The organism is Paenibacillus sp. GXUN7292, assembly GCF_050864975.1.
GTDB lineage: Bacteria > Bacillota > Bacilli > Paenibacillales > Paenibacillaceae > Pristimantibacillus.
On sequence record NZ_JBOZWO010000020.1, the window covers coordinates 1 to 107,400 of the forward strand.

Consider the following 107,400-nt stretch of genomic DNA (forward strand, 5'->3'; position numbering starts at 1 on the left):
AGGAAAACGGGGTTTTCCAAATGATGTTGTATTGCTATCTATTCATCCGAGGATGAATAGGGCATTTCACTCGTTGTTCAGTTTTCAAAGAACAAATTTTGTTGAAACGTACCATCTCTTATGTAAGTATGAGGTGCTCGTTTCAGCGTGTGCACCGCGTTGTCTCAGCGGCGACTTTTATAATATATCACAGGCTTTTAAGTAAATGCAACCCTTTTTTAAAAACTTTTTTTATAGGCGTGACTCCAAGCCTTGATAGAGTTGAATTTCTGCTATTTACCCATCCGTTTTTTTGTATATATAGACATCTGCTATCGGTCTCCAACTATATATTGCGTTTGTCTCTATTCAGATCCATTTAACAAGAAGAAACGCTTTCCTTGTCCTCAACTTAAGGAAGCAGCGTTTCCCAGTAGAAATTGTAAGGAACATTTAACGATAATTTCGTGAATTGATTGCGTAGCGTGACAATTCTTTTGGAGAAGCAATACGTGCATACATTCTAAAAATGATTTTATATCTTCTCGATATGGCCTGCTTAATATCTCCATCCAGCCTCGAATCATTCAGATCACTCAACATCTCATCCAGCTCTTTGCGGAGCACATAATCCAGTTCTTTACATTCTCTGTCATTAAATAATATTCCGAGCATAACCGTAAAGGGCCTCCTTTGAGAACATCACATTGGCTTCTACTATGTAACAAAAAAGCAGCGTCTAGATTTCTGCGTAGACACCGCTTTACTGTTATGCTCAAATATTGGAAAAAATATTACATCTAATTTTATTTTCCTAAAATCCATCCCGTTACTGTACTTTCGATCACAGCAGCAACTGCCAAGGCTACAATTAATAGCACCGTAACAGGCACTGAGCGTATTAAAAAGTATTCCAAGCTTTTTACGTTTGCTGCCGCTTTTGACCTGGCAAATAGCCCGCTTCCAAACAGCTTCAGCATAATGACACCAAACCGAATGCCATACGCACTTGCAATAATGATTGCTGGTATTTCAATCCATCCATGCGGCAAAATTCCTTTTATCATCAATTCAACAGTTTGCATGGCTCCGTACTTTTCCGCATTTAATTGCATCATATACCCCAATACCATTCCATTAACAACAAGAAATACAATAGGCAAAATCCCGAGCAGCGCCCCAAAATACATAATTAATACTGCTTTTATAGCATTATTGAAAAAAATAACGAGCAACATCGTCAATGTCGGATTAGTTGAGTTTTCAATTCCTCTGACAAGTTGATCCAGGCCTTCCAGCTGGCCATCTAAAAACTGCCGAAATGCCGGATTTATGCCTCCAATAATTATTCCTGCCAAAAAGATAATAGTGCCTAGCCCAATATAGCGGGACATTTGCCTAAAATGATCCCGAATTGCAGTCCATTTGAACATAAATATCTCCTTATCTTCGCAAATATTATGGACAAGATGAATATCTCGATTGTACGAGCATAGATTGTAGTACAAGCAAAAAATCGTACAGTGCCATTGTAACATCAGCAGCCCTTGCTGCTGCAATGGTATTCGACGAATATTAGCTTTAAAAGAGAGGAGAGCCTGTCCCCATGAATATGTTTTATGTATTGAATGGACGCAAGCTGAAAAAGTATTTCTTCATCATGATCGCCCTAGTCTTCTCTGTCGGTGTTATTTACGCGGAAAGGGACAATATTACTGTTTTTGCCCCCGACCAGCAAACTTCTGCTATTTATAGTGTGCCAACAGAGAAAAATGTAATTGCTTTAACCTTTGATATTAGCTGGGGAGACAAGAAGCTTGAACCCATCCTGCAGGTGCTGAAAGAAAAAAACGTGACACAAGCAACTTTCTTTGTATCTTCATTGTGGGCACAATCACAGCCAGAGCTAGTGAAAAAAATTCAAGAGGCGGGCTTTGAAATCGGCAGCAATGGCCACAAGCATGATTTCTACAGTAAGTTAAACGAAGAGGATATACGCAAGCAAATTATTACTGCGGATACGATATTATCTAAATTGACAGGCGAAAAGCCAACCTTGCTTCGCTTGCCTAATGGCGATTTCGACAAGCGTGTCCTTCAAATTGCCGATGAGCTGCAGTACAGAGTTATACAATGGGGTACCGATTCGATGGACTGGATGAATATTGGGACTGAAAAAATAGTAAACCGCGTCCTCGATAAAGCACATCCAGGCGACATTGTGCTCTTGCATGCAAGCGATACCGTTAAGCAAACGCATTTGGCGCTTCCCATTATTATTGATCAATTGCGTGAAAAAGGATACGAGTTTGCCTCCGTATCCGGTCTGTTATCGCAGACTGAAGTACAAGGCAAACCCGTACAAGATAAAACCACTTATATTTATTCTGAACTAAGCGCATCAGATAATGAATCTAATTCAGCATCTTAATACTTATCATACTTATTGCTTAGCCGGTTTTGCAGCTGCTGCTGCAGGACTGGCTTCTTCCTTTTTTAGCAAGCGGTGCATCATCATATTTTGATAAGCGTTGCACAAAAATAAAGGACTAAGCATAAATACAATCGCAGCAACATTCGTTTTCCCCTGCAATGCTGGCCAAGCTTCAACAAATGTTACCGTAAACATTAAAAACATAGTTGGAATAAATGCGGACCGATTCGTTTGTTTGACTTTAATCCATGCGCCAAGCAAGGAGATCACGAATAAGATTAACGGAAGCGTCCAAAAGAACCAGTTATTAGTCCGATCCTCGTACAAAACATATCCTAGTCCAAAAACGGCAAACAAAGTTGTATAGCCTTGCAGCGTATTCCATAGGTATTTTTTACGCAGTACGCTTAGTGCTATATAGTTCAAGGTCAAATAAGCAAAAAAGCCCATTTGGCTAAAGGCGCCAATCATTAGACCTGAGATCGCCATCATTAAAGCATTGAAGCCCGTAACTTCAATCCCAAGAAAACCAAACTCCTGATCCGTTAGCAGCATGATCGAGCCTACTATTACACAGACAACTGCGCCTACAGCCATCGTGCTCCAAAATAAAAAGAACCATTTTTTTAACGTCACGCCAATAATCCCCCTAGAGGTTTTGCCTTTATTTTACCACGATCACAACAAAAAGCTAACTGTATTCCATGATAATACGGTGAACAATGAGCATAATATGAATACTATTCAAGTTGTACTAAACAAGGCTGTACTAACGAAAGGAGTAAAATGATGCGCGTTCGCTGGATGCTTTTATTAATTTTAACGATATTCACGATGCTAGTGGCAGGCTGTGGATCAGAACCATCCAACAATTCTCAGCAAACAAGCTACAAGGATATGAAATCAATGGTCATCGACATTTTAAAAACAGAAGATGCGCAAAAGGCGTTACAGCAATCCTCTGAGCAGATGTCCGGATATTCCGCCCACTCCTCTAAGCTGCTTTCTATTCAAGACCAAGAAGAGGTTAGATTAGCGGTTAAAGATGTTATCAGTTCTCCGGATTATGACAAAGTGATTAAAAAGTTAATGACTGATACCCGTTTTGCAGGTGAGTTTGCCAAAGCGGTCAATAAGGAAAACAAGGATATTCATAAAGAGCTTATTAAGGACCCACAATATCAGGCGGAAATGATCAAAACCTTAAAAACGCCAGAAATGGATAAGCTTATTTTGGAAGTTCTCAAGAGCACGCAATATCGGAAAGAATTAATGTCTATTATGCAGGATGCCATGCAAAATCCAATCTTCAGATTGGAGCTGCTTGATTTGATGAAGACAGCCGTGAAGGAAGAGCTGCAGGTCAAGCCTGATGAAAAGGTGAAAAAGCAGCAAGAGGGGCAACAGGGTCAAGGTGGCCAAGGCCAAGGTGAGGGTGAAGGCGAAGACTCGAATATGGAGCAATCCGAAGATCAGCAATAGTGCTGAGGTATTTTGAAAAATAGAAACCCCTCCGCACCTGCATCAGGTGATGGAGGGGTTTCTATTTTCAGCTATTCGCATTTATTAATAACTGCTTGGGCAAGCTCTTTGTATAATTGACCTGTTTCTGTTTCTTCCTTATATACAGAAGGAGAAAAATCCGGCTCAGCTGGATGGTTTTCTGGCGCCCCTAGCGGTATTTGCGCGAGCAAATCGCAATTCAACGTTTCTGCTAAGCGTCCGCCGCCGCCTCTTCCGAAGACGTACTCTTTTTCCCCTGTGGAAGGCGACAAGTAATAAGACATGTTTTCAACTACACCGATAATCTCATGTTCGGTTTTGATTGCCATCGCGCCAGCCCGTGCAGCGACAAATGCTGCTGTAGCATGCGGTGTAGTCACGATAATTTCTTTGCTATGTGGTATAATTTGGTGTACATCCAAGGCGATATCACCTGTGCCTGGAGGCAGATCGAGCAGTAAATAATCCAGCTCTCCCCACGCAATTTCTTGGAAGAAATTGCGCAGCATTTTTCCGAGCATCGGACCGCGCCATACGATCGGACTATTATCTTCTACGAAAAAGCCCATGGACATCACTTTGACGCCAAATTTCTCAATTGGGATAACCTTTTCATTAATAACTTCCGGTCGCTCTTCAATCCCCATCATATCCGGTACGCTGAAGCCATAAATATCTGCATCGATAATACCTACCCGCTTGCCTTCACGAGCCAGCGCTGCAGCCAAATTAACGGTAACTGTCGATTTGCCTACGCCGCCCTTCCCGCTTGCAATTGCGATAAAGATTGTTTTGCTGCCCTCATCAAGTAAGGTGCTGTCCAAGCCTGCGCCATGTCCTTCAATCGTTCCTGCGCCCTGCTTTTTATTTTGACCGCCTGCCGCTGCATTTTGACCTGCTGCGATGGAGCCGCTTGCCTGCTCCTCTGACTCACCGCCGCGAAAGCGGCAGTGTACTGCTTCTACACCTAGCGGTGCAAGCGCTTTGTGAAGCGCGGCTTCAATTGCTGCTTGGGCTTGCTCGCCTGCTCCTACTACTGTGACGGAAACCTGCTGCTCACGTACCATCACATCACGAAAACTGACTTGATCCTTGCTATATTGTGCCATCACAAGCTCAATGGCTTCTACTGCCTGCTCACGCGTCAACATAAACTCTGTCCCACCCTTTGATTATTTCCTGTATGATTGTCTCTATTATATCATAGGTCAATACGAATCAAGCAATTACGGTTTCGCCGATGTTTGAATCGTTTCTCCTGAGCTGAAGCGAAGAATACCTTTGTAGATGGATGCCGCAACCATCCGCTGATACTCTGAATCTGCCAGTCTGGACGCTTCACCAGGATTTGATAAGAAGCCTACCTCAACTAACGCAACAGGAGTTTTCTCTAATGCTTTCAATAAATAAACCTCCGTTACTTCACCGGCCATTCTCGTCGTATTTTGCAGGTTATCACGCAATTCATTTTGTATTAGCGTAGCTAGCGTCCGGCTTTCAGCTATACTATTAGGATGATAAAAAGTTTGGGCGCCTGACCATTTCGAAGAAGGAATGCTGTTCATATGAATACTAATAACAGCGGCCGGCTGTTGTTCTTCAATTAATGCTACCCTCTTTTTTAAATCCTCCGTCTTTCGCTTGCTATAGGATCGTTGTCCTTCACTGGCCAGATCATAATCTCCCTCTCTCGTCATAATGACAAGTGCTCCTGATTGCTGCAAATAATCACGCAGCTGCAGGGCGATCGCTAAATTCAAATCTTTTTCAATCAACCCTTGCTTGCTTATTGCCCCGCCATCTACACCGCCATGGCCAGCATCAATAACAATTGTTTTTCCCGATAATGGCAATGTCCAATACGTCCATGAGCTTGCAGGCGCCATTCTTTGCGTAAGCAAAATAGTTACAAGTGTAATGACGACCGCAGCAAGCGTAACACGGACAGCACCTTTATAAGACATCCATACAACAAAGTGCCGGCTAATTCGGCGCATCGACCTACCACCTCATCCTACATATCAGTAATGCAATAAGCTCGTCTAAGCTATTGTCCTTATTATTTATATGGGACGAGGCATTTATTTATGTTTGTTCCTTATAATATCTGCGGGTTGTCTTTCGGCAGCTCTATTTAACCAGTGACGATGCGACCTCAATATGCTTGTTATAATCTTTCTTTAGTGCAACTGCTGCTGAAGAAATTAGCAGGGTTACCGCTACAATGCCTAAGAGAGAGACAATGTTACTTCTAATACTTGCATCGCCGCCGCCAAAAATAATCGTATAATAACCATCTGCACCATATGTAGCTGGCAATATAGAAGCTAATTTTATATACCCTTCAGAAAGCGCTGCTTTCGGCACAAGTACCCCTGATGTTACAAGCTGCAGGGAAAGAGCTAATATATTGAACAGCATCCCTAAATTTCCGAATAATAAAACAAAGATTTGCGCTAATGATAAAAACGCCCAGAACATGATGGATTGAAATAAGTAAATAGAAAAAGTGTTTACTTCGCTAGTGATATTAAAGATCGACATAAGCCCTATTGTTAGTATAGGGAGTATAAAAGCTACCCCGATATTTATAATCTGCCTGCTGGCAAATAGCCCCCATTTTGAAACGGACCCTTTAACTAATTGTAAGGCATCCTGATGCTGCATTATCATGACCATAGCTCCGACAAATGAAGAAATAATAATCATAAATGGCACAAAATTAGCCGCAAACCCTTCCGCATTGTTAACCTTTTTAATATCTGCTCCAATAGGCTTATCCTTCATATGTTCAACCAACATTTTCACAGAACTTCCAATAGAATCTGCCAGTTCCTTCGGGATAGCAGCATTACTTATCTGCTGGCCAAATACACTCGTCGCTTCTGATTTCTGAAAAGCAAACAATTGCTGATTAATCTGTTCATTGAGATGAAATGCCGTATTTTCCATCATCGTTTTTGTCAGTGATGAATTGGATTGATTAACCCAGTAGACAATACTTGCCTCTGCACCTGACTGCATGCTATTTGAAAGTGAATCAGGGATTTGGATAATCATTTCGATTTTACGATCGTTCATATCCGTCTGAGCAAGCTTCAGGGAGCTGTAGGTTTCAATTTGGAAAGGCAGACTTTCGTTTATTCTTTGAGCGATGTCCTGCCCAATCCCAGCATCCTCGTTCAGCAAGCCAACCTTTAAATGATTGAATCTGTCGCTTACCCCATCATAAGCTGTCATCCAGACCGTAAAGAAAATGAGTTGAAAGGCAATAGCTGCTGCTATGCCAATATAAGTTGCTCTAATTTTAAATAATGCTTTTAAACCTTTCACCATACGATCTCCTCCTAAAGAAAGTAAGTACATACTTGCATGTTGTTTGAAAAATAATTCTAGGGGGTTAATGCCCTAGAAAAAATAGATACATTCGTTTTCAATATTTGTTCGGTTGAAAGCTGCGTAACTTTGGCACCTAATCGGGCTCGTGACAGGAAATGACCAAAGTTGAAGTGAATGAGAGCCATAGCGACCGCTTCTACATCTGTATCGATCAGCTTTCCTTTACGGCTCATCTCCAATAAATAATTCATCAGCTCTTGCTTAATCTCCAAGGGAATGTTAGCAATTTCCTCATCAATCTCCGGAAAAGCCCCTGCCTCTTTGAAGCCAATTAATACAAAGTCTTTAATCGACATCATATAAGCTTGATATTCAAGGAAAAAATGATACAAGTCTTTCTCCAAATCCCAATAAACCTTCTCTTGAACGACTTTCCGCAGCACGGGTCCATATGAAAATTTCTGTATGATCGCTCGCAATAAGCCTCTTTTATTGCCAAAGTGACGAAAAAGCGTAACTTCATTAACCCCTGCCTGCTCAGCAATAGCTTTTGTTGTCGCTGCTGTGTAGCCCTTTAAGCTAACTAATTCAATGGCTGCCTCAATAATTCGATCAGCGGTAGATTGCATAATGATCTGACCCTTTCAAACAATGCAAGTGAATACTTGCATTGTAGTATAATTAGCCCCCATAGTCAACAGTTGTATTGTTTGAATAGCCGCTACGCATAAAATTAAAGCCCTTGGCCAATAATGGCCAAGGGCTGAAACTTTTTGAAATACAAGAAATATTAACGCTTCGAGAACTGTGGAGCACGACGAGCAGCTTTAAGACCGTATTTCTTACGTTCTTTCATACGCTGATCGCGAGTCAAGAAGCCCGCACGCTTCAAAGCTGGACGGAATTCTGGGTCAGCTTTAAGCAAAGCACGGGAAATACCGTGACGGATTGCTCCTGCTTGTCCGGACATACCGCCGCCATTAGCAATAACAAGAACATCGTACTTGGACAATGTATCTGTTAGGTTAAGCGGCTGCTTAACGATTAATTTCAAAGTTTCCAATCCGAAATATTCGTTCAAATCGCGTTTATTAACAATGATTCGTCCTTCACCCGGCACAAGACGTACGCGTGCTACAGAGTGTTTACGACGACCGGTTCCATAGTATTGCACTTGAGCCATGAACCTTGTCCTCCTCTTTATTAACCGCGAAGTTCGTAAACTTCTGGGTTTTGTGCTTGATGTGGATGCTCCGCACCTGCGTATACTTTAAGTTTAAGCTTCATTTTCTCGCCAAGACGGTTTTTAGGCAGCATGCCATGAACAGCTAGCTCGATAACACGTTCAGGTTTTTTACTGATCATTTCATGAGCTGGAGTAGCTTTCAATCCGCCTGAGTAGCCAGAGTGACGATAGTACATTTTGTCAGCCAATTTGTTGCCAGTAAGAACAATTTTTTCAGCATTGATTACTACTACAAAGTCGCCAGTATCCACATGCGGTGTGAATTGTGGCTTGTGCTTGCCGCGAATAAGGCTAGCAACCTCTGTAGCCAAACGACCTAGCGTTTTACCAGTTGCGTCTACAACGAACCATTTACGCTCAACTTCGTTTGTCTTTGCCATATAAGTGGTACGCATGGATGATCCTCCTTCATTCTCTTACCTTAATCATTTTATAGCAGCATTTTAAAAAAGAATCCGTACGTCCTCTTATGAGGCACATCCGATCTTTAACGTGCTCATTACTATTAGATCGATTGGTAAATGACTTACCTTCGAAATATATTTGCAATTACATAGTTGAATGGCCATTCTTAGTCGGGGCTGTGGGAGAGCCACTAAGAAAGCACAACTAATATTCTACTACATGGGCGTATCAAGTGCAAGCTATTCCGTGCATTTTTCGCTTATAAATTCGTCATTATTTTTAGCGATTGCATACTTTCGTCTCATATCTAACTCAAACGTTCAAAAGCGATTTGTTACTATAAATAAAGTCTGAAAATATTTACAAATTTTCCGTTTCATAATATATGCTTATTATAAGGCATCTATGCCACTGGACCTTAGTCGTAGATTCAACTACATCAATAGACGGTTAACTTAAACTGAATAGTACTGCTACAATAAGGTAACGATTACGAAAAGGAGTTTTTTTATGCGACGTTCATCATTGCTCGGATTACTGCTTATTATTATTGGCGTATTCTTTTTATTTACATTAACCAGCTCATCATTTTCTTGGGATTCGTTATGGTCCAAGATTTCAAAGGATATTAATTATGAAAGACAGTTTGCGGTTGAAAAAATTGAAGAGCTTGATATTGAAACAAGCAGCACAAATATTGAGTTTGTGCAAAGCAAGGATAACCAAGGGCGCGCTCTGCTAACAGGCAAAGTGGCCGGACTGTTTGGCAAAAAGGTGGAGCTGAATGTAGATGAGCAGCAAAATAAGCTAGTTATCCGCAGTAAACATAACAGTATTGGCATAGGCTATTTCAGCGCCAAGCTTGTTATCGAGCTGCCTGAAAAAGTATGGAACAAAGTTACTGTAAACAGCACAAGCGGCAATATTAAGCTAAACCACTTACAAGCGGCTGAGAGTCAAATTAAATTAAACTCTGGCAATCTTACCGTAGATCAGCTGATCTCTCAAAAGGCGGATCTGGATGCAACAAGCGGAAATCTTAAGGTAACAAATAGCCGTATCGCCTCCTTGTCCCTAAAGACAAATAGCGGTGGTATAACAGCAAACGTCATGGACGCGTCACAAATACAGTTCAAATCTACAAGCGGCAACGTAACTATTAACGGGGAAACTATTGTGGTAGACGGGAAAGTTACGTCGGGAAACGTAAAGTTGACTGCTGATGAAATTATCGGCGACTCCAAGCTGCAAGTCACAAGCGGCAACATCACCGTAAATTTAAAGAAAGCTCCTGTTGACCTGGCGATTAATTACGAAGGAAGCTCTGGAACTGGCAGAATTAAGCAGGACGGCTTTAAATATACGTATGAAGGCAAGCATAACAATTCCTTCAAAGGTGCGTTTGGCGAAGGAAGCATTGCTCTAAATGTAAAAACATCTTCTGGCAACTTCACTCTGCAGTAAACTAGCTAGCTTCTATATAACTTTTTACAAAGACAGTAATGAACTTTTAAGGGTTGCCACAAACGCTATTTGTGCAAAAATGACAGCTTGAATTTTCTAACGGTTGCTATCGTGCTTAATATCTTAAAAACCGCTGATTTCTTAGCAAAATGGTGCAATAGCGTACATGACAACCGTTAAAATATTAATTAGGTTAAAAACATCGAAATAGCCTTGATGACAACCGTTATGGCAATTTTGGCAGTCGATTATTGTTATACATTGAAAAAGACCGACTCTTCCTATGAAGTGTCGGTCTTGCTTATATTTCTATATCATATTGCACATCGACCAATACTAATCCTTGGGCTAACGCAGTTGGACCGGCTTTGGAGCGGTCCTTCGCCTCTAATATCCGCTTCATATCAATTGGCGCTATTTTGCCTTGTCCGACCCAAAGCAAAGTCCCCATAATAGCTCGCACCATGTTATACGTAAAACCATTGCCGGTAATCACCATATGCCAGAAAACGCCTTCTCGCTCCAAAGAAGCGTCATAAACGGTTCTAACATGATGAGCCTTCGTTGACCTTGTTGATGTATAAGACGTGTAATCATGCTCGCCAACAATATAGGTCAATGCTTCCTTCATCGCGTCAAAATTCAATTTGACAGGGTGATGAAGCCTGTACTGCCTGCCGAGCACAGCAGGGAATTTACCTGTATCAAGTGTATAACGATACGTTTTGCGTATAGCGGAGTGCCGGGCGTGAAATCGGTCCGGCGCTTCTGCTGCCGAGAGCACAACGATATCATCAGGCAAAATCGTATTCAGTGCAATAGCAAAGCGGTCAATCGGAATTTTTGAAGCTGTCTGAAAATGAAATACTTGTCCTTCCGCATGCACGCCCGCATCCGTCCGTCCCGAACCATGAATAACAACCGGTTCATGAACAAGCTTGGCTAGCGCTTTCTCAATTTCATCCTGCACGGTTCTGCCATAAGGCTGTGACTGGAATCCATTGAAATTCGTTCCATCATAGCTCACTCGTACTGCGATGTTGCGCAAGAGATTCCAGCCTCCTCTTTGTTATCATTGCAATACAATACACCCATAAATTCAAAAAAAGGTGGCCGCTAAGGTCCACCCTTTTTTAAAAAGAAGAAACTACACTGCCTACCTATTAGAGTCGACAGGGCTTCTTCGAAAATTGTTACTTAAAACAGGAATGATCGCTTATCCGCGATCAACCAGTTCCAAATACACCATAGGCGCAGCATCACCGCGGCGAGGTCCCAGCTTAAGGATACGCGTGTATCCGCCAGCACGCTCAGCGTAACGCTCAGCCAGTTCGGAGAACAGCTTTTGAATTGCATCCTTTTCGCCGTCTACAGTTTCGCGACGAACGAAAGCAGCAACTTGACGACGTGCATGCAAATCACCTTTTTTAGCTTTAGTGATCAGCTTTTCAGCGATAGAACGAACTTCTTTCGCCTTTGCTTCAGTCGTTTGAATGCGCTCATATAGGAACAAGTCTGTGACAAGGTCACGGAACAATGCTTTACGTGCACTGGAGTCACGTCCTAATTTTTGATATGCCATTTGTTTTCCCCTCCCTTGCTCGTTTGTCTAAACAATGCTGAGTCCTACTCTTCCGTACGTAGACCAAGTCCAAGCTCTTCAAGCTTCTCTTGAACTTCCTCGAGTGATTTGCGACCAAGGTTACGCACCTTCATCATATCCTCTTCGGATTTCGTAATTAGCTCTTGAACTGTATTGATACCCGCACGCTTCAAGCAGTTGTATGAACGTACAGAAAGATCCAGCTCCTCGATTGTCATCTCCAGAACTTTTTCTTTCTTATCTTCTTCTTTTTCGACCATAATCTCAGCGTCTTTGGCCTCATCCGTCAATCCTACAAACAAATCCAAATGCTCTGTTAGAATTTTTGCGCCAAGGCTTACCGCCTCTTCTGGACGAATACTGCCGTCAGTCCAAACTTCAAGCGTCAGCTTGTCATAGTTTGTAACTTGACCTACGCGAGTATTTTCCACGCTGTAGTTCACACGAGTAATCGGCGTGTAGATCGAATCAACTGGAATTACGCCAATCGGTTGATCATCACTCTTGTTCCGGTCCGCCTGTACGTATCCGCGTCCCCGATTAGCAAAAATTCGCATATGGAGTCGTGCGCCGGAGGCCAAGGTTGCAATGTGAAGATCAGGGCTTAAAATCTCGACATCGCTGTCCGCTCGAATGTCTCCCGCTGTTATGTTTCCTTCACCGTCAGCATCGATCTCCAACACTTTCTCTTCGTCAGAGTGGATTTTGAGCGATAGGCGCTTCAGGTTTAGAATGATTTCCGTTACGTCTTCAATCACTCCAGGAATCGTAGAAAACTCGTGAAGCACTCCGTCAATTTGAACCGATGTTACTGCAGCACCCGGCAACGACGACAGCAAAATTCGGCGTAGCGAATTGCCAAGTGTTGTTCCGTATCCGCGTTCCAACGGCTCGACTACGAAGCGCCCATAAGTTCCTTCATCATTTAATTCTACGGTTTCGATTTTCGGCTTTTCGATCTCAATCACTAATAGTACCCTCCTTCAAACGTCACTCCGTGTTACCTTGTCGATCTTGTGTTAAACCTAGTAGTATGCCAAACCTTCACAACCATTATTCACAAGTTGCGGTTATTTGATACCACCGCGGATTAAGCTACTATACGCGACGACGTTTCGGTGGGCGGCATCCGTTATGCGGAACTGGTGTTACATCCTTAATGAGGTTAACTTCCAATCCAGCTGCTTGAAGCGAGCGAATTGCTGCTTCGCGGCCAGCGCCTGGGCCTTTAACCATGACTTCAACCGTTCTCATGCCATGTTCCATCGCTGCTTTTGCTGCAGTTTCAGCAGCCATTTGAGCTGCAAAAGGTGTGCTCTTACGCGAACCTTTGAATCCAAGGTTACCAGAGCTTGCCCATGAAATTGCGTTGCCATGCGGATCTGTAATTGTAACAATTGTATTGTTAAACGTTGAGCGGATATGCGCAACGCCAGAGTCAATATTCTTCCGATCACGACGTTTCGTGCGAACGACTTTTTTACCTTTAGCCATTGTCCATTATCCTCCCTTCTTATTTCTTCTTGTTAGCTACAGTACGACGAGGTCCTTTACGCGTACGCGCATTCGTTTTCGTGCGTTGACCGCGAACAGGCAATCCACGACGATGACGAAGACCACGGTAGCAGCCGATCTCAGTTAGACGTTTAATGTTAAGTGAAATTTCACGACGTAGGTCGCCTTCCACTTTAACTGTTTTATCGATTGTTTCACGAAGACGAGCCAATTCATCCTCAGTCAAATCGCGAACACGAGTGTTAGCATTAACATCTGATTCAGCAAGAATTTTTTGAGAAGTTTTCTTACCGATACCAAAGATGTACGTCAGGGCGATTTCTATGCGTTTGTCACGCGGAATATCTACACCAGCTATACGTGCCATGGACTATTTCCCTCCTTTTATCCTTGTTTTTGTTTGTGTTTCGGATTTTCACAAATGACCATAACATTGCCTTTGCGACGAATAACTTTGCATTTTTCGCAAATCGGCTTAACCGAAGGTCTAACCTTCATTGTGATTACCTCCCGAATCTCTCGTCGGCAGGCCTATGACAGCCTACTTCCGATAAGTGATGCGCCCTCTTGTTAAATCATAAGGCGATAACTGTATAACCACTTTGTCTCCTGTCAGAATACGAATAAAATGCATTCTAAGCTTACCGGAAACATGTGCGAGAATCTGATGTCCGTTCTCCAGCTCCACCTTGAACATGGCATTCGGCAACGGTTCTACTACCGTACCTTCGACCTCAATGACGTCTTCCTTAGCCACCGTCATTCTCCTTTCGCATGCGCGTACTTCTGAATCACATAACGTAACTTGGCATTGGTCACCCTGCCTGTTTCTAGCAAGCTGCTTGTTACCTCTTGACTAATGGCAGGCTGTAACTCAAGATGCAGAACGTTCTTTTTCTTCGCTTGATCAAATCTACGCTTTTTACCATCGACAATCAGCACAAACCTCTCATCGACAATCTTTATAATAACAGCATAGCTGTCTTCATCTTTGCCGCGAAGCACTTTGACAAATTGACCAACCTGCGGCTGTACATCCGTAGCCATAACTATGGCTGCTGCGGCAGCATGGTCAAAATTTCAAAGCCGTCCTCCGTAACGGCGACTGTATGCTCAAAGTGAGCACACCAGGAACCGTCCTGTGTTACGACTGTCCAATTGTCCTCAAGCGTTCTGACATATCGTTCACCGATATTAACCATTGGCTCGATGGCAAGCACCATTCCCGGCTTTAGACGAGGGCCTCGATCTGGAATGCCGTAGTTCGGTATTTGCGGCTCTTCATGCAGATCCGCGCCGATTCCGTGCCCCACGTATTCGCGAACAATCGAAAATCCTGCATCTTCTACGACCTTTTGAATGGCATGTGAAATTGTATAAAGTCTAACGTCAGGCTTGATGAGCGCAAGCCCCGCATATAGCGATTGCTCCGTCACATCCAGCAGTCTTTGAACCTCATCGGATACTGCTCCAACCGCATAGGTCCAAGCTGAATCTCCGTGATAGCCTTCAAACTGTGCTCCGATATCGAGACTAACAATATCACCTTCGTTTAACTTGCGCGAACTTGGGAAGCCATGTACCAGCTCGTCATTGACTGAAGCACAAACGCTGGAAGGAAAACCATTGTAACCTTTGAAGGATGGAACAGCCTTCTGACTCCGGATGAAGTCTTCGGCAATTTTATCAAGCTCGGCTGTAGTAATACCAGGCCTAACATTTTGTTTCATAAGCTGGTGCGTCGCAGCTACGATGCGGCCAGCTTCCCTCATATATGTCAGCTCCGACTGGGATTTGCATATAATCATTACAATGTACCTTTCAAGCAAGAGATAATATCGCTAGATACAACGTTAATATCTTTCTCGCCGTCGACTTCTCGCAATAAACCTTTACCTCTGTAATAGTCAAGAAGCGGCGCAGTTTTGGATGTATATTCATCCAATCTAGTGCCTACCTTCGCTTCTGTATCATCTGAACGCTGATACAGCTCTCCGCCATCCTTGTCGCAAACTCCTTCAAGCTTTGGAGGATTGAACATTACATGATAGGTTGCTCCGCAAGTTTTGCAGAGGCGTCTGCCCGTCAAGCGAGCAAGAAGCAATCCGCGGTCAACTTTTAAATTTACTACATGATCAATGCTGCGACCCAGCTCAGCCAGCATGCCGTCAAGTGCTTCAGCTTGCTGCAGCGTGCGTGGAAAGCCGTCGAGCAAAAATCCTTTTTCGCAGTCGCTTTGTGCCAAACGTTCCTTTACGATTCCATTCGTAATCTCATCAGGAACGAGAAGGCCTTGATCGACATACTCTTTCGCTTTAAGCCCAAGAGGAGTGCCTTCCTTCATCGCCAAGCGAAATGCATCGCCTGTTGATAGATGAGGAATACCAAACTCTTGTACAATTCTCTCCGCTTGTGTACCTTTACCGGCTCCCGGAGGACCCATAAATAAAATATTCATTATCATGTTCCTCGCTTTAAACACAATAGGCTCATTCGGGCACCGCACCAACACCGAAGCGGCAGCCCGATCAGAACCTATTGTTATTTATTGATAAACCCTTTGTAATGGCGTTTGATCAACTGGCTCTCGATCTGTTTCATCGTATCAAGCGCAACGCCGACAACGATTAACAGTGAGGTACCGCCCAGCTGCACTGAGCGCGGTAATCCGGCAAGTGATCCGAAGAACACCGGTAGAACAGAGATTGCCGCTAGGAAAATCGCACCCGTTAACGTAATACGCGACATAACGCGAGTTAAGTAAGAAGATGTCGGTTTGCCAGGACGAATGCCAGGAATATATCCACCATTCTTTTTCATCTGATCTGCCATTTGCACAGGATTAATTTGCACGAAAGTATAGAAGAAGGTAAATCCGATAATGAGCAATACGTACAAGACCATACCAAGCGGCTTGTCATAGCTCATATTATCAATAATCCACTTCGCCCAATTATGGGTGCTCCAGAAGTTAGCGATCGTAATTGGGAATGTAATCAATGAAACTGCGAAGATAACAGGAATAACACCTGCGCCGTTCACTTTCATCGGAATGTGAGTGGATTGACCACCGTACATTTTACGTCCAACTACACGCTTAGCATACTGAACCGGGATTTTACGAATACCTTGCTGAATGAAGATAACACCTACAATAATCGCGATAATCGCAATTAGAACAAGCGCCATCTTGCCAATGTTAAGGAATAATTTATCTGTATCGACAAATTGATCTTCAACGATCGTACGAATGTGACCTGGAATACCAGCTACAATCGCAGCAAAAATTAGAATTGAAATACCGTTTCCGATACCTCTTTCTGTAATTTGCTCCCCTAACCACATTAAGAATGCAGTACCAGCAGTCAAGATAATAGCGATAATCAGGTAATCAACGAAAGTTGCATCAACAATCATTTCTTGCTGATATAAACGGTTAAAGCCGATCGCAGTTGCAAAGCCTTGTACAAGACCTAGAATAACTGTACCGTAACGCGTAATTTGCGCTAGTTTGCGTTTCCCGTTTTCGCCTTCCTTCTGCCATTCAGCAAACTTAGGAATTACATCCATCGACAATAGCTGTACGATAATGGATGCTGTGATGTACGGTGTAATTCCAATCGCGAAAATCGAGAATTGGAACAATGCACCGCCTGAGAAGGTGTTTAACAAGCCAAATATATCGTTGCCGAGCTCATTGGCTTGCTTAAATACTTCTTTGTTTACGTCTGGTACCGGTATGAACGCACCGATACGATAGATGAATAAAATAAACAGTGTGAACAGGATCCGTGTACGTAGATCCGTAACCTTCCAAATATTGGATACGGTTGTAAACAATTAGATCACCTCGGTTTTACCGCCGGCAGCCTGGATTTTCTCTACCGCAGATTGAGAGAACTTTTTAGCTTTAACAGTAAGCGCTACATTAATTTCGCCATTGCCCAAAATTTTAATTCCGGCAAGTGGATTTTTCACAATCCCTTGTTCAAGAAGAACTTCTGGTGTGACTTCAGTACCTGCTGCAAAGCTGTTAAGATCTTCAATGTTGACAATCGCGTATTCGGTACGGAATGGATTATTGAAACCGCGCTTAGGCAGACGACGGTACAATGGGTTTTGGCCGCCCTCAAATCCAGGACGAACGCCGCCGCCGGAGCGTGCATTTTGACCTTTGTGGCCTTTACCCGCTGTTTTGCCGTTGCCAGATCCGATACCGCGACCTTTACGCTTAGCTACTTGGGTAGAACCAGCTGCTGGTGCTAACTCATGCAATTTCATCGTTCGTGCACCTCCTTATTTATTTCGTGTAAATCGGTCTATTATTGTACTTCTTCAACTTTTACCATATGGCTGACATGATTAATCATGCCGCGAATAGCCGGGCTGTCGTTTTTAACGACCGATTGATGCAGCTTACGAAGGCCGAGCGATTCAACCGTTGCACGTTGTTTCTCGTTGCGACCAATCAAACTGCGAACGAGGGTGATTTGCAATTTTGCCATCGTTATTCCCTCCTTAACCTAACAGCTCTTCGACAGTTTTTCCACGAAGTTTAGCAACATCTTCCGCACGTTTAAGACGGGATAAACCTTCTAGAGTTGCATTTACCATATTCATGGAGTTCGAAGAACCGAGCGATTTAGTCAAGATGTCGCCTACACCAGCTAGCTCAAGAACCGCACGAACCGGTCCGCCAGCGATAACTCCAGTACCTTCATTCGCAGGTTTTAGAAGAACTTCGCCTGCGCCAAAGCGACCAATTACAAGGTGAGGAATCGATGTTCCTACTAGTGGTACATGGATCAAGTTTTTCTTAGCATCGTCAATGCCTTTGCGAATCGCATCAGGCACTTCGCTTGCTTTACCGATCCCTGCGCCAACGTAGCCTTTGCCGTCGCCGACTACTACAAGCGCGCTAAAGCTGAAGCGACGACCGCCTTTAACAACTTTCGCAACGCGATTGATATGCACAACTTTTTCAGTCAGTTCTAACGTATTAGGATCTACACGCAAGTCATTTAACCTCCTTATTGGATGATTAGAATTGCAGGCCTGCTTCGCGTGCTGCTGTAGCAAGCGCCTGAATTCTTCCATGATACAAGTAACCGCCACGATCGAATACGACCTCAGTTACACCTTTAGCTTGAGCGCGCTTAGCGATCAATTCGCCAACTTTAGCAGCTGCTTCAACGTTACCGCCGTTGCCTACTCCGCTTAGCTCTTTATCCTTAGTCGATGCAGAAGCTAGTGTAATACCAGCAACATCATCAATTAATTGTGCATACATGTGCTTGGAGGAACGGAATACAGACAGACGTGGACGAGCCGCTGTACCGCTAATTTTTTTACGAACACGCAGGTGTCTTTTCAGACGAGCCTTGTTTTTATCGCCTTTCGTAATCATGCTTGGTTCCCTCCTTTCTTTCTGCCTTAAGATGCTATTTCAAGCAAACCGTAAGTTTGCTTATTTTTTCTTACCAGCTTTACCTTCTTTACGGATGATGCGCTCACCTTCGTATTTGATACCTTTACCTTTGTAAGGCTCAGGCTCACGTACGGAACGGATTTGAGCAGCCATAGCGCCAACGCGCTCTTTATCAATACCGCGAACAGTAATCTTAGTGTTGGAAGGAACTTCAAACTCAATACCGTTCTCTGGAGTGATTTCAACTGGATGTGAGTATCCAACGTTAAGAACCACTTTATCACCGGACTTGCTTGCACGGTAACCAACGCCTACTAGCTCAAGATTTCTGGAGAAACCTTCTGTAACACCGCCAACCATGTTAGCGATCAAGCTGCGAGTTGTACCATGCAAAGAGCGATGCAATTTATTTTCAGACGGACGTTCTACCACGATTTCGCTGCCTTCAACTTTGATAATAATATCTTTGTGGAATTCACGAGTAAGCGTGCCTTTCGGTCCCTTTACTGTAAGTACCGAGTTATCCAGGTTGACAGTTACGCCACCAGGAACTGCGATCGGTTTACGACCAATACGAGACATTGTTACACCTCCAGTCTTTCTAACTTGTTTCTTACCAAACGTAGCAAACTACTTCGCCGCCGGATTTAACTTGACGTGCTTCTTTGTCAGTCATAACTCCTTTGGAAGTCGAAATAATTGCGATTCCGAGTCCGCCTAGTACACGAGGTACTTCAGCAGCTTGAGTATACACGCGCAGACCTGGTTTGGAGATACGCTTCAAACCTGTAATTACGCGCTCTTGGTTCGGGCCGTATTTCAAGAAAATACGAATAATCCCTTGTTTGTTGTCCTCGATATATTCAGCATCGCGGATAAAGCCCTCGCGCTTCAAAATTTCAGCAATTTGCTTCTTGATTTTAGAAGCGGGCATTTCCACGGTTTCGTGACGAACTGTATTCGCATTGCGAATGCGTGTCAACATATCTGCAATCGGATCAGACATAACCATTGTGTTAACCTCCTTCCCGAACTAGGTCGATTACCAGCTTGCTTTTTTAACGCCAGGAATCTGGCCCTTATATGCTAATTCGCGGAAACAAATCCGGCAAATTTTAAACTTTTGCAAAACAGAGTGAGGACGTCCGCAACGCTCACAACGCGTATAAGCGCGTACTTTGAATTTCGGTGTGCGTTGTTGCTTCACTTTCATCGAAGTTTTTGCCACTGGGTATTACACCTCCTACAAGTGGATTACTTCGCAAACGGCATGCCCAATTGGGTCAGCAATTCACGAGATTCTTCGTCTGTTTGTGCCGTCGTGACGATGACGATGTCCATACCGCGCACTTTATCAACTTTATCATATTCAATCTCAGGGAAGATCAATTGCTCTTTCATACCAAGCGTGTAGTTACCACGGCCATCAAACGCTTTTGTTGATACACCATGGAAGTCACGAACGCGTGGAAGCGAAATGTTGAACAATTTATCTAGGAAGTGGTACATGCGCTCGCCGCGCAATGTCACTTTAACCCCGATCGGCATGTTTTCACGAAGCTTAAAGCCTGCAATGGACTTCTTAGCACGAGTAACAACCGGCTTTTGACCAGAAATGATGCGCAGCTCTTCAACAGCAGCATCTAGTATTTTGGAGTTGGAAACAGCTTCACCAACACCCATATTGATTACTACTTTCTCAACCTTCGGTACTTGCATAACCGATGTATAATTGAACTTCTGCATTAGAGCAGGAGTAATTTCATTAAGAAAGCGACCTTTCAGTCTTGTTGTCATTGTTTTGGACCTCCTTTCCTACCAGAACGATTAGTCAATCACTTCGCCGGAACGCTTAGCGATTCGAACTTTTTTGCCGTTTTCAAGCACTTTATATCCGATTCGTGTTACTTTTCCGCTCTTCGGATCGATGTGCATAACGTTAGAAACGTGAATTGGCGCTTCTTGCTCAATGATACCGCCTTGTGGATTAACTTGAGAAGGGCGAGTATGCTTCTTCACCATGTTAACACCTTCAACGAGCACGCGGTTTTCACGTGGATACGCTGCGATTACGCGGCCCTTCTTACCTTTATCCTTACCGGTAATGATGATAACCGTGTCATCTTTTTTAACGTGCAATTTGTTATTGTACGATTCTTTAATTTTCTTTAGCCTTGGCATGAGTTACACCTCCTGCACGCTTGTGCTTTCAAGCTTATATAGAGTTTCTTAGATTACTTCTGGTGCAAGCGAAATGATTTTCATGAAATCTTTATCGCGAAGCTCACGAGCAACAGGTCCAAAAATACGTGTACCGCGTGGGCTCTTATCTTCTTTAACAACTACTGCTGCGTTCTCATCAAAAGAGATGTATGAACCGTCTTTACGACGAACAGTGCGCTTCGTACGAACGATAACCGCTTTAACTACGTCACCTTTTTTGACAACGCCGCCTGGTGTTGCTTGTTTGACGGAGCAAACGATCAAATCGCCAATAGCTGCTGTACGACGTCCAGTACCGCCTAGTACACGAATACACATAAGCTCTCTAGCACCAGAGTTGTCTGCAACTTTCAATCGCGAAAATGGTTGGATCATTTTAGCGTCCTCCTTTCGGAAAAAGTGCTCCTATGTTGCATAGGTATATTTTATAGAACAACCGCAGATTCTACAATTTCAACAAGTCTAAAGCGCTTGTCTTTGGAAAGTGGACGAGTTTCCATGATTTTCACAGTATCGCCAATTTTCGCTTGATTGTTCTCGTCGTGAGCCTTGTACTTTTTCGTATAACGAATACGCTTATGGTACAAATTGTGCTCCTTGTAGGTTTCTACAGCTACAACGATTGTTTTATCCATTTTGTCGCTTACAACTTTGCCGATTTGAACTTTACGGGCATTGCGTTCGCTCATGTTCTTCCTCCTTCCTTTTTCCGTGAACATACTATAGGATTAAGGCCTTTAATTAGCCGCTTATTCCGAGTTCTCTTTCACGCAAAACGGTTTTAGCACGAGCTATTTCCTTACGCACGTCACGAATCCGAGTTGGATTGTCGAGCTGCCCTGTTGCCAATTGGAAACGAAGGTTGAAAAGCTCCTCTTTAAAACCAGCAATTTTTTGTTCAATCTCAACAGAGGTCAGGTTGCGAATATCACTAGCTTTCATTTGCTTCACCACCCACTTCTTCGCGTTTCACGAACTTCGTTTTAACCGGTAGTTTGTGAGCCGCAAGACGCAGTGCTTCGCGAGCTACTTCTTCCGGTACACCCGCAAGTTCGAACATGATCTTACCAGGTTTTACAACTGCAACCCATTTTTCAACGTTACCCTTACCACTACCCATACGAACCTCTAGAGGCTTTTGAGTAATCGGCTTGTCTGGGAATATTTTAATCCAAACTTTACCACCACGTTTAATGTAACGAGTCATAGCAATACGAGCCGCTTCAATTTGACGGTTCGTAATCCATGACGGCTCAGTCGCTTGTAGACCGTATTCGCCGAACGCTACTGTTGTGCCGCCTTTAGCGCGACCTTTCATGTGACCGCGTTGTTGTTTGCGGTGTTTGACACGTTTAGGCACCAACATGATTAGTTGCCTCCTTCCTGGGGAGCTTTCTTCTTAGTTGGAAGGACTTCGCCACGATAGATCCATACTTTTACGCCTAGACGGCCGTAAGTAGTATGAGCCTCAGCTGTGCCATAGTCAATATCAGCACGAAGCGTATGAAGCGGAACTGTACCTTCGCTATATCCTTCAGAACGTGCAATTTCCGCACCGCCGAGACGACCGCTAACAGCAGTTTTAATCCCTTTAGCACCTGCGCGCATAGAACGTTGAATCGCTTGTTTCAATGCACGACGGAAAGATACACGACGCTCAAGTTGTTGTGCGATGCTTTCAGCTACTAGAATAGCATCAAGATCAGCTTGTTTAATTTCAGAAATATTGATGTGAACTTTCTTGCCTTTTGTAATCTTGCCTAGTTCTGTACGTAGATTTTCTACTTCAGAACCGCCTTTACCGATAACCATACCTGGCTTCGCCGTTTGAATCGTCACGTTCACGCGATTTGCAGCGCGTTCGATTTCAATGCGGGAAACAGCAGCATCTTTCAGCTTGTTTTTCAGGTATTCACGAATTTTAACATCTTCCAAAAGAAGATCACCGAAATCTTTACCAGCGTACCATTTGGATTCCCAATCACGGATAATCCCGATACGAAGACCGTTAGGGTTTACCTTTTGACCCACGCGTTATCCCTCCTTATTTTTCTGATACCGCCAAGGTAATGTGGCTGGTTCTTTTATTAATCCGGCTTGCGCGACCCATAGCTCGCGGACGGAAACGTTTCATAGTTGGACCTTGGTTTACGAAAGCTTGAGATACAACCAATTTACTTACGTCCATCTGGAAATTATGTTCAGCGTTAGCAATAGCCGAGTTAAGCAACTTCTCCAAAATTGGGGATGCAGCCTTTGGCGTGTGACGCAAAATTGCGATTGCTTCACCAACTTGCTTACCGCGAATCAAATCCGCAACCAGCTGAGCTTTACGAGGAGCAATACGAATAAATTTAGCATGCGCTTTAGCTTCTGACATGTAGGAACCTCCTCTCATTCAAGAAAGTGATAAAGGGCAAATTAACGTCTGCCCGTTTTTTTATCTTCACCGGCATGGCCTTTGTACGTACGAGTTGGTGCAAATTCACCAAGCTTGTGTCCAACCATATCTTCCGTTACATATACCGGCACGTGCTTGCGTCCATCATAAACAGCAAATGTGTGACCGATGAATTGCGGGAAAATGGTCGAGCGACGAGACCAAGTTTTTACAACGACTTTTTTATTTCCTTCGTTCAAATCCTCGACTTTTTTAAGCAGGTAACCGTCGACAAACGGTCCTTTCTTCAAACTGCGACCCATGTGATATCCTCCCTTCACGAAAACGCTGGCGTACTGTGGATAACCACCATCATTACGCGCAAGTTTTCAAGCTTCTATTACTTCGTGCGCTTACGAATGATATATTGGCTTGACGCTTTTTTCTTCTGGCGTGTTTTGTATCCAAGAGTCGGTTTGCCCCATGGAGATACTGGAGACTTGCGTCCAATCGGGGAACGACCTTCACCACCACCATGCGGGTGATCGTTAGGGTTCATAACAGATCCGCGAACAGTTGGACGTTTGCCTAACCAGCGGCTGCGGCCAGCTTTACCAATTTTGATAAGCTCATGGTCGCCGTTACCTACAGAACCGATAGTTGCACGGCAAGTATTAAGAATACGACGAACTTCGCCTGAGCTCAAACGAATGGATACGTAAGCTTCTTCTTTACCAAGAAGCTGAGCTTCTGTACCAGCTGCGCGAACTAGCTGTCCGCCTTTGCCTGGCTTCAATTCGATGTTGTGGATAAGTGTACCCACTGGAATATTAGCTAGTGGCAATGCATTACCAACACGGATGTCTGCATCCGGTCCGGACTCGATTTGATCGCCGACTTTCAAACCTTTAGGTGCGATAATGTAAGCTTTAGCACCGTCAACGTAGTGGATAAGTGCGATGTTGGAAGTACGGTTTGGATCGTATTCGATCGTAGCAACTTTACCAATTACGCCATCCTTAGTACGTTTGAAGTCGATAATACGGTATTTACGTTTATGTCCGCCGCCTTGGTGACGAACAGTAATTTTACCTTGGTTGTTGCGTCCAGCCTTCTTGTTAAGAGGCGCTAGCAACGATTTCTCCGGTGTGCTTGTCGTAATTTCTTCGAAAGTAGATACGGACATATTACGACGTGCAGGAGAGGTCGGTTTATACTTTTTGATAGACACTAGTTTTCCCTCCTTTTCTATACAGACGTTTCAAAGAACTCTAGCTCTTTGCTGTCATCGCTCAATTGAACGATAGCTTTTTTCCAATCAGGTCTGTATCCGCTATGTCTGCCATAACGCTTTAGTTTACCTGCTACACGCATTGTGTTTACGCCGGTTACTTTAACATTGAAAATTTGCTCAATCGCATTTTTGATTTCAGTTTTGTTCGCACGAAGATCAACTTCGAAAACATAACGCTTTGCAGCCATGAAATCACTTGTACGTTCTGTAATAACCGGGCGCTTGATAATATCGCGAGGATTTTTCATTACGCAAGCACCTCCTGTACTTTCTCAACAGCTTCTTTAGTGATAATCAGCTTATCATAAAGCAATACGTCACGAACATTAATGCCGTCAGCTGCTACAAACTTAACGCCAGGGATGTTACGTGCAGATAGTGCAACGTTATCCTCATAGTTAGCTGTAACGATTAGAGCTTTGCGATCTGCTTTAAGATTTGTAAGAATGCCTGCAAATTCCTTTGTCTTTGGAGCTGCCATAGCCAGTTGATCTAGAACGATCAATTCGCCAGCAATCACCTTGGAAGACAATGCGGATCTAATTGCAAGACGACGAACTTTTTTAGGCAATTTGAAGCCGTATGAGCGAGGAGTCGGACCAAATACTGTTCCGCCGCCTACCCATTGTGGTGAGCGAATGCTACCTTGACGAGCACGACCTGTGCCTTTTTGCTTCCAAGGTTTACGGCCGCCGCCGCGAACTTCGGAGCGCACTTTAGTTTTGTGTGTTCCCATACGCTCAGCAGCTTGTTGCAATACTACTGCGCTGTGCATAACATGAGTGTTTGGCTCGATACCAAATACGTTCTCAGCCAATTCGATTTCGCCAACTTGCGAACCACTCACGTTGAATACTGTAACTTTAGGCATTTCTTGTTCCTCCTTTCTTCAAAAGCAATTATTTCTTAACTGTTTCTCTAACTTTCACAAAACCGTTTTTAGGTCCAGGAATGGAGCCTTTTACTAGAATCACGTTACGCTCAGCGTCTACGCGAATAACTTCAAGCTTTTGGATTGTTACTGTTTCGCTACCCATATGACCTGGAAGGCGTTTGCCTTTAGGTACGCGGTTCGCTTGGATAGAACCCATGGAACCTGGTCCGCGGTGGTAACGGGAACCGTGGCTGTTTGGTCCAGTGCTTTGTCCCCAGCGCTTAATAACGCCTGCAAAGCCCTTACCTTTAGAAATACCTGTTACGTCAACGAATTCGCCCTCTGCGAACAAATTAGCCTTCACTTCTTGGCCAACTTCATACTCACCAAGGTTAATACCGCGAATTTCACGAACGTAGCGCTTAGGCGTCGAATTAGCTTTTTTAGCATGACCTGCTTCAGGCTTATTCGATCTGCTTTCTTTCTTATCAGAGAAACCCAATTGAACAGCTTCGTAGCCGTCAGTCTCTTGATCTTTCTTTTGAAGAACTACGCAAGGACCAGCTTCGATAACCGTTACCGGGATTACGTTACCTTCAGAAGTAAAGACTTGAGTCATACCAAGTTTTTTCCCTAAGATACCTTTCATGTTGACACCTCATTTCCTCTCTATCATTCACTTATGTGATATTACAGCTTAATTTCGATATCTACACCGGATGGCAGATCCAAACGCATCAACGCATCTACAGTTTGCGGCGTAGGATTCACAATGTCGATCAAACGCTTATGAGTGCGTTGCTCGAATTGCTCTCTGGAATCCTTGTACTTGTGTACCGCACGTAGAATAGTGATGATTTGCTTTTCCGTTGGCAACGGAATCGGCCCAGATACACCTGCACCCGAACGTTTTGCAGTTTCCACGATTTTTTCTGCGGATTGATCAAGAATTCTGTGATCGTATGCTTTCAAACGAATACGAATCTTTTGCTTTGCCATATAAGTCCCTCCTTCTTTCGCCCAATTTATTATCGGACATACTCCGTGAGAAAAACCCTCCACTGCCCCATGGCAAAGGGGCCGGGTGTGTCGGCAACCTCTCACATCAACGCAACGTCAGACCAACAGTCAATATTATATAGGAGTGGATGGGCAATTGCAACTATTTTTTCATGCTTTTTCAAAAAAGTTTTCATAGTGCAGCTGAGCTATGGAATGGCTTAAGCGCAGCCTCTATTCAACTGGAGTTTTGTGGCATTTGCCCGGCCATTGAGTCGCTAATGAGCTACTGTTAAAATAGCCATTTTTAGCTTAATAGTGGAACATGTGTCACTATAAAGTTACTCGCGCTCTTCCGACACTCCGCCACAAATGCCTCCATTACAATAATTACCACCAAATACAAAAATAAAACTGCAGAGCCGGCTCTACAGTTTCATAAAAACATATCTACTTATATAACTGGAATCCTTGGAGCATAATAACTGCAATTCTAAAATCGCAAACGACTCAGTTATTGCAGCATATGCCACATATTCCAACACACTAATATTAATAGAAGAAACACGTTGCGAAGATAAACTCACTATATCCGGTTTCAGCCCGATATGCTTGCGCAACGTGGTATCTAAGTACATTTTATGCATTTAGATTCTCTTTTTTTGCCGAATAAACGGTTCTAGACGGATTTCATGTATCTATATGATATCCCGATTAACCCAATACAACACGGTCATCGCTCATCTTCTTACCGCTAATCCGCTCAAATTCGCCAAGCAGCTGTTCAACGGTCAAGTGCTTCTTGCGATCCTCATTCACTTCGAGTATAATACGCCCCTTGTCCATCATAATTAGCCTGTTACCAAGACGAATTGCTTGCTCCATGTTATGAGTAACCATAAGCGTGGTTAGCTTCATCTCGCTTACAATGGATTCTGTCAGTTCCGTAATGAGCTCGGCACGTGCCGGATCTAGAGCCGCCGTATGCTCGTCCAACAACAATATTTGAGGTTTTGTAAAAGTGGACATCAAGAGACTTAAAGCCTGTCTCTCGCCGCCTGAGAGCATGCCGACCATAGCATTCAGTCGATTCTCAAGCCCTATGCCAAGACGAGACAAATGCTCTTTGAATAAAGTACGTTTGGCACTTGTTACGCCAAGCGAAAGTCCTTTTATTTTGCCACGCGTATAGGCCATTGCCAAATTTTCTTCTATCGTCATTCTAGGCGCAGTACCGGCCATCGGATCCTGGAATACCCGTCCAATCCATTGACTGCGTTTATGCTCGGATAGTCTGCTAATATCTTTGCCGTTAATCCGTATTTCACCAGCATCCGGCTTCAATACTCCAGAAATCAAATTCATCAAAGTAGATTTCCCTGCACCGTTGCTGCCAATTACAGTTATGAAATCTCCTGGCTTTAAAACCAGATTAGCATTCATAAGAGCAATCTTTTCATCTATCGTACCCGGGTTAAACAATTTAGATACATTATTTATCTCAAGCATTAACGTCCGCCTCCAATCTGCTCACCTGTCGATGAGGACAGTAACTCTGACGTACGTTTTCGTGCTACTGATTTCTGTTTGGATACACTTCTCATATAAGGTATAACTAGAGCGAAAATAACAATGATAGCTGTTATTAGTTTCATGTCAGAAGCATCAAGCCAGTCTACATATACAGCAAGTGCTGTAATCATGCGATAAATAATTGAACCAAGAATAGCTGCAATAGTCGCTTTGAAAATTGATCTACTGCCAAAAATAGCTTCACCAATAATAACAGAAGCCAAACCGATTACGATCATACCGACACCCATGCCGTTATCCGCGTACTTGAGGTAGTGAGAAACAAATGCACCGGAAGCGCCTACCAAAGCATTGGAAAGCGCAACGCCCATAATAATAGTCATATCAGTATTAGCGCCAAAACTACGTATCATTTTGGGGTTATCTCCTGTAGCACGCAAACTTAGGCCAATATTCGTACGGAAAAACAAATCCAACAATAACTTCACTACAATTACGATGACAATCATAACTAGTAATACATTTGAACTCGAAAATAAAGTTTCCGTATCACGGAATGGATAATTTGGCTTACCTAAAATTCTAAGATTAATGGAATACAAAGCAATCATCATAATAATACCCGACAAAAGACCATTAATTTTCCCTTTAGTATGAAGCAAGCCCGTACAGGTGCCTGCGAGAGCACCAGCTGCAAACGCAAAAATAATCGATAACCATGGCGGTGTTCCGGAAACAGTCGCCACCGTAGCTACTGCTGCTCCAGTAGTAAAGCTTCCATCAACCGTTAAGTCAGGAAAGTTTAGAATTCTAAATGTAATAAATACTCCAAGCGCCATTAGCGCATAAACCAAACCGTACTCAACGGCACCGACCATCAACCCATACATAATAAAACTCCCGTCTATAACGATCAATGGGGCGATGCGGCGTGTCCGCTCACCCCATCGTGATCGTTATTAGTAATAGCAAATCTGGAATTAATTATTGAAGAATATTATTTTGATCTTTCACATATTGCTTCATTTTATCTGTCACTTCGATCCCTTGAGCTTCTGCTGCTTTTAAATTAATAATAAAATCTAGCTTTTGAGGAACGGTTACATCCATTTCACCCGGCTTTTTGCCATTTTTCAAAATTTCCACTGCCATTTGGCCGACTTCATAGCCATGATCATAGTATTTGAATCCAACTGCTGCAAATGCACCAGCCTCAACAGAATCACGGTCAGCGGAGAAGAATGGGATTTTATTTTTGTTTGCAACTTCAATAATGGAAGAAACACCACTTACTACTTCGTTGTCTAGTGTGATGTAAATAGCGTCAACTTTTCCTACCAAAGCGTCTGCCGCTTGTTTTACTTCGGCTGACTTAGCAATCGCTTTTTTAGTCATTTTAATGCCATGCTTAGCAAGCTGTTCTTCAGCTATTTTGGCCATTACTACTGCGTTTGGCTCGCCTTCGTTAATAATTACTCCTACTGTCTTAACATTTGGAAACTCAGCAGCGATAAAATCCATCGTTTGAACAATAGCATCTGGATTTGTATCTGCTGCACCTGTTACATTGCCGCCCGGAGCTTGTAATTGCTTAACAACACCTGCTTCAATAGGATCCGTTACCGCCGCAAACAACACGGGTCTGTCTGTTACAGTATTCGCCAAATCCAATGCTGGATTTGTAGCTATCCCTAGAGCCAGATCGCTTTTTCCATTTGCAATCTTTTGCGCGATTGTTTTACTGTTTGATGGCTCGAACTGCGCACTGTTGTAATCGATTTTAATGTTTTTCTTGTCTTCAAGACCCGCATCCTTCAGTGCTGCCTTAAAGCCTTCCAATGTGGCGTCCAAAGATGGATGCTCACCATATTGCGATACAGAAATCGTATAGTCTACTTTACTGCTGCTGCACCCTGCAGAAAATGCCATTACTGCTGCTAAAGCTAGTCCAACCCAAACTCGTTTCTTCAAAATAATACCCCTCTCATTGTCTTGTATAATACTTCTCTCAACTGTCTCTTTTTGTCGTTGATGTGAACAAACCTTTAGGACTATTTTAATTATAAGGGATATCGAGTTTCCGTCAATGCCAAGTTATTTCATCAAAATACTCCAAATTTTAACTAAAAATGTACAGCATACGCCAAAAGTATCATGAGTTTTTCATTTCTTTAATTTCTAGCGTCCAACCTACAGTGAATAAAAGTTAATTATTCTCAAAATAAAAGCAAATGTTATCACATATTTACTAGGAAGCGACTAATTGTCATTAATCGGTAACCTCATTGCAGTATAAGTGAAACAAAGGATCACTGGAGCGATGATTAACTTCTAACGGTTGCCACAAACGCTATTCAGGCTAAAATTACGGATTAATTTTTCTAACGGTTGCTATCGCGCTTAACTATTCATTAAACTACTGAATTCTTCGAAAATCGGTACATTAACGCTCATGGCAACCGTTACATGTTCAAATAACCAAAAATAATCGAAATAGCCTCGCTTGCAACCGTTAGCGGATTTTATCAAGGGAAGATCTTGTCCGAGGTTATCATACTTATAAATAGCTGCTCATCGTCGAATCGGCAGCTGCCTCATATCTCGTTAGCATTTTTCCATACCATCAAATGCCAAATTTTCGTTCATAAGCGGATCCATGAAATAAAAAAGACTCTCACCGAAGTGAGAGTCCCAATATGCTTTGCGGCTATAGCCGCTAGGCATTATTTTTGGATAGAAGCAACTGCCCCAGCGCCTACAGTACGGCCGCCTTCACGGATGGAGAAACGAGTACCTTCTTCAACAGCGATTGGCGAAATAAGCTCAACTGTAACAGTGATGTTATCGCCAGGCATAACCATTTCAGAACCTTCTGGAAGGTTGATGATACCTGTAACGTCAGTTGTACGGAAGTAGAACTGTGGACGGTAGCCTGTGAAGAAAGGCTTATGACGGCCACCCTCTTCTTTAGTCAAAACGTAAATTTGAGCTGTAAAGTTAGTGTGCGGCTTAACAGAACCCGGCTTTGCCAAAACTTGGCCACGCTCGATGTCAGCACGGTCAACACCACGAAGAAGAGCACCGATGTTGTCACCAGCTTGAGCGGAGTCAAGCAATTTGCGGAACATCTCAACGCCTGTAACTACAGACTTACGAGCTTCTTCAGCAAGACCAACGATTTCGATCTCGTCGCCAACTTTAACCACACCGCGCTCTACGCGACCTGTAGCAACTGTACCACGGCCTGTAATTGTGAACACGTCCTCAACTGGCATAAGGAAAGGCTTAGCTGTGTCGCGCTCTGGAGTTGGGATGTAGCTGTCGATTTGCTCGAACAATTCAACAACGCGGTCAGCCCAAGGACCGTTAGGGTCTTGTAGAGCTTCACGAGCGGAACCACGGATGATTGGAGTGTCATCGCCAGGGAACTCATACTCGGAAAGAAGGTCGCGAACTTCCATTTCAACTAGCTCAAGAAGCTCTTCGTCTTCAACCATATCGCATTTGTTCAAGAATACAACGATGTAAGGAACACCAACTTGGCGAGAAAGCAAGATGTGCTCACGAGTTTGTGGCATTGGGCCGTCAGCAGCGGATACAACTAGAATACCGCCGTCCATTTGAGCAGCACCAGTGATCATGTTTTTAACATAGTCGGCGTGACCTGGGCAGTCAACGTGTGCATAGTGACGGTTAGGCGTTTCATACTCAACGTGAGAAGTTGAGATTGTGATACCGCGCTCGCGCTCTTCTGGAGCTTTATCGATTTGGTCGTAGTCCATTGCAGCACCGCCGTAGCGAGTGGAAAGAACTTTAGTGATTGCAGCTGTCAAAGTAGTTTTACCATGGTCAACGTGACCGATTGTACCAATATTAACGTGTGGTTTGTTACGTTCAAATTTAGACTTAGCCATTGAACTTGAACCTCCTCAAATTAAATTCATATTTTTTATGTGTGGGACCGACACCGAGTATGCTAGCAAACCCTAATGCCGGCCAATTGCAAACCAGTTACATGCTGCGCTTCGTTAAAAGCAGTAATTATTCGCCTTTATGCTTAGCGATAATTTCTTCAGCAATTGATTTTGGAACTTCTTCATAATGAGAAAGCTCCATGGAGAACACACCGCGTCCTTGAGTACCAGAACGAAGCGTTGTGGAGTAACCGAACATCTCGGATAGAGGCACTTTGGAACGGATAATTTGTGCACCTGCACGGGAATCCATACCTTCGATACGTCCACGACGAGAGTTAAGCATACCCATAACATCACCCATGTATTCTTCAGGAACCGTTACTTCAACTTTCATAATCGGCTCAAGGATTACAGGGTTACACTTTTCCTTAGCTGCTTTAAGCGCCATGGAACCAGCGATTTTAAACGCCATCTCAGAGGAGTCAACGTCATGGTAAGATCCGTCGTAAACGACAGCCTTAACGTCAACTAGAGGATAGCCGGCAATAACACCGTTTTTCATCGACTCTTCAATACCAGCTTGGATTGGAGCGATGTACTCACGAGGAATTGCACCACCAACAACCTTGTTTTCAAATGCAAAGCCTTGGCCAGGCTCTTGAGGGATGAACTCAACCCAACAATGACCGTATTGACCTTTACCACCGGACTGACGAACGAACTTACCTTCGACTTTAGCAGCAGAACGGAATGTTTCACGGTAAGCAACTTGTGGTTTACCAACATTTGTTTCTACTTTAAACTCACGAAGCATACGATCTACCAATACTTCAAGGTGAAGCTCACCCATACCGGAAATAATCGTTTGGTTAGTTTCCTCATCCGTATGAGCACGGAATGTAGGATCCTCTTCTTGCAATTTGGAAATTGCAATACCAAGACGATCTTGGTCAGCTTTTGTTTTTGGTTCAATGGCAACCGAGATAACTGGATCAGGGAAGTTCATTGACTCAAGGATAATTGGATGTTTCTCATCGCATAGTGTATCGCCAGTCGTTGTATCTTTAAGACCAACTGCAGCAGCGATGTCACCAGAGTAAACGATTGAGATTTCTTCACGGCTGTTCGCATGCATTTGAAGAATACGGCCGATACGCTCACGCTTACCTTTAGTAGCGTTAAGAACGTATGAACCGGAGTTCAAAGTACCGGAATAAACACGGAAGAATGTCAATCTGCCAACATAAGGATCCGTCATAACCTTAAACGCTAGAGACGCGAACGGCTCTTCGTCAGAGGAAGGACGTACACCTTCTTCACCATCTTCAAGAACACCAGTAATAGCTGGTACATCAAGTGGTGAAGGCAAGTAGGCAACTACAGCATCCAGAACTGGCTGAACGCCTTTGTTACGGTAAGATGAGCCGGCAACAACCGGGAAGATTTTAACTTCGCAAACACCTTTGCGAAGTACTGATTTAATTTCTGCGACGGAGATTTCTTCTCCCTCGAGATATTTCATCATTAGTTCTTCATCAAGTTCAGCTACACGCTCAACAAGATCTTGACGAAGCTCTTCTACTTGATCAGCGTACTCAGCAGGAATTGGTCCCTGCTCAGGATCTTTACCAAGATCATCTTTGTAAGTGTAAGCTACACGCTCGATCAAATCGATAACACCGATGAAGTCAGATTCAGCGCCCATCGGCAGTTGAATCGCAACAGCATTAGCTTGCAGACGCTCACGCATGTCTTTAATAACATTCAGATAGTCTGCACCGATAATGTCCATCTTGTTAATGTAAGCGATACGAGGAACACCATAACGGTCAGCTTGACGCCATACAGTCTCAGACTGTGGCTCAACGCCTTCTTTAGCACTGAAAACACCAACGGCCCCGTCCAATACGCGCAGGGAACGTTCAACCTCTACTGTGAAGTCAACGTGTCCCGGGGTGTCGATAATATTAATGCGGTGACCCTTCCATTGAGCGGTCGTAGCGGCAGACGTAATTGTAATACCGCGTTCTTGCTCTTGCTCCATCCAGTCCATTGTAGCAGAACCTTCATGAGTTTCCCCAATTTTGTGAGTACGCCCCGTAAAGAACAAGATCCGTTCAGTTGTTGTGGTTTTACCAGCGTCAATATGCGCCATAATCCCGATGTTACGCGTATTTTTCAAGGAGAACTCTCTTGCCATAATTATGTCTCCTTTCGTTTCTCTTAATCCTACCAGCGGTAGTGAGCAAAAGCTTTGTTAGCTTCAGCCATTTTGTGAGTGTCTTCACGTTTCTTAACGGAAGCACCAGTGTTGTTGGATGCGTCGATAATTTCTGCTGCTAGACGCTCCTCCATTGTTTTCTCCCCGCGGTTACGCGAGTAGTTAACCAACCAACGAAGACCAAGAGCTGTACGACGCTCAGGTTTAACTTCGATAGGTACTTGATAGTTCGCACCGCCGACACGACGAGCTTTAACTTCAAGCACTGGCATAATATTTTTCAAAGCTGCTTCAAAAACTTCCATTGGCTCTTTGCCAGTACGCTCTTGAATTAGCTTGAATGCATCATATAGCAATGTTTGTGCAACGCCTCTTTTACCATCGATCATAATGCGGTTGATCAGACGAGTAACCAATTTACTATTGTAAACCGGATCCGGCAATACATCACGTTTTGTAACAGGACCTTTACGTGGCATGAAAAATCCCCCTTCCTTTTAGAGTAGAATCCCCTTAGCTGTTATACATGAGGGGTTTATTATTTTTTAGCTTTTGGACGTTTAGTTCCATACTTAGAACGAGCTTGGTTGCGGTTATTAACACCTGCAGTGTCAAGAGCACCACGAACGATATGGTAACGAACCCCCGGAAGGTCTTTAACACGTCCACCACGGATTAGAACAACACTGTGTTCCTGCAGGTTGTGACCGATACCCGGAATGTAAGCTGTAACCTCAACACGGTTAGTAAGACGCACACGGGCATACTTACGAAGAGCTGAGTTCGGTTTTTTCGGAGTCATTGTTCCTACACGAGTACAAACACCGCGTTTTTGCGGAGCACTAATGCTTGTAATTTCACGTTTTAGAGCGTTATAACCTCTTTGCAAGGCTGGCGATTTAGTCTTAACTACTTTCGCTTGACGACCTTTGCGAACGAGCTGGTTAATTGTTGGCATAATGCCACCTCCTTCCCCAATTCATGTCTTTATGTGGTAGACATTTAACCCTTATTTAAGCCCACAGAGCCAGGCGGTTCATAAATGAACAAAAGCACACCTTTAGCCTTGTCATTAGGCACACTTCGATATATTAACATCTTGCTGCCATCAATGTCAAGGATGTTCGATCATTTTTTGAATTTTTTTTCATCCATACTGGTTGCATTCTATTTCCCCCGCTATTTTACCACTATTTCTAACCGTTCTGCAAAATTAAAACTTATCTGTAACATAAAAAACGAAAGGCTGCTTCGGAAACAGCGCCTGCAGCAGCTTTGAATGGGATGTCATAGATGAAGCTTCGTCTGCTCCCTGAAAAAGATACGTAATAAATTTCTCCTGGCTAAGCTCAAGCTCGTTATATGCAATATGGGACTGAGCATGCAGCTCTACGCTGACCGTTCCACTGGCAATATTAAGGTATGCGTGCTGCGAACCGCATGTTATACGTAAACAGCAGTTTTTATTTCCATACTCCCCGCTTTGCTGCAGCCTTCTTGTAAAAACTCCCGTCATTTTTTTAAGAAGCGGATATAACCCTATAACCTTCCACATCGCGTATTGAATGAGCTGCTGCTGCGCGCCCCACTCAGTTAGAGCGTTAATCAGCACATGATCGCTAGGCAGCTTCGCATGAATGTCGACTGCATCCGGACGCAGCTGCATTAAAGATTGAAATAATGGCACTGCTGCCTTCTCATCCCCTGCCAAATAGATCAGCTCTTCGATATGAGCTCTGCCTTCCATCGTCTTGCTGATTTGTCCATAAGCTGCTGGCCGGCCATTTTTCAAAGCGATCAAGCAAGTGGACGTTTCCCATCTTGGCCATTGCAATTGATCGCGCCAAAAAGATTCCGGCCTTGCCACTGAATACGATCGATTTCGGTTAAAAGCCGCATACATATCTGACATCGCTTCAATATAATCTGAATGGAATGAAATGATTTCGTATTCTGTTTGCAGCTGTACAGGCGGAACTAACGCGCTTTTTATTGCATAGACAGGCTCAGGAACGACATTCCAGCCTAATTTCTCATAAAATGGTGTAATTACAGCAAATAGCAAGGACAGGTCAAAGCCCTGCTCCGACATCCACTCCGTTTGACGGTTTAAAATCTTTTGACAAAGCCTTCTCCCTCTATATTCAGGAAGAGTAGCGACACTGCCTAATCCTCCAACTTTTATTTCCACATCCTCAATTCGGCAGTGGAATGGGAAAATTTGTACAGTTGAAGCAAGCTGCCCATCGCATTTCGCTATCCAGGTCGTCGAAAATGAATATGTCTGATCATAATCCAGACGCTGCTGAAAAAAGTGCTTGCCGTTAGGAAACACCTTGTCCAATATGTCGTAAACGCCTTCCAGTTCCTCGCGATTTTCAACGCTGCGAACTTCAATTGCATCAGAATTCATGCTTATTCTCCTCATCTTTAATAAATTAAATCTTGCGTTGACTTTATAAGGGGATATAATAATTAAACATAGCACACTTGTGAGCGCTCCCACAATATTGAATAACTAACTTTCGATTTTAGCACCAGCTGCGGTAGCGACTTCCCTGTAAAAATAAGTTATGAACAGCAGGTGATCTTATGTCATTGCGTTTAAAATATTTTTTAGTATGCGTGCTGGTGATTACCGTTCCTTTTATGATCAGCGGATTAATTACGTATAAGCAATATATCAGTTTTGTAGAAAAGGATACCAGAAACTATGTCGTGCAGATTACAGATCAAATTCGTATGAATCTGGACAACTATATCGATGAGCTGGACAAAATTACGTTGACACCTTATTACCAGAATGCGGTTATTGCCACATTGGCCAAACATAATAAGCCTTGGAGCGAAAATGTATATGCTGTCAAGGAAGAGCAGCTTAATATGAACCTCTATCTTTCTTCGCAAAGCAGAAAAAATTTTGTCGGGCTCGTTTTGTTAGCTAATGACGGAAGCCTCTTCAGCGATTCCAACGACATCAGCGCTTCAAAGTGGTCCTTGCTAGATGCCGCAGCTGTTGACACTGTCAATCAAGCCGATGGGAAACTGGTTATTCTGCCGCCACATATCGCTTATTATTATAAACGCCCGGCACATGTCTTTTCTGTTGCCCGTTTAATACGGGAACCAGGGACCAATAAACCGCTGGGCACGATAAAAATTGATTTAAATGAAAATGCATTTTTGGAATTTTTGGAAACTGTTAAATTAGGCAATGGAAGCAAGGTGCAGATTATGGACAAGGAAGGCAGAATGTTTTACCCAGAGCTAAGTGGTGAAATATCACAGCAAAACAATCAGGTCACCCCGTTTGCCGTTGACACGGGAGATTTAATTGAAAAGGCCTTTTCCAGCTATTCTAATCTTTTCATTGTCGGGAGCATTTCTAAAAATGAGCTGCATAAGGATGCCGAGAAGCTGGTGCTCTCCACATTGTATTTATCTATTTTATCATTGGTGGTTGCTTATATTATTGCTGCTTTGTTTTCAAATCAGCTGGTCAAGCCTATTCGCAAGCTGCAAATGTCTATGAAGCGGATTGCGCGAGGCTCTTTTACTGAGCGGGTGGCGGTTTCTGCAACGGATGAAATGGGTCAGCTTGCGGTAGGCTTCAACCTAATGGTCAGTGAGATTGAGCGACTTGTGCATGAAGTTTATGAAACCAGAGTAAAGGAGCGCGAGTCCGAAATTACTGCGCTTCAAAGTCAAATCAATCCACATTTTATGTACAATACGCTTGAACTGATTAATATGATGGCGCTGCAGCAAGGCAGCTTGGAAATTTCAGATGTAACGTCGAGCTTTGGAAAACTGCTGCGATATACGGTAGATAAAGAGCGCATGCCAGTCCGCCTAATTGATGAATTCCGCTTTGTAGAAGCTTATATGCAAATTCAGTCATTCCGATTCGGCGACAGCATCGTGTATTCCATCGATTTGCATCCTGAGCTCGAGCAATGCTGGGTACCCAAACTCATACTCCAGCCTATTATCGAAAATGCAATTCAACACGGCGTCGGCGATAGCGGCGGGCAAATTCGAGTGCGCGCAGAAGTCGAGAACGGCGATCTGATCCTCGCAATCGAGGACAATGGCAAAGGCATGACGCCAGAGGATATAAAAAAGATCTATGCCGGACTTTATGAGGAACACAGCAAAAACAAGCAGGAAACTTCAGCCTTCGGCACACGACGCGGGGGATATGCTCTGTACAATTTATTTCATAGAATACAGCTGCTTTATGGGGAGCCTTATGGATTATACATTGATAGCAAAGTCCAGCAAGGCAGCCTTGTTTATTTAAGATTGCCGCTTAGTTGGGAGCTGCCTAATCAAAGGCGTCATCGAGAGGAGGATCAGGATGTATCGCGTATTGATCGTTGAGGATGAAAAGCAAATACGGGAAGGCCTCCGTCAGTTAATCGAAAATTTAATTGGCGGATTTAAAATTGCCGGTGTCGCCGTTAATGGCAAGGAAGGCCTGGAGCTGGCCAGAGCATTACGGCCCGACATTATTATTACCGATATTCGCATGCCTGTTATGGATGGGCTTGAAATGATTTCAAGCATTCGCGAGCAATTCGCTGACGTTGATATTTACATTTTAAGCGGATATGAGGAATTTGAATATGCAAAGCAAGCGCTGCGCTACCGGGTGACCGATTACTTGCTTAAGCCGATAAGCAGAATTGAGCTTGCGCAAACACTTGAGCGTTATAAAGAAAAAAGACAAGCGCAGCATATCCAGGAGGAAGAACGTACAGCAGGTACAGAAAATAGAGATGGTAAAGCTGGCGCCAGCCGAAGCAGCCGTAAGATCATACGCGAAGTTAAGGAATACGTCCAGCAACATCTTGACCAGAATATTACGCTACAGGAAGTAGCTGAAAAGGTTTATTTGAATGCACAATATTTATCCTATTTATTCAAGTGTGAAACCGGTCAAAATTACGGTGAATTTGTAACAGAAGAAAGAATCGGTAAAGCAAAACTGCTTTTAAAAGATACTAACTTGAAAATTAGGGAAATTTCAGTTATGTGCGGCTATACACATGAAAAATATTTTATGAGTGTGTTTAAACAGCACACAGGTGTAACTCCTTCTCAATATCGAGAATTATAATCCCTCGAAATTTTATACCTTTTATCGATTCTGTTGGATTTTAGCCGGTAAGACATATCTTTTATACTTAATTTGTCCACAGGACACGACTGTTTATAAGGGGGATATAGGTATGAAAAAATGGATAGGAGGCATTCTTGTACTTGTTCTCGCGTTCACGGCTGTACTCGGATGCAGCAATGGCAAGAATGGACAAGACTCTGAGAAGCCTGATCAGTCTACTGGAAAAAAGATTAATCTTACGTTCAGTATTGCCGGCAGTGATGAGCACAAAAAAATGTACGAAGATTTAGCAGCAAAATTTACTACGCTTCATCCTAACGTGACAGTTGAGGTCATGAATGTTGTAAATGAAGATTACGATCGTAAGCTTTCTATTATGATGGCTTCCCGTGAAGCACCGGATTTGGGCTGGGTGTTCGAAAGTACTATTCCAACATTGTTTCAAGCTGGCCAACTCTTGGATGTAACAGAAGCATTAAAAGCGGATAAGGAATATGACTTTAATGATTTTTATCCGGCCACTTTGGAATTGCTGACTAACGAGGGAAAAAACTACGGTGTGCCATTTTCTACTCCGACAACGATGATTTTTTACAACAAAACAATGTTTAAAGAAAAAGGATTGAAAACGCCATCAGAGCTTTATACCGAAGGCAATTGGACACTTGAAGAATATTTAAAAGCAGCTCAAGCGTTGACAGATTCATCAAAAGGAATTTATGGGGCGGATTACTTGCATGCCTGGCAGTACTGGTCTTCTACTTTATTGCCGCTAGTTTGGGCATATGGCGGAGATTTGTTTAACGATGACAAATCAGCGATTGCTATTAATTCTCCTGAATCCGAACAAGCGATTCAATTTTACTATGACATGCTGTTCAAGGATAAGGTGCATCCTAAGCCAGGCGACAGCCAATCTACGTTTGAATCCGGACAGGTTGCCATGTTCAAGGATATGTACAGCTTCGTAACAAAAGCTAGAAAAATTACTGATTTCGAATGGGATGTCGCTCCTTTGCCAGAAGGTCCTAAAGGAAGAGGCACACTTATGGGCTATGCGGGCATTGGTGTTTTTTCCGATACGGAGCATCCAGAAGAAGCCGCACAATTTTTAAAGTTTCTAAGCAGCAAGGACTCCATGAGCGTAACTGCGCAATATTTCGTGCCAGGGCGTAAATCTATTCTTGAATCCGAAATTTTTATGAAACCAGATCAGCAGCCCTCACCAGAAAGTATTCAAATTGCTGTATTGGATCAGATGAAGGATGCCCGCGTCAGCCCATCTCATGTAAAATGGCAGCAAATTAATGTTACCGCTCAATCTATTATTGATAAATTGAACACCCAGCAAGCAACGGTTAAAGATGTGCTTATTGAATTGGAGACTGCACTCAACGCTCTAATTACGCCTTAATAATCACTTACAAACTAAATAAAACAGCGAATTTCACCAAGCCTTGGCTTGGTGAAATTCGCAATGCGAGAGGAGGCCTATATTGAAGCTGTCACGACGCGATATGTGGTATGGTTATGCCTTTGTACTGCCTATGGTTGCAGGATATATAATATTTCTTTTAATTCCTATCATTACTGCAATGGTAATGAGTTTTTCAGATTGGTCGTTTACAAGAGAACTGTCCTGGGTTGGCTGGAGCAATTATGACAAGCTTTTGAATCAAGATGCCATTTTCAAAAAATCTTTATTTAATACTTTATATTTTTCAGTTGGATTAGTGCCGTTAAACATTTTGCTCGCCCTCTCTCTGGCTTTACTGTTAAACAGGAACATTAAAGGAATCGGCTTGTTCAGAACGGCGATTTTCACACCTGTCGTCGTTTCCATCGTGGTATGGGCGATTGTATGGAAATATATTTTTGCTACAGACGGGCTTATTAACAGCATTTTATCTTTATTCGGTATAGATGGTCCTGTATGGCTTTATGATATGCATTTGACTATGCCAGTTGTAATTGTGATTAGTGTACTGAAAAATGTGGGGCTCAATATGGTTATATTTTTGGCAGGGCTGCAGGACGTTCCCCGATTATATTATGAGGCCGCAAGCATTGACGGCGCTTCTAAATGGAAAACACTGCTTCATATTACACTGCCGCAAATTTCTCCATCTATCTTTTTAGCATTGATCATAACCTTAATTGGCTCCTTGCAAGTATTTGGACAAGTCTATGTCATGACTGGCGGGGGTCCTGCAAACAGTACGATGGTATTAGTGTACTACATTTATCAGCAGGCCTTTAATTTATATGAATTTGGTTACGCATCTGCGATTGCGTGTGTACTGTTCGCCATCATCTTGGCCCTTACTATTATACAGTGGTACATGAGGAAAAGGTGGGTGCATTTTGAAAACTAAAGCTAATTTAATGAATAAGCTTTTCGTGTACTTGGTCCTAATCATCGTTTCCGTTTTCATCATGATCCCCTTCTTGTGGATGGTAATCACCTCATTGAAGGATCAGACAAAAGTTTTTATGTTTCCTCCTCAGTGGATTCCTAATCCGATTGTATGGGAAAATTATATCGAGGTTTTTAAACAGCAGCCGTTCCTTCTCTATTTTTGGAACAGCTTATACATTGGAGTAATTGTTACTGCGGGTACCTGTGTTCTTTCCGCACTGGCTGGTTATGCTTTTGCTAAAATATCTTTCCCCTTAAAAAACGGACTGTTTTTGTTGTTGTTAAGCGGACTGATGATTCCGGTAGAAGTAACCATTATCCCTCTATTCACTACGTTCGCAAAGCTGAAGCTGTCTAATTCTCATTTCCCGCTAATCGTTCCCCCTATGCTGGGAGCAGGAGGCGCATTCGGCGTTTTTCTAATGAGGCAGTTCTTTATTACAGTGCCAAAAGAAATCGATGAAGCAGCAAAAATCGATGGCTGCACACCATGGCGCATCTTCCATACGATCATGCTGCCTATGTGCCTGCCGGCAATAGCGACTTTATCCATTTTCACCTTTTTAAACAGCTGGAATGATTTCCTTAGTCCGCTTATTTACGTAAACTCCGATCGGCTGTTTACATTGCCTATTGGTTTATCGATGTTTTCCAATATTAACGGCACTTCATGGCATCTCATTATGGCAGCTTCGGTTGTGTCCGCTTTACCGATTTTAATCGTTTTTTTCCTTGCTCAAAAACGCTTTATAGAAGGTGTATCCCTGACAGGGATTAAGTAAGTGATAGATGGAATGGATCATATTCATATCCGCTGCCTATTAGAACGTTTTTTTATTTTGTGCACAACAAAAACGCCTAACGGCGCCGACTGTACGAACTGAAAATGTAACGAAGACTGATAGCGCTATTTAAGCAAATTTCGTTGATATTAATTTTTAACGCAGATCAGATGCTCTATGTGTGAATAAACACTTGTTTAGAGGACCTTTTAGCCTCAATAAGAACATATAGATTCGTTAAAATTTTCAAAAAAGGCATTTTTCGCGTAATAACACTGCCACGCTTCGTTAGATTTCAGCCCATACAAGAAGAAACGCAGCGCGTCCTTGGCTAAGGATGTGCGATATCTCGGTGAAATATAGGATCAAATATAAGATGAAAACATATACTTTCCTATATTTCAAGAATAGACGGCCTCGCCATCCCTCACAGTTGAAAACTTATATTTCAACAAAAAAGCGGTACACACTAAAGAGTGTGTACCGCTTTATTTGTTTATTATTCTGCTACTGTTACTTCTTCAAGATCAGCTTCCAGCTCTTCAGCTGCTTCCTCTTCAATTCCATTAAAGCGAATGTTGCGATAACGCTGCATACCTGTACCAGCAGGAATCAGCTTACCGATAATAACATTCTCTTTAAGACCAAGCAATTGGTCAACCTTGCCTTTAATTGCTGCATCTGTCAAGACACGAGTCGTCTCCTGGAAGGATGCCGCTGACAAGAAGGAATCTGTTTCAAGAGAAGCCTTCGTAATACCAAGCAGAACCGGTTTAGCTACTGCTGGCTCTTGGTCAGAGAAGATTGCTTCATGGTTTGCTGCTTCATATTCATGAATATCAACAAACGCGCCTGGCAGAAGCGTAGTACCGCCTGCGTCAACAATACGGATTTTGCGGAGCATTTGCTTAATCATGACCTCGATATGCTTGTCATTGATTTCAACCCCTTGGTTCCGGTAAACGCGCTGTACTTCTTGAAGAATATAGTTTTGAACGCCCCGAATGCCTTTAATGCGCAGCATATCCTTCGGATCGATTGAACCATCGGTCAATTCATCCCCTGCTTCGATATGCTGTCCTTCTGTTACACGGATTCGAGAGCCATAAGTTACGGCATATACTTTGGATTCCGCTTCGCCTTGTACCTCGATCTCACGACGGTCTTTCGCTTCACGGATTTCTTTGATTACACCATCAAGCTCGGAAATAATCGCTTGACCCTTCGGATTACGCGCCTCAAACAACTCTTGAATACGCGGCAAACCTTGTGTAATATCGTCGCCCGCTACGCCGCCCGTATGGAACGTACGCATTGTAAGCTGTGTACCCGGCTCGCCGATTGATTGTGCAGCGATAATACCGACTGCTTCACCAATCTCGACATGCTTGCCTGTAGCAAGATTTCGTCCATAGCAAATCTTACATACGCCATGACGCGCACGGCAGCTAAGAACGGAACGGATTTGTAGTTTTTCAACGCCTGCTTGAACGATCTCAGTCGCTTTGTTAGCATCAATCAGCTCATTGCGATTAACGATAACGTCGCCTGAGTTCGGATGGCGAACTGTTTCAAACGCATAGCGTCCTTCAATACGGTCGTAAAGATCTTCAATAACTTCTTTGCCGTCTTGAATTTTGCTAACAGTGAAGCCTTTATCTGTACCGCAATCATCCTCGCGTACAATAACATCCTGGGCAACGTCAACAAGACGTCTTGTGAGATAACCGGAGTCAGCTGTACGCAGCGCTGTATCGGCAAGACCTTTACGAGCACCATGCGTCGAGATAAAGTACTCTAGTACGGTTAGCCCTTCGCGGAAGTTGGATTTGATCGGCAACTCAATAATCCGTCCGGATGGGTTGGCCATCAATCCGCGCATACCGCCGAGCTGTGTAATCTGAGATTTGTTACCGCGCGCTTTGGAGTCAACCATAAGCATGATGTTGTTATAACGATCCATTGATTTCATAAGAACGCTCGTAATTTCTTCTTTACAATCGCCCCAGATTTCGATAATTCGGTCATAACGCTCATCATTGGTAATCAAACCACGACGATACTGATTCATAACTAGAGCAACCTTCTCATCAGAGCTCTTCATAATTTCACTTTTCTCTGGCGGAATAATTACGTCGGCTACGCCGATTGTAATACCAGCCTTAGTAGAATATGTGAATCCAAGCTCTTTGATTCGGTCTAGAAGAATAGCTGTCAAGGTTGTGTCATATATACGGAAGCATTCTCCAATAATCAGGGCCAGGTAATCTTTACCGATAGCCGGCGGAATAGTAGCATCTTCTGTATATTTGCGAAGGTCAGCACCTTTTTCGCTTATGAAATACTTATCCGGTGTGCCTTGCAGCAAGTTTCCTTTTGTAGCCTCATTGATGTATGGGAAGTCTTTCGGGAAACTCTCATTGAAAATAATCTTACCCACTGTTGTAACGAGCAAGGAATTATTCTGTGACTCTGTGAACTGCTTTTTATTAAGAACTCTCGCTGGAATAAACACACGCGCATGCAGGGAAACTGCTCCACGCTGATAAGCGGATACCGCTTCGTTAACAGACGAGAATACAGAACCGCTGCCTAGTGCTTTATTATTATCCATCGTTAGATAGTAGCTTCCTAGCACCATATCCTGTGATGGAGTTACAACCGGCTTGCCATCCTTAGGGTTAAGGATATTGCCGGATGCCAGCATAAGCAAACGAGCTTCTGCTTGAGCTTCCGCAGATAGCGGAACGTGCACAGCCATTTGGTCCCCGTCAAAGTCAGCATTGTAAGCTGTACATACGAGCGGGTGAAGCTTGATTGCACGGCCTTCAACAAGAATTGGTTCAAACGCTTGAATACCAAGTCTGTGAAGCGTTGGCGCGCGATTCAGCAATACCGGATGCTCACGAATAACTTCCTCTAGAACATCCCATACTTCTGGACTTACACGCTCAACTTTGCGCTTAGCGCTCTTAATATTATGAGCAAGCCCTTTATTAACAAGCTCTTTCATAACGAAAGGCTTAAATAGCTCTAGAGCCATTTCTTTCGGCAAGCCGCATTGGTACATCTTCAGGTTTGGTCCTACAACGATAACGGAACGTCCTGAATAGTCAACACGCTTACCCAGCAGGTTTTGACGGAAACGTCCTTGCTTTCCTTTAAGCATATGGCTTAGAGATTTAAGCGGACGGTTACCAGGACCTGTTACCGGACGTCCACGACGTCCATTATCAATCAAGGCGTCTACCGCTTCTTGCAGCATACGCTTCTCGTTTTGCACGATAATATCCGGAGCGCCCAAGTCCAATAGGCGCTTCAAACGGTTATTGCGGTTAATAACGCGGCGGTACAAATCATTAAGGTCAGATGTCGCAAAGCGTCCGCCGTCCAGCTGAACCATTGGGCGAAGCTCCGGCGGAATAACCGGAAGCACATCAAGAATCATCCAGTCCGGCTCATTGCCGGAATTGCGGAATGCTTCAATAACCTCAAGACGCTTGATCGCACGATTACGGCGCTGACCTTGAGCTGTGCGCAGCTCTTCTTTGAGCTGACCAAGCTCCTTTTCAACATCGATGTCCTGAAGCAGTTTTTTGACTGCTTCAGCACCCATGCCAGCCTGGAAGCCGTAGCCATACTTTTCGCGATAGCTGCGGTACTCCTTCTCAGATAGCAATTGCTTTTTCTCAAGCGGTGTGTCGCCTGGATCTGTTACTACATAAGATGCAAAGTATATGATCTCCTCAAGGGAACGAGGAGACATATCAAGCGCCAGACCCATACGGCTTGGGATGCCTTTGAAGTACCAGATGTGAGACACAGGAGCGGCAAGCTCAATATGTCCCATGCGCTCACGGCGCACTTTCGCACGAGTTACTTCGACGCCACAACGGTCACAGACTACACCTTTGTAACGAACGCGTTTGTATTTGCCGCAATGGCACTCCCAATCTTTGGTCGGTCCAAAAATTTTCTCGCAGAAGAGTCCTTCCTTCTCCGGTTTTAACGTCCTATAGTTGATTGTCTCCGGCTTCTTAACTTCTCCGCGGGACCACGAGCGTATCTTGTCAGGCGAAGCCAGACCAATTTTCATATACTCGAAGTTGTTCACGTCCAACAAGGAGCAACCCTCCTTCGTCATGTATGGCTATTATTCAACGCCGACTTCGGCGCCTTCCAGATTAAGGTTGAGCTTATCGCCCGTAGCCTCATCATCTTCATCTATTTCTTTCATTTCGATCTCTTCTTCGTTCTCAGTCAGGATTTTGACATCCATACCTAAGCTTTGAAGCTCCTTGATCAAAACTTTAAAGGATTCAGGTACGCCAGGCTCAGGAACATTCTCGCCCTTAACGATCGATTCATATGTTTTCACGCGTCCAACAACGTCATCGGACTTCACCGTCAAAATCTCTTGCAGGGTATACGCTGCGCCATATGCCTCAAGTGCCCAAACCTCCATCTCACCAAAACGCTGACCGCCGAATTGTGCTTTACCACCAAGCGGCTGCTGCGTAACAAGAGAGTAAGGTCCAGTGGAACGAGCATGGATTTTATCATCAACCATGTGCGCCAGCTTAATCATATACATAACGCCGACTGTAACCTCGCGTTCGAAGCGATCTCCAGTACGACCATCGTAAAGAACAGTTTTACCGTTACGCTGCATGCCTGCTTCTTCCATCGTATCGAACACATCTTCCTCGTTCGCACCGTCGAATACAGGTGTAGCAGCATGAATGCCCAGATACTTACAAGCCATTCCCAAGTGAACCTCAAGCGCCTGACCGATGTTCATACGAGATGGAACACCTAGCGGGTTAAGCACAACTTGAACCGGCGTGCCATCTGGAAGGAACGGCATATCCTCTTCCGGCATAATACGCGCGATAACCCCTTTGTTACCGTGACGTCCAGCCATCTTATCGCCTTCAGAAATTTTACGCTTCTGAGCGATATATGCACGTACCAGTTGATTTACGCCAGGAGGCAGCTCGTCGCCGTTCTCACGCGTAAACACTTTAACATCTACAACGATACCGTCGGTACCATGCGGCACACGCAAGGAAGTATCGCGAACCTCACGAGCTTTTTCGCCGAAGATTGCATGCAGCAAGCGTTCTTCAGCAGTAAGCTCCGTCACGCCCTTAGGCGTTACTTTACCTACTAGAATATCGCCAGCGCTAATCTCGGCACCAATTCGGATAATACCGCGCTCATCCAGATTACGAAGAGCTTCTTCGCCAACGTTAGGAATATCGCGAGTAATTTCCTCTGGACCAAGCTTCGTATCGCGAGCTTCTGATTCATATTCTTCAATATGAATAGAAGTAAATACATCTTCCTTCACGAGACGCTCGCTAAGAAGAATCGCATCCTCGTAGTTGTAGCCTTCCCAAGTCATAAACGCTACGACTACGTTGCGGCCTAGTGCCAATTCGCCTGTTTCAGTCGAAGGACCATCAGCTAGAATGTCGCCCTTCTTAATGATATCGCCCCTGCGCACTAGAGGTCGCTGATTAATGCATGTTCCTTGGTTGGAACGAGTAAACTTATGCAATTTATGCTTAACCAAATCGCCATTAACCGGCTTGCCATCAACCAACTCCACACGGCGCAGCCATATTTCGTTAGCAGATGAACGTTCAATGACGCCATCATATTTAGATACTACGCAAACGCCGGAATCTTTAGCTGCCTTATGTTCCATACCTGTACCTACGAAAGGAGCTTCTGGAACAAGCAGCGGAACAGCCTGACGCTGCATGTTCGATCCCATCAGAGCACGGTTGGAGTCATCGTTCTCCAGGAACGGAATGAGCGCCGTTGCAACTGAAACAACTTGCTTAGGGGATACGTCCATATAATCAACGCGATTACTCGGCATAGTCAAAATATTATCTGCCTGCTTGTTGTAACGTACGATCGTTTGCGATTCTGCGAATTTGTTATCTTCTGTCAGAGGCGCATTCGCTTGCGCAATGATGTAGTTATCCTCTTCGTCGGCAGTCAAATATGAAATTTGTTCTGTTACAACGCCAGTCTTTGGATCAACCCAACGATATGGCGCTTCAATAAATCCGTACTCATTAATTCTTGCATAAGAAGACAAGGAGTTGATCAATCCGATGTTCGGACCCTCCGGTGTTTCAATCGGACACATACGGCCATAGTGAGAGTTATGAACGTCACGAACTTCAAAGCCCGCACGCTCACGAGTCAAACCGCCTGGTCCCAGTGCAGACAAACGACGCTTATGCGTAAGCTCAGCAAGCGGGTTAGTCTGATCCATAAATTGCGAAAGCTGGGAGGATCCGAAGAACTCCTTGATCGACGCAATTACTGGACGTATATTAATAAGCGCTTGAGGCGTAATCGCATTTGCATCTTGAATGGACATGCGCTCGCGCACTACGCGCTCCATACGGGACAAACCGATACGGAACTGATTTTGCAGAAGCTCTCCAACAGAGCGAAGACGACGGTTGCCCAAGTGGTCAATATCGTCTGTGCTGCCTACGCCATGAAGCAGGTTGATAAAGTAATTAATGGAAGCAATAATGTCTGCAGGTGTAATATGTTTAACACTCTTGTCAATTACACCATTAGCAATTATTTTAATTACTTTGCCTTCATCATGCGGTGAGAATACACTGATAGCCTGTAGTGGTATACTATCGGCATCAAGCACTCCATTAGCGACATGATAAGTTTTGAAGCCTACATTGGTTTCAAGCTTATCAAGAATTTCATCCAACAAACGGCGGTCAATCATTTGGCCCGACTCGGCAATAATTTCACCTGTTGTCGGATCAACCAAATTTTCAGCCAGCTGCTGGTTGAATAATCTATTTTTAATATGAAGCTTTTTGTTAATCTTGTAGCGGCCTACATTGGCCAAATCATAACGCTTTGGATCGAAGAAGCGCGCAACCAGTAAGCTCTTTGCGTTTTCAAGCGTCGGCGGCTCGCCCGGACGAAGGCGCTCGTAAATTTCAATCAAAGCTTTTTCCGTTGAATCGGTGTTATCCTTATCAAGGGTATTGCTAATATATTCATCGTGACCAAGCAAATCCAAAATTTCCGCATTCGTGCCAAAACCAAGTGCGCGCAGCAACACCGTTACCGGTATTTTACGCGTACGATCGATACGAACATAGATAATGTCCTTCGCGTCGGTCTCAAGCTCCAGCCACGCTCCGCGGTTTGGAATTACAGTTGCCGTGTACGTTTTCTTTCCGTTCTTATCAACCTTCGTGCTGAAGTACACACTTGGGGAGCGAACCAATTGACTGACAATTACACGTTCGGCTCCGTTAATAATAAACGTGCCTGTCTCGGTCATAAGCGGGAAATCTCCCATGAACACTTCTTGCTCCTTGACCTCGCCAGTCTCCTTGTTATAAAGCCGTACTTTGACTCGCAAAGGAGCTGCATAAGTCACGTCGCGTTCTTTCGACTCGTCAACCGAATATTTCGGTTCGCCTAAGCTATAGTCGATAAACTCAAGCGATAGATTGCCCGTAAAGTCCGAAATCGGAGAAATATCCTGGAACAATTCAATCAAATCATTATCCAGAAACTTCTCATACGATTTTTGTTGGATTTCAATCAGGTTCGGGACTTCCAGCACCTCGTTGATCCGAGCGTAGCTCCGGCGTTTGCGCCGACCATACTGAACAAGTTGTCCTGCCAACTTAACCTCACCCCTCATGTCTGTCTCACAGCATCGATATTTCACTGCGCTACTCTTGACGACTGTTTCTCAGTCGCCTATAGTGATAAATAAAGAAAAGCCCTTATCGAATATCAACTCGAAAAAAGAGCATGTTTCAGCAGCATGCCACTCGTAGCGCGGGTACGATGGTATCCTATCAAGTAATTTTGCCCAAAAAACAAACGTCGTAGTCAATAAAGGCAAATTTTATGCAAATCCGCGCGCCTAAAATTCACACTTGACATTTTAGTGAACTAAAGCGTTATTAGCCCATTTTATGCTGACATTTTATAATTCTACCATATTCAAAAAGTCAAGTCAATATTTTCATGACTTACTTTCAAAAATAATATCCAATCTTCATATATTGATCCAATCAGCCTTTTATTGCTTTGAAAATACGATATCCCTTATCTTTTGTCACTTCTATCACTTCCGCAAATAACTGCTCAAGCTTTTCCTTCGCCGATGGCGCTCCCTGTTTTTTTTGAATAACGATCCACATGCCGCCGCCTTCATTGAGCAACTGCGAACCCTCTTCAAAAATGCGATGCACCGTCGCTTTTCCTGCTCTAATTGGAGGATTTGTTACTATAACATCAAAGTGCTCGTCTTTGACAGATGCAAATAAATCACTTTGAAGAACAGTAACATTAGCAATCCCATTAAGCTTTGCATTTTCAGTCGATAATTGTACTGCTCTTTCATTAATATCTATCATCGTAACATGCCCTTGCGGCGCAAGCTTCGCTGCCGACAAGCCAATAGGCCCGTAGCCGCATCCCACATCTAGCACCTTCGCGGTTTTATCAATTTCTAACGCTTCGATTAAAACACGGCTGCCATAATCAACACCCGTTTTCGAAAAAACGCCAGAATCAGTCATGAACTTCATCTTTTCGCCCCGTAATACCGTTTCATGAACCTGCCTTTGATGCGCCGCCTCCGGCCTTTGGGAATAATAATGACCTGACATTTTAATTACCTCCATTGCAAAATAAAAGACAGAGCGACTTTGCCGTCTTGTCAAATTTTAAACGAAACCCCTTGAAACATAATGGTTCCAAGGGGTCCGTCAGCTCTTCGAATGCCTAGCAATGGAGAGCCATTATAGTTTTAAAGCAAACTTATTTTACTTCTACAGCTGCGCCAGCTTCTTCAAGCTTAGCTTTAACTGCGTCAGCTTCTTCTTGGCTAACTTTTTCTTTGATTGGTTTTGGTGCGCCGTCAACAAGTTCTTTAGCTTCTTTCAAGCCAAGACCAGTGATTTCGCGAACCACTTTGATAACGTTGATTTTGGAAGCGCCAGCGCTGTTAAGAATTACGTCGAATTCTGTTTGTGCAGCAGCTTCAGCAGCGCCGCCGCCAGCTACAACTGCAACTGGAGCTGCAGCAGTTACGCCAAATTCTTCCTCGATTGCTTTAACTAGATCGTTCAATTCAAGAACAGTCATACCTTTAATGGCTTCCAAGATTTGCTCTTTAGACATAATTAGTATACCTCCGATAATGGTTTTATTTTGGTAGTGTGATCGATCACTCGATCCGATTCTATATCTTCATGCAGCAAGCTGCTTCTGAACATAAGAATACTTAAGCTTGTGCTTCTTGCTTTTCTCCAACCGCTTTAACCGCAAGCGCGAAGTTGCGAACTGGAGCTTGCAATACGCTAAGCAACATAGAAAGCAAGCCTTCGCGGGAAGGAAGCTCTGCAAGTGCTTTAATTTGTGTTACATCAACAACTTTACCTTCAACAACGCCGCCTTTAAGTTTCAAAGCTTCGTTTTTCTTTGCAAAGTCATTAAGAATTTTCGCTGGAGCAATAGCATCGTCACCGCTAAATGCGATAGCAGATGGACCTGTCAAAACTTCGTTAAGCTCGGACAAGCCAACGCCTTCAGTAGCACGGCGAACAAGAGAGTTTTTCAATACTTGAAATTCTACTCCTGCTTCGCGCAACTGCTTGCGAAGTTCAGTTACTTGCGAAACATTCAAGCCGCGGTAGTCAGCAACTACAGTAGTTGCGCTTTGCGAAAGCTTTGATGCGATTTCAGCAACCGCCGCTTCTTTTTGTTGAATGATTTTTGCGTTAGCCAAACCGTACACCTCCTGTTTGATTTCAAATACAAGCTCATTACTGATAATGAGTCTGTGCATCCCGTCTTAGGCCGGGCATCCTTTGCCTCGATGCATGAGAATGGCCTTCGCAGACGATGCGAAGGCCATGATTCGTTATCCGATTGCTATTACCAAAGGCAATTAGCTCTTAAACGTATATCATAACACCTCGGTAGGGAATTAAGCCTGATGGCACCTACTGTCTACGGTATGCGTGTTCGAATTTAAGTTCTGAATCTGAGTCTTAGCGGAAGTCCGCTGCATTAACGCGAGCACCAGGGCCCATCGTAGCAGAAACAGAAACGTTTTTCAAGTAAACCCCTTTAGCCGCAGCTGGCTTAGCGCGGTTAAGTGCATCAATCAAGGCTTTCGCGTTGTCAACTAGCTTGTCAGCATCGAACGAAGCTTTGCCGATTGGCGCATGGATTTGACCTGCTTTATCAAGACGGTATTCAATTTTACCGGCTTTAATTTCTTGAACGGCTTTAGCAACATCAAATGTTACTGTGCCAGCCTTAGGGTTAGGCATAAGACCTTTACCACCAAGGATACGTCCAAGCTTACCAACTTCAGCCATCATGTCCGGCGTAGCTACGCAGACATCGAAGTCAAACCAGCCTTGTTGGATTTTGTTGATCATATCTGCATCGCCAACATAGTCAGCACCAGCAGCTTCAGCTTCTTTCACTTTTTCGCCTTTAGCGAATACAAGAACTTTTTTGCTCTTACCAGTTCCGTGCGGAAGAACGACTACGCCGCGAACCGCTTGGTCCTGTTTACGAGGGTCTACGCCAAGACGAACTGCCATTTCAATGGACTCGTCGAATTTAGCAGTAGCAGTTTTTTTAACAAGATCGATAGCTTGAGCTAGCTCATAAGTAGCTTCTCTATCGATTAGCTTAGCAGCTTCAACATACTTTTTACCGCGTTTTGCCATGATATATCCTCCTTAGTGGTTATAACGGATGTCCTCCTGGGGACATTCCTCCCACACAAAGCCTCAGCTTTGCATAGCTTGTTTGAGCACTTATATGCTCAAAATTAGTCGACAATATTGATGCCGATACTTCTTGCTGTACCTTCAATCATACGCATAGCTGACTCAACGTTAGCTGCGTTCAGATCCGGCATTTTAGATTCTGCAATTTCGCGTACTTTCGCACGGTTAACTGTAGCAACCTTCTTCTTGTTTGGCTCGCCTGAACCCTTCTCGATACCTGCTGCTACGCGAAGCAACACTGCTGCTGGCGGAGTTTTAGTTTCGAAAGTGAAGGAACGATCCTCAAATACAGTGATCACAACTGGAATAATCAAACCTGCTTGATCTGCTGTACGAGCGTTAAACTCTTTACAGAACGCCATAATGTTGACGCCCGCTTGACCGAGTGCCGGACCAATCGGAGGAGCCGGATTCGCTTTACCTGCAGGAACTTGCAGTTTAACCAATTTGATGACTTTTTTCGCCATGACTGACACCTCCTTACTCTAATATCGATGCGTCAGCAAAGAACGCAATCTCGGAAACCTCTGCTAAATCTTTTCCACTTGAGTATAGTCAAGCTCAAGAGGGGTTTCCCTGCCAAACATGTTGACATGAACCTTCAATTTCGCCTTATCCAGCAAAATTTCTTCTACTGTTCCGACAAAATCTGTAAAAGGACCTACTTTAACTCGTACAGTCTCTTTCAGTTCGAACTCGATCTTCGGCTTCGGCTCTTCCATGCCCATGTGTTTCAAAATCTGATCCACTTCATCAGGCAATAGCGGAGTCGGCTTTGAGCCAGATCCAGTAGAACCGACAAACCCCGTTACGCCCGGCGTATTGCGAACAACATACCAGGAATCATCCGTCTGAACCATCTCGACAAGAACGTATCCAGGGTAGACTTTGCGCTGAACGGTTTTTTTCTTGCCGTCCTTCTCTACAACCTCGTCCTCCATCGGCACGAGCACGCGGAAGATTTTGTCTTCCATGCCCATCGATTCAACCCGGCGCTCCAAATTGGCTTTCACCTTGTTCTCATACCCGGAGTAAGTATGCACGACGTACCATCTTTTTTCCATCACAAATCCACCTTTGTCCCCTTCTTAAACAATAAGTTCAACCAGAGACGAGATTCCGATGTCAAGAAGCCAGAAATAAATCGTCACAAGAATAACCGTTACAAAAACAACGATTGAATAGCTTGTCAACTCTTTACGATTCGGCCAGCGAACCTTCTTCAGTTCCGCCCAGCTGTCGGCAAAAAAACTAAACATAGAACCGAAACCTTGCTTTAGTTTAGCTAAAAATGCCACGGTCACACCTCCATTTGACTATCTCGTCTCGCGATGAGGAGTCTGCTCGTTACAGAACTTGCAAAACTTCTTCAACTCGATGCGGTCGGGGTGATTGCGTTTGTTCTTGCTGCTTGCATAGTTTCTCTGTTTGCAGTTTGTGCATGCCAACGTGATAATAACCCGCATTGAATTACACCTCCCGAACTGCTCAAAAATACGAATCATGAAGCTTTATATGAAGTTCATTGATTCCTTAGCCAAAACGAAAAAAACCTCGATTCAAGGCCTACCTAAACACTTTATCATATGGCATATTTGATGTCAATGTAAAAGCATCAAGGTTCTGTAAATCCTCGACTCTCTATCTAATAGAGTTAGACAGGTCTTCTTCTCGGAATATAAGCAATTGCTGCTCCTACTCCATCAGTATTGTCGTTTTTTACACATTTAAACGAACAGGCTGTCTTCATGATCCGAACCAGTCAGGTCAAGAAGACAGCCCATTGCAAAACTGATTGAAATTATAATATAAATGATCATTGCGATGCTGCTTGTGACAGCTGACTAATTATACTTTTCCGCCGAAATCTCTTACTTCCAAATAGCGCTCAAGCTTGCGCTTGACCCGCTGCAAAGCATTGTCAATGGACTTTACATGCCTGTCCAAATCAACAGAAATCTCTTGATAGGATCGGCCGTCCAAATAAAGCATGAGTACTTTGCGCTCCAGATCACTTAATATTTCGGACATCTTATCTTCAAGCCCGACAAATTCTTCCTGATTAATGATCAGCTCCTCCGGATCTGAAACCCGGGTGCCGCAAATGACATCAAGCAGCGTACGATCAGAATCTTCATCGTAAATGGGCTTGTCGAGTGATACATAAGAGTTAAGAGGAATATGCTTTTGTCTCGTAGCCGTCTTAATGGCCGTTATAATCTGCCTGGTAATACACAATTCCGCAAAGGCTTTAAAGCTGGCCAGCTTGTCCCCTCTGAAATCGCGTATAGCTTTGTACAAGCCGATCATGCCTTCCTGAACGATATCCTCGCGGTCTGCTCCGATAAGGAAATAGGATCTGGCTTTCGCTCTTACAAAGTTTTTATACTTATTGATTAAGTACTCCAGCGCCAGACTGTCGCCATCACGGACCGCTTCAACAATCTCCTCGTCCGAATTGCTATCATAATCGAGCGTACTCCATTCTCTGAGGTCGATACTCACCAACTATCCCTCCGGCCTGCAAGGCGTACACTGGTAGACTTATACCCTTGAAATATAGAGTCAGTATACATGATGGAACCTTCTACCGTCAACCAATCGGCCGTTAATTTTAGACGATATATTAGAAAAGTTGGCATTTTGTTACAAATGTCACTTTAGTCCTTGTTCCAGCTTAATCAAAATCTATCCTTCGATCTATAAACATTTCCTATTGGTTTACTTGATTTTTCTGTTCCAGCCTGTTACTTTTGCTTGCCTCTTCGCAATTTTTCGAGTTTGCTCCATACGTCCAAGCTGACTATCTCATCAACGGAGTTCCGTTTGCTTGCATGCGTTTCTTCTTTCACCGCAGCTTCAATTTGTTTTCTATTCTGGCCAATGTCTATTAAAAGCTCGCGCGCCGATATGCGCAAAGCGCCCTTGCCGAATGCGACGTGCTGTTCGACGAGATCAGAGGTAGCGACATAAATATTGCGCCTGCGCACAAATAGCTCGGAGCATAACCGTTCAATACATTCGTCGGCCGTCTCTTTCTCCTTCGTATATACAATCGTAAGCTTATGCTGCTTATAGGTAGCTCCGCGGCCCGGAACTTGATGAGCATCGAATACCACATATACATCCATACCGGTATACCCTTGATAATCAGCCAGCATGTCCAGCAGACGATCCCGCGCATCCTCCAAATCATGCTCCTTGAGACGCTCAAGCTCCGGCCATGCCCCGATCATATTATAGCCATCGACAAGCAGAACATCTTCACGCCGCTTCATCACTATTGCGCTCGGCGTTGTCGGACAACTTCATACATCAGTACGCCGGCTGCCACAGAAGCATTTAACGAATTTAATCGGCCAAGCATCGGGAGCTTGACCAGGAAGTCGCACTTCTCTTTAATAAGCCGCCCCATCCCTTTGCTTTCATTGCCGATTACAACCGCAAGCGGCATATCAAATTGTGTAGCATAAACGTCCTGTTTTGCTTCTACGTCTGTACCCGCTATCCAAACGCCGGCTTTCTTCAGTTTATCTATCGTGTTAGCGAGGTTCGTTACTCTCGCAACTGCCACATGTTCAGCAGCGCCAGCCGAAATTTTGAGCACAGTGGCCGTCAAGCTTGCCGAACGGCGCTTCGGAATAATAACGCCATGCACACCGGTACACTCAGCAGTGCGCAGTATAGAACCTAAATTATGCGGATCCTCAATTTCATCCAAAATTAACAGAAACGGCGTTTCTCCGCGCTCGGCAGCTACTTCAAGCAATTGCTCAACCTCTGCATAGGCAAAGGCTGCCGCTTGGGCGACTACCCCTTGATGCGCTACTCCAGGCACCATCGCATCGAGCTTGCGCTTATCGACAAACTGCACGATAACACCATTCTTCTTAGCCTCCGCAACGATAGGCTGCGTCAAACTTTTTTGCCCGCCCTCTGCTATCCATATCTTATTGATTTCTCTACCAGAGCGAAGCGCCTCTAGAACAGGATGCTTGCCTCCAATATAATCTTCCTGGTTGAATTCCTCCGACATATGCAGCCTCCTTTAATTATGACTTATGCTCGTCCTGGAGCATGATTTCAATTAATTCCATGATTCGTTCCGTACGTTCCATATAAAATAAGTAGCCAACCAAACATTCCAAAGCAGTTGCATGCCGATAATCAGCCGGGTCGGCGTTTTTCGGCGGTGCTCCTGACTTGGCATTGCGGCCGCGCCTTACGATATCCTCTTCTTCCTCAGTAAGATGCGGCCGCCATAGCTCAAGCACTTTTCTTTGCGCTTTAGCCGATACCAGCTTCGTCGCCTCTCGATGCAAATGATGCGACTTATTGTTGGGCAGCGAAATTAAATACTGCCTGATCACCATTTCATATACAGCATCCCCAATATAAGCCAGCACAACAGGATTCATAAGTCCCGGCTGTTTTTGAGGCTTATAAAACAACAAATTCAAATTATCCTTCATCGATTCACCGCTATGCTCCATTATTTGCGCCGCCAGCGAATACCCTGCGGCGTATCTTCCAATACAATATTGCGCTCTTGCAGCAAATCGCGAATTTCGTCGGCTCTTGCCCAATTTTTAGTCTTGCGGGCTTCCGTGCGTTCCACAATAAGCTGTTCGATTTCTTGATCAAGCAGTTCCTCTTCCGAAGCGGCAGGCAATAGTCCAAGCACCTGGTCCATCTCCTGGAAGAGGGTGAGCAGCATGCCCAGCCCCGCAGCCGTAATGTCAGCTTTCTTCATGTAAAGATTAGCTTCCGTCACTGCCTCGAACAAAGCGGTAATTGCATCAGGCGTATTGAAATCATCATTCATTTTTTGTTCGAACTGAGCTTTAATTGCTAGCAAGCGCGCGCTTAACTCCTGGTCAGCCGGATGAAGCGCTGAATCGCTCTCGGCAGCAATGCTGGCAAGGCGATGCTGCAAGTTGCTTACACAATTCGCAATTCTCTCAACGCTGTTTTCTGCTTGAGCGATCGTATCATCGCTGAAATTAAGCGGGCTGCGGTAATGGGAGGACAGCATGAAATAACGAATCGCATTCGGCTTGATCCGCTTTACCAGCTCATGGACCGAGATCCCGTTTCCTAACGATTTGGACATTTTTACGTTATCAATATTAATATAACCATTATGCATCCAATAGTTAGCAAGCGGTTTTCCCGTAAGTGATTCTGACTGTGCCACTTCACATTCGTGATGCGGGAACTGCAGATCGCTTCCGCCTCCATGGATATCAAGCGTGTCGCCCAAATACTTGCGAGCCATCGCTGAGCACTCGATATGCCAGCCAGGTCGTCCAGGTCCCCAAGGGCTATCCCAATTCAACTCTCCCGGCTTAGCGCCCTTCCAAAGCACGAAATCCTGCTCCGACTGCTTGCGCTCGTCAACGCCAATGCGAATGCCGAATTGCAGCTCATCCAAATTTTGATGCGACAGCTTCCCATAGGATTCAAAGGTTGACGTTCGGAAATAAACATCGCCTTCACTGGCATAAGCATGCCCCTTGTCCACGAGCTCTTTAATAAATGCAATGATTTCAGGCACATGCTCTGTCACACGGGGATTCAATGTCGCTTTATTCACGCCAAGCGATTTTACATCCTCATAAAAAGCCGCGATAAATTGATCCGCAACCTCCGGTACCGTAATGCCCAGCTGTCCTGCTTTTTGAATTAGCCGATCATCAATATCTGTAAAGTTCGTCACATAGGAAACCTCATACCCTGCATATTCCAAATACCTTCTTACTACATCAAAGAATATAGCAGGACGCGCATTGCCAATATGAATATAGTCATATACAGTCGGGCCGCAAACATACATATTAACCTTCCCCGGATTAATCGGCTTGAACTCTTCTTTCGTTCGAGTCATCGTATTATAAAGCGTGATTGTCATTTTGTGATTCCCCTTTTTCCTTTTGGTGTTGACGCAGCTCGCTGAGCTCTTCCTTCAAACGATCAATGTCCTGCTGCATAGCGCGGAACATTTCTATAACAGGGTCTGGCAGCTGAGTATGGTCCAATCTGTCCTTTACTCTCTCGCCATTACGGCGCACCACACGTCCCGGATTTCCGACGACAGTACAATTTTCCGGCACCTCTCGCAGCACAACAGCATTAGAGCCAATGCTGGAGGAATCTCCTACTTGAAACGAACCAAGCACTTTTGCACCGGAGCCGATAACAACATTATTGCCAATAGTCGGATGTCGTTTTCCTTTTTCTTTTCCTGTACCGCCCAGCGTCACACCTTGATAAATGACGACATTATCACCAATCTCGCATGTTTCGCCTATTACGACACCCATGCCATGGTCGATAAACAGACGATTGCCTATCCTAGCTCCTGGATGAATTTCAATCCCTGTCATAAAACGGCTGAACTGCGAGATCAGACGGGCAAGAGCAAAAAATTTTTTGCGGTATAGAAAATGTGCGATTCGATGCGCCCATATTGCATGCACGCCTGAGTACGTTAAAATAACCTCGAGCCTGCTTCGCGCTGCCGGATCATTCTCAAATACTACATCCACATCAGATTTAAATTGACGAAACATTCTTTTCCCCCCATGACTAAGTGCCGTCTGCGCTTATCATCCGCCCATCATTTGTAACGAATGTGAGAAGGCTCGGCTCATCCCCTTAACGAAATTGACAAGGTCACACACTCACGCACGTTCCGCTATTTTCCGAAAAGCCAGCATTTTTAAATTTTCGCGGACACACATTCCGCTATTTGCCGAAAAGTCGACACTTTTAAAATTTCGCGGACACACATTCCGCTATTTGCCGAAAAGCCGGCATTTTAAAAATTTCGCGGACACACGTTCCGCTATACGGCTCCAAATGGAACTTTTTCTGCGAATTATCGACCAATAACGGAACGTCTGTCACTTTGCTATCTCAAAACTGCAATTTTTAACATAATAGCGGAACGATTGACCGCCTGGGAAGGCCGTCACTTCGTTGTGGATTAGGCAACAAACAAAGAACGGCAGCGCCAGCCAGTTCTGTATGATATTTCATATACAATTGTGTTTTTCGCACCATTTCTGCCTATTCTATATGAATTTTCACATACATTTGGTCGTTCTCAATCAGCCCCAGCCTATTCTGTATGATATTTCATATACAATTGTGCTTTTCGCACCATTCCGGCTTATTCTATATGAAATTTCATATACATTTGGTCGTTCTCAAGCTGCGCCGGCCTTTTCTGTATGATATTTCATATACAATTGTGGTTTTCGCGCCATTTCTGCTTATTCTATATGAAATTTCATATACATTTGGTCGTTCTCAAGCTGCGCCGGCCTTTTCTGTATGATATTTCATATACAATTGTGGTTTTCGCGCCATTTCTGCCTATTCTATATGAAATTTCATATACATTTGTGCTTTTCGCGCCATTCCGGCTTATTCTATATGAATTTTCACATACATTTGGTCGTTCTCAAGCAGCCCCAGCCTATTCTATATGAAATTTCATATACATTTGTGCTTTTCGCGCCATTCCGGCTTATTCTATATGAATTTTCACATACATTTGGTCGTTCTCAAGCTGCGCCGGCCTTTTCTGTATGATATTTCATATACATTTGTGCTTTTCGCACCATTCCGGCTTATTCTATATGAATTTTCACATACATTCGGCCATTATCAGGCAGCGCCAGCCTATTCTGTATGCTATTTCATATACAATTGTGTTTTTCGCACCATTCCCGCTTATTCTATATGAAATTTCACATACATTCGGTCGTTCTCAAGCAACGCCGCTCATTTCTGTAATTCTCAAGCTGCGCCGGCCCAACTATCACTTAAAGAATAGTTCCGCCGCAAAGCAGTGAAGGCTTATACTTTTCTTACTAAAACAAAAACACCCCTGCAGCATCACATGCTGCAGAGGCGTTTTATCGCGGTCCCACTCTGCTTAGATGTTCACATTGCCGAAACTCCCCCAGCAACATAAAACATCACTTTAAAATCCTTAACGCGGATTGACGTTGCCGCCTACCCTGAAAAGCGCTATAAAAAACGCGTTCAGCTCGGGACAAAGCTCCCAGGTGCATTTTCCGTCCAGCTGATGAGACAACTTCCAGCCTCTGTCCGCCCGATAGCTCGGCTATCCGGCGAATCCGGTTGTCCTCTCTGTGCATCCCGCTGTCAACGTACTTCTCCTGTTCGTTGCCGGTCCTATATTTATGCTGCGCAGCAACATAATAGTTAGCCATAGTATAGCGAATCCCTCGCTACATAACAAGTATATGTTTTGTTCCTTTACTTCGCTAATCTTCCATTCAAGCGTTCTGCCACCTTCGCTTTGCCAAGCAGCATAATCGATTGATTCAGGTCTGGACCATGCGTTTGTCCGGTTACCGCAGCGCGGATTGGCATAAACAGCTGCTTGCCCTTAAAGCCCGTTTCCTTCTGAACCGCTTTAATCATATCTTTTATCGCATCGGCATCAAACGCGCCTTCGTCAGCTTCTTCTACTTTCGCCAGAAAAGCTTGCAGAACGGCCGGAACTTGTTCCTCTGCCAATACAGCTGCCGCTTCTTCTTCATCCACAACATTTTCCTGGAAGAAGGTTTGTGTTACATCCGTAATTTCAGCCGCATAGCGCAAGCGATCCTGATAAAGAGCAACAAGCGCATTTACCCATTCCTGCTGCTGCTCATCCAGCTCGCTAGCAATCAGCCCTGCTTTTTGCAAATGCGGTATGCATAGTTCAACAACTCTCTCCAGCTCTGCCTTTTTCAAATACTCACTGTTAATCCAGCTAAGCTTCTGCGTGTCAAATACGGCAGGGCTTTTACTTAGACGTTCCGGCTTGAACACTTCGATCAGCTCTTCTCGAGAGAACATCTCCTGTTCCCCTTCAGGCGACCAGCCGAGCAAAGTAATGAAATTGAACATAGCTTCTGGCAAGTAGCCAAGCTCATCATATTGCTCAATGAATTGAATAATCGATTCATCTCGTTTGCTCAGCTTCTTCCGATTCTCGTTCACAATAAGCGTCATATGCCCGAAAATAGGCGGCTCCCAGCCGAATGCTTCATAGATCATCAGCTGTCTAGGCGTATTGGAAACATGGTCTTCTCCGCGCAGCACATGGCTAATGCGCATTAAATAATCATCCAGCACAACTGCAAAATTGTAAGTCGGAATACCATCCTTCTTCACGATGACGAAATCGCCCATTTCAGCTGTGTCAAAGCTTATCGTACCTTTAACCAAATCATTAAAAGTGTATGTTTTTCCTTCCGGCACACGGAAACGAATGCTTGGAATGCGGCCTTCCGCTTCGAAAGCAGCGTGCTGCTCAGCTGTCAGGTCGCGGTGCTTGCCTGAATAACGGGGAGTCTCGCCACGAGCGAGCTGCTCCTCCCGCTCCGCTTCAAGCTCCTCTTCTGTGCAGTAGCAGCGGTAAGCCTTTCCTTCGTCAATCAACTGCTGCCAATACTTATTATAAATTTCAATTCGCTCAGTTTGACGATACGGTCCATATTCACCGCCTAGATCCACACTTTCATCCCAGTCCATGCCGAGCCATTTCAAATATTGCAATTGATTTTCTTCTCCGCCTGCCACATTGCGCTTTACATCTGTATCTTCTATACGAATAATAAACTTTCCGCCGCGGCTGCGAGCAAATAAATAATTAAATAATGCCGTTCTTGCATTACCAATATGAAGATGTCCTGTTGGCGATGGCGCATAGCGCACTCGAATTTGTTCTGTCATGTTTATTGATCCTCCCTGCGTATTAAGCAAACCGCCGTTTGAGCGGCAATTCCTTCTCCCCGGCCGACAAAACCAAGCTGCTCTGTCGTCGTAGCCTTAACATTCACTTGCGATTCATCCGCCTTAAGCGCTTTGGCAATCACTGCCCTCATCTGAGGTATGTATGGCAGCATCTTAGGCCGCTGCGCCATAATGGTACAGTCGATATTGCCGAGACGATATCCCTTCTGTTCAATTAGAGCCCATACATCTTCAAGCAGCTTTAGGCTGTCAGCATCTTTATAGGCCATGTCCGTATCCGGGAAATGCGTGCCGATATCGCCAAGCCCAACCGCTCCAAGCACCGCGTCTGTTACAGCATGCAGCAGCACATCCGCATCAGAATGTCCGAGAAGCCCTTTTTCATACGGAATCGTCACTCCCCCAATAATACAAGGCCGTCCCTCGACCAGCTGATGAACATCAAAGCCTGTCCCCACTCGAATCATTGCTCATTCTCTCCCTTGTTGCTCCTTAAGCCCGCCATCAGCATATGCGCCATTGGCAAATCCTCCGGAGTTGTAATTTTTATATTTGTATATTCCCCTTCAGCTACATACACCTGCATACCCGAACGCTCAACCAGCATAGCGTCATCTGTGCCGACAAAGCCGTCCGCACGCGCCTGTTCATGCGCCTCAATCAACTGGGCACGACGAAAAGCTTGCGGCGTTTGGATAGCCCACAAGCTTTTACGATCCGGTGTAGCAGTAATTTTACCTGTATGATCTACTTGCTTGATCGTATCTTTTACCGGCACAGCCAGTACGGATGCTCCCTTATGCTCCGCTATCGCACAGCACTTCCTCACAGCTGCCTCGGTTACAAGTGGACGCACGCCATCATGCACCATCACCCACTTGCCATCCAGGCGCAGCAAGCCTTCGTAAACCGAATCCTGACGCTCCGCACCGCCGCATACGACAGCTTTTACTTTATCTAGTTGATAGTCGTTTACCCATTGCTCACAGCGAGCTACATCCAGTCCGCCTACTACAAGAACAATTTCTTGCACGAAGGCCATCTGTTGGAATAGCTCCAGCGTATGAACAAGAATCGGCTTGTCCACCAGCTGCAAATACTGCTTGCTCTCCGGCGTTCCCATACGGCTGCCGCGGCCGGCAGCTACAATTACGACGCCCCACTGTCCTGCTACCTCTACCATGTCTCAACCTGCCTCACGCTGTTTTTGCATCCCCGCTAACAAGCATGCAAAACGATTGCATACAATAGTCTTATTGTACCTCGTTACAGCGCTTTTTCCAACAACTTCGGCTTAGCAAATATCATCCGGCCAGCTGAGGTTTGCAAAACACTTGTTACAAGCACTTCCATCGTCATGCCAATATATTCGCGCCCGCCCTCTACTACGATCATTGTGCCGTCATCCAAATAAGCAACGCCTTGTCCGAATTCCTTGCCATCCTTAATGACCTGCACCACAATTTCTTCACCCGGCAGAACGACCGGCTTCACTGCATTTGCAAGATCATTAATATTAAGGACAGACACGCCCTGCAGCTCACACACTTTATTCAAATTAAAATCATTTGTCACTACTTTTCCTTGCAAAGCTTTCGCCAGCTTTACCAGCTTGCTGTCAACCTCTCCAATTTCCTCGTAGTCGCCCTCGTAGATGAGTACTTTTACTTCTAGCTCTTTTTGAATTTTATTCAAAATATCGAGCCCTCTGCGGCCGCGATTGCGCTTAAGCAAATCTGAGGAATCGGCTATATGCTGCAGCTCCTCAAGCACAAACTGAGGAATAACGAGCGTTCCTTCAATAAATCCAGTCTTGCAAATATCTGCGATTCTGCCATCAATAATGACGCTTGTATCCAAAATTTTATGCTCTTCAAAACCTCGTCCTTCATCCGGTGCTGCAATTGGAATCTTTCGCTCCATAAGATGCTGCAAGCCAGAGCTTAGCTCTTCCTGCTTAGACAGCCCTACACAAAACCCTAAGTATCCAAGAACCAAAGATAGAAAGGCAGGTACAAATTGACCCAGACCTCCTAAATCTGCTACTGCAGGATAAAGCATGACCGATAACAGCAAACCGACTAACAATCCAGCAGATCCGGCAAAAAGCTGCTTCATTGGCAGCGCGGCCGTACGGTCTACCGTAAGCTGCAAGTACGTAATAAGTCGTCCAGCGAGCAGAGTAGCTACTATTAAGCCGCATAGTGCTCCTACGGCTATATTCATGTAATAAGTGCTTGATTGTTGGAATATAGTAAGCGACGCTCCAGACCATGCAGACGAAGGATTAAAAAACTTATAGGCTTCGTTTCCGGTAAAACTTCCAAACAAGATCCCAATTACTTGTATTATTCGTCTAACCATAATGGTTCACCTCCATTACAATTATGTTCCAATTTTAGGATCTTTAATCGTTCGCAAACATATTATTAACAATTTTATAAAATTCACAATTCATATTTTGTAAACGGAGCCAATGAGGTCTATAATGAAATAGAGATTACTTCACAAGAGGTGGGTGAGAGAAGTGGAACCGATCAATACTCCAACGCTCGATCAATTCCAGCAGCAAGTATCGGAATTACTGCTAAGACACCGCAGCTTACTTGATGTGATGTCAAAGTTCGGGCAATCCAATGCAGCGGTTAATCGTGCAGTTACGAAGGCTGTAACAGATTGCGGTTGTATAGAAATCAATGCCAAGAAACAATCTTACACGGAGGAGCTTGACCTTGAGCATGCCAAGAGTTCTATGCAAAGCCATTTATCCGGACAACTATGTGAACATTGCTATGATGTACTGAAAAGTGAAATGGGTCGTAATTTGTTCTACATGACTGCTTTATGCAACTTGCTTAATTTAAAACTGGACGATGTTGTTGCCAATGAGTCCAAAAAATGCTCAACATTAGGTTTTTTCAATTTGACCTAAACAGACGCCTATAGTTGAAGAAAAAACCGCAGGCTCACCATTTAAGTGGTGCCTGCGGTTTTTTCAATACAAGAATAAACGGCTCCGCCGTCAAATAAAAAACGCCTCTTCAGCGTATTAAAGCTGGAAGAGGCGTTGCTTCGTTACAATGTTGTTTAAGCTAAACGTTCCGATTTGGATTCATCGTTGCTCGGATCATTTTCCTCGCGTTTCCGTTTGCGCTTGACGACTCTGCGGTCAACGTTTTTTTTTAATCCATAAAGCGCATAGAGCAGCAGCGGAATAAATAAAATTTGTGACAGCTGATTTTTAAACGTAATACCAAGAATAACTGCAATGATAACAATTAGCGGAACGATCCATACAGCATTTTTGGGAATGCCTACCTTTTTGAAATTAGGATAACGAATTGTACTTACCATCAACAGAGATAAAGCTACCGTAGTAACAGCCAGCACAACTACCGAAATATCATGGCTGAACAAAGCCAGCGTCGCTAATACGCCGCCCGCAGCAGGGATCGGCAAGCCTATAAAATAACCAGAATTGCTTGTAACAACATTAAATCTTGCCAGACGCAAAGCGCCGCAGATCGGAAATAATGCAGTAATGATCCAAGCCGCTGGCTGATATATATCTTGAAACGCAGTCACATACATAATGAATGCTGGTGCTGCTCCAAACGAAACAACATCCGAAAGCGAATCCAGCTCCTTGCCAAATTCACTTTGCGCATTGAGCGCCCGAGCCACACGGCCATCCACACCATCAAGCAGCATCGCTATAATAATCATCATTACAGCCATTGCCGGATTTCCATTAAACACTAGAATGATGGCAACGATCCCCAAGAACAAATTTCCGATTGTAAATAGACTTGGTATCGATTTTGCAATCATGAATTACACCTCTTCTCTCCTAGCAGACCCAATCCATACGTAAAATGATTAGCCCGCATTCAACCAATTGTATGGGATTTAGATTTGCCTGTCAATAAACATCTGTTCTTGAATCCGTCTAAGCCCTTCTTGAATGGAGCGCGCGCGCACCTCTCCAATGCCGTCAACATCGTCAAGCTCCTCAATAGTAGCCATCTGAATTCGAGGAAGATGCTGGAACCGTTCGATGAGATTATTCATAATCATGATCGGCAATCTTGGAATTTTGCTTAGGAGACGATACCCGCGAGAAGCAACCGATTCTTCAAGCATGCTATTGGCGTGTGGATAACCCATTAGTCGAATAATTGGAGTAAAATCAAGCAGCTCATCCCAGCTCAGCTTTTTCAGGCCGGCTCTAAGCTCTCTAATTTTCTCGTCTGAATTATCCTTTGCATAATCCTTAAGCAAATACCAAGCATCTTGTTCCACACCGGTTACTAATTCTTCCATCTGCATGCTAATAAGCCGTCCTTCTGTGCCCAGCTCATTGACATAACGTTTAATTTCCATTTTGATACGAAGCACCATCTCAACACGTTGAATAACATAAGCGACTTCCTGGAGAGTAACCAATTCCTCAAACTCCAGTGCGGACAAGTTGGTAAAAGCTTGATTCAATACCGCTTTGTATTTCTCCAACGTTTGAATCGCCTGATTCGCTTTAGTAAGTATTACGCCGATATCCTTTAAAGAGTAACGTAAATTTCCTAGATATAGCGTAATAATATTTCTTCGCTGTGAAATGGAGACGACCAGCTTGCCTGTTTGCTTGGCTACCCGCTCTGCAGTTCGATGCCTGATCCCTGTTTCTGTAGATGGAATGGTGCTAAGAGGAATAAGCTGGGTATTGGCGTACAATATACGCCTCATATCTTCACTCATAATAATCGCCCCATCCATCTTGGCCAGCTCGTACAGATAATTGGGCGAGAAATCGCAATTAATCGAGAAGCCTCCGTCCACTACCTCCATTACCTCCGGACTATATCCAACAACAATTAGTGCTCCTGTTTTAGCTCGCAGAACATTTTCCAATCCATCTCGAAAAGGGGTCCCTGGCGCGACTAATTGCAATAATTGGTTCATAATTTCTTGATGTGCCGATTCCTTCATGTCACTACCCCCTTTTTATCCCAAAGCAGCTTTCAATGCTTCAGACACCGTGTTTACGCCTATCAGCTCAATGCCGCCCGGCGCTTTCCAGCCCTTCATACTTTTTTCTGGCATAATTACTCTTTTGAAGCCCAGCTTCTCTGCTTCCTTAACGCGCTGTTCCGCTCTTGAAACCGCTCTAACCTCGCCTGTCAGGCCAACTTCTCCGAATATAACATCATATGGCTTAGTAGGCGCGTCTCGAAAGCTGGAGGCCAGACTAACCGCTGCAGCAAGATCGACAGCAGGCTCATCAAGCTTTACGCCTCCGGCAACATTCAAATAGGCATCCTGCGTCTGCAGGAACATGCCGTTGCGCTTCTCAAGTACAGCAATAATTAGCGCCATCCGGTGGTGATCGATGCCAGTGGCCATTCTTCTTGGCGAAGGAAAATGGGTTGTCGCAACAAGCGCCTGCAGCTCAACAAGGACCGGTCTCGTACCCTCCATGCTTGCTACTACAGTGGAGCCGGCTACGCCCAAGGGCCGCTCCGATAAAAACAGCTCTGAAGGGTTGGACACTTCTCTTAGCCCGCTTTCGCCCATCTCGAAAATGCCAATTTCATTAGTCGAGCCAAATCGATTTTTAGAACATAACCCAATGTCTCGTTTATCGTCTATTTTTACAATTTAGACGATTGGACTGAACGAAGCTGCCTAATATTGATAAACAATTAAATGAAGGATATGTTCAAGTGTGGAAAAAACTCCCCCCCACACTATTCATATCGACATTACCCCATACCTATATAATATTGAAACTGCTCAAAAATAATGCTTTTAACCACATAAGAAATCCCCATATCCTAATCCAGAAACTAAGGGAATGTTCGGATGCTAAATCTAAATCTTTACACATCTAATTTAGTATACCTGAAACTTCCTTTCCTTAAAAGAAGTCAAGTGAAACACGATGGTTGAATCATTCATCAAGACATTTTACGAAGATATTATGATGATATCATGACGAAACGCTTAATTCCTCGAATAAAATTTCAAAAAAAGATTTGCAATTGTGGGAAAGAAAATAGTCAAAGATTTCTTTGATTCATCGAGTAATAAAAATGCAGAAGACCTCATGTTACGAGACTTCTGCATTTTGTATTATTAGATAGTGTATGAAAAATGGATTGTAAAATTGGAAAAACCTTGTGACATAATCACAAGGCTTCCTTCAATTATCCATAATTGGCTAGGCGCTACGAGGCGCAATCAATATTCTGTAATTAAATATTACCACCAATCGGCAATGCTGTCAATTGTCCTTGTGATGATGCAACTTGTTCTTCTAATAACCTGATTTTATTAGTAAGTTCACCATTTGACTGAGTTAAATCAGCAATAGTTTGCTCTAAACGTTCTATCCTCTTCTTAACTGGATTGAAATACAGTTCAATCAACTTGTTCGTAATTTCATTAAATTTAGTGTTACCAACTTGACCTAATACATTACCTTGAATTCGTTTTTTTGAGATGACTCTTACTTTATCAAGTTGAATCCCTGATGGATGCATAAACCCATCACTTCTCTCGCCTTTGATAATATATTCACTTGTTTTATTGTATCTTCCTTTGGAGCAAGGCACCACTAAAACTTCATTAAACATATGACCATAAATAATGCATGGATGTTTGTAAGCTGCTTCATATCCATAATTAGTTGCTCCTAAATTAACTAAAACAATATCTCTAATCTTATACTTCCATGGTCTGCTATTATCACCTTTAAATTGTTCCCACTGCTTCCACTCTAACATAACAGAAGCAGTATCATAAGAAGATTGCTGTTCTAGAAAATTAATTACTTTGTTTGTTACAGGCTCAAAATTATCTACAATTTGCTGATTATCTTTTGATACCACTTGTTTGTATCGTTCATCGTTTGCTATTACACTTAACGTTGTATAATCTGGTGTCAATTTTAACCCTCCCTTATGAGTCATATTTCGACACATTGGGAGCATTTACCTGCACCAATTCAGACATAATTCAACATAAACATAGATTTCCGAAAACACTTGCGATTAACTTCCGTCAAACTTTATTAATGATAAATTTAAATAAGGAATTATATATCTGTTAAAGCATTCACTTTATCTGATTAATAATGTATTCTGCATCTCTCCCAACACCACCAATAAGCGCTAAATTACGAGAAGTTTGATATGGTAAGCCCACAAAGAACAAACCATCTACTGGGCTAACTCCATTGGCATGTATCGGTTTACCCTATCCAGAAACTAAGGGAATGTTCGGATGCTAAATCTTTACAATATCCTATTTAGTATACCGTAATTTTATTTCCTTTAACAGAAGTCAAACGATTCACTTCATACTTAATCATTATAATAGAAGTCTGACGCTTATAAGCGTAAAAAAGACCCAAAATTTCAGAGTCTTTTTACAAAATCCATTATTGAAGGAATTCCATCTGGAAAATTACAAAAATGCTTTTATGGGTGAATCCATTAAGCCTAACATCAACAGAAACTACATTAGAAAAGAAAAAACTTGAACTAAAATTTAAATTATCAAAAAAACAGAAGCCCTCATCGCAATGAGGGCTTCTTCATCATGTTCTTTGGAAAAATACTCAGTTCTTTAAGGGTAACTCAGTTCTTTAAAAATAAATTAGGTTTTTTGAAGGTAGACTTGTTCTTTAATACAATTCTATACAATTTTCATTATTTGTCAAGCAAACCTAAGCACTTTTAATTGACTTTATTATATTCATTGTAACACTCGAAAATACGTGTCTGACTAAAATAATTTGCTTCGATACCGATGTTTCCGTTAAATAATGGCAGATGATTGTCCGTGATGATTCCAATAAATTCTCTACTGCTTGGTTGCGTTTGTCCATGTCTATTAGGCAATCTGTATTTATGAATAATAATTTTATTTTGTGATTCCAATTTCTCGAACAACCTCATTAACTCATAATCAAAGACTTTATACCATCCAATATAATTTTCAAGTATTCGCTCAAAGCTCACTAATGGAGGCGTAAGCCCCTTGTCAATAAAGTCTTTTTTAATATGTCCATTAAGGTTGTTATAAATATCAGTAGCCAAATCAGTTGATTGAACTTGAACTTGAAGTATCTCATCAATAGTTGAATGGTCAGTCGGTGTCGCCAGAAGATTACTATTCTGAGTTAATGAAGTAATAAGATGAACAAAACCCTTTTTCTTTTTTATAGATTTAATAAGTGGTGTTAAGTCTTTATCGTCAGAGATAATGACAAATCCATCAATTAAGTTATTCTGAAACACTTCATTCATAGCATCAACCGTAATTTGAATGTCAGCACAGTTCTTTCCGTTATTCGATGTATGTTTTGTTTCAACACCGAATTGATGTAGCTTGGTTTGATGAAAAGAATTCCGCATATCTTTTAAATCAAAATTCGAATACGCAATTGTCTCAATAATTGAATACCCTTTGTCTTCTAAGAATTTTTTTAACTTAGGGAAAAACTCTACCTCAAATATGTTTTTATAATTATTAATGAAGTTGAAATGAACATTTTCATAATCAATGTATACAGAGACATTTTTCTGCATTGCCTGACTCTCCTCCCTTTTTGTCAAATCTATCCTTTCGACAAAAATGGGCGTATTCCTCCAATCATAACTTAGATAATACAAAGTACAGACTTAGTAAGATATATTCATGTACTTAATCTCTTAGCAGAACGAATAAAGCCCCCGTCCAATCTTTGGTAGGGAGCTTCATGTTACTTTGTTATAGCAGTGAGAAATAACCTTGTTCCTTAATAGATGGTACAACCTGACTTAAATCATCTTCATCCAGATGTTTGTTGTTATAATTAAACTTATGATTTTCTGCTGCCATACTTTTGGAATGAAGAATTTCTGAATCAGGAACTATATTATTCCTCATCAGTAATCCATACAAACTTTCAATTAAACGACTTTGATAATCCAACTGTTTTTGTAAATTATAAAGTCTCAAATCAGTCTCTATGGTCAAAATGTCATTATCGAATTCATCACTGGTCTCATAAAGAAAAAATTCAACATGAGTGAAACTATATTTCTCACTTTCTCCCCAATGAATCAATTCTGCAATCATAATTAACGGAGATTCATCAATACCTTTGCGAAGAACAGGAGATAACTTGCTCCTTTGATACATAAACACATGGGAATATTTCTCGAAATCCTTCATTAACCCCCTACATTTAATAATCAATCTGTCATCTTTCGTTTCTTCTTTGTACGCGGTAATTTGAATATCAATTTTCCCAATCGTAAGCTTTTTAGGTTTCTTTATTGTACTAACTGCTAATTTATCACTCATAAATTCATCACCAATTTTCAATATATAAGAGTTCTCATCCATGAGAATGTGTATTCCCTGACATTATATTCGATATATAAGTTAAATCAAATTTCAATAATAGAACGAACAGAGTTAACAAAAAAGAACCCTGACAATTCGCCTGGATTCAACTTAATTATTCTAATCATACACTAACGTATGTTTCGATATACTCAACAGACAGATTCTAGGATTTCATATCTTTCTGTATGATTTCATTTTTATTTGAGCTTATGTTTCGGATACAGATAATGATACGAATATGTACAAACTTGAACCCTTATTGAATCGGTTCCTTTTTTTCTGCAATGCGAATGGCTTCTGTAAAAAGCCTCATAACATGTTCATTTGTATAAGAATAAATATGATACTGCCCCTCTTTCTGATATCGTACAAGACCTTGTAAGCGAAGTCTTTTCAATTGTTGAGAAATAGCTGCCTGACTTATCGGTAATACTTCATTAATTTGTTGTACAGTACACTCGCGTTGGAGAAGCATATACATCAATTTAAATCTGGTTGGGTCACTTAATGCCGAAAAAATTCCTGTAACAAAATCAATCGTTTGTATATCTAAACTTAGAAAGCTATTATCCTCTTCCATGAACTGACCTCCATTCCATTCTTAGTATCACAGAATTCCAGCCTGTCCATCTCTTCCGTAGATTATGCAAAATTTATAGTTATTAATAAGAAAGAACTCCACACCTTTTGGCGTGGAGTCCATAAGAATTTATGTTATTAGCAACATCCAGCTTCACAACAAGTCGTATCTGTTTCTTCACAACAGTTTGGCTCACAGCAATTGTTTTGTGACATTGAAATTCACCTCCTTTCAACATACATGATGAATTACTTACTGCAACAAGAATTTGAATTCGTTGAATGCTCCTCTTTCTTTGGACTACAACAGTTGTTATTTTCATCTGATTTTTGAACAGGAACCTCTTGGATTTTAATTTCACAGCAATCTTTTTTATTGCTTGTGCTAAAAATGGATTTAATGAAATTAGCCATTTGAAAAACCTCCAATATATTTATGTGAATTTGTGTAAAGCCTTAGATAAGATAAAAAATAGTGCCAGACAAACTTGCCATGGTGATGACTGATAAGACAAAAGCAATGACAAGACGTTTTTGGAATATGGAATTCAGTAAAGTGACTTCTGGAAGGCTTGCACCTGTTGAGCTTATGATGAGTGCCATGACTGGACCTAATGCCATTCCCTTTAAAATAAAGATTTGAGCGATTGGTATCATGGTCGACAATCTGATATATAAAGGAATGCCGATGATGGCTGCGATTGGAATTAACCACCACTGATTACCGCCAAGCGTATTTGCTATCCATTCCGTTGGAACTGCTTCGTGAATAATTGCTCCAATTAAAGCGCCTATTAATAAGTAGGGATAGACAGTTTTCATCAAACTCATGGTTTCTTTTAAGGCATATTTAAAGTCCAACTTCTTGTTGTATTCCCCCAAACCTGTAACCACTACATTTTTAACTGCCTTTTCAAATCCCAAAAATTCGAGTGTAAAGCCAATAACGATGGAAAGTATAGATGTAACAACGGTATATATAATAGAAACTTTCCATCCAAGTGTTGCTGTCATTAAAGTAAGTATGGTTGGGTCAAGAACTGGCGAAGCAAATAAAAATATCATGACGTAACCAAACCGCATTTTTCGCTGTAACATCCCAACAACAATAGGAATTGTACTGCAAGAACAAAATGGCGTTATAAATGCAAGTAGGATGGCTACGGTTGAACCTACTATTTTGCTTTTACCAAACATGTACTTTTCTAATTTTTCAAACGGAACTAACCCTTGAAGCAAATTAACCAAAAATGTAATTCCCACAAATAATAATGTTAACTCTAAACCAATGGATACAAAGTCCTTTAAAATATCCAACAACATAATTATCACACCTTATTTATTTGCAATTTGCAAGTATATATTTAAATAATATCCTCTACCTTTAACGTAGAGGAGTACAACATGATTTAGATTTCAACATAGCATCATTCAATAATCCGATGGAACGTATAACGGATTCACGTTCAAAGTCACTTAAATGGGAAAGCACTTCATATAAGTTTTGATTCACCTGAACATCAATACTTAAATTAATGGCTTCGCCTTCTGGTGTTAACGATAAAACTTGAATTCGATTATCATCAGGATGTGGTGTTTTCTTAACAAGCCCTTTCTCTACTAAGGCTTTAACTTGGCGACTGAATGTTGTAATATCAACACCTAATGCATTCGATACATCCTGGATAGACGGATTATTTTGTTGCTTTATTTCAAAAAGAATATGGCTTTGCGTTAATGATATCTCCTGACCACAACAGTTATTATCACAACATTGTTCACTGAGAAATCCAAAACGTCTGGCTAAAATAAGGAACATGGCACGTAAATTGTTTTCCTCCATTGTCTTCACCTCACCTCATGAACGTAGTATAACATATTATTTGCAATTTGCAAATGTTTATGTATAATCAAACCAACACACTTTTACGGAGGTGCTTTTCTTGTTAGATGTTATTATTGTTGGAGCCGGTCCTTACGGCATTTCATTAGCCTCATATGCCATTCAGAATAAATTAGAATATAAACTTATTGGTCATCCCATGGATTTTTGGACAACACAAATGCCACAAAACATGTTTATCCGTACTCCCTATGAGCTGGTGCAGTTTCCACATCCTCAAAATAAATTGACTATACAGCAATTTGCGCAAGAAAAAGGGATAGCTCTTTCTGACCCTTTACCAAGACCCATATTTGTTGACTATGCCCTATGGTACGCTGAGAAATCAGGTGTTGGGTTTACACCAGAGTTAGTAACCTCTATTCATAAGGAGTCTAAACACTTTGTAGTCAAAACCGATAACGGAACAACACATGAAGCTAAGAATGTGGTCATTGCCACTGGCATTCAACAATTTATTTATTTGCCCGAAGTCTTCCAAAACATTTCATCTGAATTGGTCACACATGCGCTTGGGTATTCAGATTTTAACCATTTCAATGGACAACGTGTAGCCGTAATCGGAAGTGGACAAAGTGCGTGGGAGGCTGCTGCTTTACTTTATGAAGCAAACGCCGATGTTGAACTTATCTATCGCAAAGAGAAGCCTATTTACGGAGGAAATAAATATCAAGAAATACTACTTAGAGCGATTGGCAATGTCTTTTATAAATTGCCTCAATTCATGAAAGAAAAGTTATTGGAATTGGGAGCTACTACGGTTCCCATAGCTCGGTTTTTGCGTAGTTATGTTGAAGGAAAGGTAACGCAACATAATGGAGTTAAGGTCGTTGATGTTATTGAATCTGATGGGAAGGTTCTGTTAAGTTTATCGAATGATAGGAATGAATATTTTGACCATGTAATTGTAGCTTCTGGCTTCAAAATGTCTCTTGATAAATTACCATTTTTGCAGGATACCATTAAGTCATCATTAGTGAGGGAAGAGACCCCCTTACCAAAACTCAATACATCATTTGAATCATCTATACCTGGACTGTATTTTGCTGGTCCATTATCATCTCATTCGCATGGTCCTACATTCCGATTCATACTTGGATTAAAGAAAACAGCCAACACCATCATAAGTTCGATTAAGGACAAAAAATAAATCGTTCTTCTTCGTAAAATTTATATTATTTATTTTCATCTCACAAACAGAACCTTTCTCAAAGTTCTGTTTGTGAGAAACTACAAGAGCAAGAATAAAGAAATGAGCGCAACAGTAGCCGTTGTTACTTCAAGCTTTATTTCACCAAAGCAACATTTTAAACTGAACATGTGAACACCCCCTATAACTGAATAACTGCCCAGTTAGTATAAACAAGTTTGATGATTTCGATACAAAGTTACGATTATAATCTACTGAGAATTCCTTTTATTATTTAGATATTTTTAAAGGACTCATTTATATCTAAATTGACATAAATGAGTCCTTTAATGGGTTATGTTTGAAACAACTTTTCAAGTGCCTCACGTTGGGGAGGCTTTATATTTACTTTTGGACGAATGCTTTTTGCAAGCACTTCGGCTTCGCTTATCGTTTGGCTCTTCCCTAGCGTAATTAATGTTCCCACAGCAACTGCACCTGTTCTACCGCTGCCTCCACCACAATGGAATGCCACTTTCTTGCCGCTGTTATACGCATCTACAATATGATTTATGGCTTGCTTAAAAAGTTCGTCTTGTGGACCATCAGCATTATCTCCCAAAGGAACCTGAATCCACTCAACTCTCTCAGATGGGTAAGCACTTTCCGTAGCCTCTCCCCGCAAATCAACAACGACTTCTACACCTTCTTCTTCAACCATTTTTTCAACATCATCTGCTCCACCAAAGAAAATCTTATCTTCGATTAAAGCTTGGTATCTTTTTCCCATAATAGCTCCTTAAATCTTCTTTTTAAATGAAGTGAATTCAATTGTCTGAGGTGCCGTTGGGGGCGCACAACATAATGATAAATCACGTGCCTCACCAGCAGATTCAAATTCTGAATCCTCTTTGGTATAGAAAATCTCCCATGCGTTACCATCTGGGTCGTACACCCAAACCTTGTCTTGAACGGCATAACAACATGTTGTATTCATCTCATCAATGAGTAGTAATCCATTTTGTCGAAGACGCTCCCCCATAGCAAGAACCTCTTCTGTATCGTTCACTTGGAATCCCAAATGATTTAGCACTCCCTTTTTCTCAAATGGTCTTACATTAATGGAGAAATGAAGAGCTGGTTCATCCAATTCAAACTTTGCATAATTGTCTTTAACTTTCGTTGGTTCTGTTCCAAAGAAAGCTTGATAAAATTCCAAGGATTTTTGAAGGTCAGAGCAGTTAATCGCTACATGCATTCTTTTAATCATGTTTATTTACCTTCTTTCACAAATTGCTCAATACGATTCTTAATGGAGTCACGTACTTCACGAAACATTGCCGTAATCTCTTCTTCTGTTCCAGTTGCTTTTGCTGGGTCATCAAAGCCCCAATGCCAACGTTCAGCCTTGTCATTACGTACAACTGGACAGTTATCATTAGCATGACCACACAATGTAATGATGTAATCTGCTTGACTCAAAATCTCAGGGTCAATTACATCAGAAGTATGGTTTGAAATATCAATTCCAACTTCACTCATGGTAGCTACTGCACGTGGATTTAATCCATGCGCTTCTAATCCAGCGCTCTTCACCTCATACTTATCACTGCCCAGAGCTTTCAAGAATCCATCTGCGATTTGACTACGGCATGAGTTTCCTGTGCAAAGAAAATAAACTAATTTTTTGTCATTCATAATGAAACCTCTCCTCTTTACTATGTTATTAAGACACTACGTTTAACCAAATGTACAAACCAATAAGAGTTATAAGCAACGTTGGAATGGTAAGTACAATTCCAATCCGGAAATAATAGCCCCATGTAATCTTCACACCTTTTTGTGAAAGAACATGTAACCACAGAAGCGTAGCTAATGAACCAATTGGTGTAATTTTTGGACCTAAATCACTCCCAATGACATTCGCATAAATGAGCGCTTCTCGAATGATACCTTCTGTTCCAGTTCCTTGAATGGCAAGTGCATTAATCATAACGGTAGGCATATTGTTCATTAATGAAGACAAAACAGCTGCTAAGAATCCCATACCAATCGTTGTGACAAACAAACCTTGTTCAGCGATATATTCGATTGCAGTTCCAAGCATATCTGTCAAACCCACATTCCTCAGACCATAAACCACAACGTACATTCCTATGGAAAAAATAACGACAGACCATGGTGCGCCTTTAATTATTTTTTTGGTTTCAATAACTTTACTTGTACGTGCAAGCAATATAAATACAATCGCTACGACACCTGCAATAATGGACACTGGGATTTTAATAAATCCACTAATCAGATATGCAACCAATAGAATACTTAAAATTACCCAAGAGAGACGGAATAACCTTTTATCTTTTATCGCATCCACTGGCTTTTTAAGCTGAGACACATCATAATTCTTTGGAATATCTTTTCTAAACAATAAGAATAAGACAACCAAGCTTGCGCCTAGTGAGAATAAGCTTGTTACAACCATTCTGCTTGCATACGTGACAAAATCAATCCCAAAGAAATCAGCCGATACAATGTTGACCAAATTACTTACGACCAATGGTAACGAGGTTGAATCTGAAATAAAACCACTAGCCATAATAAAAGGTAATATCATTTTGTCTGGAAATTTCAATGCTCTAACCATAGCTAAAACAATGGGTGTTAAAATTAAAGCTGCACCATCATTAGCAAAAAATGCTGCAACTGCTGCTCCAAGTAAAATGACATACACAAACATTAATCTGCCGTTTCCTTTTGCAATTCGTGCCATGTGTAAGGCAGACCATTCAAAGAAACCAATGTCATCAAGTATCAGTGAAATAAGAATGACAGCTACAAAGGCTAATGTCGCATTCCAAACGATGCCTGTAACTGTTGCTACATCATTTAATGAAACGACTTGAAATATGAGGGCTAGTATAGCTCCTGCTGATGCTGACCAACCGATATTTAATCCTTTCGGTTGCCAAATGACGAAAGTTAAAGTCAATAAAAAGATAAAAATCGCAATGTAAATCATGTCGCCCTCCTAATCACAACAATCCTGTTTACTACATGCCATCTCAACTTTTTCCCTTTGTGAAGGAAGATGTTCAAAAAGTTCATTTAAATACGGTTTGTCATCAATATTTAAAGAGTAATAAACCCATTGACCACGCTTAGACTCCTTTACCATATCGCCAGCTTTAAGCTTACGCATATGTTGACTCACGTTAGGCTGACTGGTTTCCAAAACATCAACAAGCTCACAAACACAAAGCTCTTTTTCCTTTAAAGCCGAAAGTATTGTAAGCCTGGTTTTATCACTAAGCAGTTTTAAGGTATCTGCCAACTTATCCATTTCAATCATAAAGTTCACTCCTTATAAAAGCTTTTAACCTTTTCGGATATTTCAACACACATTTTATCAGTTGCCTTGATATCTGTAAATGATTATATAATTATTCACTTATATATTCTAGTTAAGAAATTGTAAACAAAATAAAAAGCGACCACTACGAGTCGCTTCAATCTTCAAAAGTTTCTTGAAGTATATATATTATTTTATGATTACATAGGTTATTCGAGCATATTTTCAGCGCTGAAAAATGGCTCAGACTCTAAGTTTAATTTAGAGAGCTTCTTATGAAGCATCTTTATCAAATCAACTTGCCTAGTTAAAGCAATCCTTAAATCATATCCACTCATCAACAAAATCGATTTATCTGGATTCTGTTTAATCAAGTCTACAACATGTGATGACCAACCATTTATCGAAAGAAAAATCCCCATAGTCTGCTTGCCTGAACGAGATACTTTCCCATAGAGCGAGTCCAGTTCTCTAATGCCCGAAACTTGACTTGTCCACTTCATCTCCACAATATAATGCCAACCATCGAGTTTAAAGGCTCCATCAATCTGTTCACCGTTGTCATTTCGTCTAAAAGCCTGAACAACAGTGAGTTGTTCAGTTAAATCATAGGTATTAAACAATCTGTTAACGATATCTTCAAGCATAACCCCTCTTAATTGCGGGTTTCCGCATTTTCCTGAAATACTATCATATGCGAGAAGTAGCAACGGTAATTGACTGGCTAGTTCTTGTTCTTTTTGGGAAGCTCTTTCTAACTCAGCTTTTTCCCTAGCCAGTTCCCTTTTCCTTGTTTCCTCTTTCTCCAAAATTTCGAGGACACCAAGAACCTCTCTTGCTTTCTGTACAGTGGCGCGAGCTTCATACTCATTATCTGACAAATGGAACTGATTGAACTCAGTTGCTGTCTTAATGATTGAATGCATGATTTTCTCATAGTTTGGATGAGTTTCAATTTCAGAGATTATTTTCGAAGCAATCTCTCTCTTAGTCAACCATTTTCCAGCATCATTTTTCTGCTTGGTTAGTGATTGAAAGTAGTTTTTGTTAATTCTCGCTGGTTTAAGAATAAGTTCATACATCGTACCTTTTATATGTACAAGTGTTGCAATGATTTCTATAACCAACTTTTTCGTATCGGCTGACTGATACATCATTTCCCAATCACTTCCTACATGTATAATCAAAGAAAGAATTTTTCTAATTATGACTAACAATAGGTGTCGACTATTTCCAATTATACGTCAACTCTACTCTCCTTACAAAGAGCTTTTGTAAATATGATGAAGACACCACGGTAAATGTATTGAATAAATAAAAGAGCATTTAATTCGTAGTTGGATTATTTATGGACATAAATAAAAACGACCCAAACGAGTCGTTTTTCACCTTACTAATTATTGGTATTTAAAGATTGCTCCAATTGGTTCATTGCATTCTCATGCTGCCCCTGGATAAAGTCATACATGTATCCAGTTGAGTAGAATAAAGAGAAGCCACATAATAAAACCAATGCAACCAACATATGATATGGTTTTGTCGTAAACTTAGCAGTGTGACGTATAAAAAATGCTGTCACTTTATTATTATACGCACGATTTAAGTTCACAGATAGCATGTGTATTAGCAAGATGAAGAGTAGAACATTAGGTAGTAGACTTAAAAGGAAACCCATCCCTACAATTCCGAATCTGGCGATAGTCTCTATTCCTGCTGAACTAATAAAATCAGATATACTCAGTGTTGATATAAAAGAAGTGTCTTGTTTAGACATAACAACAAGTTGAACGCAGTCGAACACCAAAATACCCATCAGTTGTAATGTCCATAGCCGATTCAAATTGTCATAGCTGTTGTTTCTATATAATTTAATAGCAACAGTCAAAGTGCCTACGACACCAATAATAATCAGACTGGTCATAAAGTTCATTAAATGCGAATGATACTTTACATACAAGTAAGATAGAACAACTGCAAAGATGAAAATGGCACCAATAATTGAATTATCGTCCTCAGTTGATGATTTCCGTTTTCCCCCACCCCTTTTCCTACCTTCGGTCGGATAGTGAAAAATAACAGTTTGTCTTATGTACTGCACACTTTCTCGAATAGTTGTTTGATTGTTAATCCCATCATTCCGACTCTTTTGAGCAAAAATTAAACCAGAGATTAAGCCAATCAGGATATCCTTTATCATATCTATCCAGTTTTGTTCTAGATAGTTCGCAAACCAACCAGCCATGAAGCCCCTCCTAATTGTTCAAATGAAGAGTGGGTCATGAGGCAACCCACTCCTTTTCTAATCTAGCTCTCTTTACGAACGCCTTTAAATGCTCCACCAGATGTTTTCTGGTCCATAAAACGCCCCGTAGATGCGTCACGCTTTACATAGTTACCATTAGGTGCTTGGAACTGAGAACGCTTAGTAACAGCACCTTTACGATATCCGCTGCCAGTATTTCTAGCCATATTTTCCACCTACCTTGTATTAAAGATTTATTGGAGAAAGGGACTCCCCCGCCACGGAGCTAAAAACTTTTTTTCTAACCTCTATTTATCTGAAGACTTATCTTTTTTCTTTTTATCAAGATAAGCTTGATGCTGTTCTTCGGAGACCTCAAAGCAAATAGCTTCAAGACCCAGTTGGCTTGCATAGACACGTGTACCGTCTTTTCGAGTTATAAATTTACGGCATATCAGCATATTTATCATTCCTTTCGTTACATGATGTGATGGATTGTCGAGACTTGTCCATCGTGGTATCATGAAACTACCGCTAATTTCATGGGCAGGCACGATGATTTCGTAGCTGTCAAATCGTGGGTTCTCGACAGAGCCTACGATTTTTTATTTTATTCATCTTTTCACCGCCTTCGATTTCAATTTATTTTTTGAATACCCTTTTAATTTTAACTCCCTTTGCAGAGAGTTCAATTTTAATTTTGAAGTCTGTTTTGATTATAACTCTCTTTTTCAGAGAGTTCAATATCAAATTTGAAATCCCTTATTTTAAAAACGGAGGTTGCCCTCCGTTAATAAAATAAACTTCGATATATGTACTGTCTACCGCCTTCTTCAAGCTGTACTTCATACCGCTTTAACAAGCGCATTTCATTCAACTTATTAAGCTGAGTGCTGGTCAAATTCAGCTTTTTGTCCAATCTTTCAGCAATATCACGTGCGGTTACTTCTCCAAGTTCATGAGCAATTTCAAGAATTTCTCTTAAAGAATCACCGATATGTCCGATAATTACAATGTCATTGTTCTGCTTACCAACGACAGTCACATTTTCTTCTTTAAGCGTTAAATCAATATTATAGATGTGGTCGTGTTCTTGGTTTAAGTTCATTAATACTAAATACTTATCTTCCGTTTTGTAGTGCTTAATGAATTCTTTAATTGGCTTTGCAATAATCTCGTCAGTCCCAGAACCATTAATACCCTCAACCTGACTCATATCGTAATAAAACACTGTTCCAACTGGTGCCTGGCTCATCTGCTCCATTAAACTTTCCCTAATTGGCATTAATTTAGGTCTGAAAAGTAAATTAACCGTCTCCTGCCCTTCACTCAATAAATTCAAATACATCATTAGTTTTCCACCATTCCATTTGACTTCAAAAACAAAATTGAAATCCCTATATTTGTACTATATCAGTTGTAATGGGTTAAAGTCAAGCGCTCACCACGATATAGTAATACGTTCCGAAAAAATATTTTCCCTTATATAGCGATTTCACTTCATCACTAAAAACTTGATAAGCGTTCTTATGCGTTCGTAAATAGAACTCCGCATTGTCTAGCAATAAAGCTACATTCCTTACATCTGGCAATCCTTTTCCTCTTCCTTTACCACGTGAAGATGCCTTGGTAAAAATAGCTTGCCTTACTACATCGTCATCATTTTCTGACTTAATATGTGGTTTTAAACTCTTAACTATACCGATACCACTATCACAGATAGCTATCCCCATTTTTCCGTTGCTATATGATTGAATACAGTAATAGCAAGAAACCTCTCCTTTGTCCTTGCCATGTTCAACTGAATTTAAACCTAACTCTGTAACAATTCGACTAATATTGGAAATTTGATTAGGTGCAACTTCTTTATTTCGCAAGATATTTTTCAAAGAACTATCAAATACTTCTACATCAGTATCGGAACTACACAAGGTAATTTCATTTAAGAAATCTTTTTTGTTATTACGATATCTGCTGTATAAGAATTCCATGTCCAATTCGTTTTCAAACGTTGAGCGCACATCATCAGGACAATATTTAAAGAAGTTCATTCGTTCTATATAGCCAACGACATTCGTATCCTCAATTTTAGGGACATGTGGTACTATTGTATCTAAATAAAAGTATTTATCTAGAAAGCGTAAAGTAGATACTAATGTTGTGCAACCAAGTGGTGATATATAATTAAGCTGAGATAAGTCAACTGTAATCCTATCACTGGCATTTGATTTTCGGAAAGTTTCAGCACATAAATCTAACCAATTATGAATCTGATGAATCTCTACTAACTTATCAGACACTTTTAGCAATTTTCCTTACCTCCTTATTCAATCATTAAAATCGTTAGTTCTATACAATTATTTTTTTCCAATCGTTTTTCTCAAAATCTTGATAATGAATGATTGAGAAAATGATAGTTAACACAGTATATAATACATGCCCCACATCAATCGTACCCACTACCTTTTCACCATGACCAATATCGTTCCTAATCCCTTCGATTTTTTCTACCTCTGTTATCAGGGCATACATTTGCTTAAACTCATCGGTTTTGCCGTTGATTCCAACCTCTTTTAAAGCATCTCTTAATTTTTCAATAATCCTTCTATTGTCTTTACCAAACTTCTTTATCTTCAATTTTAAGAAGGAACTCACGTCAATCCTATCTTCTGAGCTAATTGAAAACTTTTTTATCTGTTTGTTGTAATTCACAATGTAATACTCGAAAATTTTCTCATTCAACAATTCAATGAATTTATCTAGTGCAGCAAAAATATTGAATAGAGCCATCTTACTATTCGAATATTCCATATTGATACATCCCTCTATGAGATATTCCACCCAAGAAGGAACCGGCTCATCAGTTAGTAGACCAGTAACATAGACATTAATATACTTATCCAAATAATCAAAGGCATTATGGCTAACTGAATAATCTTGAACAAACTTGCCTTTTAGATAAATATCTTTACTTAAATGATTGAACCTATCTAGCTCAACCTCATGATTAATAAAAGGATTAACATCATTCCCATCAGAATCAACAAACTGTAATGATGGAAATGAAACATGGGTTATGATGTTAAATTTTTTTGCTCTTAAAGAGAGGGTGAAAGGAAACTCTACTTTCTCTCTAAAATTATCAGTGTCTAAATAAACATTCGCCTCTTCTACAATCTCTTTACTTACGAGATACGGAATTAGCTGATTTATAACAGCTAATGGTTTTGAATTAAATAACTCGATAACCATCTCTTTATTTGTTTTCCCCTTACTGTCATGCAAATAAGAAATGGTTTCATATAGATTCACAATAAACGCTTTTTGAACTTTCTTAGTGACTAGCATACTCTTATATTGCTTGACAAGATTGCTTCTATTTTCTTCAATCAATTTATTTTTTAGAATGTCATTCATCCGTTAGCTTTCCCTTCTCATTGGGTACTAATAGTCCTGTGTGTATAGTTCAATAGTTCGACATTTATCGGAAAGTTTCCTGCATTTTCCTGACTCAATAAAATCCCAAATTCATTTTTGTTGGCTATTGCCAACAAAAATGTCGGTGTGCTAGAATATGCTCAATTGATTGATTGTAAAAGACTTAATGAAAGGTGGTTCTGATTTGTTTTGTTCTAAATGTGGAATAGGATTAGCGAACGGCTCCAGATTTTGTTCGGGCTGCGGTTCGCCAATTGGCGGTATAGATAGAAATCAACAATTTGAAGTTGTTACGCAAAGTTTCAATGGTGGTATCATGCGAGGAATTCAAGATGAGCATAGGTATCAAATAAATCAGTTTTTAAATAATAAAAATTTTCAGAAGGTGCATTGGAATTTTAGTATAAAGAATGGTAGGGTCTACGCCATCACCTTGACATGCGATAGAACAGATAGGCAACTTCCATATCGTTTTGGAATTAGTTATGAGGAGGCTAAGAGTGGGAAGAATTTTGGGTGGTTATCCAGTATATTTACTGGATGGAATGTCGAAAAAGGACTTCAAGCTTTCCAAGCAGTGAATCCGAATGCTCAAATCAAGGCTACAAGACCAATTCACGACCAAGGTATGAACTATGGTCTTTACATCTTACATACATATAAAATTTAGTATCTAAACTAGATGAGGCTCTTACCCAGTGGTAGGAGTCTCATCTGTTTTCGCTATCAAAATGTGAATTGCTATTTTCAAATTGTTTTAATAACTCTGAGGGCTTTAAATGCAGCGCTCTTGCCAGCATAAGAATTGTCGTTAAGCTAGGATTTTTAATTCCATTTTCAATCTCACTTATGTAGCTTCTATCTATCCGAGTGTAAAGACTAAGTTGCTCTTGTGTTATTTTAAGCTCTTTTCTTCTATCCTTAATCACTATTCCAAAAGCGATTAAATCAGGATTTTTTTCATCTCCCATACAAACAACACCTGTCTCTCTATTAACATTCTTACCTTAATGATAGAGAGAATAAAAACGCATTTCTGTTGGCTATTGCCAACAAAATATCCTTTGTGCTAGAATGTTGGGGAATACTGGAACGAATAGCCGAATGATGAGGAGAGAGTAACTTGAAACGTACTATCTTAATACTTTTTATTATTGGAGCTACTTTAACTGCTTGCTCTGGTAATAATGAGATGCCAAAACCTAGTCCTACTTCTTCACCAGTCATAACCGTAAGTCAGGAACCCATTAAAGAAGTTCCAAGTCCTGAACCAAGCTTAGAACCAAGTCCAACTGTAAATGATGCAGAAAGTGTGTTAAATGCATATATGACATTACTGCTTGAAAAGAAATACGATGAGTTATTACCAATGTTGTATGAAGAAAATATTAAGATGCGATTTGGGGCATCAGCAGAAGATTGGATGAAAGATTTCAAAGAAAATGACTTTAAAAAATCCATAGAACGGACTGAGTTTTTGATTTCATCCATTAATGATTATGATGCAAACCATAAACTCGCAAAATATATTGTTAAAGGTACTTTGGCAGGGTCCAGTGATATTCAATCCGCAGAGGAATTTGTTGGATTGGTATTCGTTAATGGGGAATGGAAAATTGATTTTACTTTAATAGTGAATCATGAAACTTTACATGAAAACGGACTGACCACACAAGACGGTACTATCACGATTAATAAAATAGATAAAGTAAAGACCCTACGTGGATACGATATTTATATTCAGATGACAAACAATGAAGCAGATAAGCAGCTACTAATCAGCCAAAAAGATGTAGCGGTTGGAGAACTAAAAACGGACAAGGGTAGTTCAAAGGCTGAATTAGGACGTTTAGCTATTACCCCTAATGAAAGTGGACTTATTATATTAAACTTTGAAACTGAACCATCAGAAGCTCAATCTCTATTAATTAAAAACCTTCAATTCTTTGATAAAAACAAACTACCTATTGGTGAATTATTTGAATTAGATATTCCCTTAAAATAAACCAAAAACTTCGAGAGCATCCTAGATGCTCTTTTTTCTATTTAGGCTAAATGGTTTGTGTACCTTTTTAAAATACACTGCTAAAATGAAATCATATAAAATTGTATGAAAAAAGGACTGGTAATGTTGAGCCAAATTATACAAACCGCCAGCCAACGAGTTCGTGAGCTGCGTCAATTAAAAGAATTAACTCATGAACAACTCGCTACACTAGCAGGAGTTTCAAGACAATTTCTGAAGAAATTCGAAGATGAACAGACTAATATCAGTATTGAAAAATTAAATGACATTGCAGTTGCACTAGGCATACATATATCAGACCTATTGGTAGAAAACAATCATTTCTCTATTGAGGAGAAACTTATTGAGCAGATAAAAATGTTATCCAGGAATAAAACGAGTCGTGATTTAAAATATGTGATTGCCTTATTAAATGCTATGGAACAAGAAGAAAGCTCCCTACATTAACGTAAGGAGCTTTTCATGGTTTAATCATTTGAATATGTACAATTATGAATAATAGTTACCATGTCCTCCGATAACTGAGCCTAGTGTCAACATAAGCTTACGTCTGATAAAGCTTATTTCAGGCAGCCCAAAATAACGCTCAGAACAAGCTAAAAAGAAATACTCAAACATATTATTCATTTGGATTTCCTTACCGAAAATGTTTAAACACAGTTCCATGGTTTTCTTTGCTACCTGTATAAAACTCTCTGGTGACATATTTCGAATTTCAATTTCATTAGCCAAATCCAAGATAACTTTTGTTTCCATTAAAAATAATGTAGCAAAGCGATAATCCGCATCATGCTTATTCTTGGAGTAAAAGAAATTACACTCCGTAATTTTCTTTTTCAAATCTACATATGTCTTTAAGTTGATTAGTGCAAATGCTTGGCTCTCGTTTCTCAAAATGACTCTTGGGTTTACAGTTGTCTCAAAAGCCGTTGGCAAAAGCTCTGTTTGATTATCCAATACCATGCTAACCACTTTTCTTATATCATCTACCATTTGCTTTGACCCTTGCAATTGGGGATAGAATACAAACATACTACCCTCCCAACGTTGCTGTTTAATAAAATGGTTGACCAATTGAAGGTCATCCACGAATAAATTTTGCTCTTTGCTTGCTGCGTTCATAAAAACATCCTCCCAGTAAATATAAATTCATTTTTTGTATATATATTTACTATAACAATTTTGTTTGAAAATGCGCAGAAAATCAGAAAAGTTTTTTTACTAGAAAGAAGACCTAGAAATCATAGTGATTGTGAATGTGCCAACTTGAATGGCTAACAACATTCAACTCTATGAATCTACTTTGAAATATTTGCAAGTTATGATATGATTGAATTAGAAATTTAAGGAAAGAGGAGGTTTGCCTAATGGTTACAATCGATAAAAAGCATATTGTTGTTCAGGGTGAATCTGCCAAAGAAATGATTCAAGAAATCAAAGCCCCGACCTTCACCGAGCAACAACTTGATTTCTTTCGTCAAGTTAGGAGTATCAGAAATCAGATTGGACATAGATTAACCACAAAACAAAACTAATTGAAAGGATACTCCGTTGCTTATGAGACTTGATGATATAGAATTCACACCCCTGAGAGCGGAACACACTTTCGGGGGTTTTTCATGTGGAAATATAGATATAGATAGATTTCTTAAAAGTGACCAAGCATATGCCGAACAATTCAGAGGACTGTCTTCGACAACACTTATCTTGCATAGAGGGATTGTTATAGGTTTTTATACGGCACGTTGTACGCAAATTGAAATACAGATGGACGAACGCACTGGGCTTGATATGGACTATGATAAGTACGTTCCTGCTGTTGAGATAACGTTTCTTGCTGTTGACACGAATTATCAACGAGAGGGCTTAGGCACTCTTATTCTTTCAAATATTATTGGTGAGTGTATTGAGCTAACCAAATGGGTCGCAGTTAAATATTTATTCTTATGGTCAGTTCCAGAGTCCATCGATTTCTATGAGCGAAATCATTTTGTAGAGACCGATATTGGCGAGACAAGAAATCAAATTGCTATGAGACTATCGATTCCATACTTTCAAACACTTGAAAATTAAAAGAGTAAATCTATCGAATGGTTTAGATAGAGATAGACTTGTCCAAACTTATAGTAATAACTATATAGTTGGATGGTGGTTACTCTATGAAACAGCAAAACAAGATAATCGTTAGGGGTCATTCCGCAAAAGAGATGCAAAATGAAATACGCACCCCAAATATGACAAAAGCTCAATTTGATATGTACAAAAAGGCAATCGAAGTGAATCGACAAGTGAAGAAAAAACATAAATAATAATATATTTACTTTTGGGGGCATCTCTTAGAGAGATTGTTCCCTTTTTCTTTTCCCCAAATCACTCATGATTTGTGTACAATAGAGGAAAAAGAAAGGAGGGAAATATATGGCGAATAGATGGGAAATTATCGATACCGAAATTACATTAAGCAGAAATTGTCCTTGTGGTAAAGGTGGTATGTACCATGTCACGAATACAGTACAAGATGATTATGGGAGAACCAAAAAGGAGAATGATGACCCACGAATGACATGTAAAGAATGTCATGAAAGATATGTTCCAAGCAGTGATGGCTGGATGAAACGTGAAGATAGGCAAATACTTTCAGAGATTGTAAAACAGCACGATAAGAAAAAGACTCAAATTCATCAGACCTTCAAAGATAATTATCTGGAACATATTATTCAATCACTTCGTTCCTTACCCACAAAGAAAGCCTTGTATGAGGTTCTAAGACACATATCTGAGATTCGTACAGCCAATACATTGGAAACGTTTCGTAAGCATTTAAACCAGTATGGCTTTGATTTTGTGATTCGAGGCATTGATGAAGTCAGAAATTTTAAAGCCTTGCTTCATCTGATAGACCATTTTGGAATAGCGCTTGATGAGAATGAAAAAGCCATGATTCAAGAGTGGGAACAAATGGATGCTGAGAGACTGGCATATTTAAAATCACACTACATAAGACCTTCACAATTTGCCTAATAAGAAAGACGAACGTTAGGATTTACATCCATTTCGTTCGTCTCTAAGGGTAGGGTATCTAATTATTTTTATTCTTCATTATCCCATGGAGCTGGCTGATGCTCTTTCTTCGCAGTAGCAGAACCGAAAACAGAATGAATGACTTGGCTTAACGTTTTACATGGAATGATTTTGATGGTTTTGAAAGCTGCTGTTGACTTTAAGGCATTGTTAGCCACATATACTTTTTTGAAGCCCATACGTTCAAGCTCTCTAATGCGCATGTCCAATGTAGGAACTTTTTTCAATTCTCCTGTCAAACCGATATCAGCAATAAATACAGTATCATTGGGAATTCCAATGTTTTTGAAAGAAGATACAATGCTCATAATCGATGCTAAGTTTGATGATTGCTCTTTTAAGCGAATACCACCTGTCGTTTTCACAACCACATTCTTATCATGTAAAAGAATTCCTGCTCTTTGCTCCATAATGCTAATTAACGTATTTACATGGTCTTTCTTTAAACATTCAGCGATTCGGCTTGGATAAGGCATGAATGTTTGTGATACAAGACTTTCTATTTCCAAAATGATAGCTCTCGAACCCTCTTTGATAACAGTCAAAGCACTACCACTTACAATGTCATTTTCCTCTCTTTGCGTCATAAAGAATTCAGAAGGATTATCAACAGGACTTAAACCTGTCTCAGTCATGAGAAAATAGCCTAGCTCCCCTGTACTTGAAAAGCGGTGCTTTGTTGAGAAAAGCTGTTTTAACTCCTCACCCTCTTCACCTTCTAAGACAAGTACCGTATCTACCAAATGTTCCAATGCTCTCAATCCAGCTAATTCATTATCTTTGGTCATCTGACCAACCATAAAAACTGCCCTTGGTCTATTTGAATCTTTTGCGATTTTTAATAATGCATTAGCACATTCCATCGTTTGAGTTGGTGAACCTGGTCTAGACGGATACTCGTCCAATACAAAGGTTTGAATACTATCAATAATGATGAGGTCAGGGTCCACTTGCTCAATACACCCCAACACATTATTCATGCTATTGTCGCTATATACCCAAACATTGTCATGAATGTTCGGCAATATCCGCTCTGCTCTTCGCTTAATTTGTGAATCGCTCTCCTCACCAGAGGCGTACAGAACCTTATAACCCTGTCTAGCCACATCATCACTGATTTGCATCAAGAGTGTAGATTTGCCTGCACCGGGAACGGCTGTGATGATTGTGAGCGAGTCCTTCACAATACCTCCACCCATCACCCGGTTAAACTCGTTATATTTCGTAGGTATTCTATCGCTATTTTGAGAAACGGCATCTGTTAGACGTTTAACAGAAACATTTTTCTTAGTTGTAATCGTCTTTTGAAGATTTGCCCCACCAACGTCTTCCTCTTCAAGGGTGTTCCATTCACGACAGCTGCTACATGAACCTTGCCATTTTGGATGTTCATGACCGCAACTGGTACATCTATATACGGTTTTCTTTTTCATTCAGATTTCCTCTTCTCTAAAACAATTTTAATCATATAAATCTTCGAACTCTTCCATCAATTTCTCTAAATTCTTTCCATTAGAATCATTGATTTGTTTTATATCTTCATTATGGTCGAATTCCTGACCGTTCTCCCTTTCAACAAGATACAATCCTGTTGAGTTCAATGCGCTAATTAACTGTTCCTCTTGCTTGATATCCAATGCTAACTTGTATGATTTATTTTCATTAAAGAGCTTTTCGTTTCTTTCGCTCAATTCTTTATTTTTTAATTTCAACTCATCTAATTTAGTGGAAATTTGCTTTACTTTTAACTCAGCATCCACTGTTCTATCATACAACTTTTTATGCATCTCCTGCATGTTTGTTAGCATGGTGAGTAATCTTTGCGGATTGCCCCCATGAGTTTTCACAAACTCACGAACATTAAGCGTTGAGAAAGAGCTATTATCCGCAACATACTCGATATCTTTTTTTCTCAATTTATTGTTGTATTCATTCACCTTGGCTTTAACTTCTTCATTGCGTCCAAAGTGATAATATTCAATACCACCGATTTCAAGCTCTTCTTGCGCAAACTTCGCCAAAGTGGTAAAGGTTAATTTTCCATTTTCTTTCTTGTCTGACTGAAAATACTTATGAATAATAGCGAGTAATTCTTTCGTTGTAAACAATTTAGGCTTTGCCATACATATGAATCCTCCTTGATGCCAAAATCCTTAGATGAAATATTTGCTCATCATAACTGCATTTTGGTTGGCTATCGTTTTAATGATATTGATTTTTAATCCATAATCCTCATTGAAATTTTTAATTTTGTCATATTGTTTGACCATATCTTTCAAAGCTTCGACTTGTACATTAATCTTCTGTTCGTTATCTCGTACAGACTGGATGATTGATTTTTGTGCCTCGGTTTGGCTAGGGACAAAATATGGACAGTAATCACAGTGATTATCAGCCTGCATACAATCCTCATATTCTTTTTGCTTAGAACGGCAATATCCCCCTGAAATAGGTATATTAGAACTATCATTCTGCCAATTGTCAGAATCAAAAACTTGTCTAAACACCAATTCACTAGTTCTGCTTTTTGCTGTATGAATAATCTTAATATCCTGCTTGGACATTTCTCTTTTCTGCATTTTTCTAGCCATATTGTACGTATAGCATTTTACATATTTATCAAGATGCGAGTAGTAATGATAGGAGCTTTTAATACTTGCATGTCCACTAATCGATTTCATTATGAGCGGTTCAACATCATTTAAAGCCATATTAATAAAAGCGAAGTGTCGTGTATCCATAATATTAACGTACTCTAATTGATAGGGCTTAATAGATTCATCTGTTCCTTTTAAAATAAGTTCATAATTGAATGTTTTCACAAGAATGTCCTGATAAAAGTTTTTCAACAAGGTGTTTAAATTTCCTGGGGTAAAATAATCCAAGAAATCAGATAATTTTATTGCTATTTTGCTAAAATTCTGATGTTTATGATAGGCACGATGGGAAAAAAGAAATCTTCTTCTTTGAGTAACTGTATTAACACCATAATAAAATTGCGGCTGAAAATCGTAATCATCGACTAAATCTCTATACTCTTGAATTAATGTATAAAGGTCCTTATTGATTTCAATTGGATGAATGTAATAATCCTCATCAATTTTATGACGTATAGGTGGACGATTTTGCTGATTCCCTTTTAGTTTTGTTCTCCTTAATTTTAAATAATATCTTCCATCAATAATTTCCAAGCAATCATATGGAATAATGGTTAACTCTGTGGTACGAACAGGAATAATAGTTGAAATCGCCCACCATAACTTTATGGGATAATATTTTTCCTTATCTTCAGAAGAACAAGTGTCCCAAAATTGGTCTAATACATAATCTAATTCAAACATACTTTCAAAGGTAGAAAGGTCTCGCTGATTTAATGCTCCTTGTTTTTCCAAACGATAAACATTATATGTTTCTTTTTGATGATAAAGTAATGTCATGATATCTTCATTATCAAATGACATAAACTCTAAGAATTCAATTAATAAATGCACATATTCAAAGTAGTTGGAATCCTTTGTTATTTTTTTTGATGCCAACACCTTATATTTCGAGGGTTGCAGAAAATTTGTCTGTTCAATACACTTCTTAATTAATAATAAAGCACTATATACCGTAGTCAGCGAAAATTCTTGTATCTTGTAAAGAACATAACCTTTTAAAGCATTGGTCATATCCTCCAACGATAAAGTTAATCCTTCGACTTTACTTCTGTTGTATAGAAGTTCATCGAATTGAAACGAAAGCCGCTTAATCACCTTTTCATTATAAAAGGACCAAATGTTATCATTAAAAAACTCATTCTGAATGAATCCATCTTTCTTTTTATCTTCAAATAATTCAATCAATTCATTTATATCAATAGATTGAAACTCTTTAAATGCTACTACACTAATATCTAAGTCTTTTATTTTTTGTTGTACTATCATATCTAACCTCCACCAAGTTGCAATTGATTTTCTTTTTGTAACTGCTTTATCTCCTCACCTGGCACCTTAACGAACGCTCGAACTCTTTCTTTTCCAAAATAATTAACTGCCTCTTGCAAAACAGGTAAGTATACATAAAACAATGTATAGGTGAATCTTTGTTTGTCAAATTCATGCTCTGCCTGTTTTAATTGGAGCAGCAGTTCTTTAAAACGCTTATTAAATTCGATTAGGAAATACATCTCATTAAGTGCATACTCACAACCAATACAATGTTCTCGAACAGGATAAGCGCATGATGACCGATTGATTGTTTTTAAAAGACACTGAGAATACTCCATCTTGGAGGGATAATCACCAACAGATAGCTTTTTTAGCACTTCTTTAATACCATCTTTATGAGCCACCATAAGCTCTCTCATAACTTCTGTTGCTCTATTTTGATACTGACCAATTCCTCTAACCATAGTATCTATCTGAAAGGATTTAAGCCCAAAGAAATCCTTTATAATGGCTGTCTGCTCTTCCCAACTAAGAAGTGCATAAGGTACAGCTTCATCGTCTCCATCTCTAATGACCTGTGCCAATAAATGTGAAATAAATCCGAAGCTACCACGTTCCGTTAGGGCATGAGTAATGTTTCCAACATCATTATCCTTATTAATACTTTCTAAATAAACCTCAGTCGTTCTTGCAAAACCATTCTTTTTACTTATAGCATGTGAACGAATAAAGGAACTTATATTATATCCATTTCCCCATTTGTTCTCTGAACTAACAATTTGGGCATAGTTCATATAAGTTTTAGTTGCTCTATTATTTAAAAAAGTCTCTTCCCCAAATATATTCTCGTATTCTTCACCAAAAAAAACGACATGAGTATCACGCTTTGTTATTCTTGCGGTCATTAGCGTTGAGGTATTTACATTTCGATAATTTAACTTCTCCATCTTTTTACGGTGGGACTGACAAAGTGCAATCAGTAATCCTATTGTATAGATGTAACTCTCTTCTATAACAATTTTTAAATCAGGAGTTGTCATATTTTTTCTTGTTTTTTTCGGCTTGACTCCAAACGTTTTAATATAACTAATCGTAAAATTTACTATTCGTTGAGCCATTTCTTCTGTGAATTTACCTTGTGATATCAAATCAAAGGTTTCATCTTCATCTAAGCCTAATATATCTTTGAGGCTTGGTTCAGGTAGATTTAAAATATCCTCCTGTCGCCAACCACAAACATAATGCATTGCACAATAGAGCCAAACCATGGCGTTTATTCTGTTTTCTATTGCTTTGGGTAACAATTTCTCATGCTCTGTAAATAATAAATAGGCAAAATCAAGCCATTGATGTAATGTGTACGCTTCATTGGTTTGTTCTTCACTCTCACCATCTAGCTTAAATGATTCTTTATAGGTAGTAGGATATCGCTCTCTACAATAATCAAGAAAAAAACTAAATTCTCGTTTAGCCACCTTTTGAGGGATATTTTTCATTAAAATGATTAGTTCATCCATCGTATAGCTCATAATCTCTTTTGTGAGTGTAGGAATGATTGCTCCATAAACATTAACTAAATTGGTATACACATATTTATGACCATTTGCATCAAGACGCTTTTGAATAAATGAATCAAACGCCTCCAATGTCTTAATCACTTTTACATTGGGTCTTATTTCTTCTACTTCAATATAGAATTGGTCATAGCGGCTTGTTATGTTCGTAAGTTTATTTTTATTTTGAAAATATTCCTCAAACTTTATAAGTTCAGATTTGTACACCCTACTACTTTGGAATAATGGATATGCTCCTTGTGGAATAAATTGAATGTCTAATGATTTCATTAAACGTGCAAAGGTAGTTGTAGGTATATCAAACATCTCTTGAATATCTGCTGTTACAACAGTTTCATCCAATATTTTTTTCAACACGTCTACTTTGGTTTTTTCAATATAGACTTTGCCTGATACAGTTATGGAACCAGCATATTTAGCTATACTTTCATAATTCGTTATTCGAAACATATCTTTTATGTTTTGAGTAGTATAATAATCATCAGGATTAAATACCCTAACGTTTTCGAAGTGCTTTTCATACTTTTTAAAATCATCCTTTTGAATATATATCTCTGAATGACTTTTATTCGTTAGCCATTGGATTTCTTGTTCTTTACAAACACCTATCATATATCTCAATAAAGAATCCAAGCTTCTCATTAATGTTGGGGTTCTTTCTTTGGTATACTCTTCTAAGAAGCTAAAATCGAAGACGTTATTTTTATCAGCATCAGATAAATACAAAATTTGACCCTTGTGTTTATCTATTCTTTGCTGAAATTTACTTCGCCTGCCGCGTTGTGTTTCCCCTTGTTGACTTAGTTTCTTTTTAGTAACTTTGGATTTGAAATTATTTAGAAGAAGGTTACACAACTCATCAAAATCTTCTTTTCGCAATCGAGTGTCTTTCCCATGCAGTGGATTAGGAAAGATTTCGAACTTCTTCATATAGTTCATCACACTATGTTGACTTATATCAGCCAGTTGTTCTTCTTTGCGAACTAATTGAACAACCTCCTGAAATCCATATGTGGATTCTATGAATTCCACTAATTTATCTACGTCTGATTTGTAGATGCTTAACTTATCATTTCCATTTACTCTTACTTGTCCTGTGGATATTAATGACTTTAATTTACTTTCACTTATTTTTAAGATTCGACAAACGTCTTCCTTACTACATATTTGATTGTCTTTATTCAATTTCGTCTGCCTCCCTTAGTAGCTCGTATTTCACTGAATACACTCTTTTGAATTTCCAATATTCTTTCGTCTATAATTGGGTCTGATGATATATAACGAATAGCTGAATCTAATGAACTATCTCCTCGCCAATATGCCAATTCCACTGGGCTTTTAAGTTTGTCCTTGTCCAATCTACCCAAAAATTGCGTAAAGAAATGCCTTAATACATGTGTTCCTACCCTACCCGACATAAGCAATTTAGCTTGGCTTGTACTTTTAAAATCCCCACGACTACTTAAACGTTCAATAACGATTTTTATAATTTTTTTGAAAAATTCTTCATAACTACTATCTAACATGGCTTCGTTATTACGATTAAGAAATATTGCTCCTAATGGATTGTCAATACCTTTTATAAGTTTCATATGGTCTTCCCATACAGTTTGAAAAACATTCAAGAATACAGGATGAATAGGTTGAATTCTTGGCTTCTTTATTCCTCCAACATGTTTCCCGTCCATTCTCAGTTGCACCTTGAATCTCAAATCTATGGTGAACCAACCAAGTTCGTTTACAAATGACGAATAGTTTGTATTAAAACGTGAGACGTTACAAACCTCGCCTCTTCTTAGACCTCCAAAAGCTTGCAGACATATTGCTAATTTTAAATGTGGGTAATAATCATCACATACATCTAAAATTTCTTGAAATACTTCCGATGGTAGATGTTTTATTCTTTGTGGTGGTATATACATTGTTTCAAAGTATTTAAATATGTTGTCCACATAATATTCAACCGTATTTTGCTTAACATAAGTCTTTAATACAAAGTCGTTGCTTGTTAGAAACTTCATATCTAATTGTTTGAACAAGTGGTGATAGAATCTTGTCAGAGTTCTAGCAGCTTTATCCACAGTTTCTTTTGTCTTTTTCTTATTTCCTATTCTTCCTTGCATATACTCTCTCAAAAAGAGATTGCCATGTTCTTTCTCTAACTCAGTAATATCCTTCATCTGAAAGTTTTCGTACTGTTCAAGCATTACGAAATTTAGAAAACGTACAATTATTTTGGCATGGTACTCTAATGTTTCTATCCTGTTAGAAATTAATTCATGAAAGAAATATGAGCTATATCCGCTCACTTTTATCTTCTTGTTATTCTGATTCGCTAATACAATGAACATAAAGTGACGTTCCATGCCCTCATCTTCTATGATGGTTAGACGCTTCCATTCAAATCTGAGGTTTTTTATCTTTTCTCCCCAGTTATCTTCCTTGACTACTCTTAGTTTATATCCCTTTTGATTGATTGTTTTTCTTGGTTCTCGCACCCAAGCACCCCCTCATAAATCGTCTAAATCTATTCATCATATATACCCACTTTAATCATAACGTTTAAGAATATAAGCATATACTTATATAATATACGATTGGATTATATGCCAAATAACCCTATCTGTCAAAACTTGTAGGGTGGTATCGAAACTCGACATATCGTTTATTTAATTGTTTATCAATATTGGGTTCTTGACCGCACGCAGCAAACGGTATGTATGATGACGCTCGCCTTCAAAATACAATACGCTGTCTACCATATGCTCAAGCAAGCGCGGGCCTGCTATTGCTCCTTCCTTCGTTACATGGCCGACGAGCACCGTTGCAATGCCTTTGATTTTGGCCGTGCGCATGAAATGCGCCGTACATTCTCTAACCTGTGATACACTGCCCGGAGCAGATTGCACATTGGGATCATACACAGTCTGAATGGAATCGATAACGAGAAAATCCGGCTCCAAACTTTCTATCGCCTCATTAATGTGCTCCATATTTGTCTCGCATAGTACAAATAATGATTCAATTAGAGCACCTAGACGATCGGCGCGCATCCTTGTTTGCCGAACAGATTCCTCACCGGAGATATATAGCACCTTTAAGCCTTTGCTTGCCAGCGCATAAGAAGTTTGCAGCAGCAGCGTAGATTTTCCAATGCCAGGGTCTCCTCCGACAAGAATAAGCGAGCCTGGAACGACGCCTCCGCCCAGTACACGGTTAAGCTCGGTCATCGACGTTTCTATTCTCGGCTCCTGCTCATTATTTATATGTATGATCGATTTCGGCTTTTCTTTCGTATGAATCGACGATAAGCCGATACCCTTAGTTTTGACCACAGTTTCTTTTTCTTCTACCATCGTATTCCACTCATGGCAGCCTGGGCATTTTCCATACCATTTAGGTGATTCTGTGCCACACTCCGTACATACGAACTTTAATTTAACCTTAGCCATTACGATCTCCTTCTCATCAATCTTACTTTAACTCAAACTTAAAGGGTTATTTATTCTTACCCATCATAATTTCTTGTCAATAACAACATCTTATTTGTAACATTAATAAATTTTTAGAATTAAAAAAATTGTACCATTATATAGCCAGAGTATAAAGAAATTTTACAAAGTTCTGCAATTTCTAGGAGAATACGACTGAATCCTGCATTTTTATTTGCTTTCTAATAGCAAAAAACTGTCCAGCCGCACTATGGCAAACTGGACAGTTCTTCTGATAGCTGCTTATTTATTTTGCTGGCTGTTCCTCACTTGCAGGCTTACTTTCCACTGCTTCATCCGGTCTCACAATAACCAAAGCTCCATCCTTCTCATCAATAATAAAGGTATCGCCTTTTTTAATAAGACCTAGCAGCAAGTCCTCGGAGATACGATCCTCAATATGCTTCTGGATAGCTCTGCGAAGCGGTCTTGCTCCATATTGCGGATCAAAGCCTTCCTTGGCCAAAAAGTTTTTGGCTGATTCGGTAAGCGTGAACTCCACATTTTGCTCCTTGAGTCGCTTGCGCAGCTCATCTGCCATAAGCGACACGATCTGAGCAATATGCTCCTGGCCTAGAGAATGGAATACGATCGTTTCATCGATACGGTTCAAAAACTCTGGACGGAAGCTCTTTTTCAGCTCAGCCATAACTTTATCCTTCATGACGGAGAAATCATGGCCCGCATCCTGCACAGCTGTAAAGCCGAGCGAGGAGTTGCGCTTGATTTGTTCCGCACCAACGTTGGAAGTCATAATAATCAGCGTATTGCGGAAGTCAACTACACGGCCTTTGGAATCCGTCAAGCGGCCATCCTCTAGCACTTGCAGCAATATATTAAACACTTCCGGATGTGCTTTTTCAATTTCGTCCAATAGGACAACGGAGTAAGGCTTGCGTCTTACTTTTTCAGTCAGCTGACCGCCTTCCTCATAACCGACATATCCTGGAGGCGCTCCTACTAGACGGGAAGTCGAATGCTTCTCCATATACTCCGACATATCGATCCGGATTACCGCATTCTCATCGCCGAACATCGCTTCTGCTAGCGCGCGTGCCAGCTCTGTTTTACCTACGCCAGTTGGTCCAAGGAAGATAAAAGAACCGATCGGGCGCTTAGGGTCTTTCAGCCCTGCTCTAGCTCTGCGGATAGCCCGGGATACCGATTTAACCGCCTCTTCTTGACCAATTACGCGATCATGAAGAATGGACTCCATCTTCAGCAAGCGCTCCGTTTCTTCCTCAGCCATTTTGCTGACAGGAATACCCGTCCAGTTCGCTACTACTTGAGCGATATCCTCAGGAGTAACCTCGGAATCAGTACGTCCCTGCTTTTCCTTCCATTCATTTTTCGTCGTATCCAATTCCTCACGGATTTTTTGCTCTGTATCTCGCAAAGCAGCCGCTTTCTCAAACTCCTGGCTTTGCACCGCTGCATCCTTTTCCTTGCGAATATCTTCAAGACGATTTTCAAGCTCTTTCAAATTTGGCGGTACAGTGTAAGTTTGCAAGCGTACCTTCGAGCTTGCTTCATCAATAAGATCGATTGCTTTGTCCGGCAAGAAACGATCTGTAATATAACGATCCGACAGCTTAACCGCCTGCACAATCGCTTCATCTGTAATTTTCACGCGATGATGCGCTTCGTAACGGTCACGGAGACCATGCAAAATTAGAATGGCTTCTTCTGGAGACGGCTGATCTACCGTAATTGGCTGGAAGCGGCGTTCAAGCGCTGCATCCTTTTCAATGTACTTGCGGTATTCATCCAGTGTTGTCGCACCAATACATTGCAGCTCGCCGCGAGCAAGCGCGGGCTTCAATATATTGGAGGCATCAATCGCGCCTTCCGCGCCGCCAGCTCCAATCAGTGTATGAAGCTCATCGATAAATAGAATGACGTTGCCAGCCTGACGAATTTCATCCATTATTTTTTTAAGGCGATCCTCAAACTCGCCACGATATTTAGTCCCTGCTACGACAGAGCCCATATCCAGCGTCATTACACGCTTATCGCGCAATGTTTCTGGAATTTCATTATCGATAATTTTCTGAGCCAGCCCTTCGGCAACTGCTGTCTTACCAACACCAGGCTCTCCAATCAATACCGGATTGTTTTTTGTTCTACGGCTCAGAACCTGTATAACACGCTCAATTTCCTTACTGCGGCCAATGACAGGGTCAAGGTTGCCTTCTCTCGCATAAGCCGTTAGATCCCTTGCCAGGCCATCCAGAGTAGGCGTGCTCATATTCGTCTGTGTGCTGTGATTGCTGGATACAGCTTCGCTGCTGCCGAGCAGCTGAAGCACCTGCTGGCGAGCTTTATTAAGGCTTATGCCCAAATTATTAAGTACGCGTGCTGCAACTCCTTCACCCTCACGAATCAAGCCAAGCAAAATATGCTCTGTGCCTACATACGTATGACCCAGTTTGCGAGCTTCATCCATCGACAGCTCAATTACTTTCTTCGCACGCGGGGTATAAGCAATGCTGTTCGGCTGCTCTTGACCGCGCCCAATAAGCGCTTCTACTTCATCCTGAATTTTTTCAAGACCTAAACCAAGTCCGATTAAAGCTTTTGCAGCAATACCTTCTCCTTCGCGAATCAAGCCAAGCAAAATATGCTCTGTACCTATATTATTATGACCTAGCCTTACCGCCTCTTCCTGAGCCAAGGCTAATACCTTTTGTGCACGTTCAGTAAATCGTCCAAACATCATATTACAGCACCTCCATCATGAAATTTATTGCCTATTTGATTTCTTATAAGCTCAGCTCTTCTAACATCGCGCTGCTCTGGGCTCAGCTTTTCATTAAACGTTTTTTGAAGAAAGCCCGGCTGCGTCATAACAAGCAATTCATTAAGCGACTGCGATGAAATGCCCGTCAGAATGCCGACATCAGCACCAAGTCTTACATCAGATAATCGCTGCGCCGCTTCCTTGGAATCCATTATAGATGCGAAGGACAGGATGCCGTAAGATCTTCTTACTCTGTCTGCGATTCTTAAAGGTGATTCCTCCAACAAACGTCTGCGAGCAGCTTTCTCATGTTCAATAATTTGTCTTGCAACATTGTGCAAATTATCTATAATTTCTTCCTCGGATTGTCCAAGCGTTATTTGGTTCGATATTTGAAACAGATTGCCGAGCGCTTCGCTGCCTTCGCCATAAAGACCTCTTACTGCAAGCCCTACCTGGGTGACAGCAGTTAAAATACGATTAATTTGCTGTGTAAGCACGAGTGCAGGCAAATGCATCATAACTGAAGCCCTAAGGCCTGTTCCTACATTAGTTGGACATGTGGTCAAATAGCCTCTCTGCTCGTCAAATGCATAATCGACAACCTCTTCAAAAGCATCATCGAGCTTGCTGGCCAGCTGCCAAGCCTCTTGAATTTGAAAGCCGGGATACATACACTGTATGCGCAAATGATCCTCTTCATTAATCATCAGGCTAATCGATTCATTTTCGCTTAAAAGAACGGCGCCAGCCCGCGATTCACTAGCCAAGTTTGGGCTAATAAGATGCTTTTCAACAAGCACTCTTTTATCCAGCTCGCTTAAATCGGTTAGCAGCAGTTGTTCAAACTGGCCAAATTCCGCCAAAGGCTCTGATTCGCCTGCTTCCATTAGTTTATTGAGCACTGCCACCGCCTGCTGATTAGCTGCCAGCATCGGAAAAGGCTGATCGCTTAAATTTCTGGCAAGGCGAACCCTGCTGCTAATGACAATTTCAGATTCAGGACCAGCATCCTTCATCCAATCGCTAAGTGCATGCTCAGTAAAACGCTGCTTCGTCAACAGACTCACTCCTTTCATAAACTACATCGCTTTATTCGCTGCAAGAAGTTACAATCTTGCAGTTATGGCAGACTATTGTTTATTACTCGTTATTTTTCATTAACCTGGCGTTCTAATTCACGTATGCGATCACGCAAATGAGCGGCTTCTTCAAATTCTTCATGCTCAATATGGGTATGCATATCTTTACGCAGCTGTTCAATTTCTCTCAAGCATTGAATACGGCCACCGGAGCGCTTGGGTATTTTGCCGCTATGCGCAATATTTCCATGCACTCTTTTAAGTAGCGGATCCAATCGTTCTGCAAACTTCTTATAGCAAGAGCTGCAGCCAAAACGGCCTATTTTACTAAACTGCGTATACGTTAACCCGCACTCCTCACAGCGAATCGATTGTTCTTCTACGCCTTTGAGTGAGTTGGATTTTCCTAACTGATCAAAATCAAGCAGTCCAGATAACAAGCTATGAATAGAGAAGCTGTTTGGCACACCGATATTAGCTTCCCCTTTATCTCTTGCACAGCTCTCACAAATGTGAAATTCTGTTTTTACTCCGTTGACAATTTTAGTGAAATGAAGCGTAGCTGGCTTATTGCCGCATTCTTGACAGAGCATGCCTGATTCCTCCCTTCACTTTCCTGAAGAAAAAAAATATTTGTACAGGTAATTCGTGAATTCTTACTTCACAAGCAAAGAAATAAGCATCGCGCGCAGCAGTCTTGCTCTTACTTCGTCACGCATAGGCAGTATTAAGCCAATCGTATCCCGCTGAATCGCAGCACGAAGCAAATTAGCTTCCCCCTTAGTGACCATTTCAGCCTCCTCCAGCTGATAAATAAGGCCTTCCGCGCTGTTCTGGTCAAGGCTGCTGCCGATCGTTTTCTCAATATGATAAGAAATCATCTTGAGTGCTGGCAGCTCTACGCGCTGAATACGGATATAGCCTCCGCCGCCGCGCTTGCTCTCCACCATATAACCCTTCTCTAATGTAAAACGTGTACTAATCACATAATTAATCTGAGATGGAACGCAGGAAAACCTGTCTGCCAGCTCATTCCGTTGAATTTCCACTGCTCCTTCATTGCTCAGATCCAGTCTATGCTTTAAATACTGTTCAATGAGATCGGAAATATTCCGCAAAGGCACCAACCCCCTGAATAGCTTCATAATAGTAATAACACTTACTTGATCAAATAAATCAGCTTTTTATTGACTTTGACTTTCTTTGATCTTAATAATTATTATACGCTTTTCAAATGAGATTTCAAGAGTATACATGAAATTTTCTGAAAATTTAGTTAAGTGGATCCAAATAGAGCGACAGCACTAAATAAACATTTTGCATACACTTGAAACACATGGCATCTATAAAGTAGTTTGTTATTTTTTCAGCAAGTTTATACCGTTCGCTTGTCCTTCCTGGTCATAACAAGGGTCGAATTTATCAATCCTCTAAAAAGGAAAAAGCCACAACACTTATTCTTTGTTAAATGTTTGAACAACATTCCAAGAATAAAGCTATGGCTAAATAAGTTTAAATATGTGATGCGAATTTTGACATTTTGGACAATAAACGTTGCGATTTTGATGCTTTCAGCTTACCCGCGATTCATGACGATCAGCTTGAGTTCCGTCATTTCCTCAACTGCATACTTAATCCCTTCACGTCCAGTGCCGCTTTCTTTGACACCGCCGTACGGCATATGATCAACTCTGAATGTTGGAATATCATTAATCATAACGCCGCCTACCTGAAGCTCATCTGCAGCTTGAAGGGCAGTATGGATATCGTTGGTATAAATGCCTGCCTGCAGTCCATATTGCGAATCATTAACAAGCTTGATCGCTTCATGAATGGAAGATACTTTGTTAATAACGACGACAGGCGCAAATATCTCCTGACAGGAAATTTTCAAATGCGCAGCAGCCTCTAAAACAATTGTCGGAGCAAGTATACCGTTATCAATATGTCCGCCTGCCGCTATCCAAGCTCCTTCCTGCTTTGCTTCATCCAGCCACTCCAGCACGCGCTCGCATTCCTTCTTCGCAATTAATGCCGATACATCTGTGTCAGAATCAAGCGGATTACCCATTTTAAGCTGCATTGTTTGCTCCTTAAATTGCTCCACAAACTGCTCATATATTTGCTCATGAACATAAATGCGCTGCAAAGAAATACATACCTGTCCTTGATTTGAAAATGCGCCCATTACACAACGGTTAATCATTTTATTAATATGAACTCCCTGATCCACAATTAATGCAGAATTGGAACCAAGCTCGAGCGTAACACGCTTTAAGCCTGCTTGTGAACGAATTCTCATGCCAACCTCCGGGCTGCCGGTAAAAGTAATCATCGACACTCTATCGTCTGCAACAAGAGCATTACCTGCTATACTTCCAGGTCCGGTAACAACATTTAATATCCCTTTTGGCAAGCCTGCTTCCTCGAACAGCTCCGCAATAAAATACGCAGAAAGCGGCGTTTGCGAGGCTGGCTTCAACACAATCGTATTACCAGCAGCAATCGCAGGGCCAACCTTGTGGGCAACTAAATTAAATGGGAAGTTGAATGGCGTAATCGCGCCTATTACGCCTATTGGCTTCTTTACCGTATAAGCGATTCTCCCCTCGCCTCCAGGAGCAGCATCCATCGGAATTGTCTCCCCGTATATTCGTTTTGCTTCTTCAGCAGCAAACTTATACGTTTGCACCGTCCGATCTATTTCGCCTAGAGCAATTTTCAGTGGCTTTGCGGCTTCTAACGCTATTATTCTTGCCGCTTCATCTTTTCGTTCATTTAATCGAATTGCTACTTTTTCCAAAATGTCGGCACGCTTGTGCGCCGGCATCTTGGCAGCTGCGTCAGCAGCTCTATAGGCTGCTGCGATAGCTGCATCCAGCTCAATTTGATCAGCTGAGGGTACGTGAGCTATTACTTCCTGCGAGAACGGTGATTTTAATTCTATATACTGCTTTGCTTCCACCCATTGCCCATCTATAAATAAATGCTTTTGCATAATTATTCCTCCTTGCGAAACGTTAAATCGTTAACAAACTAATCCACCCACTGCGAACCATTATCCATATAACAACATCGCCTGTTTACGGCAAATAACGGAAGGCGTGAGAGAGTGAGATCATGTCACTTCTTTTACAACCAATATAATTGTGACAGCTTATTCGCAGCTTGACAACATCTTGGCTACTTTCAAATTTTAACGAAGCTGAGGGGTGTCGATTAATTACGGATAGGGCAACAAGCAATAGGAAGGGGTGGCCCTGCGATCAAGATTGGGATTCCGACCGCTGTTGTAGTCCAATTTTTTGATGAAATAACCCCTGTAAAGGATAAAATTAGCCTACAAAGGCGGACGCTGCCGCTTCTCCATTCCCAATCTTGCTCTTCGTTCCCTTTTTTTTTTCCTTGCCAATCGTTGCTCACAAATAATCGACCTATAGAGCGCTATCTATGAAATAATTACCGTTTGGAGCACCTTTTCCCCTTCGCAAAGCTGCTGCGATGCGTTCGCACATTAGCTTTTAGCTGCCCATGGGTGCTGATGTGTGCTACGCTAAGCATGGACAGCCAGAGATGCCGGCCGACGGACGACTAACAGGATTTTATGTATTTAGATTTACTTTCAGGCGATTTTTACAATCTAAAGGGATTTTATGTCCTTAGATTGCCCATATTTCGCCTAAAGCTAGCATTTCAGCCAAACTAACGACATATTTTCAGGCTGTTGAAAAAGCTCTACAGCCCGCTTAATAGTCTGAATAACGGACCTAGAGCGGAACTCGGGATGCTTTCATTTTTTAACGAATCCTGAATACGCTATTTCGCATAAAATGCCTCTTTTGAAATTCTAATGCATCACAGAGACGCTATCTGTGAACAAATGGTCATTTTGGCAGCGTTTTATACCCAATAAGCACACTACGATTCGTTACATTTTTAAAACCAGCTTTTTCGGTGTAATAACGCTACTAGGATTCGTTAGAGTTTCCAAACTACTTTTTCTACAGCCTGGGGAAACCCATTAGCTTGTTTGAGTAGTAGGGTTTCTGCAATATTAATCAAACGTAAATGGGGAGCACAACTTAGGTACATCATCTACCCGCTAACATCATGATCCGTGCTTTTATCATGATTCGTACC

General features: G+C 41.5%; 117 protein-coding genes, 2 pseudogenes and 1 other annotated feature. Of the genes and pseudogenes, 17 read left to right on the forward strand and 102 right to left on the reverse strand.

Annotated features, from left to right (window positions below; genetic code table 11):
• Positions 1 to 432 precede the first annotated feature (432 nt).
• Entirely contained in the window at positions 433 to 654 is a 222-nt protein-coding gene (locus ACRRU2_RS16540; protein ID WP_331702045.1) for a hypothetical protein, read from the reverse strand.
• A 131-nt stretch (positions 655 to 785) separates the two neighbouring features.
• On the reverse strand, positions 786 to 1,412 hold the full coding sequence (locus ACRRU2_RS16545; RefSeq protein ID WP_432503332.1) for a stage II sporulation protein M: 627 nt from the start codon (positions 1,410 to 1,412) through the stop codon (positions 786 to 788).
• 173 nt (positions 1,413 to 1,585) lie between these two features.
• Here ACRRU2_RS16545 and pdaB point away from each other — a divergent pair, with 173 nt between their 5' ends.
• The gene (gene pdaB / locus ACRRU2_RS16550) at positions 1,586 to 2,410 is read left to right on the forward strand and encodes a polysaccharide deacetylase family sporulation protein PdaB (RefSeq protein WP_432503334.1); all 825 of its coding nucleotides are present in this window, start codon (positions 1,586 to 1,588) and stop codon (positions 2,408 to 2,410) included.
• 12 nt (positions 2,411 to 2,422) lie between these two features.
• On the opposite strand, the gene ACRRU2_RS16555 is transcribed toward pdaB, so the two are convergent.
• Positions 2,423 to 3,049, reverse strand: coding sequence for a KinB-signaling pathway activation protein (locus ACRRU2_RS16555; protein WP_331702048.1), 627 nt, complete (start codon positions 3,047 to 3,049; stop codon positions 2,423 to 2,425).
• A 150-nt stretch (positions 3,050 to 3,199) separates the two neighbouring features.
• Between ACRRU2_RS16555 and gerD the strand changes: the two genes are divergently transcribed.
• Complete coding sequence (gene gerD, locus ACRRU2_RS16560; protein WP_432503336.1) at positions 3,200 to 3,895, forward strand: spore germination lipoprotein GerD; 696 nt, start codon at positions 3,200 to 3,202, stop codon at positions 3,893 to 3,895.
• 71 nt (positions 3,896 to 3,966) lie between these two features.
• On the opposite strand, the gene ACRRU2_RS16565 is transcribed toward gerD, so the two are convergent.
• The 6 genes from ACRRU2_RS16565 to rplM all read right to left on the reverse strand — a co-directional run bounded on the left by ACRRU2_RS16565 (position 3,967) and on the right by rplM (position 8,896).
• Positions 3,967 to 5,067, reverse strand: coding sequence for an Mrp/NBP35 family ATP-binding protein (locus ACRRU2_RS16565; protein WP_432503338.1), 1,101 nt, complete (start codon positions 5,065 to 5,067; stop codon positions 3,967 to 3,969).
• 75 nt (positions 5,068 to 5,142) lie between these two features.
• Positions 5,143 to 5,913, reverse strand: coding sequence for an N-acetylmuramoyl-L-alanine amidase CwlD (gene cwlD, locus ACRRU2_RS16570; RefSeq protein WP_432503340.1), 771 nt, complete (start codon positions 5,911 to 5,913; stop codon positions 5,143 to 5,145).
• 133 nt (positions 5,914 to 6,046) lie between these two features.
• Complete coding sequence (locus tag ACRRU2_RS16575) at positions 6,047 to 7,252, reverse strand: YhgE/Pip domain-containing protein (RefSeq protein ID WP_432503342.1); 1,206 nt, start codon at positions 7,250 to 7,252, stop codon at positions 6,047 to 6,049.
• A 56-nt stretch (positions 7,253 to 7,308) separates the two neighbouring features.
• Complete coding sequence (locus ACRRU2_RS16580) at positions 7,309 to 7,884, reverse strand: TetR/AcrR family transcriptional regulator (protein WP_432503344.1); 576 nt, start codon at positions 7,882 to 7,884, stop codon at positions 7,309 to 7,311.
• A 161-nt stretch (positions 7,885 to 8,045) separates the two neighbouring features.
• Entirely contained in the window at positions 8,046 to 8,438 is a 393-nt protein-coding gene (gene rpsI, locus ACRRU2_RS16585; RefSeq protein ID WP_331702056.1) for a 30S ribosomal protein S9, read from the reverse strand.
• 20 nt (positions 8,439 to 8,458) lie between these two features.
• Positions 8,459 to 8,896 (reverse strand): 50S ribosomal protein L13, encoded by a 438-nt coding sequence (rplM, locus tag ACRRU2_RS16590; protein WP_331702057.1) that lies wholly within the window; start codon positions 8,894 to 8,896, stop codon positions 8,459 to 8,461.
• Between the two features lie 520 nt (positions 8,897 to 9,416).
• On the opposite strand from rplM, the gene ACRRU2_RS16595 reads away from it, so the two are divergent.
• Positions 9,417 to 10,370, forward strand: coding sequence for a DUF4097 family beta strand repeat-containing protein (locus ACRRU2_RS16595; RefSeq protein ID WP_432503347.1), 954 nt, complete (start codon positions 9,417 to 9,419; stop codon positions 10,368 to 10,370).
• Positions 10,371 to 10,671: 301 nt separating this feature from the next.
• Here ACRRU2_RS16595 and truA read toward each other — a convergent pair whose 3' ends face one another.
• From truA to ACRRU2_RS16795, 40 genes are all read right to left on the reverse strand, one after another.
• Positions 10,672 to 11,418: a tRNA pseudouridine(38-40) synthase TruA gene (gene truA / locus ACRRU2_RS16600; protein ID WP_331702059.1), complete on the reverse strand. Its 747-nt coding sequence runs from the start codon at positions 11,416 to 11,418 to the stop codon at positions 10,672 to 10,674.
• 168 nt (positions 11,419 to 11,586) lie between these two features.
• The gene (rplQ, locus tag ACRRU2_RS16605) at positions 11,587 to 11,952 is read right to left on the reverse strand and encodes a 50S ribosomal protein L17 (protein ID WP_331702060.1); all 366 of its coding nucleotides are present in this window, start codon (positions 11,950 to 11,952) and stop codon (positions 11,587 to 11,589) included.
• A 44-nt stretch (positions 11,953 to 11,996) separates the two neighbouring features.
• A complete protein-coding gene (locus tag ACRRU2_RS16610) occupies positions 11,997 to 12,941 on the reverse strand; it encodes a DNA-directed RNA polymerase subunit alpha (RefSeq protein ID WP_331702061.1) in 945 nt (314 codons plus the stop codon).
• A 130-nt stretch (positions 12,942 to 13,071) separates the two neighbouring features.
• Positions 13,072 to 13,467: a 30S ribosomal protein S11 gene (gene rpsK / locus ACRRU2_RS16615; RefSeq protein ID WP_331702062.1), complete on the reverse strand. Its 396-nt coding sequence runs from the start codon at positions 13,465 to 13,467 to the stop codon at positions 13,072 to 13,074.
• A 19-nt stretch (positions 13,468 to 13,486) separates the two neighbouring features.
• On the reverse strand, positions 13,487 to 13,855 hold the full coding sequence (rpsM, locus tag ACRRU2_RS16620; protein ID WP_331702063.1) for a 30S ribosomal protein S13: 369 nt from the start codon (positions 13,853 to 13,855) through the stop codon (positions 13,487 to 13,489).
• Between the two features lie 17 nt (positions 13,856 to 13,872).
• Complete coding sequence (gene rpmJ, locus ACRRU2_RS16625; RefSeq protein ID WP_003333770.1) at positions 13,873 to 13,986, reverse strand: 50S ribosomal protein L36; 114 nt, start codon at positions 13,984 to 13,986, stop codon at positions 13,873 to 13,875.
• A 43-nt stretch (positions 13,987 to 14,029) separates the two neighbouring features.
• On the reverse strand, positions 14,030 to 14,245 hold the full coding sequence (infA, locus tag ACRRU2_RS16630; protein WP_116065578.1) for a translation initiation factor IF-1: 216 nt from the start codon (positions 14,243 to 14,245) through the stop codon (positions 14,030 to 14,032).
• A 2-nt stretch (positions 14,246 to 14,247) separates the two neighbouring features.
• Positions 14,248 to 14,535, reverse strand: a complete 288-nt coding sequence (locus ACRRU2_RS16635) for a KOW domain-containing RNA-binding protein (protein WP_331702065.1) — start codon at positions 14,533 to 14,535, stop codon at positions 14,248 to 14,250.
• 2 nt (positions 14,536 to 14,537) lie between these two features.
• Positions 14,538 to 15,296, reverse strand: a complete 759-nt coding sequence (gene map, locus ACRRU2_RS16640; protein ID WP_331702066.1) for a type I methionyl aminopeptidase — start codon at positions 15,294 to 15,296, stop codon at positions 14,538 to 14,540.
• The gene (locus ACRRU2_RS16645; RefSeq protein ID WP_331702067.1) at positions 15,296 to 15,946 is read right to left on the reverse strand and encodes an adenylate kinase; all 651 of its coding nucleotides are present in this window, start codon (positions 15,944 to 15,946) and stop codon (positions 15,296 to 15,298) included. The genes map and ACRRU2_RS16645 overlap by 1 nt, the downstream gene beginning before the upstream one ends.
• An 83-nt stretch (positions 15,947 to 16,029) precedes the next feature.
• Entirely contained in the window at positions 16,030 to 17,328 is a 1,299-nt protein-coding gene (gene secY, locus ACRRU2_RS16650; RefSeq protein WP_331702068.1) for a preprotein translocase subunit SecY, read from the reverse strand.
• Positions 17,329 to 17,769: a 50S ribosomal protein L15 gene (gene rplO, locus ACRRU2_RS16655; protein WP_331702069.1), complete on the reverse strand. Its 441-nt coding sequence runs from the start codon at positions 17,767 to 17,769 to the stop codon at positions 17,329 to 17,331. It lies immediately after the preceding gene.
• A 41-nt stretch (positions 17,770 to 17,810) separates the two neighbouring features.
• Positions 17,811 to 17,993 (reverse strand): 50S ribosomal protein L30, encoded by a 183-nt coding sequence (gene rpmD / locus ACRRU2_RS16660; protein ID WP_331702070.1) that lies wholly within the window; start codon positions 17,991 to 17,993, stop codon positions 17,811 to 17,813.
• Positions 17,994 to 18,006: 13 nt separating this feature from the next.
• Positions 18,007 to 18,504 carry a 30S ribosomal protein S5 gene (gene rpsE, locus ACRRU2_RS16665; RefSeq protein ID WP_331702072.1) on the reverse strand — a complete coding sequence of 166 codons (498 nt, stop codon included), beginning with the start codon at positions 18,502 to 18,504 and terminating at the stop codon, positions 18,007 to 18,009.
• A 25-nt stretch (positions 18,505 to 18,529) separates the two neighbouring features.
• Positions 18,530 to 18,895, reverse strand: a complete 366-nt coding sequence (gene rplR / locus ACRRU2_RS16670; protein ID WP_331702073.1) for a 50S ribosomal protein L18 — start codon at positions 18,893 to 18,895, stop codon at positions 18,530 to 18,532.
• 60 nt (positions 18,896 to 18,955) lie between these two features.
• Positions 18,956 to 19,498 (reverse strand): 50S ribosomal protein L6, encoded by a 543-nt coding sequence (rplF, locus tag ACRRU2_RS16675; protein ID WP_331702074.1) that lies wholly within the window; start codon positions 19,496 to 19,498, stop codon positions 18,956 to 18,958.
• A 31-nt stretch (positions 19,499 to 19,529) separates the two neighbouring features.
• A complete protein-coding gene (gene rpsH, locus ACRRU2_RS16680; protein WP_331702075.1) occupies positions 19,530 to 19,928 on the reverse strand; it encodes a 30S ribosomal protein S8 in 399 nt (132 codons plus the stop codon).
• A gap of 30 nt (positions 19,929 to 19,958) precedes the next feature.
• On the reverse strand, positions 19,959 to 20,144 hold the full coding sequence (locus ACRRU2_RS16685; RefSeq protein WP_013312154.1) for a type Z 30S ribosomal protein S14: 186 nt from the start codon (positions 20,142 to 20,144) through the stop codon (positions 19,959 to 19,961).
• 26 nt (positions 20,145 to 20,170) lie between these two features.
• A complete protein-coding gene (gene rplE / locus ACRRU2_RS16690) occupies positions 20,171 to 20,713 on the reverse strand; it encodes a 50S ribosomal protein L5 (RefSeq protein WP_331702077.1) in 543 nt (180 codons plus the stop codon).
• A 30-nt stretch (positions 20,714 to 20,743) separates the two neighbouring features.
• The gene (gene rplX / locus ACRRU2_RS16695) at positions 20,744 to 21,097 is read right to left on the reverse strand and encodes a 50S ribosomal protein L24 (protein ID WP_331702078.1); all 354 of its coding nucleotides are present in this window, start codon (positions 21,095 to 21,097) and stop codon (positions 20,744 to 20,746) included.
• A 48-nt stretch (positions 21,098 to 21,145) separates the two neighbouring features.
• On the reverse strand, positions 21,146 to 21,514 hold the full coding sequence (gene rplN / locus ACRRU2_RS16700) for a 50S ribosomal protein L14 (protein WP_331702079.1): 369 nt from the start codon (positions 21,512 to 21,514) through the stop codon (positions 21,146 to 21,148).
• Between the two features lie 50 nt (positions 21,515 to 21,564).
• Positions 21,565 to 21,828 carry a 30S ribosomal protein S17 gene (gene rpsQ / locus ACRRU2_RS16705; protein WP_331702080.1) on the reverse strand — a complete coding sequence of 88 codons (264 nt, stop codon included), beginning with the start codon at positions 21,826 to 21,828 and terminating at the stop codon, positions 21,565 to 21,567.
• Positions 21,829 to 21,880: 52 nt separating this feature from the next.
• Entirely contained in the window at positions 21,881 to 22,081 is a 201-nt protein-coding gene (rpmC, locus tag ACRRU2_RS16710) for a 50S ribosomal protein L29 (RefSeq protein WP_331702081.1), read from the reverse strand.
• Positions 22,071 to 22,505, reverse strand: a complete 435-nt coding sequence (rplP, locus tag ACRRU2_RS16715) for a 50S ribosomal protein L16 (RefSeq protein ID WP_331702082.1) — start codon at positions 22,503 to 22,505, stop codon at positions 22,071 to 22,073. The genes rpmC and rplP overlap by 11 nt, the downstream gene beginning before the upstream one ends.
• Positions 22,506 to 22,507: 2 nt before the next feature.
• Positions 22,508 to 23,170: a 30S ribosomal protein S3 gene (rpsC, locus tag ACRRU2_RS16720; RefSeq protein WP_331702083.1), complete on the reverse strand. Its 663-nt coding sequence runs from the start codon at positions 23,168 to 23,170 to the stop codon at positions 22,508 to 22,510.
• A 13-nt stretch (positions 23,171 to 23,183) separates the two neighbouring features.
• On the reverse strand, positions 23,184 to 23,519 hold the full coding sequence (gene rplV / locus ACRRU2_RS16725; RefSeq protein ID WP_331702084.1) for a 50S ribosomal protein L22: 336 nt from the start codon (positions 23,517 to 23,519) through the stop codon (positions 23,184 to 23,186).
• A gap of 41 nt (positions 23,520 to 23,560) precedes the next feature.
• A complete protein-coding gene (gene rpsS / locus ACRRU2_RS16730; RefSeq protein WP_331702085.1) occupies positions 23,561 to 23,842 on the reverse strand; it encodes a 30S ribosomal protein S19 in 282 nt (93 codons plus the stop codon).
• Positions 23,843 to 23,919: 77 nt separating this feature from the next.
• A complete protein-coding gene (rplB, locus tag ACRRU2_RS16735) occupies positions 23,920 to 24,750 on the reverse strand; it encodes a 50S ribosomal protein L2 (protein ID WP_331702086.1) in 831 nt (276 codons plus the stop codon).
• Between the two features lie 17 nt (positions 24,751 to 24,767).
• Complete coding sequence (gene rplW / locus ACRRU2_RS16740; protein WP_331702087.1) at positions 24,768 to 25,061, reverse strand: 50S ribosomal protein L23; 294 nt, start codon at positions 25,059 to 25,061, stop codon at positions 24,768 to 24,770.
• The gene (rplD, locus tag ACRRU2_RS16745) at positions 25,061 to 25,684 is read right to left on the reverse strand and encodes a 50S ribosomal protein L4 (protein WP_331702088.1); all 624 of its coding nucleotides are present in this window, start codon (positions 25,682 to 25,684) and stop codon (positions 25,061 to 25,063) included. The genes rplW and rplD overlap by 1 nt, the downstream gene beginning before the upstream one ends.
• A gap of 28 nt (positions 25,685 to 25,712) precedes the next feature.
• A complete protein-coding gene (rplC, locus tag ACRRU2_RS16750; protein WP_331702089.1) occupies positions 25,713 to 26,336 on the reverse strand; it encodes a 50S ribosomal protein L3 in 624 nt (207 codons plus the stop codon).
• Between the two features lie 41 nt (positions 26,337 to 26,377).
• Positions 26,378 to 26,686: a 30S ribosomal protein S10 gene (rpsJ, locus tag ACRRU2_RS16755; protein ID WP_017692074.1), complete on the reverse strand. Its 309-nt coding sequence runs from the start codon at positions 26,684 to 26,686 to the stop codon at positions 26,378 to 26,380.
• Positions 26,687 to 27,400: 714 nt separating this feature from the next.
• Entirely contained in the window at positions 27,401 to 28,195 is a 795-nt protein-coding gene (locus ACRRU2_RS16760; protein WP_331702091.1) for an ABC transporter ATP-binding protein, read from the reverse strand.
• Entirely contained in the window at positions 28,195 to 29,109 is a 915-nt protein-coding gene (locus ACRRU2_RS16765; RefSeq protein ID WP_432503365.1) for an ABC transporter permease, read from the reverse strand. Before ACRRU2_RS16765 ends, ACRRU2_RS16760 begins: the two co-directional genes overlap by 1 nt.
• A gap of 94 nt (positions 29,110 to 29,203) precedes the next feature.
• Complete coding sequence (locus tag ACRRU2_RS16770) at positions 29,204 to 30,190, reverse strand: ABC transporter substrate-binding protein (protein ID WP_432503367.1); 987 nt, start codon at positions 30,188 to 30,190, stop codon at positions 29,204 to 29,206.
• A gap of 752 nt (positions 30,191 to 30,942) precedes the next feature.
• Complete coding sequence (gene tuf, locus ACRRU2_RS16775; protein WP_331702094.1) at positions 30,943 to 32,133, reverse strand: elongation factor Tu; 1,191 nt, start codon at positions 32,131 to 32,133, stop codon at positions 30,943 to 30,945.
• A gap of 127 nt (positions 32,134 to 32,260) precedes the next feature.
• A complete protein-coding gene (gene fusA, locus ACRRU2_RS16780) occupies positions 32,261 to 34,336 on the reverse strand; it encodes an elongation factor G (RefSeq protein WP_331702095.1) in 2,076 nt (691 codons plus the stop codon).
• A 29-nt stretch (positions 34,337 to 34,365) separates the two neighbouring features.
• Positions 34,366 to 34,836, reverse strand: a complete 471-nt coding sequence (gene rpsG, locus ACRRU2_RS16785; protein WP_331702096.1) for a 30S ribosomal protein S7 — start codon at positions 34,834 to 34,836, stop codon at positions 34,366 to 34,368.
• Between the two features lie 59 nt (positions 34,837 to 34,895).
• A complete protein-coding gene (gene rpsL / locus ACRRU2_RS16790) occupies positions 34,896 to 35,315 on the reverse strand; it encodes a 30S ribosomal protein S12 (protein ID WP_331702097.1) in 420 nt (139 codons plus the stop codon).
• A gap of 255 nt (positions 35,316 to 35,570) precedes the next feature.
• Positions 35,571 to 36,770, reverse strand: a complete 1,200-nt coding sequence (locus ACRRU2_RS16795; RefSeq protein ID WP_432503371.1) for a GNAT family N-acetyltransferase — start codon at positions 36,768 to 36,770, stop codon at positions 35,571 to 35,573.
• A gap of 179 nt (positions 36,771 to 36,949) precedes the next feature.
• Here ACRRU2_RS16795 and ACRRU2_RS16800 point away from each other — a divergent pair, with 179 nt between their 5' ends.
• From ACRRU2_RS16800 to ACRRU2_RS16820, 5 genes are all read left to right on the forward strand, one after another.
• A complete protein-coding gene (locus ACRRU2_RS16800; protein ID WP_432503374.1) occupies positions 36,950 to 38,740 on the forward strand; it encodes a sensor histidine kinase in 1,791 nt (596 codons plus the stop codon).
• Positions 38,718 to 39,479, forward strand: coding sequence for a response regulator transcription factor (locus ACRRU2_RS16805; protein WP_432503376.1), 762 nt, complete (start codon positions 38,718 to 38,720; stop codon positions 39,477 to 39,479). Before ACRRU2_RS16800 ends, ACRRU2_RS16805 begins: the two co-directional genes overlap by 23 nt.
• A 112-nt stretch (positions 39,480 to 39,591) precedes the next feature.
• The gene (locus tag ACRRU2_RS16810; RefSeq protein ID WP_432503378.1) at positions 39,592 to 40,896 is read left to right on the forward strand and encodes an ABC transporter substrate-binding protein; all 1,305 of its coding nucleotides are present in this window, start codon (positions 39,592 to 39,594) and stop codon (positions 40,894 to 40,896) included.
• Between the two features lie 82 nt (positions 40,897 to 40,978).
• Entirely contained in the window at positions 40,979 to 41,857 is an 879-nt protein-coding gene (locus tag ACRRU2_RS16815) for a carbohydrate ABC transporter permease (protein ID WP_331702102.1), read from the forward strand.
• Positions 41,847 to 42,683 (forward strand): carbohydrate ABC transporter permease, encoded by an 837-nt coding sequence (locus ACRRU2_RS16820; RefSeq protein WP_331702103.1) that lies wholly within the window; start codon positions 41,847 to 41,849, stop codon positions 42,681 to 42,683. The genes ACRRU2_RS16815 and ACRRU2_RS16820 overlap by 11 nt, the downstream gene beginning before the upstream one ends.
• Positions 42,684 to 43,182: 499 nt before the next feature.
• Here ACRRU2_RS16820 and rpoC read toward each other — a convergent pair whose 3' ends face one another.
• The 20 genes from rpoC to ACRRU2_RS16920 form a co-directional block, all read right to left on the reverse strand.
• Positions 43,183 to 46,827 carry a DNA-directed RNA polymerase subunit beta' gene (gene rpoC / locus ACRRU2_RS16825; protein WP_432503381.1) on the reverse strand — a complete coding sequence of 1,215 codons (3,645 nt, stop codon included), beginning with the start codon at positions 46,825 to 46,827 and terminating at the stop codon, positions 43,183 to 43,185.
• 9 nt (positions 46,828 to 46,836) lie between these two features.
• Positions 46,837 to 50,400 (reverse strand): DNA-directed RNA polymerase subunit beta, encoded by a 3,564-nt coding sequence (gene rpoB, locus ACRRU2_RS16830; protein WP_432503383.1) that lies wholly within the window; start codon positions 50,398 to 50,400, stop codon positions 46,837 to 46,839.
• Between the two features lie 379 nt (positions 50,401 to 50,779).
• Positions 50,780 to 51,379 (reverse strand): class I SAM-dependent methyltransferase, encoded by a 600-nt coding sequence (locus tag ACRRU2_RS16835; protein WP_331702458.1) that lies wholly within the window; start codon positions 51,377 to 51,379, stop codon positions 50,780 to 50,782.
• A 151-nt stretch (positions 51,380 to 51,530) separates the two neighbouring features.
• Positions 51,531 to 51,893, reverse strand: a complete 363-nt coding sequence (gene rplL, locus ACRRU2_RS16840; RefSeq protein ID WP_331702457.1) for a 50S ribosomal protein L7/L12 — start codon at positions 51,891 to 51,893, stop codon at positions 51,531 to 51,533.
• Positions 51,894 to 51,996: 103 nt separating this feature from the next.
• Positions 51,997 to 52,500 (reverse strand): 50S ribosomal protein L10, encoded by a 504-nt coding sequence (gene rplJ, locus ACRRU2_RS16845; RefSeq protein WP_331702456.1) that lies wholly within the window; start codon positions 52,498 to 52,500, stop codon positions 51,997 to 51,999.
• An 87-nt stretch (positions 52,501 to 52,587) separates the two neighbouring features.
• Positions 52,588 to 52,748, reverse strand: a sequence feature (ribosomal protein L10 leader region).
• A gap of 17 nt (positions 52,749 to 52,765) precedes the next feature.
• On the reverse strand, positions 52,766 to 53,458 hold the full coding sequence (gene rplA / locus ACRRU2_RS16850) for a 50S ribosomal protein L1 (RefSeq protein ID WP_331702455.1): 693 nt from the start codon (positions 53,456 to 53,458) through the stop codon (positions 52,766 to 52,768).
• Between the two features lie 104 nt (positions 53,459 to 53,562).
• Positions 53,563 to 53,988 (reverse strand): 50S ribosomal protein L11, encoded by a 426-nt coding sequence (rplK, locus tag ACRRU2_RS16855; protein ID WP_331702454.1) that lies wholly within the window; start codon positions 53,986 to 53,988, stop codon positions 53,563 to 53,565.
• Positions 53,989 to 54,051: 63 nt separating this feature from the next.
• Entirely contained in the window at positions 54,052 to 54,585 is a 534-nt protein-coding gene (nusG, locus tag ACRRU2_RS16860; protein ID WP_331702453.1) for a transcription termination/antitermination protein NusG, read from the reverse strand.
• Between the two features lie 24 nt (positions 54,586 to 54,609).
• Positions 54,610 to 54,819, reverse strand: a complete 210-nt coding sequence (gene secE / locus ACRRU2_RS16865; protein ID WP_331702452.1) for a preprotein translocase subunit SecE — start codon at positions 54,817 to 54,819, stop codon at positions 54,610 to 54,612.
• Positions 54,820 to 54,837: 18 nt separating this feature from the next.
• Positions 54,838 to 54,987 (reverse strand): 50S ribosomal protein L33, encoded by a 150-nt coding sequence (rpmG, locus tag ACRRU2_RS16870; RefSeq protein WP_015847242.1) that lies wholly within the window; start codon positions 54,985 to 54,987, stop codon positions 54,838 to 54,840.
• 382 nt (positions 54,988 to 55,369) lie between these two features.
• Complete coding sequence (gene sigH, locus ACRRU2_RS16875; protein WP_331702451.1) at positions 55,370 to 56,026, reverse strand: RNA polymerase sporulation sigma factor SigH; 657 nt, start codon at positions 56,024 to 56,026, stop codon at positions 55,370 to 55,372.
• 242 nt (positions 56,027 to 56,268) lie between these two features.
• A complete protein-coding gene (locus tag ACRRU2_RS16880; protein ID WP_331702450.1) occupies positions 56,269 to 56,799 on the reverse strand; it encodes an NYN domain-containing protein in 531 nt (176 codons plus the stop codon).
• Positions 56,800 to 56,801: 2 nt separating this feature from the next.
• A complete protein-coding gene (gene rlmB, locus ACRRU2_RS16885) occupies positions 56,802 to 57,557 on the reverse strand; it encodes a 23S rRNA (guanosine(2251)-2'-O)-methyltransferase RlmB (RefSeq protein WP_331702449.1) in 756 nt (251 codons plus the stop codon).
• A gap of 16 nt (positions 57,558 to 57,573) precedes the next feature.
• Positions 57,574 to 58,014 carry a Mini-ribonuclease 3 gene (locus ACRRU2_RS16890; RefSeq protein ID WP_331702448.1) on the reverse strand — a complete coding sequence of 147 codons (441 nt, stop codon included), beginning with the start codon at positions 58,012 to 58,014 and terminating at the stop codon, positions 57,574 to 57,576.
• Entirely contained in the window at positions 58,014 to 59,432 is a 1,419-nt protein-coding gene (gene cysS / locus ACRRU2_RS16895; protein WP_331702447.1) for a cysteine--tRNA ligase, read from the reverse strand. Before cysS ends, ACRRU2_RS16890 begins: the two co-directional genes overlap by 1 nt.
• Positions 59,413 to 60,093, reverse strand: coding sequence for a serine O-acetyltransferase (gene cysE, locus ACRRU2_RS16900; RefSeq protein ID WP_432503390.1), 681 nt, complete (start codon positions 60,091 to 60,093; stop codon positions 59,413 to 59,415). The genes cysS and cysE overlap by 20 nt, the downstream gene beginning before the upstream one ends.
• Before the next feature lie 1,720 nt (positions 60,094 to 61,813).
• Positions 61,814 to 63,280 (reverse strand): glutamate--tRNA ligase, encoded by a 1,467-nt coding sequence (gene gltX / locus ACRRU2_RS16905; protein WP_331702444.1) that lies wholly within the window; start codon positions 63,278 to 63,280, stop codon positions 61,814 to 61,816.
• A gap of 2 nt (positions 63,281 to 63,282) precedes the next feature.
• Complete coding sequence (gene ispF / locus ACRRU2_RS16910) at positions 63,283 to 63,768, reverse strand: 2-C-methyl-D-erythritol 2,4-cyclodiphosphate synthase (protein WP_331702443.1); 486 nt, start codon at positions 63,766 to 63,768, stop codon at positions 63,283 to 63,285.
• The gene (gene ispD, locus ACRRU2_RS16915; protein ID WP_331702442.1) at positions 63,765 to 64,484 is read right to left on the reverse strand and encodes a 2-C-methyl-D-erythritol 4-phosphate cytidylyltransferase; all 720 of its coding nucleotides are present in this window, start codon (positions 64,482 to 64,484) and stop codon (positions 63,765 to 63,767) included. Before ispD ends, ispF begins: the two co-directional genes overlap by 4 nt.
• 83 nt (positions 64,485 to 64,567) lie before the next feature.
• Positions 64,568 to 65,665 carry a PIN/TRAM domain-containing protein gene (locus ACRRU2_RS16920; protein WP_331702441.1) on the reverse strand — a complete coding sequence of 366 codons (1,098 nt, stop codon included), beginning with the start codon at positions 65,663 to 65,665 and terminating at the stop codon, positions 64,568 to 64,570.
• Positions 65,666 to 65,837: 172 nt separating this feature from the next.
• Between ACRRU2_RS16920 and ACRRU2_RS16925 the strand changes: the two genes are divergently transcribed.
• Positions 65,838 to 66,233, forward strand: a complete 396-nt coding sequence (locus tag ACRRU2_RS16925) for a DUF1573 domain-containing protein (protein ID WP_331702461.1) — start codon at positions 65,838 to 65,840, stop codon at positions 66,231 to 66,233.
• A gap of 155 nt (positions 66,234 to 66,388) precedes the next feature.
• On the opposite strand, the gene pssA is transcribed toward ACRRU2_RS16925, so the two are convergent.
• The 9 genes and pseudogenes from pssA to ACRRU2_RS16970 all read right to left on the reverse strand — a co-directional run bounded on the left by pssA (position 66,389) and on the right by ACRRU2_RS16970 (position 75,119).
• Positions 66,389 to 67,132, reverse strand: a complete 744-nt coding sequence (gene pssA / locus ACRRU2_RS16930; protein WP_432503394.1) for a CDP-diacylglycerol--serine O-phosphatidyltransferase — start codon at positions 67,130 to 67,132, stop codon at positions 66,389 to 66,391.
• Between the two features lie 78 nt (positions 67,133 to 67,210).
• Positions 67,211 to 68,287, reverse strand: a complete 1,077-nt coding sequence (gene disA, locus ACRRU2_RS16935; protein ID WP_331702439.1) for a DNA integrity scanning diadenylate cyclase DisA — start codon at positions 68,285 to 68,287, stop codon at positions 67,211 to 67,213.
• 15 nt (positions 68,288 to 68,302) lie between these two features.
• Positions 68,303 to 68,914: pseudogene (locus tag ACRRU2_RS16940) on the reverse strand (magnesium chelatase domain-containing protein); the annotation flags it as partial.
• 638 nt (positions 68,915 to 69,552) lie between these two features.
• Positions 69,553 to 70,245 carry a type II toxin-antitoxin system PemK/MazF family toxin gene (locus tag ACRRU2_RS16945; protein WP_432503397.1) on the reverse strand — a complete coding sequence of 231 codons (693 nt, stop codon included), beginning with the start codon at positions 70,243 to 70,245 and terminating at the stop codon, positions 69,553 to 69,555.
• A 792-nt stretch (positions 70,246 to 71,037) separates the two neighbouring features.
• Entirely contained in the window at positions 71,038 to 71,892 is an 855-nt protein-coding gene (locus ACRRU2_RS16950) for an NYN domain-containing protein (protein ID WP_432503399.1), read from the reverse strand.
• Between the two features lie 181 nt (positions 71,893 to 72,073).
• Complete coding sequence (locus ACRRU2_RS16955) at positions 72,074 to 72,652, reverse strand: hypothetical protein (RefSeq protein WP_432503401.1); 579 nt, start codon at positions 72,650 to 72,652, stop codon at positions 72,074 to 72,076.
• Positions 72,653 to 72,953: 301 nt separating this feature from the next.
• A complete protein-coding gene (locus ACRRU2_RS16960; protein WP_432503403.1) occupies positions 72,954 to 73,277 on the reverse strand; it encodes an ArsR/SmtB family transcription factor in 324 nt (107 codons plus the stop codon).
• 455 nt (positions 73,278 to 73,732) lie between these two features.
• Positions 73,733 to 74,599: a permease gene (locus ACRRU2_RS16965; RefSeq protein ID WP_432503406.1), complete on the reverse strand. Its 867-nt coding sequence runs from the start codon at positions 74,597 to 74,599 to the stop codon at positions 73,733 to 73,735.
• A 61-nt stretch (positions 74,600 to 74,660) separates the two neighbouring features.
• On the reverse strand, positions 74,661 to 75,119 hold the full coding sequence (locus ACRRU2_RS16970; RefSeq protein ID WP_432503408.1) for a MarR family winged helix-turn-helix transcriptional regulator: 459 nt from the start codon (positions 75,117 to 75,119) through the stop codon (positions 74,661 to 74,663).
• 100 nt (positions 75,120 to 75,219) lie between these two features.
• On the opposite strand from ACRRU2_RS16970, the gene ACRRU2_RS16975 reads away from it, so the two are divergent.
• On the forward strand, positions 75,220 to 76,329 hold the full coding sequence (locus ACRRU2_RS16975) for an NAD(P)-binding domain-containing protein (RefSeq protein ID WP_432503410.1): 1,110 nt from the start codon (positions 75,220 to 75,222) through the stop codon (positions 76,327 to 76,329).
• Between the two features lie 334 nt (positions 76,330 to 76,663).
• Here ACRRU2_RS16975 and ACRRU2_RS16980 read toward each other — a convergent pair whose 3' ends face one another.
• The 11 genes from ACRRU2_RS16980 to ACRRU2_RS17030 form a co-directional block, all read right to left on the reverse strand.
• Positions 76,664 to 77,098, reverse strand: a complete 435-nt coding sequence (locus tag ACRRU2_RS16980; protein WP_432503412.1) for a protein-tyrosine phosphatase family protein — start codon at positions 77,096 to 77,098, stop codon at positions 76,664 to 76,666.
• Positions 77,099 to 77,107: 9 nt separating this feature from the next.
• On the reverse strand, positions 77,108 to 77,578 hold the full coding sequence (locus tag ACRRU2_RS16985; protein WP_432503415.1) for an ArsI/CadI family heavy metal resistance metalloenzyme: 471 nt from the start codon (positions 77,576 to 77,578) through the stop codon (positions 77,108 to 77,110).
• Between the two features lie 2 nt (positions 77,579 to 77,580).
• Positions 77,581 to 78,006 carry an arsenate reductase (thioredoxin) gene (gene arsC / locus ACRRU2_RS16990; protein WP_432503418.1) on the reverse strand — a complete coding sequence of 142 codons (426 nt, stop codon included), beginning with the start codon at positions 78,004 to 78,006 and terminating at the stop codon, positions 77,581 to 77,583.
• Between the two features lie 28 nt (positions 78,007 to 78,034).
• Positions 78,035 to 79,327 carry an arsenic transporter gene (locus ACRRU2_RS16995; protein WP_432503420.1) on the reverse strand — a complete coding sequence of 431 codons (1,293 nt, stop codon included), beginning with the start codon at positions 79,325 to 79,327 and terminating at the stop codon, positions 78,035 to 78,037.
• 9 nt (positions 79,328 to 79,336) lie between these two features.
• Positions 79,337 to 79,657, reverse strand: coding sequence for an ArsR/SmtB family transcription factor (locus tag ACRRU2_RS17000; RefSeq protein WP_432503422.1), 321 nt, complete (start codon positions 79,655 to 79,657; stop codon positions 79,337 to 79,339).
• Positions 79,658 to 79,866: 209 nt separating this feature from the next.
• Positions 79,867 to 80,814, reverse strand: a complete 948-nt coding sequence (locus tag ACRRU2_RS17005) for a hypothetical protein (RefSeq protein WP_432503425.1) — start codon at positions 80,812 to 80,814, stop codon at positions 79,867 to 79,869.
• 236 nt (positions 80,815 to 81,050) lie between these two features.
• Entirely contained in the window at positions 81,051 to 81,899 is an 849-nt protein-coding gene (locus ACRRU2_RS17010) for a hypothetical protein (protein ID WP_432503427.1), read from the reverse strand.
• Positions 81,900 to 81,961: 62 nt separating this feature from the next.
• Positions 81,962 to 82,126: a hypothetical protein gene (locus ACRRU2_RS17015; protein ID WP_432503429.1), complete on the reverse strand. Its 165-nt coding sequence runs from the start codon at positions 82,124 to 82,126 to the stop codon at positions 81,962 to 81,964.
• Between the two features lie 563 nt (positions 82,127 to 82,689).
• A complete protein-coding gene (locus ACRRU2_RS17020) occupies positions 82,690 to 83,250 on the reverse strand; it encodes a hypothetical protein (protein WP_432503431.1) in 561 nt (186 codons plus the stop codon).
• 82 nt (positions 83,251 to 83,332) lie between these two features.
• Positions 83,333 to 84,208, reverse strand: coding sequence for an ATP-binding protein (locus tag ACRRU2_RS17025; protein WP_432503433.1), 876 nt, complete (start codon positions 84,206 to 84,208; stop codon positions 83,333 to 83,335).
• A 40-nt stretch (positions 84,209 to 84,248) separates the two neighbouring features.
• A complete protein-coding gene (locus ACRRU2_RS17030; RefSeq protein WP_432503436.1) occupies positions 84,249 to 85,316 on the reverse strand; it encodes a hypothetical protein in 1,068 nt (355 codons plus the stop codon).
• 205 nt (positions 85,317 to 85,521) lie between these two features.
• Here ACRRU2_RS17030 and ACRRU2_RS17035 point away from each other — a divergent pair, with 205 nt between their 5' ends.
• Entirely contained in the window at positions 85,522 to 86,007 is a 486-nt protein-coding gene (locus ACRRU2_RS17035) for a zinc-ribbon domain-containing protein (RefSeq protein WP_432503439.1), read from the forward strand.
• A gap of 40 nt (positions 86,008 to 86,047) precedes the next feature.
• Here ACRRU2_RS17035 and ACRRU2_RS17040 read toward each other — a convergent pair whose 3' ends face one another.
• Positions 86,048 to 86,308: a helix-turn-helix domain-containing protein gene (locus ACRRU2_RS17040; RefSeq protein WP_432503442.1), complete on the reverse strand. Its 261-nt coding sequence runs from the start codon at positions 86,306 to 86,308 to the stop codon at positions 86,048 to 86,050.
• A 152-nt stretch (positions 86,309 to 86,460) separates the two neighbouring features.
• On the opposite strand from ACRRU2_RS17040, the gene ACRRU2_RS17045 reads away from it, so the two are divergent.
• Positions 86,461 to 87,342 (forward strand): hypothetical protein, encoded by an 882-nt coding sequence (locus tag ACRRU2_RS17045; RefSeq protein WP_432503445.1) that lies wholly within the window; start codon positions 86,461 to 86,463, stop codon positions 87,340 to 87,342.
• Between the two features lie 123 nt (positions 87,343 to 87,465).
• On the forward strand, positions 87,466 to 87,810 hold the full coding sequence (locus tag ACRRU2_RS17050) for a helix-turn-helix domain-containing protein (RefSeq protein WP_432503447.1): 345 nt from the start codon (positions 87,466 to 87,468) through the stop codon (positions 87,808 to 87,810).
• Positions 87,811 to 87,852: 42 nt separating this feature from the next.
• Here ACRRU2_RS17050 and ACRRU2_RS17055 read toward each other — a convergent pair whose 3' ends face one another.
• Complete coding sequence (locus ACRRU2_RS17055; RefSeq protein WP_432503450.1) at positions 87,853 to 88,485, reverse strand: hypothetical protein; 633 nt, start codon at positions 88,483 to 88,485, stop codon at positions 87,853 to 87,855.
• Positions 88,486 to 88,730: 245 nt separating this feature from the next.
• Between ACRRU2_RS17055 and ACRRU2_RS17060 the strand changes: the two genes are divergently transcribed.
• The 4 genes from ACRRU2_RS17060 to ACRRU2_RS17075 all read left to right on the forward strand — a co-directional run bounded on the left by ACRRU2_RS17060 (position 88,731) and on the right by ACRRU2_RS17075 (position 90,384).
• Positions 88,731 to 88,898 carry a hypothetical protein gene (locus tag ACRRU2_RS17060; RefSeq protein ID WP_432503452.1) on the forward strand — a complete coding sequence of 56 codons (168 nt, stop codon included), beginning with the start codon at positions 88,731 to 88,733 and terminating at the stop codon, positions 88,896 to 88,898.
• A gap of 22 nt (positions 88,899 to 88,920) precedes the next feature.
• Positions 88,921 to 89,436, forward strand: coding sequence for a GNAT family N-acetyltransferase (locus ACRRU2_RS17065; RefSeq protein WP_432503454.1), 516 nt, complete (start codon positions 88,921 to 88,923; stop codon positions 89,434 to 89,436).
• Positions 89,437 to 89,522: 86 nt separating this feature from the next.
• Positions 89,523 to 89,672, forward strand: a complete 150-nt coding sequence (locus ACRRU2_RS17070) for a hypothetical protein (RefSeq protein ID WP_432503457.1) — start codon at positions 89,523 to 89,525, stop codon at positions 89,670 to 89,672.
• Between the two features lie 109 nt (positions 89,673 to 89,781).
• Positions 89,782 to 90,384 carry a hypothetical protein gene (locus ACRRU2_RS17075; protein WP_432503459.1) on the forward strand — a complete coding sequence of 201 codons (603 nt, stop codon included), beginning with the start codon at positions 89,782 to 89,784 and terminating at the stop codon, positions 90,382 to 90,384.
• Positions 90,385 to 90,452: 68 nt separating this feature from the next.
• Here ACRRU2_RS17075 and radA read toward each other — a convergent pair whose 3' ends face one another.
• From radA to ACRRU2_RS17130, 11 genes and pseudogenes are all read right to left on the reverse strand, one after another.
• Positions 90,453 to 91,877, reverse strand: a complete 1,425-nt coding sequence (radA, locus tag ACRRU2_RS17080) for a DNA repair protein RadA (RefSeq protein WP_432503461.1) — start codon at positions 91,875 to 91,877, stop codon at positions 90,453 to 90,455.
• A 27-nt stretch (positions 91,878 to 91,904) separates the two neighbouring features.
• Positions 91,905 to 92,567: a hypothetical protein gene (locus ACRRU2_RS17085; RefSeq protein WP_432503463.1), complete on the reverse strand. Its 663-nt coding sequence runs from the start codon at positions 92,565 to 92,567 to the stop codon at positions 91,905 to 91,907.
• A gap of 30 nt (positions 92,568 to 92,597) precedes the next feature.
• Entirely contained in the window at positions 92,598 to 94,370 is a 1,773-nt protein-coding gene (locus tag ACRRU2_RS17090; protein WP_432503464.1) for a hypothetical protein, read from the reverse strand.
• Positions 94,371 to 94,372: 2 nt separating this feature from the next.
• Positions 94,373 to 97,132 carry a hypothetical protein gene (locus tag ACRRU2_RS17095; protein WP_432503466.1) on the reverse strand — a complete coding sequence of 920 codons (2,760 nt, stop codon included), beginning with the start codon at positions 97,130 to 97,132 and terminating at the stop codon, positions 94,373 to 94,375.
• Positions 97,129 to 98,445: a hypothetical protein gene (locus ACRRU2_RS17100; RefSeq protein ID WP_432503468.1), complete on the reverse strand. Its 1,317-nt coding sequence runs from the start codon at positions 98,443 to 98,445 to the stop codon at positions 97,129 to 97,131. The genes ACRRU2_RS17095 and ACRRU2_RS17100 overlap by 4 nt, the downstream gene beginning before the upstream one ends.
• A gap of 192 nt (positions 98,446 to 98,637) precedes the next feature.
• Positions 98,638 to 99,399: pseudogene (locus tag ACRRU2_RS17105) on the reverse strand (AAA family ATPase); the annotation flags it as partial.
• Positions 99,400 to 99,685: 286 nt separating this feature from the next.
• The gene (locus ACRRU2_RS17110) at positions 99,686 to 102,157 is read right to left on the reverse strand and encodes an ATP-dependent Clp protease ATP-binding subunit (protein WP_331702437.1); all 2,472 of its coding nucleotides are present in this window, start codon (positions 102,155 to 102,157) and stop codon (positions 99,686 to 99,688) included.
• Positions 102,154 to 103,239 (reverse strand): protein arginine kinase, encoded by a 1,086-nt coding sequence (locus ACRRU2_RS17115; RefSeq protein WP_432503470.1) that lies wholly within the window; start codon positions 103,237 to 103,239, stop codon positions 102,154 to 102,156. Before ACRRU2_RS17115 ends, ACRRU2_RS17110 begins: the two co-directional genes overlap by 4 nt.
• Before the next feature lie 89 nt (positions 103,240 to 103,328).
• Complete coding sequence (locus ACRRU2_RS17120) at positions 103,329 to 103,853, reverse strand: UvrB/UvrC motif-containing protein (protein ID WP_331702435.1); 525 nt, start codon at positions 103,851 to 103,853, stop codon at positions 103,329 to 103,331.
• A gap of 63 nt (positions 103,854 to 103,916) precedes the next feature.
• A complete protein-coding gene (locus tag ACRRU2_RS17125) occupies positions 103,917 to 104,378 on the reverse strand; it encodes a CtsR family transcriptional regulator (RefSeq protein ID WP_331702433.1) in 462 nt (153 codons plus the stop codon).
• 458 nt (positions 104,379 to 104,836) lie between these two features.
• Positions 104,837 to 106,258 (reverse strand): aldehyde dehydrogenase family protein, encoded by a 1,422-nt coding sequence (locus ACRRU2_RS17130; protein WP_432503473.1) that lies wholly within the window; start codon positions 106,256 to 106,258, stop codon positions 104,837 to 104,839.
• Between the last annotated feature and the right edge of the window lie 1,142 nt (positions 106,259 to 107,400).

What these genes read in the sequence shown, in the direction of transcription:
- ACRRU2_RS16995 (WP_432503420.1), bottom strand. Translation starts at nt 79,327, where the DNA reads ATGATTTACATTGCGATTTTTATCTTTTTATTGACTTTAACTTTCGTC.
- ACRRU2_RS17090 (WP_432503464.1), bottom strand. Translation starts at nt 94,370, where the DNA reads ATGATAGTACAACAAAAAATAAAAGACTTAGATATTAGTGTAGTAGCA.
- ACRRU2_RS16960 (WP_432503403.1), bottom strand. Translation starts at nt 73,277, where the DNA reads ATGGAAGAGGATAATAGCTTTCTAAGTTTAGATATACAAACGATTGAT.
- ACRRU2_RS16645 (WP_331702067.1), bottom strand. Translation starts at nt 15,946, where the DNA reads ATGAATATTTTATTTATGGGTCCTCCGGGAGCCGGTAAAGGTACACAA.
- ACRRU2_RS17065 (WP_432503454.1), top strand. Translation starts at nt 88,921, where the DNA reads ATGAGACTTGATGATATAGAATTCACACCCCTGAGAGCGGAACACACT.
- rpsJ (WP_017692074.1), bottom strand. Translation starts at nt 26,686, where the DNA reads ATGGCAAAGCAAAAGATTCGTATTCGTTTGAAAGCATACGATCACAGA.
- ACRRU2_RS17005 (WP_432503425.1), bottom strand. Translation starts at nt 80,814, where the DNA reads ATGATGTATCAGTCAGCCGATACGAAAAAGTTGGTTATAGAAATCATT.
- ACRRU2_RS16575 (WP_432503342.1), bottom strand. Translation starts at nt 7,252, where the DNA reads ATGGTGAAAGGTTTAAAAGCATTATTTAAAATTAGAGCAACTTATATT.
- ACRRU2_RS16920 (WP_331702441.1), bottom strand. Translation starts at nt 65,665, where the DNA reads ATGGTTAGACGAATAATACAAGTAATTGGGATCTTGTTTGGAAGTTTT.
- rpsI (WP_331702056.1), bottom strand. Translation starts at nt 8,438, where the DNA reads ATGGCTCAAGTGCAATACTATGGAACCGGTCGTCGTAAACACTCTGTA.
- ACRRU2_RS16950 (WP_432503399.1), bottom strand. Translation starts at nt 71,892, where the DNA reads ATGCAGAAAAATGTCTCTGTATACATTGATTATGAAAATGTTCATTTC.
- rplF (WP_331702074.1), bottom strand. Translation starts at nt 19,498, where the DNA reads ATGTCTCGTATTGGTCGTAAACCGATCGCAGTTCCTGGTGGCGTAACT.
- rpoC (WP_432503381.1), bottom strand. Translation starts at nt 46,827, where the DNA reads ATGACGAAGGAGGGTTGCTCCTTGTTGGACGTGAACAACTTCGAGTAT.
- rplV (WP_331702084.1), bottom strand. Translation starts at nt 23,519, where the DNA reads ATGTCAGAAGCTAAAGCGCATGCTAAATTTATTCGTATTGCTCCTCGT.
- ACRRU2_RS16955 (WP_432503401.1), bottom strand. Translation starts at nt 72,652, where the DNA reads ATGAGTGATAAATTAGCAGTTAGTACAATAAAGAAACCTAAAAAGCTT.
- rplK (WP_331702454.1), bottom strand. Translation starts at nt 53,988, where the DNA reads ATGGCGAAAAAAGTCATCAAATTGGTTAAACTGCAAGTTCCTGCAGGT.
- rpsH (WP_331702075.1), bottom strand. Translation starts at nt 19,928, where the DNA reads ATGGTTATGTCTGATCCGATTGCAGATATGTTGACACGCATTCGCAAT.
- gltX (WP_331702444.1), bottom strand. Translation starts at nt 63,280, where the DNA reads ATGACAGAACAAATTCGAGTGCGCTATGCGCCATCGCCAACAGGACAT.
- ispD (WP_331702442.1), bottom strand. Translation starts at nt 64,484, where the DNA reads ATGGTAGAGGTAGCAGGACAGTGGGGCGTCGTAATTGTAGCTGCCGGC.
- cwlD (WP_432503340.1), bottom strand. Translation starts at nt 5,913, where the DNA reads ATGCGCCGAATTAGCCGGCACTTTGTTGTATGGATGTCTTATAAAGGT.
- ACRRU2_RS16565 (WP_432503338.1), bottom strand. Translation starts at nt 5,067, where the DNA reads ATGTTGACGCGTGAGCAGGCAGTAGAAGCCATTGAGCTTGTGATGGCA.
- ACRRU2_RS16980 (WP_432503412.1), bottom strand. Translation starts at nt 77,098, where the DNA reads ATGGGAAAAAGATACCAAGCTTTAATCGAAGATAAGATTTTCTTTGGT.
- ACRRU2_RS16880 (WP_331702450.1), bottom strand. Translation starts at nt 56,799, where the DNA reads ATGAAGCGGCGTGAAGATGTTCTGCTTGTCGATGGCTATAATATGATC.
- ACRRU2_RS16890 (WP_331702448.1), bottom strand. Translation starts at nt 58,014, where the DNA reads ATGGAGCATAGCGGTGAATCGATGAAGGATAATTTGAATTTGTTGTTT.
- ACRRU2_RS17110 (WP_331702437.1), bottom strand. Translation starts at nt 102,157, where the DNA reads ATGATGTTTGGACGATTTACTGAACGTGCACAAAAGGTATTAGCCTTG.
- rplQ (WP_331702060.1), bottom strand. Translation starts at nt 11,952, where the DNA reads ATGGCATATCAAAAATTAGGACGTGACTCCAGTGCACGTAAAGCATTG.
- rplD (WP_331702088.1), bottom strand. Translation starts at nt 25,684, where the DNA reads ATGCCTAAAGTTACAGTATTCAACGTGAGTGGTTCGCAAGTTGGCGAA.
- ACRRU2_RS17055 (WP_432503450.1), bottom strand. Translation starts at nt 88,485, where the DNA reads ATGAACGCAGCAAGCAAAGAGCAAAATTTATTCGTGGATGACCTTCAA.
- ACRRU2_RS16545 (WP_432503332.1), bottom strand. Translation starts at nt 1,412, where the DNA reads ATGTTCAAATGGACTGCAATTCGGGATCATTTTAGGCAAATGTCCCGC.
- pssA (WP_432503394.1), bottom strand. Translation starts at nt 67,132, where the DNA reads ATGATTGCAAAATCGATACCAAGTCTATTTACAATCGGAAATTTGTTC.
- rpsQ (WP_331702080.1), bottom strand. Translation starts at nt 21,828, where the DNA reads ATGAGCGAACGCAATGCCCGTAAAGTTCAAATCGGCAAAGTTGTAAGC.
- rplO (WP_331702069.1), bottom strand. Translation starts at nt 17,769, where the DNA reads ATGAAATTGCATGAGTTAGCACCAGCAGCTGGTTCTACCCAAGTAGCT.
- rpsG (WP_331702096.1), bottom strand. Translation starts at nt 34,836, where the DNA reads ATGCCACGTAAAGGTCCTGTTACAAAACGTGATGTATTGCCGGATCCG.
- ACRRU2_RS16595 (WP_432503347.1), top strand. Translation starts at nt 9,417, where the DNA reads ATGCGACGTTCATCATTGCTCGGATTACTGCTTATTATTATTGGCGTA.
- ispF (WP_331702443.1), bottom strand. Translation starts at nt 63,768, where the DNA reads ATGATTCGAGTGGGGACAGGCTTTGATGTTCATCAGCTGGTCGAGGGA.
- ACRRU2_RS17015 (WP_432503429.1), bottom strand. Translation starts at nt 82,126, where the DNA reads ATGGCTAGAAATACTGGCAGCGGATATCGTAAAGGTGCTGTTACTAAG.
- ACRRU2_RS16765 (WP_432503365.1), bottom strand. Translation starts at nt 29,109, where the DNA reads ATGTATGGGTTGATGGTCGGTGCCGTTGAGTACGGTTTGGTTTATGCG.
- ACRRU2_RS17000 (WP_432503422.1), bottom strand. Translation starts at nt 79,657, where the DNA reads ATGATTGAAATGGATAAGTTGGCAGATACCTTAAAACTGCTTAGTGAT.
- tuf (WP_331702094.1), bottom strand. Translation starts at nt 32,133, where the DNA reads ATGGCTAAGTCTAAATTTGAACGTAACAAACCACACGTTAATATTGGT.
- cysE (WP_432503390.1), bottom strand. Translation starts at nt 60,093, where the DNA reads ATGTTTCGTCAATTTAAATCTGATGTGGATGTAGTATTTGAGAATGAT.
- ACRRU2_RS17060 (WP_432503452.1), top strand. Translation starts at nt 88,731, where the DNA reads ATGGTTACAATCGATAAAAAGCATATTGTTGTTCAGGGTGAATCTGCC.
- rpmG (WP_015847242.1), bottom strand. Translation starts at nt 54,987, where the DNA reads ATGCGGGTTATTATCACGTTGGCATGCACAAACTGCAAACAGAGAAAC.
- fusA (WP_331702095.1), bottom strand. Translation starts at nt 34,336, where the DNA reads ATGGCAAGAGAGTTCTCCTTGAAAAATACGCGTAACATCGGGATTATG.
- ACRRU2_RS16580 (WP_432503344.1), bottom strand. Translation starts at nt 7,884, where the DNA reads ATGCAATCTACCGCTGATCGAATTATTGAGGCAGCCATTGAATTAGTT.
- nusG (WP_331702453.1), bottom strand. Translation starts at nt 54,585, where the DNA reads ATGGAAAAAAGATGGTACGTCGTGCATACTTACTCCGGGTATGAGAAC.
- ACRRU2_RS16540 (WP_331702045.1), bottom strand. Translation starts at nt 654, where the DNA reads ATGCTCGGAATATTATTTAATGACAGAGAATGTAAAGAACTGGATTAT.
- cysS (WP_331702447.1), bottom strand. Translation starts at nt 59,432, where the DNA reads ATGACAATCACGCTTTATAATACGATGACTCGAACGAAAGAAGAGTTC.
- ACRRU2_RS17120 (WP_331702435.1), bottom strand. Translation starts at nt 103,853, where the DNA reads ATGCTCTGTCAAGAATGCGGCAATAAGCCAGCTACGCTTCATTTCACT.
- rpmC (WP_331702081.1), bottom strand. Translation starts at nt 22,081, where the DNA reads ATGAAAGCTAGTGATATTCGCAACCTGACCTCTGTTGAGATTGAACAA.
- ACRRU2_RS16760 (WP_331702091.1), bottom strand. Translation starts at nt 28,195, where the DNA reads ATGCTTGAGATAAATAATGTATCTAAATTGTTTAACCCGGGTACGATA.
- rplR (WP_331702073.1), bottom strand. Translation starts at nt 18,895, where the DNA reads ATGATTACGAAAGGCGATAAAAACAAGGCTCGTCTGAAAAGACACCTG.
- disA (WP_331702439.1), bottom strand. Translation starts at nt 68,287, where the DNA reads ATGAAGGAATCGGCACATCAAGAAATTATGAACCAATTATTGCAATTA.
- ACRRU2_RS17085 (WP_432503463.1), bottom strand. Translation starts at nt 92,567, where the DNA reads ATGGCAAAGCCTAAATTGTTTACAACGAAAGAATTACTCGCTATTATT.
- rpsL (WP_331702097.1), bottom strand. Translation starts at nt 35,315, where the DNA reads ATGCCAACAATTAACCAGCTCGTTCGCAAAGGTCGTCAAGCGAAAGTA.
- ACRRU2_RS16635 (WP_331702065.1), bottom strand. Translation starts at nt 14,535, where the DNA reads ATGGCTACGGATGTACAGCCGCAGGTTGGTCAATTTGTCAAAGTGCTT.
- ACRRU2_RS17010 (WP_432503427.1), bottom strand. Translation starts at nt 81,899, where the DNA reads ATGGCTGGTTGGTTTGCGAACTATCTAGAACAAAACTGGATAGATATG.
- ACRRU2_RS16835 (WP_331702458.1), bottom strand. Translation starts at nt 51,379, where the DNA reads ATGTCAGGTCATTATTATTCCCAAAGGCCGGAGGCGGCGCATCAAAGG.
- ACRRU2_RS16805 (WP_432503376.1), top strand. Translation starts at nt 38,718, where the DNA reads ATGTATCGCGTATTGATCGTTGAGGATGAAAAGCAAATACGGGAAGGC.
- rplP (WP_331702082.1), bottom strand. Translation starts at nt 22,505, where the DNA reads ATGTTGGTGCCTAAACGTGTCAAACACCGCAAACAACAACGCGGTCAC.
- ACRRU2_RS16970 (WP_432503408.1), bottom strand. Translation starts at nt 75,119, where the DNA reads ATGGAGGAAAACAATTTACGTGCCATGTTCCTTATTTTAGCCAGACGT.
- rplE (WP_331702077.1), bottom strand. Translation starts at nt 20,713, where the DNA reads ATGACAACAAGACTGAAAGGTCGCTTTCTTAATGAAATTACTCCTGCT.
- radA (WP_432503461.1), bottom strand. Translation starts at nt 91,877, where the DNA reads ATGAAAAAGAAAACCGTATATAGATGTACCAGTTGCGGTCATGAACAT.
- map (WP_331702066.1), bottom strand. Translation starts at nt 15,296, where the DNA reads ATGATTATATGCAAATCCCAGTCGGAGCTGACATATATGAGGGAAGCT.
- ACRRU2_RS17070 (WP_432503457.1), top strand. Translation starts at nt 89,523, where the DNA reads ATGAAACAGCAAAACAAGATAATCGTTAGGGGTCATTCCGCAAAAGAG.
- ACRRU2_RS16795 (WP_432503371.1), bottom strand. Translation starts at nt 36,770, where the DNA reads ATGAATTCTGATGCAATTGAAGTTCGCAGCGTTGAAAATCGCGAGGAA.
- rplA (WP_331702455.1), bottom strand. Translation starts at nt 53,458, where the DNA reads ATGGCAAAACGCGGTAAAAAGTATGTTGAAGCTGCTAAGCTAATCGAT.
- ACRRU2_RS17050 (WP_432503447.1), top strand. Translation starts at nt 87,466, where the DNA reads ATGTTGAGCCAAATTATACAAACCGCCAGCCAACGAGTTCGTGAGCTG.
- rplN (WP_331702079.1), bottom strand. Translation starts at nt 21,514, where the DNA reads ATGATCCAACCATTTTCGCGATTGAAAGTTGCAGACAACTCTGGTGCT.
- rplW (WP_331702087.1), bottom strand. Translation starts at nt 25,061, where the DNA reads ATGAAAAATCCTCGCGATATTATCAAGCGCCCGGTTATTACAGAACGT.
- rpsK (WP_331702062.1), bottom strand. Translation starts at nt 13,467, where the DNA reads ATGGCTAAAGGTAAAAAAGTCGTTCGCACGAAACGTCGTGATCGGAAG.
- arsC (WP_432503418.1), bottom strand. Translation starts at nt 78,006, where the DNA reads ATGAATGACAAAAAATTAGTTTATTTTCTTTGCACAGGAAACTCATGC.
- ACRRU2_RS16810 (WP_432503378.1), top strand. Translation starts at nt 39,592, where the DNA reads ATGAAAAAATGGATAGGAGGCATTCTTGTACTTGTTCTCGCGTTCACG.
- rpmD (WP_331702070.1), bottom strand. Translation starts at nt 17,993, where the DNA reads ATGGCAAAATTGCAAATCACCCTCGTTCGCAGTTTGATTGGTCGCAAC.
- rplM (WP_331702057.1), bottom strand. Translation starts at nt 8,896, where the DNA reads ATGCGTACCACTTATATGGCAAAGACAAACGAAGTTGAGCGTAAATGG.
- ACRRU2_RS17030 (WP_432503436.1), bottom strand. Translation starts at nt 85,316, where the DNA reads ATGAATGACATTCTAAAAAATAAATTGATTGAAGAAAATAGAAGCAAT.
- pdaB (WP_432503334.1), top strand. Translation starts at nt 1,586, where the DNA reads ATGAATATGTTTTATGTATTGAATGGACGCAAGCTGAAAAAGTATTTC.
- rplC (WP_331702089.1), bottom strand. Translation starts at nt 26,336, where the DNA reads ATGAAAGGTATCTTAGGGAAAAAACTTGGTATGACTCAAGTCTTTACT.
- rplX (WP_331702078.1), bottom strand. Translation starts at nt 21,097, where the DNA reads ATGCCAAGGCTAAAGAAAATTAAAGAATCGTACAATAACAAATTGCAC.
- ACRRU2_RS17075 (WP_432503459.1), top strand. Translation starts at nt 89,782, where the DNA reads ATGGCGAATAGATGGGAAATTATCGATACCGAAATTACATTAAGCAGA.
- ACRRU2_RS16985 (WP_432503415.1), bottom strand. Translation starts at nt 77,578, where the DNA reads ATGATTAAAAGAATGCATGTAGCGATTAACTGCTCTGACCTTCAAAAA.
- rpsM (WP_331702063.1), bottom strand. Translation starts at nt 13,855, where the DNA reads ATGGCACGTATAGCTGGTGTAGATATTCCGCGTGACAAACGCATAGAA.
- rpmJ (WP_003333770.1), bottom strand. Translation starts at nt 13,986, where the DNA reads ATGAAGGTTAGACCTTCGGTTAAGCCGATTTGCGAAAAATGCAAAGTT.
- gerD (WP_432503336.1), top strand. Translation starts at nt 3,200, where the DNA reads ATGATGCGCGTTCGCTGGATGCTTTTATTAATTTTAACGATATTCACG.
- ACRRU2_RS17130 (WP_432503473.1), bottom strand. Translation starts at nt 106,258, where the DNA reads ATGCAAAAGCATTTATTTATAGATGGGCAATGGGTGGAAGCAAAGCAG.
- rpoB (WP_432503383.1), bottom strand. Translation starts at nt 50,400, where the DNA reads ATGAGGGGTGAGGTTAAGTTGGCAGGACAACTTGTTCAGTATGGTCGG.
- rlmB (WP_331702449.1), bottom strand. Translation starts at nt 57,557, where the DNA reads ATGTCGGAGGAATTCAACCAGGAAGATTATATTGGAGGCAAGCATCCT.
- ACRRU2_RS16800 (WP_432503374.1), top strand. Translation starts at nt 36,950, where the DNA reads ATGTCATTGCGTTTAAAATATTTTTTAGTATGCGTGCTGGTGATTACC.
- rpsS (WP_331702085.1), bottom strand. Translation starts at nt 23,842, where the DNA reads ATGGGTCGCAGTTTGAAGAAAGGACCGTTTGTCGACGGTTACCTGCTT.
- rplL (WP_331702457.1), bottom strand. Translation starts at nt 51,893, where the DNA reads ATGTCTAAAGAGCAAATCTTGGAAGCCATTAAAGGTATGACTGTTCTT.
- ACRRU2_RS16965 (WP_432503406.1), bottom strand. Translation starts at nt 74,599, where the DNA reads ATGTTGTTGGATATTTTAAAGGACTTTGTATCCATTGGTTTAGAGTTA.
- ACRRU2_RS17040 (WP_432503442.1), bottom strand. Translation starts at nt 86,308, where the DNA reads ATGGGAGATGAAAAAAATCCTGATTTAATCGCTTTTGGAATAGTGATT.
- ACRRU2_RS17020 (WP_432503431.1), bottom strand. Translation starts at nt 83,250, where the DNA reads ATGATGTATTTGAATTTATTGAGTGAAGGGCAGGAGACGGTTAATTTA.